Genomic DNA, 106,161 nt, shown 5'->3' with positions numbered 1-106,161 from the left:
GAGGGTTTAATATAATCAAGCATAAGCTGATGACGAAAGCACATCAATTGATAGTAAATCAGTAAATCCTGGTCTTCTTCCATTCGTTCAATTTCTTGTTCTACCTCAGCTTTCAAAATCTCTGCATCTGAAACACTAAATTAACGAATCATTTTATACCATTCATTTATTTTCACACCAACATGTGAAGAAAGGACCTTCTCCATCCCCTTACTCCCCTTCCACAAGATTGCCTTATATTACATTTATTATGACATACAGAAATTTACAAGACACCGAAAAGAAACCGCAAAAAGAACCATTGTACATCAATAAACCTTTGGCACATGTCTTTATCATCACAAAACTAAAAGGCAGACTCATTTCAGTCTGCCTTCACCTTCTAGATTTCCATGAGAATACCTTTTGTCTTCAGGTAATTTGCATTGAATCTAGCCTTTTTTCTTTTAATATTGCATACAATTTCGTGATGTCTAGATCGATCACCAGACTATATGAGCATCGGGTTACCGTCATATAATGATGAAAGTGCTCTTTTCTCAGATAATTTTCATCTATTTGTTTAAACATTTTTTATCTCCTCCTGAATGTAATTTCATGTATTCAGGAGGAGACTTTATCTGTTTTTACCACCACAATCATCCTTTCAAGAGTTATGTCATGTTTCAGTCTATCACTAGTTTGAATTATAACGTTTTCATTCAGTGACTGCCATAAGCTTGGCATGAGATAAAGTTCCAGCAACGCTTGATACATAAATTTGTCCAACATGAACGTCTCTATTAATATATGTTTTCTTTGCTGAAGTATTCATTCTATTAGTATGTCTATAGAAGTTAAACTAGACGAACTCGAATAGAAAAGCACATTCATCTTTTAAATTAATCTTTAACGTCTTTTCCCGCTCATCTTTAAGCTTAAATCCCCTGATGATTATAAGGAATTTAAGGATTTGTAAACCTTTAGCTCCTTGATCAGAGCATTTCGGACTTGTTTCTGATCGATCCTTTGCAGTAAACGCAATTGTATAGATTTCATCCTATCACTCCTTGAAATTTTCTTATAATCTATCTAACTCTGAAAACCATTCGTTTTTTTACAAAAATACCCTTGAATTTTTTATAAAATATAGGATAATTAAGGATGTCAAATTAAACTAGGGAGTGTTTTAAATGAGATTAAAAAAAGTTATAACTTGTTCCGCATTATCCATTGCTTTACTTCTTTCTACATCTTCTGCATCCGCTTCAAATTCTAGTGCAGACAGCAACAAGAGTCAAAAGATAAAAACTCCTCAAGCTGAGCTGAACACTATTCATCTAAAAGCCAATACACAAAAAGAAGCAATCATTTGTCTCTTTCCTCCTAAAAGATGCAAAAGAGGTTGATGGTGCTTGGACAGGCAAATATCAAGGTTGGTTTTAAAAATGAGATAGGAGGGTAACTCCCCTATCTCATTTTTAATTTTTAAGACATACAATGATCGAACTCCTTATTGGGGGCTGATGAGAGCATTAAAGCCGGACATGCTAGCGCTAAAACAATCTTACATATTAATATGGTCATTCTACAAATAAATTAAAAATTAACACTGCTGAACAATTTAATCGTTTTGTTACTAAAGAATACTGACAAACAATCTGGTGGATTAAGTTCGGCTCAATCAAAAGAAACTAAACAAATATTCGTTACTGAAATAACAAAGAAACCCTTGCTAAGCAAGGGTTTAAACGATGATTCCGACTGTGCTCGAACCTATCAAGGTAGATATGTAGAATCCTGTGATTATCACCGATATCCTATATTCACTTATAAACCTTGATACATAAGCTTTCCTTACCCTTCTGTATCCTCTGGTGTTCCTTCGTATTTTTTAAAAACCGAAAAAAATGTTACCTTCTTATACACCTGTTTTAAGCTTTATCACCATTAATATATTTCACTAACATAGCTGCTGCGTACATAAAGAATGCAGCGATTAAACCATTCACCATACTTCCAAAAACTACAATCAAAACCTGTCCTGCGTAATCTGTCCATTTCTTATCTGGAAATACAGCAATGTTCCATATACTTCTGAGCATATAGAATCCAGTCACAATGATAAAAGTCCAAACAATTAATTTTGATTTGAGCATTTACTGACAATCCTCCAACATCCATTTTCTTCTATGAAAACATGGGTTAATAATAAATCCTCATTCAATTCATCATGATCCATAGTCTTAGCTTCGTCTAACTCACGTTCTTAGTTTCTTGTCTTGTTATCCTTTCAAAACGTATATGAGCAATACACAGAATTGGTTTCTTCGTATGTTGAAAAATATTCTTGGTTCAAATAGCCCTCAAAGCCCAGACCAGCTTTAACTATATTTTTACTCTTATTTAGCATATCTCTTTGAATATCATCATCTCTCATGGTTGAAATATCGTCCATAAACATCGCATATAATTTAAATCTATTTTTCTCATATTCAAATCTAAGAACCTTCACTTTTAATCCTCCTAATTAATTTTCCTTAATTATACAGGGGATTTAGATTGAATGGAAAGAATATCGTAGTTTTAAACGACTGAACGCAAAAATGCGTTTTCATATAAGCTGATGTCATTTTAAATGACGGTAGGTATTTATGAGATCTCCACTGTAGGTTAAAACTATGTGATCTAGCTCCCCTCCTAAGTTAAACTTAGGCAGCTTAATACTCTCATTTAAAATGATAGTGGTGACCGTCATAGTGTTCCTATCATACTGATAGGGTGTCGGTTAAAACTACTCCCTTTGTAATACTGCAATTTACGATGAAGTAAACCCAGTATAAAAAAAAAGCAGGGGAGAGCCTAAACAATTTCAATATCATTCTTTTTCTCATCTTTGGCTTGGATAAGCAAATCTTTAAAATAATAAACTGTTGCTTTGTTGATACTGTCCATTATCACTGCCCAAGAAAACATTAGATAGATGAAAATTGGAATAATGCATATCATTACAATAGTTGCAGCATTGTCTAAACTGGATGCATTGGGATCGAATTCTATATTCCCAAGAATGTTACCAAGAGCAACAGCGATAATTGTTGACATTGCTCCAATAAAGAAGAAGAATCTTTTTTGATCATTAACATGATTAATCCTATCCATTCGAGCGATAGCGGCTGATATATCTTCCGTATCTAATGATTTTAGAATCATCATCTTCTTTTTATGTTCGAGATAATCTTGACCATCTCTAGGGAAGTTCTCTGTTATGTAAACAATAAGCCCACGTGAACTCAACTCCACCAAATTATGCTTTAAATTTTGCTTAGTAAACTTCTGTTTTCTAAATTCCTTAATTTCTTTATTTTCCTTCAGTGTGCTTCTCACTTATAGTCACCTCATGGATAATATCGGAAAAAAGACAGTGATTTTGAGTGCGAGCCTACTTAAAGCCTTCGATTAGAAACAGGGGGGAGGAAGAGAGTTAGTCACTTTCCTTTTCCGTCTTTGCTTCTAAAGCTTGTTCTAACATTTCTCGAAATGACAACACTGATGATGCGATATAGTTATCTTTGCTTATCGCTTTTTTGAAAATCATTAAAGTCGATACTGAAAATAAAGTGGCACAAAGAGTTATCATCACACGGACTTTCCATTCTGATGTAGAGAATGAAGTTATTGCTGGAACAGTAGCAGTTAACAATCCACTTATAAAGAATAAAATATGTTTGTTTTCGTATATTTTTTCAAATCCTTTTACTCTAGCTAAAGCAGTCTCCAAAACTACCTTATCGATCGATCTAAGTATCTCAATATTTTCCTGGAGATTCCCAGAATGGCTATCAAAAGAGAAGTGAGTTTTTATATAATTTATTAAATCTTTCCCATTCCAATTTAAAAGCCTATCTTCCAATGTTTCCTTATCAATTTGTCTCATACAATTTTCACAATTCATTCAAAATCACCTCAACAAAATTATCGGCAGAAGGGGAGGATTATTAAATGATGGCATAGAAAAACCCCACGAGACTAACCTAGTCAAATGGGACATAAAAAACACCCTTCTTCGGTTCTAACATCCTCAAATCGGTTAAGACTTCCCAGCTTCAATAGATGCGTAACGACCTCAGCAAGCGTTTCTAAGTCTGCATATGGGACGTTTCTTCCTATATACCAGATCGTTCCCTCATCGTAGTTACCATCAGTTCGTTGAGTGATTTCAGCTAAAACGATTTGTCCATCACATTCCCCTATCTTTAACAATGATTGCTGAATAAAGATTGTTAATTTCCTGTGTATTGAATTTGGTTTGAACGATTGTGATATGGTTCAATTTGATCACCTCACTCTCGATTTGTTTCATATCAAATTTTCGTATGTAATCATTTTATTCAATATTATATTAAGAAACATTGCCGATGTTTTTTTGATATAGGAGTTTTTTGTTTCTGATATAACGTAATTGTTTGTTACAATTCGAATCGTTATAATGAATTTGAAATGAGGTGTGTGTATGTTTGAAGTTCGCTTGATACAACTTAGAAAAACTAAAAAATTAACCCAGGAGCAAATGGCAGAAAAAAAGGTATTCATAGAGCAACTTATGCGAATTATGAAAGAGGATATAGACAACCAGATTATGATACATTGATTAAAATTGCCGACTTCTTTGAAGTTACAACTGACTATCTCCTCAGAGGCGAAGACGTTCACTAAAAAGAGATTGATGATCAAGCTATTGAAGATGATGAAAAAGACGATATTCTAGTGTATGCCCTCAAACAAATTAATGGACTTGAAAAAGTAATCAAAGACCACCTAAATAAGAAAGATAAGGGTTAGTTTCGCCTTTTATTAAACAAAACTGCAATGGCCAGAGATGTTTTAAATTGAAAGATATTGCCCCTAAGTTAATTGTAAAAATCTTAGAAATAACAGATGAAATCAAACTAGATATAAAAGAAATTAAATCTGCAATGAAAACAACTGAAGAAATCACATCAACGCTGAAGTTAATCAAAGAGGAACATGACAGGCAACTTAAGACCCTAGACAAGATTGAGGGATCTTTGGAGCGAATTGAAAAGGAAAACCAATACAAAGTTTAGAGGTGAGGCTATATGGCTGAAGCCGAACAAATTCTAAAAGCTATTCATGAACTTTCAGTACAATTAAAAGAAATTGAATGCAATATTGTTGAATTCAGTAATGAAGTAAAAGATGAATTCAATCAGATAAATGAAAAATTAGATAGACAAATGATCACTTATATTAATGTGAGATAAAAGGATGGTGACTATATATGTCACAAAATCAATTCATTCAGTTCCAAAAAACCAATGGTTTAGACGATGAAGACGTTCAATTCCTCATCACTCTCTCAGGAGCATTTTGCACCTGTGAAGAAGAAAACAAAAAGGCATATGATATAACAAGGACAGCGTTCATTAGACACTTCGGTGAAGAATTAAACCTTTCAGATATTGAAGGAAACACTAGAGAAGAATATGAAAAGATCATTGATCAATTTCTAAGCAAGAAGAACAAAAAGATCAATGTAGATGAACTTTTACAATCTTTTTATGCTGCGGATATGATGGATGGATTAAAAAAGAAATTCAATTAATGGCCTTCATTTGAAGGTCTTTGTATTACCATCATTTATATGTAGGCGCCTCTCTCCCCCATCTTCCCTAAAATTAAACTGAGAAATTCTAAAAAGGAGTTACATAATGCTAAAAGCAACTAGAGAAAACTGGAGATAAGTATTTGAAGACTCAAAAAAGAATACAACAGATATATTAACCTTTGAAAATCGATAAAGCTCTAAAAAAAGAACATAGAACTAAACAAGAAGAAGAAAAAGAAAAGTACGCTGATATATACAAAGATCAGGATTTGATATTCTGTACACTTTATGGAACACCAATGAACCCATCTAACATACGAAACAGAATAATGAACCCTGCAATAGAGGAATCAGACGTTACCAAGATACGATTTCATGATCTGAGACACACTTGTGCAACGATCTTATTATTGAATGGCGCACCTGTTAAAGCAGTGAGTGAAAGACTGGGACATAAAAGTATAAAAGTAACACTTCAAACATATGCTCATGTACTACCTTCAACAAGCCAACAGATTGCTGATCAAATGGATGGAATTTTAAATTTGACCACACTAAATTCCAGTTTGGTTTTTATTATGGTAATGTTACCTTTTTGTTCTAAGAAATACAAAAGCCACTCTCGATTATCTCGAGAATGGCTCTGTATCAACGTCTTTTCATATGATTCCGACTGGGCTCGAACCAGCGACCTCTACCCTGTCAAGGAGAATGTCCTTATCTGAAGCAAACAGACGTTCTCTGAAAAAGACTGATTTAATAAGGTTCTATGATGACCCTTTCTGATTAAAAATTTTCATTTCTGAACAAAACTGAAAGGGTTGGTCCCCAATCCGTCCCCATAAAAGCCTCCTTTTTAGGAGGCTTTTATGTTTGTTTTCTTGAAGCAATTTCAATGCTACCGTTATCACTTTTTGATTGTGATGGAATACCAGCTGCAGAAGCTAGAACAATGACTGCCAAAGCACAAAAAACAACTTTTTTAATACTCATACAGACAGTCTCCTTTCAGAATTTTTGTTTGTGTGTCCAACATCTTCATTAAGAATTCATTTGCTGCTTCATGATCATCTTTAGATTTGAACATAACCGCCACATCATAAGACAGCTCTTCTAAGTAAGCATAAATTTTGTTCTCATCTAAGAAATGAAAGACCTGTTTAATTTGGTCAACATTAACTTTATCAACATATAGAGCTTTGATAAAGTGGAACAATTGTTTGTATAACTCATCCTGATATTGAATAGAAATAGAAAGACCATAATCAAGAATATCCTTTCCTTGTTTATAGTCGCCTTTCTTCATTAATAAGGACGACAGAAAATAAAGTGAATGTGGTAAGTTGTCGTACCGCTCATTTTCGTTGATTTGAACAGCCTTTTCACAAAAATAAATTGCCTGATCTGTATTCCCCAAGCATTCATAGCAATCAGCAAGATTATAATATGCGGATGAGATCAGCCTATTGTTTTTTGTTTCCTCTGCCATCTTCAACGATTTCTCTAAATGAGGAAGGGCCTTCTCACTATATTTCATATCATCATAGTTACCTGCAATGACAAATGAACATTGGATTTTCCTCACTTTATACAAATCATATTGTTCGTATATCTTCATTGCTTTCAATATGTGGTGCATAGAGACATGTGTTTGTTTCATAATGTAATAGGCTTCGGCTACTTTATAGTGGAATTCAGCTTTTTCAATTTCGTCAGTGACGACATCAAGTTTATTTTCAGCTTTTCTATAATACTTTATTGCTTCTACATATTCTTTATTACTAAACTCGTACATACCTGTAAAAAATAAATTGTAATACTCTAACATTCCGGTGAGCTTTTCTTGAGAAGATTCTATCTGATTTAGGAGGGTTGAAATTGAAGGTCTGTTTTTATTAAAGTCTACTGGCTGAATGTAATCTAGCATAATTTGATGGCGAAAACACATCAATTGATAATAAATGAGCAGATCTTGATCCTCTTCCATTTGTTCAATTTCTTCTTCTACCTCAGCTTTCATAATCTCAGCATCTGGAACACTGAATTGCCGAATCATTTTATACCATTCATTTATTTTCACACCAACATGTGAAGAAAGAACTTTCTCCATCCTGTACTCTCCTTCCACAAATTTCCCTTATATTACATTTATTATTACATACAAAGATTTACAGCACACCGCAAAAAAACCGCAAAAAAGAACAAAAAAAGAGCTCCTGCAAAGGAGCCGTGTGAGTAATACATGAGTAATAGTGGTTTGATAAAGAAGTAAGTAAATCATTGAAATATACGGATTTTTTATATCCCGGTTCCGTAAGAATCCCACGATCTATGAGCTAAAAAGGAAAACGGGTAGGGATGAGCCGACGATTCGTAAGGCTGTTAAAAACTTAGTTTCTCGCAAGGAGTTAACGTGGGATAAGGAGAAAAGAGAATGGCGGTTTAAATAAGAACATTTCACAATCTCGTCACAAACGGCGGGATTTTCATTTAGTATTTTTTTACCATTTTTATAAAAAGCATGGAAAATAAAACCTGTTAATTGTTACCATACAGGTGTGGGACAATACTTTTAGGGGGAGGATGTTTAGTATGAACGGTTTATTGCGTAAGCTAAATGTAAAACTTACACTTGTATTAACACTTATTGTGACTCTTGGAATCACTTCTTCTTTTGGTCAAGCATCAGCCAAAGAACAATGGGACCCTCAAAAACAACAAAGAATTGCACAGGCTATTTTCGAAGCTGCTGCATACAATGAACTAGATAAAACTTTTTCTTTTGATGAATCCAAAGTTATCAAGGTTGGATTGCCAAAAGACATCGCACTAGAAATCAAAAATCATTTAGAGTCATTGGTTGGGGATGATGCAGAAAAGGTTTATGAAGACCAATCAGCCGCAAAACAAAAAGGTGAAATCACAACTATGGTTGCACCTCTATTGATTTGGGCAGCCAAAGTGTTAGCTGGTGCGGGTCTTGCGTGGCTAGGAAAAAAACTCTTGGATATGGGTGGTCACGAATTTTGCAAACGTTACAAGAACGAAAATAAAACAACCAAGTATGTTTGCAAATTCCTTTAATTTTTGAAAGGAAGTGGTTTAATTGAAAAAAACAAATTGGTTTCTGTCTGTGTTTATAACTGCTTTAATCTCCTTTGTAATTCAATCGGGATTAAGTAAATTTGGTGTTATTAACATGTCCAATATTTGGGCAGACTTAGTTAGTTGGATTATAATTTTCTTTGTCGTTTTCATTGGCGTTGAAGCATCTTTTAGGACGATCAATAAAATGAAGCATCGAACTGAATAAAGACAAACAAAAAAGCCCCTCCAATAAGGAAGGGCTTCTCTGTTTACTTCAAGAGTGCTTCGAGTTTTGCTTGAGTCTTCGGACCATAAATGCCATCGGCAGCAAGACTTTTGTGAGAATGCACACATCCTCTAACTATTCTAAACTCGTTATTCCAACTTCTAGTCTTTATCACCTATGTAAATCGTTTCATTTTGACGGAATTTCAGTATTTATCCCCCAATCAATCTCCGTATAATGGTAAAATCGCTAATGATTGTAACCAAGCATTAAAGGAGAATGCCATGAAAACGTTAGATGTTCAGGCTTTGCATCATGGAATTGATCAAACCCTGACACAGTTAAAACAACAATCACAACATATGAAATCCCTTGAAAGTCAAATCAATCAAATCATTTCATTAGATGGCGCACTAAAGGGTGAAGCTGGAGAAGCGATCCGAGCCTTTTATGCAGAGTGTCATATCCCTTTTTTGCAATTCTTTCAAATCACGATTGAAGAATACAGTTCCGCACTCCAAAAGATAAAGAATGCACTTCACGCATTTAAATCAAATGAAAATGGCTTTATCTCACAATCATTTCTCGAACATGAGCTTGATCAAGGTTTAAAAAATGCCGAACGGGTCGTTTCTGATATCGTGTCAGATGCTAACAGCGCCATCGGCAAAGTCAGCCATATCATTGATTTACCAAGTGTGGACGAGTCCGCTTTTCAAGCCAGCTACCAAAAAGCATGGATGAACATCTCAAAAACCATCGGAACGCTCCACGCCTTTGACAGAATGAAACCAAGAGCTCCATCCAAACAATGAAGGAATACATAGACACTCTAGGCAAGATGTTTACTGGCCCGAAAATCGGAATCACCAGCTATCAAAAAGACTCCATTCTCAAAGATGAGGAAGACAAAAAAATCAGCAGCACCATCAGTGGATTGAATAAAAAAATAGACAATCCCGATGAAAACCCGATGATGGTCATGCTAAAAAAGCTGAATGAAAAAGAACACTCAAATGTGGATACGGTTGTAAATAGGAAACCATCTAATAAAATCAATCAAAACGCCGTGTTCGTAAATGGAAAAGTATATAATACAAATGAAAAGATTGACTTCGCAAATGCCAAAACAGTTGAAGTTATTCGAGATGGAATGCTATATCGGTTACGAATATCGGATCAAAACAAAGTGAATATTGAAAGCATCACAAAGATTTCTGACTTGAAAACGGGTGAACAAACCTCAAACATCTTAAATACGGCGGTTGAATTTACAGGAATAAATGATGCAATTCGAGTCATCACAGGGAGAGACCCTGTAACAGGTGACAAAGTCGCTGAAATGGACCGTCTAGTATCAAGCTTGTACATGATACCAGGGGCTAAAATCGCTAAAGTTGGAAAGTATCTTTTTAAAATGCTGAAAGGTGAAAAAACAGCTAAAAAGATTAAGAATACGGCTAAGTCTACTGTTAAACCAGTCTCAAATATGAATGAGTTTTTTGATATGTCATTTGGAAAATCAATAAGTAATTCCTTAACAAAAACAAAAGTAAAGTACGACGGACAATCAATTTATAAGGTAGATAAGAGAACTGATAATCAATATCTGAAAAAGGGTTATGGACTTTATCTCGACGCATTACATAAGGACCATTTAGAGATAATTGATAAGACAGGGAATGTGAAGTACGTTCTGAATTTAGATGGTACTTTAAACACTGACAAGACTAAAAAAGCACTTGGACGATTTGTTAAGGGCTATAAATAATAGGGGGGTATTTATATGTATAAGAAATTAGAAGGAATATTAGACATACTAGGTAATCTTAATGCACGTACTAACATTGTCAAAGAAGAAGATTTAGATGAACAATACGAAAACCTTGAGGATTTCACGATGTTAACTAAAGAATTAGATAATATATTAAATAGTTTTGATTCATTAGATAAGAACAATGTTGATGAAATAGAGAAAATGTTATTTGAACTTCATAGAATTATTACAACGTTTGAATGGCATTTTTCCGAAATAAGTGATTTAAATACAAAAGTTTTAAAAAAATACCATGACAAAGTCAATAAGACTAATAATGAGAACCCTAGTATATAGCAGATGGTATTGAATAAAATATCAGAGAAAATCCCCTCCAATAAGGAAGGGCTTTTCAGCTTTGCGCGCTCCATACATATTGACGATGTTACCAATTCGTACAACCTTATCCTCTCCGATTTTGTGATTTGCTTTTGTTGGATTTGCAGATACGCCAAATCCTGATGCCATGCTCATCAATTTTTGCGCTCCTATCCCTCACCAAAGCACCTGCAGCCATACACCCAAAAGACGACTGTTCCCATTAGGTTATCTTTTTCTCCGGATACGGCCGCCTTGTCTTTGATACGTTTCGCGTCTCGTTCCCATGATTTCTTCCCAATCCCTATTCGTAATGGGATCAGCATCGTTCTCCTTCTTTCTATTAGAACCAGGAGCAATGCTTTTAAATTGCTTTAATGTCTCTTTAGAAACAGAATCCCTGATCTTCATGTTCATACTCTCCTTGCCGAATAAGCACCGCCTTACGCTATTCGCTTAAATAGATTTTGAAATGATGACTACACTCCGAGAGGATGCCAAGTACAGTCAATCATCAATTAAAATGAAAAACTGTCCCCGATACGGCCGCCGCAGACCAGCTGCTATCCAGGCTCAGAATGTCCCTCTCGTTTGGCCACATTCCTCATCACCTTTGTTCCGTATCCAGATACGCCATTGATAAGGGAAAGACGCGTCTCCCAATAAAAAAAGCGGACACCAATCAAGGCACTTATAGTGCTCAATGATCAGCGTCCGCAGGTTCTTCCTTCTGGACAAAATATTCACGTTGATTTGCTTGTCTCTATCATACGATGACCGACGTATGAAAAAAGGTCCCCATTTTATCCCTATTTTTGTCGGCTTTTTCTCAACTTAAAGACAAATAAAATAAACAAAAAAAACCTTGAAAGGCTTAAAGCCACTCAAGTTTTTTTATAATATCATTATGAACTAATTTGAATTCATTTTTGAAAGGAAATCTTGAAGAACTAATTTTACTGGTGAATTCTCAGTAGTAGCCAACACATGATTTGCACGTTCTAAAATTTGAGGATGCTCCAATATCAATTTTTTTCTTTCTTCAATTGGAAAACTTCTCAATGTATCAATACAGATCTCAAATAGTTCTTTATCATTGATATTCAACAAATCTATTAAAATATTTAACTCATATTCATTGCACTCATTATCCAGACAGTACGCAATTTTCCGCTGCCACTCTATTGGCTTATTGCGTACCTGATTTGATAATTCTTCCCAATCGTTTAGGCTAAAATACGAGAGTATCTCACTTACTAGTATATACCCTTCATCGTACCAAGAATCTACCGTTGTATCAGCGGATAAAAGTTTATCCAGTTCTATATACATTTTTAATGCTCCAATTATGGTTCCACATATTTTTCTTTTTAAGCATTGTTTGGTTTTTATTCATTATAAGACCACCACCATCAAGCATGTACTGCTCTTAGAAACGGCAAAACAGAGAAGTACTAGCTTTATTAACCTCGTAGAAATACATACAGTTTTATTTCCACCAGTTAGATGTAATTTCTTTCAAATGAAATTCTATAAAATCTATCACTTTGCTATAGTCATCAGAGCTAAACTCCTGAATAGGATTGTCCCAATCTGTATTTTTAACTATTAGAACAAGATAGTTGCCATCTGAAGATAAATCGGGATACCAACCTAAGTCCAATGTTATTGATGATTTCTCATGATAAAGCTGTAACAAACTTTCAGTGAACATAAACCATCTTTCATCTTCTGTTTCTAACTTTCTAGGGTCAATTTCCCAAAAATGATTATAACGGACATTCCAACCTTCAGTTATCCTCAAGGGATGGATGTTTACTTCCGGAATATCAAGTTTCACATGCTTTCTCATCTTTATCCAACCTCTTTGTTAATTTTATAGTTATTTTATTCCTAATTTGTTTAAATACTTATTTAATCTATCACCAGCTATTGGATGACCGTGATACACATTACCACTCGTTAGTTCTCCTCGAATCCAACTAGTAGATTTTCCATTATCATAACCAACAACTTTACCAGTATCATAAATGAAGTAAAAATTATTATTGCCATTATCAATGATATGCCCTCTTTGAAGAGCTTCTTTTTCTATCGCTTTATTATTTATTTCAGGTAGGTATTGAGCATTTCGTCTTCCGGTTTCACTAAAACGTTTCGCTTCTTCAGCAGTTCTAGCCTTTAAATGCTTATTATCATGATGAGAATATACTGCGCTATTTATCTTTATTCTAAAATCTTTTCTACCATAATAACTTTTATGAGCAATTTCATCATGCCTTTTTGAAATATTAGGTATACCTGAACTCTTTACACCCATCTTCCCATGAAACCCTTTTGCCCCAAACGGCAAAAGCATCCCAAGCGCTGCATTCATACTCGCTTCCTGCTGTTCTTTCGAGATCTTATTTCCAAACATATCTCGACCCGTAATCGCTTCGCTGAAGCCGTTTGTTGCGGTGAGGCCATATAAGCCTTTTTGTGATGTTTTTAAGGCGTCAAAGGATTTTTGTGATGTCTTGTAAATATCGACCGCTCTTACTGCAGCTGATGTGGCTTTAGAAGTTTTATATATCGCTTTTCCGCCTTTAAAAATGCGCCCTGCCCAGCCGACAATTGGGATGTAGCCGGCTGCCGCCATGCCGCCTGCGGCGACACGCTGGCCTGACGTTAGTTCTTCACCTGTGATCGGGTCAACACCTGTAGCGGCACGTTTTGCATCGTTCACGCCAGTCAGTTCATTTACGATGTTTCCACCATAATCGAGCGCTTTTTCATACCAAGAACGGTTGGCGAGGGTCTCTTCTTCCTTTGCGATCTCACGGGCTTCTTCTTGTTCTTTTTTGATTTTGAGATATTCAGCAGTTTGCTTCTCAATATCGCTTTTTGCCTTATAGATTTCACTATCTTGAAATGCTTTTTTATCAAAATTCATAGGTGAAATGGATTTCCCGTCATTCGTAGCATTGATCATTTCTGCATACAATGCCATTGTAGCCTTCTCCTCAGTCTCTGACAAAGCATATTCATCTTTTAGATTTTGATCAAGCTCTATTAAATCTTTAACCGTCTTTTTTCGTTCGTCTTCCGCATCTGCAATCTTTTCATCAAAGGTTTTACTATCAAATACCTCTAGAGATATGAGGTCATCAATATCTTGAAAAATCGTTTTGAGTGCCTTTTTTTGATCCTTCACAATGCTTTTGGCATTCTTGATTCCCATATGTACAGCGTTGTCTAAAAAGTGTTCTTCTACAAAGGTGTCGCCGCCAAAGTTTGTATCATCAAGTGTCCCAGAAACACCTTCATGAAAGGCTTTTTGCTTATCAATAAAGCTGATAAACATGTCCACATTTCCTGCGAGCTCTTTGTAGAAACTTTTTATGTTATCCGCACCTTTCCCAGTGAAATCATCACCCAGGTTTGCCACGCCTTGAAGTTCCCTTTTTAAATCAACCATTTGTTCGCGGAGTTCCTGATAATGTTTCGCCCTTGCGTCCATGGCACTGGTTAGTGCTTTAGCATCAAGTATCTTCCCCAGCAGAGTTCACTCCTTCCTATTCATTGACAAGGTCAATTTTACCAACACAAAACTTGTCATTAAATAGGAATAAAGATACAAAAACACAATATAAAAGCGGGCACCCATTGAGGCACTTAAAGGCCCAATGATCAGCATCCGCAGGTTCTTCTTTCTGGACAAACTAAAATATTCATGTTGCTTTTTCTCGGCATTGTAAATAAAAAAAGTGCCCATAAACATGGACACTTTGATTCTATTATTCCCAAAATGCATCGCCTTCCGAATCAATATACTTCTGAAGGAAAGTTTCAAAATCTACATCAAGCAGCCTATACTCTAAACCGTCTTCAAAGAGATAAAGGTTGGGATTTTCCTTATTTAGTATCAAGTAGCACCCTTCAAAAAGAGCGGCAATAGCTGTTCCATCAACCTGATCAAAAAAATCATTAGACAACTCGGATTCGATTTCTTCTAAACTGAAAACGTGTAATCCTCCACCCACCTTGTTCCCAAAAACTATGTCTTCAAATATTCTTGCTCCATTATGTAGACATAAAAACTCTTTGAGATCGTCAGGCAATGCGTGATGTTTCTTTTCAAATTGTTTTATATTATCTTGATCGGCTGGGGCATTGAAGGTACAGCACTTTTCATAGACTTCACCGTCTACCGAGAATTTGATGATGTTCTTCTCATCTAATTGATTTTTAAGCTTTTCTAATATCTGCACGATCCTACTCAATCTTTCACCTTCTATCTATATCCTCTCCACCAAGGAGAAACCTCTTGTTGATGCAGCGTTCTTGTGAGTGCATATAAGTTACCCATTTTATTATCTCCACCATATTCTAAAGGTATAACATGGTGTATGTCTAAACCAGACCAATCCCATTTAGGATCTCCGTATTTACCAATATACCATCTGATATATTTATTACGGATGTCCTTATCTCTCTTAACCCTATCTTCAGGCTTATACCATTTCATATTTGCTTTTGTTGGAGCCGGCAATGATTTACCACTATAACTATTATGAATTTGCGGATATTGATAAGCATTTTTATTAACTAAATATGTTTCAGTTGTACTCTGTTTAGTTCCTGGGGCACTTCCGACCCAACCGGCAGTTAGTATATCGGATTTGTACACAAATTTCGTTTTAACCATCTTATACGTTTTTGATTTTGTAGCACCAACTTTTATCTGAGAACCTGTAAATTCTTTAGTATACGTTGAAATTTCGTTATATTTCCCCGCATAGTCATCTCCTACAAAAAGAGTGCTACCTACAATTACAATAACCGGCTTTGCTTTGCCTATAATGCTACGAATTGTGGAGCTATGAGTAATTGCCTTTTTCGATTGATCTAACTTAAACAATGTATCAATGACAATTGTATTCGCGACTTTAGTATTAGCGTCTGGAGTCTTATTAGTATTTTTATTCTTAGTGGATGGTTGCAGCACTACGGTGTCACCCTGTGGCATATTTCTTTGAGGTGGATCATGAGGTTGGTTTTTAAATTGTTATCTTGCTTGATCAATAATATCAGATTTACTCTGTATTTCTTTTGCATGTCCATTTTCGTCAACTTCTAGTACATGTGTCTCTTTGTATGTTGTGATACCGTCCTTTGATTGACTAGCTTCCGCATCACTTGTCCATAACCATGCCGTCAACAGAAAAACCATAAAGAAAATCGAATAAGCAAATTTCTTCATTCTGATACTCCTTTTCCAAATTATTTACAACAAATCAAATATACAATATATGTATCTATTATTAAATGATCCTAAAATACCTTATATATGAAAACAGCACTCATATGATTCCGAGTGCTGTTGAAAGATTAAACGTTGCTTGCTTCTTCAATTTGTAATACCGGTCTTTCTTCAGACCCAGTTCTTCACACACCTCCAAATCCTTCACCACACGCGGTGTCAGGTATTTCATTCGGATGATGTCTTGCTCTATTTCGTCTAGGCTGTTTTCTAGCGCTCTTTCTATCTGCCGGACCTTCAGTTCATTTAAAACTTCCTGATTTCTAAGAGAAGGAAAAAGACCTGTTGCACCGTTTGCCTCCTGTTCTTTTCTGTTTTCTTCCTTAACCTTCAGGGCCCTGTAGACCTTCAACTCTTTGATCAGAGCATTTCTGACTTGTTTCTCATCGATCCCTGGCAGTAAACACATTTGTTCAGCTCCCATTTCCTCAACCTCCTATAAACAATGAGAGACATAGACCAGGGCAATTTTGCACTGATCTATGTCGTATGATTTATTCTTCTATTGGAAAGACTCTGATCTCAAACGCATTCTCCAACGGCAGATATATAGCTGACTCGTATTTATATTTATCTCCATCTAAATCAGCAATCCCATACTTAGCAACTAAACGAATCAAGTTATCAACCTTTTTAATATCAATCGGTTGAATAGATATTTCTTTATAATTGTCATCAACAATTCGTACATTCATCATTTCTTGACCTCCTCGGCATATTCTTGCAGCTGCCTTTCAATAGTTTCCACAGGTACAAGAGGAAAAGCAGTTTTTTCCCACAAGATAAATTCACATCGCTTATCATCAGCGTCAGGGAAATACTTTTTTATTAAGTCATTCCATGTTCTGATTGTCATTTCCGCACCTCGAAAGCGGGCGTGTAGATATGGTCTTTAACGCCTGTCCAGTTTTTGTTTTTGTAAATCGTCATTTTGATCCGATGCGTGCCAGCAGTGTGATTGACTGTGTAAAATTCCTTTGTAGGTGTGGCGGTCTTGAACGACCCCACTAGACTAAACCGCTGATCTTTCCATTTGCCACCTACTCGTTTTTGCAAAGTGAAACGATAATAGACCGTTTCAGAACCAGTTTTACGCGCTGTGACATCAATGCTTTTAGCACGTGGGGTGTACGAATTAGCATCCGTTGATACGCTGATTGTGTGTCCGGCCACAGTTTTATATCCGCTCGTTACAGCTGCAGCTGACGGCGCACAAAGCACCGCAGCCACAATGATAGATAGTGTGATTAGTTGTTTTTTCATCTTATTCACCCTCCGTTTTTAACAGTTCCGGATTTTTATAGATGTTTCCGATGCGTTGATAGTAATTAAGCTCAATCATTGAGTTTTGAACGAGATAGTCAGGTACAACTTCAAAGCCATCTTCATCAGTGACTTTTGGGTTTACCGCTTCCGCATAAAAACCTACACATTTTGAAGGCTCGTACTCATCGCCACTCCCATCCTGTTCATATTTTCCTAATTTCACATTTGTTTCTTATCAAAATAGCTTACTGTATCCATTCGTTTTCTCAAGTCCACAAATTTCACAGACACATTCCTGCTCATAGCTGTTCCTTCCAACCTATTTTTCTTTTTCCTTGTGCCATTCGTGCTTACATTGTTTTTGCAGTTCACTTTTTTGTTTAACTAATGGTTCGATTTTTTTCTTTCTAAACTCTCTAGTTTCATTTTCAAACTGCTCGATTTTCTTGTTAAATTCATCTAATTCTTCAATTAATGTTTCTTCGTCTTTAAACGGATTTTTAGATAGCAGTTCCCAGTCTTGCTCTAACTTTACTAACGTTTCAAAGTCATACCCCTTAAATACATCGTCATATATCTTGAGCTTATAATACATTTCTCCAAGCATATGAGTGTAATTCACAAGCTCAGCAATGCTTCCAGTTCTTTTATTTTTAAAATATAGCTCTAATGGCAAGACGGGTACAACAGGACGTCTGTCTGTGTAAATAATCTCTACCCCATCTTGCGTTTGTTTTTCTAAAACATGTTTACCATCGCTCTAAAAGTAACGTTACGTTACAATTATAATAGTATCATTATGTTACAAAATCAACCCCTTTGAGAAAAAAGTTTCTTTTTGTTACATACACTTATATGTAACTAAACGTTACGTTAGAATGTATTTATTAAAGGGTAGGTGATAAAATGTTTCCAGATAATTTGAAAAAAATTAGAAAAGAAAAAAAACTAACGCAACAATATATGGCAAATAAACTTGGTATCTCCAGACCAGCATATACAGCGTATGAATTAGGGAAAAGAGAGCCAGATCATAATACGTTAATAGCAATATCGAACATTTTAGATGTCTCGATTGATTTTCTTCTCAAAGGTAGAAACAGTGTTGATGAACAAGCAAGTCGAATATTAAATGATCCGGAAACATTAATCGCTTCTCGAGATGGAGAAATTACCGAAGAAGAAGCTCGCGAATTATTAGAATTAATCCTTAAAAAAGGTTTTGGTAATAAAGATTAAATTCGGAGTTATAAATACAGGGGGATCAAATTAAATGAAAAAAGGAAGATTGTTATTTCTACTGATTTTTTGTTTAGTATTCCTTGGTGCATGCGGTAATAACGATACTGCTGGTACTGACGAAAAAGACACAGAGGAAAAACAAAAGACACCAAAGCAAGGAGAATACGTTGATGGTCCTTTGACAAAAGTTGGTCAAAAGAATAAAGGTGAGGACAACGAAATATATGAATTAAAAAATATTAAAGTTGTTGATGAAACGACTGACCTTGATCCATTGTCAATAAATATCAAGGACGTAAAAATTTTGAGTATATCTAATATTTCAGATGATCTTCTCGAATCGTATCAACAGGGGCTTAAATTGAAACTTAAAAACCCCGTTAATTACATACAAATTTCTTTTTCAGCAGAGAACAAAGGGAAAATTGATTTACTATGGCCACAAATATCACATGTTATCTTGAACACAAAAGAACAAGTTAACGCTAAAGAAAACCAACTACTTGACTCTGGAGAATGGGAACTATATTCAGGAGCAAAAAAGGATATAACTCAAGGTATACCTTTTGAAAGTGATCCTAAAGACATAAAAGAAATCACTTTTGTTTTTGACAGCTCCGTTGGTAATGGAACTACTGTTACTGATGAAAAAAAGGTTAAAGTCAAATTTTAAATAGATACTCAATTCGAGTATTTATTTTTTTAAAATAAAACACGAACATACATTCTTACTTTGGGGGGATTTTTCTTGAAATACATGTATTCCGCATTAGAAATAGAAGTGAAAGATATTTATAGCCAATTACTTTTAGATGAAATGAACCCATTAAATATTGAAGTAGTGGCCAGACACTTTGATATTTCTCTTATTTATAAATCAGCAGAATCAAAGGCAATTAGTATCCTAAATAAGAAAGTTATTTTCATTGACGAAAGGAAAAACTCATTTCAACAAAAAGAAGATTTTTGTCATGAACTTTGCCACATTTTAAAACACACTGGGGCACAGAATAATACACATTATCTCTTTAAACAAATGCAAGAAAATCAAGCAAATGCATTCATGTATCATTTTGCAGTTCCAAGTTTCATTTTAAATAAAATAGATATGCCCAACTCCATATATGAAGCTGTGCCCTTTATATCAAGACGTTTTGGAGTTTCATTTGACTTTGCACATCATAGACTGGAAATGTTCTATCGTAACCTGATTAATTTTCCAAACTATTACAATCAGATTCAGAACAAAACAATGCTTGAATATGCTTTTTATTAATGTGTAAGCTGCAATGTTTTAGTTATTCAAAAAGAAAAAAGACTCTAAATTATTTGTTGTAGATTTCTCATAGTAGGAGTGATTTATATGGCTAGCATTGAAAAAAGAGGAAGTAATTCTTTTAGATTAGTTGTTGAAACTGGTTACGATGTAAACGGAAAAAGAAAGAAAAAAACTAAAACCATTCGCATAGAAGATACTAAACTATTAAAGACGAAAAGAAGATTGCAAGAGTATCTATCAGATCAGCTCTATCAATTTAAAATCGAAGTTTCTTCTGAAGAATACATAGAACCTGAAAAATTAACATTTGAATCTTTTATCGCTAAGTGGAAAGAGAAGAAGCTTTATCAAAAGAGCGGAAAACCATACTCTCTCACTACTTCCGATGTATATTGGGGACATTTAAAAAATCATGTTCTCCCTGTCTTTGGCAATAAAAAAATGGAACAAATAAAAAGCCTTCATATTGTAGATTTTTTAGACAGTTTAAAAAAAGATGGCGCACGAAAGGATGGAAAATCAGAAGGTTTAAGCGGAGCCACTATCCAAAGCATTTTTAAAATTTTACAAGTTGTTTTTAAAACGGCTACTGAAGAATGGAAGATCATTAAAGTTGATCCTATGAAAGGACTTCCTCAACCAGAACATGAAAAGCAAGAAATGAACTATTTTGAAGCTGACGAAGCTGCTGAATGTATAAAAATCTTGTATCAAGAAGTTGATATTAAATGGAGACTTTATTTTTTAGCTGCTATGATCGGCGGTCTAAGACGCGGTGAAGGTCTTGCACTTGAATGGCATTTGGATGTTGATTGGGATCTCGGAGGCTTTCATATTAATCGTTCAATTTCAAAGACAGTTGATGGCAAACCCTATGTTAAAGAACCTAAAACAAGAAGTTCTAAACGTTTTGTAAAGATGCCTAACTGGTATATGGATGAATTAAAGCAGTACCATATCATGTGGAAAAAAGAAAAACTATTAGTTGGTGACTTATGGGAAGGAGATGACCACCAATATTTATTTCATAATGGCTTTGGTGAACCTTATTATTACACAACCCCTACTTCCAAATGGTCAAAAATCAAAAACAAACACAAATTAAAAAACATTCGACTACATGATTTAAGACATACAATGGTCGCTCTCCTTTTAGAGGCAGGTGAGAGCATTAATGCTATTCAGAAAAGAGCCGGACATGCTAGTGCTAAAACAACCTCAGATATTTATGGTCATGTAACAAACAAATTAGAATTTAACACTGCAGAACACTTTAATCGTTTTGATCCTAAAAATACTGAGAAACAAACTGGTGGATAAAGTTCGTCCCCAATTCGTCCCCAATCAAAAGAAACAGAACAAATATTCGTTATCAAAAAAACAAAAAACCCTTGCTGCGCAAGGGTTTCAACGATGATTCCGACTGGGCTCGAACCAGCGACCTCTACCCTGTCAAGGTATACGATAAGTCTCCGGTAAGTCAGTCGGTAAGTCAAACGCTTAATAATACGGTATAGATCGTTCGCTCTCGTTCTGTTAACTCGTATTATACAGCGTAGCGCCTCTATACTGCAAGAAATATTTTCCTCACGTATCTATTTTACGGCATAAAAAATGGGCCCCGCCCAATTAAGGACGAGGCTGCGTATTGAATTACGCGTTTGTCTTACGATCTAACATCAACTGAAGTATATACGAAATCGCGATAAGTACCGCTGAATTAAATATAGGCGAAGTTATGTCTCTAACGATTTCCATTAATCGGATCGGCTTGGCTATTTCGCCTTCTGATACGTACTGAGTCGCGTTATAATACATCGTACTTTCTATGTTCGTTAATATACCTACCGCCAGCAATACCCACGCAAGAACGAATAGGACTTTCGGAAACACCTTAATCATGGAATTATCCCCCTTCTATGTATGAATTTATTATACGCTGTTCTTTATATCGGCATCAACGTAAATATGTAAACGGCCACGCATTATTAGTCGCAATGGCCGTCGTTTTCTTTAGTAACTACTTCGATCGATTTCGTCCATTTGTCGTCTGCTTACATGTGGTTCGACTAAACGACCGACAATTTCCGAATCCATAATCACGGTGCCGCCTTTGCTCGCTTTGAGCGTGTTATCCATCGATTGTAAAAGGCGTGTTACTTCGGAAGAAGCAAACGGCGCACCATTACCGACATTGGCCGTATGTCCAGCGTCTAGCATTCGGAATAGATTCGCCTGCTGCGCTTCCGTCAAGACCATCTCGTTTCTTAGCGCGCGAATATCAACCTCGTGACTCATCGGACGGTCAATAAACTTCGATGCCATTCCGCCTGAATGTAGCTTGCCGGCCGGTTTACCGACGATGCCTCCGACGTGGTAAGTACCTTCGTTGCCTCGCCCACGGCTGACGGCTCGTTCAGTCTTACGGGTGACATCGTTAGTAAATATCGTGATGTATTTACTCAAGTCTTTGCCGAGTGCGTTATTCATTTTCTCCGCTTGGCTAGTGATATCGATAACTTTATTCTTCGTCTGATCTAACTGCGATAGTTCTTTTTCGATGGCTGCGAGTGATTCTCGATATTCAGCCGTCTTTTTATCCGCTTCAGTGGTGTTATTTACGAGATTAGCGCGCGCATCTTTCAATTTCATAATCTCTTTATCAAGAACGGCGACGCCTTGACCTTTCTTGGCGTTGAGACCGACTTGCTGAAGCGCTAATGCGACCTGCTTTTGCTTTACCTGGTCCAATTTTCCGAGTTCCTTTTGCGTTTCTCCGAGACTTTTGTTCTTCCCCTGAATTTGCTTCAATATCTCAGCGTATTGATCTTGCTTCTTCTTCAGATTGAACTTTTCAAGATCCAACTCATGCTGTGCCATCGAGATTTTTCCGGCATTACCTTCTTTCTCTGCACTCTGAAGTTCCATTTCTTTTTGAAGAATGAGGCTTTTTTGTTTAGATAGGTCGTCTTCTAAGTCGTTTCTTTCGCGTTTAAGTTTATTTATATCGGTTTGTAACTGCTCCACCTTCGCTAAGTTTTGGTCCTCGTTTCGTTCCGCAATTGTTGCTTGTTTCTCTAGTTCTATGCTTAGTTCTTCCGCTTTCTCCGCACTCAATCGTTTCATCGCCTCGGTATTCTTCGCGATCGCATTACCCTGCGCCGAGAAAGCCGCTTCAGTTTCCGGAGACTTCTTGATGATCTGATCGTTCAACTGTAGGAACCGGTCGAATTCTTCATTCGTAAGGCCCGAACTTTTACGCAAGCCGTCTTGTTCTGCGTTTAGCTTTTTAATCGCAGCCGAATCCTTCTCGTTAGCCAACGCGTCTTTGTTGTCTAAGTAGCGAAGAAGTTCATCGTTCGTTAGCTTCATCTTCGCCTGCAAGCCGTCGTACTCTTTAATCGTCTTGTTGATCCCGTCGACTTCCTTTTGCTTCGCGTTTGCTGCGTCAAGGCTGACGGTATTCATCGCTTTATAACCCGCACTAACCCCGACTAATAAGCCGCCAAGCACCGAAAGGCCCGTTATGATCCATCCTGCCGGCCCCATCGCCGCGAACAATCCACGTAATGCAAAGCCGAGCTTAATCGCCGAAGAAGCCGTCAAAGCGATCGCCGCCGACGTTCCCGCCATTGCAAACCCCGTAGCGATAACGCCCGGATTAATTTGGCTAATGACGCCAACCAGCTTCGTTCCTTGATCGACAACTGACCGTATGTGCGGCAAGAATTCGTTTCCAAGCTTAACGCCTACACCTTCGAGCGCCGACGTAAACTTATCGAATGAACCGTACAGGTTATCCATCTGCTGATCGGCAACTTTTTGCGCCGTGCCGCCGGATTCTTCGAGTGCTTTCGTGTATCTGCGTATTTCATCCGAACCTACCGCAAGCAACGATACGAAGCCCGACGCCGCTTCCGTTCCGACCAACGACGCGATAGCTGCCGTCTTTTCCGCCTGACCTAGATCGCCAAACTTCGAATTTAAGTGATCGATAATATCCGGCAACGACTTCATTTTTCCGTCAGCCGTTTCGACTTCGATGCCGTATCTCTGCATTACTTTGGCTGCGCGTCCTACCGGATTGGCAAGTCGCAACATACCCGCTCGTAATGCCGTACCGGCCATCGATCCTTGAATACCTGCGTCGGACATTTTCGCAACGGCTGCCGCTGTTTCCTCGAAGCTAAAGCCTAACGCAGTAGATACCGGTGCAACGTATTTCATTGCATCGCCTAGTTGCAGGAGATCCGTATTGGCCGTCGTCATCGTTTTCACTAGGACGTCAACTGCATACGTAGAATTTTCAGATGCGATTCCGAAGCCCGTCATGATATTCGATACGATGTCGGCGGATACGCCCATGTCGACGTTTGCCGCTGCCGCCATGTTTAAAACGGCCGGTAGCGAGCCTACTTGGTCTTTTACGCTAAAGCCCGCCATCGCTAAGTATTGAAGGCCTTGCGCCGCTTCTGTCGCCGTGAATTTCGTCGTTTCGCCGAGCTTTAGCGCGACGTTCTGAAGGTCTTGAAAGTCCTGTCCGGTAGCGCCCGAAATCGACTGAACCTTCGACATTGCTTGCTCGAAGTCGGCCGCGGTCTTGACCGATACGCCGATGCCTGCGACTACTGCGCCGCCTACCGCTAGGGCAGCCGTTTGGATAAGCCCCATTTGTTTACTAAGCGACTGCGCCGAATTGCCCATCTGCTGCATTTGGTTCTCCGCCTGTGAGACGCCGGCGCTGAATTGCGCTGAATCGAGTTCTAAACGAGCGACGATTTCGCCTACTGAAACCGCACTCATGATTCATCGCCTCTAGCTTTTGTTGCCCCTTCGAATAGTATTTCGAGACCCTTTTGATCGAACTTCGACAACTCGTCCAGAGCGTCATTTACTGCGATAGCCTGCTCCTCACTGAGATCGAAGTTTCCTTTGATTGCTTCATTATAAACCCATAAAAAAACACCGACCGCTCTGCCGGTTGCTTCGGCTTCTTGGTCGGTGACGATTAGTTTTGATTCACTCATTTAATTCGCACCCTCTCTTTATAGAAATAAAAAAGGACGCCCGAAGGCGTCCACGATGTCTATTCAGCATGTTTATCCAAGTATTCATCTGGACTATTTACAAAATCAGCAGTATGATGACCGATTATGTTCGAAAGGGTACTATGATGCATTCCGCCTTTTAATAAAAGATCACTCTGTCGTGCGGACTCTACACTTTCCTTAATCTCCAAGGCGCTCTTTTGTTCTTCTGTCATTGCTTTAGAATTAATATTTTTGAGAATGGAGTGTAGTTGTTCCTTGCCTACCCCTAAACCCACTAAAGAATTAGACAGTGACGAAAATTCGTTCCTGATTTCCCTCGCAAAGCTGGGATGATCAATCGCTTCAACAAAGTCTTTAAAATTCCTTAAAGCTACTGTTTGGTTTGGTGATAAACCTATTTCCGCTTTGAGCTGTTCAAATTTATGCTTAAACATTAGACTATCATGTTCGCTAGGTTGTTCAATCGCCCCGACGATGATAGATTCGGCATCTCTCACGATTTTATCTTGCGCCGCCTTTATGCTGGCTTTTACTTGGCTGAACTCTTTCATAAGTTCTCGTGCGAGAAGGTTTTGTGTTTCTTCTATTTTCGCTCCTCGGCCTGCTTCGCTTAGAAAGGGATCTGAATAAATGCGACGTCTTTCTTCCTGAAACATGCCTGCTGCTTGGGTACTAAGTGTTTTCGGTTTGTTCATCAATTCGCGCATTTCCCTAAGGTCCTGTGTCATTTTCTCTAATTTTGTCATATGTTGTTCCTCCTATTGTTACCGCTATTCTGCGGTTGTTAATTTTTCGATCATATCTTCAGCGTTCTTCATTTCCGGCAAGACGTACACCTCATTAGCTCCTAAAAGGTGGGCGCTAGACACCGCGTTTTTAAGCAACGCAAGAAGATCGCGTTCACAATTAGTAGAACTAACGTAAATTTCGCCGTTGTTATTTGTAACTGCGAAGGCCCCGCGGTCAGTGTCTAGGCCAATATGCGCAGCACCGTCTTTAAAAAGATCGGCCATGCTGCCGTTTGCAGTTTCGCGAACATAATAAGACTCTGCGGCGCCATAATCGCCGTAAAATTCGTTTACTTTTGAAACGCAGTACATCCGATCACTCCTTCGCATATATCAATTCTCCGCCTACATCTGCGTAACGACAAGTCATGACGGCGCGGGAAATCTGCATATCTTTCGACCCTTCTGTTTCTCGATACATAATTTCGCCGGTCTCGGAATCTACGAGTAACACCTCGTCACTTTTAACGAAAACTATTACGATGATCGCCTCCTATAAAAATCAAACGAAATTAGCGATTTGAGTGCGCTTGACCCCTATTGATTGCCGCTATTGTTTAGACGGCTAATTTTGCGTAGTTTTTATGTCTAAATCGTCGGTTCTGATTGCAGCAACGTCTTCTTTTCTTTCGGTTCTGTCATAAAACTCCAGTAAAGACTTTATTGTCGTTTCTGTCAGTTTTAAATCGTTTAAAATACATTCCGAAAAACCTTCGCTTAACTCTTGTTCACCCGACTCGATTCTCGAAACTGTGGCCAGTGATGTGCGGGTAATTTTTGCGACGTCCTCCTGTGTTAAACGATAGAGCTTGCGGATTTTGAAGAGCGATTTTCTATCAAGCATGTTTATCTCCTCCGTAATTGAAAATTTTTTTACATTAATAATAAGCACGACAAATAGACATCTTTGCACTTTGACGATGCTTGGATGCCTGTCATATATTTAATTGAATAAGGCTTTAATCGCGGCCAGTGAATCCCCTTTCCCTGCATATATAACACGCGGATTAACAACGGTTTTTCGTTTCCTTCTGTCTCCGCTGATTTCAAAGAACCCAAAGACTGGCTTACCTTCATATTTAATTTTGTTCAAAGTAGCTTTAAATTGACCTTGATCTTTGTATCCAAGAAGCGCAGCTAACTTATCTAATGGTATAGGTTTTACTAAGTCCTCATTTGATTCGCTTGGATTGAATGAAACGATATTGAATTTGAAGTTTACAAATGGCAAAACGGCATATATGATCGCGAGTTGTTTTACTGAGCGCCCACTGTACGCCCTGCAAAGATTCCTTACTGTAGTACGGAACATTCTTGTATGCTGCATTTCTTTCGTGAGTTGTCTGACGTCAGAATGCGCCCCGCGATAGAAAACACAAGGGTTCATATAAATAACGTCATTTTCTTCACGAATAATGTTCTCGTCCTCTAGCTTTTTATAGAAGTCTCTGAATTTACCGGCGCTCATTCCTACTAGACTGTTTAATCCGCTTTTATTAATTGGTTTACCGTTATCATATTTTAGCTGACCGTCGCCCCATCCGGTGTATGTACCGATTAGCATTAAGCGTGCTAGGTCGGATTGGTTGAGCTTCGGGAAACTTTCTTCCATAGTAACTGCGTCATTGTAAAAAGCGGTAACAAAACCACCGTTTTCAGATTCATGCGCAGTCAGATCGTCCTTAATTTTTAGATTACGAACCTGATTACCGGACGTTTTCGTAACTACTTCTACTAGGTGAGAGACGTCCCTGCCGTGTTTATTGAAGATTTGGCCGTCTTTTATCGTGGCTTCTTCTTTAATTCCGAAAATATCCTTTTTGACGCCTGCAGGTAGGCTCATCCATTGGCGCTGCTCTACAACTCTATTCGTCAAATACGATCGCCTCCCTTAATTTTCGTAGTTCTTGAAGTTTCTTTTCGTCTAAATTAAACGCAATCATGAATCGATTCGCCATTCGTTCGGTGAACCTTCTTTCTTGGCGCTCAATTAAGGCGATCATCTGAGTAGAACACCCTAGTTTGTTGGCTAGTTCAGCCTGAGTCATCTTTCTTGTGACTCTGAATGTACGTAACAATTCCGGTGACATTGCATCGCCCTCCCCTATTTCTTTTTGTTATTATTTATAAACTTCTATGCAAATAAAAAAAGAACCCATTTTCGGGTTATCCTTCCTATAACGTAGTACAGCATATTCAATCGTTATACAAGCATCTTCATTATGTAAGACAGCATATTCATATATTTTATGGGTATAGACAATTACCGAATTTACTCCCTCACTTAATAGGATGCATATATGTGTGTTTGACAAGTGAATTTTGCTTCCCTATAAAGTAAGGCGACATATTTGCGGTAAATGTAGGGTATATCTAACATATTTACGTCCTTCTATAACGTAAGACAGCATATGCGTATGTTACGCAAGTATTATACCCATACGAAATACTTGGTTTTTCGGGTCGTTTTTCCGGCTAATACTTGGTTTTTCGGGTCGTCGTCAAAAGTGGTCACGTGCTTAGAGCCGCACAGGTTTGGGACATTTTATAAATTGCTGGTATATCTTAGTCAGTAATCTATATTTTAATTACCAACGCAACAAATCTCCTCAATATTAAACCATAGCAAATCGTCCGCTTACGCTCACTCTTTGCAAATATACTTTATCGCGATAGATATATCTTTTAAATTAGGTATTTGCGCGAAGGGTTTTAACTGAGCGCTAGTCTTTTATCTCGTAAGTAACAGCGTTCATAAGTACAGTCGCATGTGACCGACTGAAATCGGGACATTACCTTTTAAAAAACATGCAATTAAGCCGTTTTGTTCTGTTTTCGCCACACTGAAACCATGTATCATGAACGTCACACGGTCTCGACATGAAACAAAATCACACGAAATTAAGCCGTTCAGGCCTTCCAAGTATACTAAGTCTCATCCGCTCCCGAAACGTCTAATTTCGTGCAATTTCACAGCTTTAAAGATACGGAACAAAGGTGCGTTCCACCTCGATCAGCTCACGATGTAACTTACTTCTTTCTTTATGGCGCTTGCTATTCTCGAAACAAAGGTCCGACAACTTCTTAGCATTTTGAATCAAGATCACGTCGTCCGTTTCTCCGATCTGTGCCCGTTTTGTGAAGGCGATTTCAAGACTCGTTTGCGCGAAAGTTACTTCGACGTCCATCCACTGGCTGTAAAGGCGATAGTATTCCTCTTTCAGTCCGCGAAGAGCGGTCGATCTAACTAATTCGCACGCGCTGCGGCTGCTCCCAGGTAGTTTTCCGATCTCATAAACGCCGATGATTGCGCCGTTTGTTGCGATGATAAGACGCGTGTTCGTCGGGTAGTGGTCGTAAACTGCTTCAGATCCGTTCGTTGAATCAAACGTATATACTTTGACGGCTTGGTGCGCGCGTCCGATTAGTTCGTTAGCTGCGTTCTCTTTGGATAGGCCAAAAACTCGCACGGCCTCTGAGATTGTTTTATTAGTTACATGGAAAAATTTTTTCATAGTTAGTACCTCCGGTTCGCTTAGTTATGCAAGCAATAGCTCGCGGTTTTTAGTTGTATCTAGTCGCTTAAGAATACGTGTTACACTCCATCTATTTACACCTGTTATTCTGCTTATTTCCGCGTATGACGGCTTGTCGCTCTGCAAAAACGTTTCAACTATCTTCAAAGTGATTTCGTCTTCTATCATTTCTTTAAAAATCCGCATTGTTTCATTTTGAATATAGGCTTCTTCTGTCGTTGCGCCTGTGGTTTTATCCGCTCCTACGTCCTGCGGATCGACGATAGTTTCTTTATCTCGGCGCACCGATTGATTCCTGTATACGTTCGCGCGCGCTCTTTTCACGCTGAATTTGTACAAGTGTTCGAACGGTCGAATGCCATCCCACTTTTCAACGCACTTCATCAATATGTCTTCGTATAGCGCAATCACGTCGGCTTCATTTGAGTTGATCGATCGCGCGATTGTGGAAAATTTTTTTCTATGTTTGTCGATAAGTTCCCGATATAGCTCATTAAATACAAGTTCGTTTTTGGTTTCGCGATATTCGATAACAAGTGCGTCAATCATTTGAATCGCCTCGCTCTTCCTTTACGATTGACCAATACATACCCCCGATTATTACCGCGGCTATGCTCCCGACAAAACTTCCGTACATTGCGAAGTCTGATATGATTTCGTTCATTTGTTGCCCTCCCGTAGTTGCATACGAGGACGTTCGTACTTTGTTCGCTTGTTAATCGTATTGAAAACGGTTATCATAAACATGACGAAGCCCTCGCGGTTTAGTTGATTAGGACGCCAGTTCCCGCTGGCATTTTAATCGGAAACGTTGGATGTATTTTCGATTACCTTCGATATTGCCGCCAAAATGCTGCGCTAACAGCATGGCGATTTCGGTGTTATTCGTGCATCCCCGTGACCAGTTCTTTAATATCATTTCTTTACGAAGATCGCCTTGCGCTAACAGGGCGGTCTTTTCTTTTAGTAAAACCTCGCCTTCGACGTCCGCTAAAACGTCTCTTGGCTCCCACGAAACTTGACCTTCGTCTCGCATTCCTTCTATTGATAATGCCGCTGCACGTTTCGTTTGTTTCAGATACGTAATACTTTCGCGTTTGATAATTCGCTGTATCAGCGCCCTTTTGTCGCGCCCGTTCTCCCTATACCGGTCTAGCCAGTAACCAACCGATAATAATGTGCGTTGTTCGAACGATGTTTGATCGGGCACGCTTCCCGCGATTCTTTCAGATTCATGATGTATATACGGCATTGCGCCGGATTCCATCGCTAACGTTAGTAGATACGCCTTTCTTTCGTCCACTCCCTCGCCTCCGAATTAGTAATGTTTTCTTCTGTAAGTAAATAGTAGCACGCATTTGGAAAATATTAATTTTTTTACAGCATCTATCTAAAAGAATATATAGTGTAAAGAATTTTCAAATAAAACAAAAAAAGGACGAACAATTAAGTTCGCCCCGTTCCTGCTTAGATGATCAACCGCCCGGCTTCGGTACTGCTTGCGGCACTATATTTCCGGATGTCTCCGTGTTAGCTCCCGGCGCAGAAGTCGCCGCAATAATCGCTCCAAAAAGTAAAACTCCTAATAAAATCTTTTTCAAAATAACTCTCCCCTTCGTAGTTTAGTCGGATATCTTTCATTGAGTTTGCGAAAGTAGCATCAAGACCGATTCTTACGAGATCGTCAACTAAGGAACTCTGAAACAGGTAATTAAACTCCTGCGTGTACACCTTATAAGCCTGCGAAAGTTCCGCCATCGTACCGGCACCAATCAATCTAAAATACCGAATAATCGGATCGTCTTCTCCCCACAACATCTCATCTGCACTAGGCAAGTCCGTAGGAAATTCGCCAGTAGTCTTGTAACGGAAGTATCCCTCGTATAACTTCAAGGTGTTTCTAGTCTCTCTTATTATTGACTCGTCGCGACTATCGACCGATTCACGTAACGCCTCACGTAAGTAATGAAGGCATTTACCCTCGTCTTCGCCCATGAAAGACACTCCTAAGTAATAGTATGAGTCAGAATTAGTTTTTGCACAAATATTTGAAAAAAGTAGAATTTCTGCGTATTTTCTTGCTTTAGGCAGGTCTTTTAGATGCAGATACGCAGGCGCTAAAACTTCTGCTAGTCTAAATAAGTAGCATTCCATAAAAAAACCGCGGCGCGTCTCTCCTAACTCGCTTATTCCTTTTTCGATAGACGACGCAACTTCTAGGATGCTTAAAAAGCGTTGATCGTGATATAGACAATAACAATTAAATATCATCTTTAATATTTTCAGTTCCTTATCTTTACCGCACTTCATCTCATCTAAGTGAGCTTTCAGATCCTTTATAGAAATAGTATTGACCATGTAGTTATAGATCATTTGGTAAAACTGTGTATAATTCGATAAACTCACGTCTTTTCTGTGGGCGCTTAGAAGTTCCTCTATCAGTGAAATATCTCTTTTTATTGCTGCATACTCAAATGCGTGCTTAATTGACTCGGTTGTTGTAACTTTCAGACACCAGTCGCGCATGTGGCGATGATAGTCAGCTCCCGAAATTAGTTGCGCAACTTTTAGAAGGGTCTTAAATCCAATTTTTCCGGTTTTCTTCAAGTTATACAACTGATTAACATGAATATTTAATTTTGCTGCTACTGAATCAAAATCTAAAAACAAGTCGTCAAAGCAATTTAACACATCATTTTGCAACGCGCCCAAACTGAATCCCCCTCTTTTTGGTATCTCTCTTTTATATTTGGTCTTTTATAAGGTATAATTTGAACCGTATAGCCCGATATAAGCTATGCGGAGGTGTTTGTCACGGTTAAGTATCGTCGAGGTAGATGTTTACTTAGCGACCGACTCCGTGAGCGTGGCTATACTCAAACGCAACTAGCCGATAGAACTGGTTACGATAAGTCCATTATTTCGAAGTACGTCAATGGCACGCGTGGCATGAATTTCGATACCGCGAAAACCATAGCCGCTGCGATTAATTGCACCATTGACGATCTTTACGAATGGATTGAGTATGATTAGATGTCGGTCGCTGGCGGGTCAAACACGCCCGTCACCCGAAAGTTGTACGTTTGTACAACAATTCCGTCGATATTCCCGTCACAAAGGGAACCTCCGTTCTATTTTGTTCTCTATAATACACTAATCACATCGCCATTATCGTCGTTATTTGTCGAATAAATCTAAATATTTATGTGTAATTTATGGTAAGGCTTCCGTATTCAGTGAGAAACCATGCGGCGCGATGCCATGATCATAAAATCGACAACCGACATTCGCGCGATTTCCTCTATAGAACGACCTGCGATCGCTTCGTTTTCGTCGTCGATTCGGAACAATACTTCGTCTCGGTCGCCGATCTCCCAGGCGCCAGGAACGCCCGCCATCTTATAAAGCGCAAGACCGTTACCTTCTTCGTACCCTATCGCGTAACCATCTCCTAAATGCACTAAATCTTTTTCTTTACGAAAGTGGACGCCCTTTCCGTAAAAGTCGTAAAAGACAAGTTCAGCCTTGATCGATTCTTTTTTCATTTTCATTTCCTCCTTTTAATCACCTTCATAATAAGTAGTGAAGCGTATAGTGATGTAGTTGCAATAATTATTTGATCAAGCGTAGATAATTTTCTGAAGGTCATCGATGCGATTAAAAAGCCGAGCGTTAGAAGTATCAAGTAATCAATAGTATAGAGTCTCTCCATATGTGGTATAATTGATTGAACCGGGGCTTGGCGCCCCGTCCGTTTACTTGCGACGTTTCTTCTTGGAGGGAGACCGTCGCTTTTTCTTTTTTCTCATTGCGATTAGCTCTAATGAAATTTTGATAATGCCGAGCCATGCGCCTATGAGTACGGATATTTTTGTTGCTAGTTCAATCAATTATTTTTTCACTCCCTTCTTGCCATACTTTTTGTATGACTTTCTATACTTAGTATAACTTCTTATACATTATCAGTCAACAAATCATACAAAATATTTTTAAAAATGGACAAAATGTATTATTTGTTATACATTATAGATGAAGGAAGGTGTTAATATGACTAGACGTCAAAAGGAAATTAGGTTAAAACCGTCGTACAAGCCGTTAGAGCATATGCTTATTAGGAAGGATAAAAAGAAAACGGACCTTCGTAATGAGTTAGGACTCTCGCCTAATACAGTCGCTAAAATCTCCGCAGGCGAATTTGTTGCTATGACCGTTATCGCGCAGCTTTGTGATTATCTTGATTGCCGCATCGAAGACATAGTCGAATTTGTTCCGAACTATACCGATGATCAGTCGTAATGGCTGGTCTTTTTTTTATTACGAAATTGAACGAAATTAGCCGTTTTGATAACTACGTGTATATTTCGTTCCAGCGGGCAGCAAGCGAGGCAAAACGTAGGAAAATGCGTGGTAAATTAGAGGCGTTCGAGGCGTTTCTTGAAGCGGATTGATCGAAACATCGTGTAGCAAACGTAATTGACCGTCTAACACCCCGAGTCTAAAAAATTGTGCGCAAGTTTTGCTCACCAGATCGGGCGGTTTTGGCTGGGGCGCTTGGGGGCGGGCGGCTCCTTCCTTCGTTTCATCGCGAAAATGAATAAAATATACACAAAAACGCATAATGAACGTAACAGAATCACCTTTTGTTACATTCGCGAACGTACGAAAGCATTGGTATGACAACTTTTGTCACGTTCTTATCTTCGCAATGACTACTATTGTTTTTATGCAACGTATAAACCGCACCACGCCGGTATGCTCCCCGATGCCCTATGCCGGCCCGACTGTATAAGATCATGCATAAACGGTTCGTCGTCGGATGTTACACGTCGATACGTAACACACAACGTTAAGGCGCCCTATGCCCGTAACCTATCGTCACATAAACGTTGGTAGGACGCGGCTTAACGCCTCGTTGTGCCGCAGTGTACCGACCCTTACTATCAACCCCTACATTCTATATACAGTAACATGGTGCAACACCCCCCTGAGTTTTAGGCGGCCTTGTCCGCGGGCGTCGCTTGCTTGGTGTTTTATATCTCGATAGCCTCGTATGCAGCGTCGATCTCATCCGCAGTTATGCCGATATACTTCAACGTTTGAGCCTCCGAACTATGGCCGAATACTTTCATAATCCGCGTAATGTTTATACCTTTCGAATAAAGCTGATACCCGAATGTTTTACGTAGTGTATGCGTCCCTATATCGATATTTATTCCGGCTCTTACGGCTGCTGCATTTAAGACACGATATGCCTGAACGCGGCTGATCGGTTTATTAATACCTTTGCGCGACTGAAATACATACGAATCATCGTCTCCGTCTAACTTCTGCGCCAGCTTAACAACCGTAGATGACAACTTAATATCGCGAGTCTTTCCCGTCTTGCCTTCCTTGATAGTTAGATGCGACTGTCCTCGAAGATCACCGACTCTTATCGTTAGCAAGTCAGATATACGGAGGCCCAGCGATACGCCTAGTACGAACATAACTAGATCGCGGCCGTGAAGTGCCTTCTTCATTCGTTCTATATCTCTTTTATTTTTGATTGCGTCAACTGTATTCGCCATTCTCATTCGCCCCTTTCGATTTCCATGCGGTAAAGATTATCGAACAGATTCGTTAATATCCCACTATAATATCCGACAATATTTCGTATATGCTTCCGTTTAACGCCGATAAAAGCGATACGGAGCGCATTCAAGCCGATTTCATCTAGCAAAGACTTATCATAAGCGGATTTAAGGGCGGACGTCTGCGCCAAGTACACGCCATATAGACGGTTTGTTAGACGCCGATCGGTTACAAAACATTCGATGACGTTTTTGAATGCAGCATACGTATTACGTAGTAAATTATTTTTGCTTTTAAGAATAACGGCTTCGTCTTCGGATTTTAGGCGCTCCGCCTTAGTCTCCGTAGGCTTGGCCGCATCTTGGCGGAGTTGCATTTGCGCAGTAGCACTAGAAGGCGCAGGCGCTAGGATGACGTACATATTTGCGCCGTTACCTCCGCTAACAGGGCGATATTTTATTTCTTTACGAATAATGCCGAGAGTTTCTAAGCGCTTGATCGCGCGGATAATTGTAGTACGGTGCTTTCCGATAAGTGTCGCTATGGAATCGATCTTCAGCCACGCAACGCCTGGCGTTTTGACTGCGTGACGCGATAGCACCTTCAAGACGTCTATTGCTGACGGGGATAGGTTGGATTTATTGCGGTAGATGTGCGTGCGGACGGCGCCGTTCAGATCGTCAATTGAACGGAATTGGGCCATTTTTGCGGATTCTTTCGTATACATGTTCGTCTCTCCCTTTGAGAGAACGCAGACCATTTCGAAATTAAGGCGCACTTAAATAAGCGTTTGACTCGTACGCTTTTTTCCGATATAATGGAAGCAGGGTTAGGGCGTTCCACTTATCGAATTTTATTCGGTTGGTGAGCGTTCTTTTTTTTGTGTATTTTTATATAAGTATTTTTCTCGGCTTCGCTTGCGCTTTTATGACCGAGTTCATGACGGTGTTTTTCGCATGTGCTTTTTTGATAGAATCATCGGATACGTGCGTATATCTTTGAATCATCCGCAAGTCTAAATGACCAAGAAGTTTTTGTAGCATTCGACTATCTCCGCCATTTTCTAAAAATCGAGTAGCCGCTGTATGCCGGAATAAGTGTGGATGTATGCGTTTATCTATACGGGCTTCTTTTGCATATTCTACAAGTCTCTTTCTAAAATGATCCCGCCCCAAGCGCTCTCCATAGTTTGTAAGGAATACATAATCACTGTCGAAATCTTCAATCTCCTCGATAAGTTCACGTACTAACCGCATTGTAGAAGACAGCAGCGGTAAGAAGCGCGTTTTTCTATTCTTTGCTATGGCTCCTCTGATCACCAAAACATTCGTTTTAAAATCGAAGTCACTTTTTTTGACATGAGTTGCCTCACCTATACGCATCATCCCGTCTAGTAAAACATTCATTAATACATAATCGCGGAAACCTGCGTAACTTTCACGATCAGGCGCCTTCAGTAATCTACCGAGTTCGGCAGGTCCTAGTATGACGATAGGCTCTTCAATTTCCTTCACGTTTTTGATACCTTTCATAACGTTTTCAAATACGATCCCTTCGTTTTCCAACGTACTATACATGACACGCAACGTCTTTAGTCTCGTATTAATTGTACTATCCGCGAGCCCGACCTTTCTGTTCTCATCCGGTATGTACTCGTTTCCTTTAAATTGCCGCCAATTTAGTCGCATAAAATTTATGTAATGCCGTATCAAATCACGATCAATTTCTTTATTAGAATGCGGTATTCCAAATTCGTCTAAAAACGTTATTAACGACTTAAAATTATCGCGATACTGCTGCAAAGTACCAGGCGCACGCCCTTCGGCCTCTTTTATCGTCATAAACGCTTCGAACAGTACGGATAAGTCATCGGAATGACGTGCGCTTCTTTTGCGTTTGTTTTTAACTTTCTTTCCACTGAGGATATTACCCATTAAAAAACGACCCCCTTTCTTTTCAGAACGAGAGTCGATAACGTGGGGAACTACCCTGCGTAAAAAATACGGGTAAGTCACCGATAAGTCAGCGCAAATAAAAAAGCGGCAGAAATACCGTTATAATAACGATTTTCTACCGCAAGGGTTTCAACGATGATTCCGACTGGGCTCGAACCAGCGACCTCTACCCTGTCAAGGTAGCGCTCTCCCAGCTGAGCTACGGAATCGGGTTATGTATCAGTTCTGGGCTTTCTGTTACTGACAGTCTCTATTATATAACCATCATCGTCAGACGTCAATGGTTTTGTTCAAAAAAGGCACAAAGCCGGTATCTGCACCGGCTTTTCACTGACTTTTATGATTGGTTCACAAGAGCTGGCTTTAGTTGATCTAGTGCTTGTTTGAAGTCCCTTTTGAGGTCTTCTCCGTTTTCTACGCCCACACTTAATCGAAGTAAACCATCCGTGATGCCTCTTTTTTCTCTTTCTTCTTTTGGCATAGCGGCATGTGACATTTTGGCTGGGTACGACAGAATGGATTCGACGGCGCCAAGGCTGACAGCGAATACAGGTAATGTGACGCCATCGACCAATTCTTTGACAGCCGCTTGGTTTTCTAGTTCAAATGAAAGAACAGCACCTGCACCGCTCGCCTGCTTCCGCTGAATGTCTGCCCCTGGGTGATCATCTAATCCTGGGTAATATACTTTTTTGACCGCAGGATGTTCTTTTAGGAATGTAGCCAGTTCTAATGCGGTTTGACTGGCTTTTTCTAATCTGACTTGAAGGGTCTTTAATCCTCTAAGCACAAGCCAGCAATCCTGTACGCCAAGTACCGCCCCGAAGGAGTTTTGCAGCGAATAAAGTTCGTCTCCTAGCTTCTCATCTTTCACCACGGCTAAGCCTGACAGTACATCACTGTGGCCGCTTAAAAATTTCGTTGCACTGTGCAGCACAACGTCTACACCAAGGTCCAGCGGACGCTGAAGCGCAGGCGTTAAAAACGTATTATCTAAGAAAGTCAGACAGTCATGTTCTTTCGCAATCTGTACGACACCTTCAATATCCGTAATACCGAGTGTAGGGTTTGACGGTGTTTCCATGTAAATGACTTTTGTATTTGATTGAATGCCTTGTTTCACTTCATTCAAATTGGTCATGTCCACAAAGGTATGCTCAATCCCAAATCTTGAAAGAACTTGGGTGATCATTCGGAAAGTACCTCCGTACACATCTCTTGTGACAAGGACATGATCTCCTTTTGATAATAGAAGAAAAGCGGTTGAAATGGCTGCCATACCTGACGCAAAGGCAAGCCCTCTCGTTCCTCCTTCTAGCGCTGCAATGGTATCCTCCAATGCCTGACGTGTAGGGGTGCCTGATCGGGAGTAGTCATATTGACCAAAGTCATCGAAGCTGCTTTGGTGAAACGTCGATGCATGTTGAATCGGTACACTGACTGCACCTGTTGAGCGGTCTGTTTTAAACGCATTATGAACGAGTTGTGTTTCTAGTGTCCAATCATGTGTGGTCATTTCGTGTGTACCTCCTCTTTCACATTTGATAGTGCCTGTTTTAAGTCTGCTTTTAGGTCCTCCACATGCTCAATCCCAACAGAGAAACGGAGAAGCTTATTACACACACCGTTTGCGATGCGAATCTCTTCTGGAATATCCATGTGCGTTTGCGTTGCAGGATACGTAATGAAGCTTTCGACTCCGCCAAGGCTTTCAGCAAAACAAATCGTTTTCAGCTGCTTCAAAAATGGATTGACCCAGTCCTCTTTGGCTACTCGGAATGACAGCATGCCTCCCTTTCCTGGGTAAAGGACATCTTGAATTTCCGGCTGCTGATTTAGAAAGTCAGCTAATTCTTTCGCATTTGCTTCGTGCTGGCGCATTCTCAGCGCCAATGTTTTCATTCCTCTCATTAAAAGCCATGAGTCAAATGGTGATAAAACCGCCCCAATGGCGTTTTGATGCTGGAACATGTCTTCCGATAGCTTCTCTCCTTTTGTGACGACAAGTCCGGCAAGAACATCGTTATGTCCGCCTAAATATTTGGTGGCACTATGAATGACAATGTCCGCTCCGAGTGTAATCGGTTTTTGCAAGACGGGCGTATAAAAGGTGTTATCCACAATGACCAATGCACCGTGTTCTTTTGCGATTTTCGCAACCTTTTGAATATCCGCTTCCTGCATGAGTGGGTTTGTTGGCGTTTCAATAAAAACGGCTTTTGTATTTGGCGTCATTTTAGAGCGTAAACAGTCTTCATCTGAAAAATCATCATAAACAAAGCGCAGTCCGTACTTTTTCCATTCGTTTTCAAATAGACGGTATGTACCGCCATATAAATCTGATGAAACAATGAGTTCATCCCCGCTCTCAAACAGCGCCATGATCGTTTGGATGGCAGCCATTCCCGAACTGAAGGCAAAACCGGCCGTTCCTTCTTCGAGTGAAGCAATCGCATCTTCTACAAGCTGCCTTGTTGGGTTTTTCGTCCGAATATAATCAAATCCTGTTGATTCCCCAATGCCTCTATGTCTGTAAGCTGTTGAAAGATAAACGGGAGGACTGACAGTTCCAGTCGCCTCTTCGCTGCGGTTTCCAATTTGCGCTAACTTCGTTTCCACATGTTCTGTCATTTGACACCATCCTAAGTAAAAATCTAATTTCAAAACAGAAAAACCCCTTCTTCATAAGAAGAAGGGGTTTAATCGCTTCCTCTTATCTTCCAAGCAAAAAAGCTGCTTGCTGGATTTAGCACCTTGGTACATCACATAAAGTAATGCATACCGGTTGCTGAGGTTTCAAAGGGCCAGTCCCTCCACCTCTCACGATAAGAATGTGTTGTCTGTCTGTTCTAATTCTTAATACTGTAACGCATTAAACCTCATTTTTCAAGGGGAAATGTAACGATTAATTAAAATTTTCTGTATTTTGCAGCAGATTGGATGTCAGCCAATTTGATTGCATGTTAGCATATAGGAACAACGCTGTTTTTCGTGTTACAATGAATGGAAACGTTTCACTTATGATGAATTTGGTTAGCTGGAGGAATGGATTATGGTGAAGAACACAGGCATCATTCAAGAAGAAACCTTACAGTCAAAAGAACTTGGGGCAGATATGACCATTTTGATTTATTTGCCAGTCAATTACTCCCCCCTTTATACATATCATGTCATCATTGCACAAGATGGTCATGATTATTTCCGTCTAGGTAAAATAGGCAGACAGGCGGAAGAATTAATGCAAAACAAAGAAATGGAACGCTCGATTATCATTGGTGTCCCATATGAAAATGTGACTGAAAGGCGAAATACGTATCATCCAGACGGACCAAAGTTCGAGGCGTATAAACGCTTTTTGGCAAATGAACTAGTTCCGTATATTGATGAACACTACCCAACGTATCAAGTTGGATCAGGTCGTACATTTATTGGTGATTCATTAGGTGCTACGATCTCACTTATGACAGCCCTTGATTATCCTTCGTTATTTGGCGGACTGATTTTGCAGTCTCCTTACGTGGATGAGTCGGTTCTGCAAGCAGTCAAACAGTCATCATCCCTTGCTCATTATGCCATTATCCATCAAATCGGGTTAGAAGAAACAGCTGTGAAAACGACAGATGGGCAAGTGCTAGACTTTATTCAGCCGAACGAAGAATTAAAGGTCCTTTTGGAGAAGTCCGGTGCGGATTATTTATTTGAGACATTCGAAGGCGATCATAAATGGACGTTTTGGCAGCCGCTCATTTCACCTTCGTTAAAAAGAATGCTCCCATATTCGTTAATCAACTGAATTTTGTTATAATAAAAAATAATAAATACTTTCTTAATCAGGAGGGAACATGATGAAATACGGAGTTGTTTTATTTCCATCAAAAAAATTGCAAGACATTGCGAACTCTTATCGGAAACGTTATGATCCGAACTATGCACTCATACCACCTCATTTAACATTAAGAACACCTTTTGAATTAACGGATCTAGAAGCAGCTGAGGTCGTCTCCACCTTGCGAGAGTACGCAAAAAATGCTTCTCCTATTACGTTACGTATAAAAAAATTCAGTTCATTCGCTCCTGTAAACAATGTGATTTATATGAAAGTAGAACCGAACGAAGAATTAATGACTCTCAATGAGAAGTTGTACACTGATCCGCTTGCTGGTACACCTGAATATGCATTTGTTCCGCATGTGACAGTGGCTCAAAAGTTATCAGACGATGAGCATTCAGACGTTCTAGGCACATTGAAGCTGAGAAAAATTGACCATGAGGAAACGGTTGACCGCTTCCATCTTTTATATCAATTAGAGAACGGTTCTTGGACCGTTTATGAAACATTTATCTTAGGAGAAGAGGGTTAAAGACATTTGAATACAGTCATCGTAAAAGAACAAACACAACGAGAAGATGCTTATTATGTTCGAAAAGAAGTTTTCGTAAAAGAACAAGAAGTCCCGTTAGAGATCGAAATTGATGAACTTGAGGACGAAGCCATTCACTTTGTCATTTATAATGATGACAACAAACCACAAGCTGCTGCTAGACTGCGCATAATTGAAGGTCATAAGGCAAAGCTTGAACGAATTTGTGTATTAAAAGAGGCGCGCTCTTTCGGTCTTGGCCACCAGCTTTTAGAAGCACTTGAGTCTGAAGCGATGGCAAACGGAGCGAAAGAAGCTGTCATGCATGCACAAGTCCAAGCTCTTCCTTTCTACGAAAAGAAAGGCTACAAAGCCATTTCAGAACCGTTTGAAGAAGCAGGAATTACACATGTCAAAATGACAAAAACACTATCCGTTTAACGAAAATAAAAAGCCAGGGCATCATGGATGCTCTGGCTTTTTATTGATTCCATCTCGTTCGCTCAGGAAGAAAGCGCAGTCATTTAGACGTAAGTATTGATATGAACGCCCTTACCTTCTTCCATAAACATATCTCGTACAAAGCGTTCCCGCTTTTTTTGCTGTACTTTCGTTTCCGCTTCTGTCACTAAGTCCTCTTTTTTCTCCAGCTCTCTGTATACCTTGTCATGAAAGGTGCGGGTGACCTTCGTCACTTTCGCATAGTCTTCTTTATCCTGAGGAGCAGGACGATTGATATATTGAAAATACAGATCCGGCTGAATCGGGGCTATATATCCCATCAAGAACGCCTCCTTTGCTTCTCTTCTACTCTACTATTCCCTAATTATGACTGTTTGAAACACGCCTCATTTGATATGATTAGATGTGTTTCTTTTTAAGATTGATTGACTATTGGAGGACTAGCTTTGAAATGCGCACGACGACATGATCGAACGATCTCATTACATACATATTCGAGAGAACACTATCAATTCCTCCATGATGAGGGGAAAAAAGGGCATTTATCTTGCCCATATTGCGGACACCCCGTCTTTTTTAGATTAAATATACATGAAGAACCTGCCTTTATCCATAAGCAAATATCTCAGCAAGAGATTTGCGAAAAAAGAGAACAACAAGAGGAAAAGAAACCGGCTGAACGAGAGGAAGAGGCATCCTACAAAGAACTTGGCGGCTTTCGCTTTCCAACCGGCAAACAGATCATCTCACAAACAGAAGAATCGGATGACTGGCAGGAACCACGGTCCATTCAATTTGGCGAAACCTTTCATTTAGAAAAGAATGAAGAAGTGCATACCATTGACCTCTTTCCACACATCACCTTTAGCGCACCGCAGCTTCAAGCAGTCACACACAAAGACGGTCCGATGCTTGTACTAGCTGGCGCCGGCAGCGGGAAAACAAGGGTACTGACAGCAAGAGCTGCTTATCTGATGTCGCACCATCAAATCCCTGCTCACCATATCCTGCTCGTGACCTTCACCACAAAAGCAAGCAGTGAAATGAAAGAAAGACTACGTATGCAGTATCAGCTTCATCCTTCACAGGCGAGCCAAGTTGTGACAGGCACATTCCACAGTCTATTTTATAAAATGCTGCTTCACGATGATCGGGGCAAATGGAACGGACAGCATTTGATTAAATTCGACTGGCAAAAAGAGCAGTATATTCGCAAAGCGATCATGCATGAAGGACTTGATGAAAAAGACTATCCAACCGATCAAGTGCTGCAATCAATCGGCTATTGGAAAAATGCTTTTTTACCAAACGAACTTCCTGAGCTGAAAGATGAAAAGGAAAAGCAAATGTGGACAATCTATCAGTCATACGAACAGCAAAAGCGTGAAAATCAACAATTTGACTTTGATGACATGGCGATTGCCTGTTTACACATGCTGAATAAGCAGCCTGAATTGCTCAAACAATATCAAGAACGATTCAAGTATATTTTAGTAGATGAATTTCAAGATATTAATCCCGTACAATATCAATTAATCCAGCTTTTAGCTGGAGAATCCGAGCAGCTATTTTGTGTAGGCGATGATGATCAAGCCATCTATGCATTTAGAGGAAGCAATCCTGCTTTTATTCTTGACTTCAAACAGGACTATCCTTCAGCCGAGATCGTCCATTTACATGCAAATTACCGCTCTCATCATACGATTGTCGCAAGTGCAGACGCCATTATTAAGAAGAACCAGCATCGTTACGAGAAAACGTTAAAAGCCGTACGCGTGGAGAAAATTCCGCCGACTCTTTTTTATCCATATGACGAGGAAGAGGAAGCGACCATGATCGTAGCAGATATTCAGGAGAAAATTAAAAACGGTGCAAAACCGAATGACTTTTGCGTGCTGTTTAGAACGAATACAGGAGGCCGTGCGATTTATGAACGTCTTCATCAATCGGCGATTCCGTATCAAACCGATGCTGGCGTAAAAGCCTTTTATAGCAGAAGAATTGTTCGGGTGCTGCTCGCTTTTCTTTCGCTAAGTCAGGATGCAGATGATGTCGCCGCAATGAAGCTGCTGCTGCCCGTTTTCTTTTTAAAGCAGCAAACACTGAATACCATGAAGGCACTGACCATTACGGAAGATTGTTCTATGGTAGAGGCACTTGGAAAGCTAACAGACATCCAGCCGTTTCAGCGCAAAAAACTGCAATCGATCGTTCCCCTGTTTCGAACGTTAAAATCGTTAAAGCCATCTGAAGCTGTAGCGTTTATTGAACAAAGGATGGGACTTGGTGATTATTTAAAAAAACGCGTGAATGATACGAATGTGCTTGAAAAAGGAACAGATGATGTACGAGATGTGAAAACAGCGGCGAAACGTTTTGAAACAATTGAAGCCTTCCTCGCTCATGCCGAACATATGAAATCTGCTGAAAAGGAAAAATCAGATGAACCAGGCGTTCAGCTCATGACGATCCACCGTGCGAAGGGACTAGAATTCCAAACAGTGTACATCACGAGCGTGGTTGATGGGGCGCTCCCTCATGACTTTGCACTTGATGAGCTGAGAAACGGTGATGAAGAAGCCATTGAAGAGGAGCGGCGCTTATTATACGTTGCCATGACGAGAGCAGAACTATCCCTTTATCTATCCGTTCCATCATATAGAAGAGGAAAAACTGCTCACCGCTCCCGCTTTTTGTACCCTCTTTTAAAGAAAAATCGTGAATTATTCACACAAAAACAACAGGCCCCCCTTTAAATGGAGAGCCTGTTGTTTATTTTTTGTTGTTCATCATTTTAGCGATTGTATTAAAATCAAGCTTTTCTTTTCCACTTGTAATCGATTGAACGATTTTGTCTTCCATTTCTTTAGGTACACGTTTGTTTGCAAGCTGCGCCACTTTTTTAATGACACCTCGAACGGTATTCTCATCTTTAAAGTTCGCGTTTTGCAAAGAACCTGCAAGCTTAAAGACATCATTCATATTTACACCTGTTTTATTTTCCACACTTTTAAAGAACTTATTATCCATTCCTTTGCCTCCTCTTTGTGGAGTAATCACCTTACTATATGAAAATAGGCGAGATATGTGCCTATCCTGCTGCCTTGTTAGCAAAGAGAAAGGAAAGCAAAAGGCTTCCCTATTGCTTCCCTCACCTTCTTACTGTTTAGTTAAAGAAAGAAGCACCAACGATGATTAGAAGGATGAAAAGCACGACGACAAGAACAAAAGTTGAACCATAACCGCCGCCGTAGCCGCCACCATAACCTCCGCAATAACCGCCACCGTAACCGTAACAACTCATATTTAAGCACCTCCTCTTCTCCCTTACAAAATATGAAAAATACATGAAATGGTTTGGACGATCACATAAAAAAGTGCGGAATTTTTATTTCTGCTGTTTAAAGACGTAATCTGCCTCTCCATGACGGATCATGAATGCTTCTGTTTCTTTCGCAAAAGTATCCATTTTCTCGCCAAATGCTTTTAAGTGCTCTTCAAGATCCTTCGCTTTATTCGCTAGATCCATTTCAGCTTTTTCGTGCGCTTGCTCTTTCCCATCATGGGGTTTAGTGAACAAGGAACCGATTAATTGTTCGAATGCATCCATTCTGGTCACCCCTTCTCTCTTACATATGCATCACCCAAAAAAAGGGCAACAAAAAAACCGGATAAATCCGGCTTTTGTTTTTCCCTATTGAGGTTTCTTTTTCTTCCCGCAGCCGCAGCCAGTCTTCTTGATTTTCTTCGTATATACAGATTGTTGATTTGACTGCGCTGGATACCCTTGAAGCATATGTGACGGTGTTTCAGTTGGTTTCATCGCAACCCTTCCTTTCCTATTCCATGTTAGTATATGCATTTTCTTTAAGCGTGTCTGATCAGAATGCCTGTTTATTTCACAAGCTTCGACACGACTGCTTCAATCAAGCCTGCTGCGGCGGCAATCGCTAATAGTAAATTAAGCCACATGCTGATGACAGGAAAAAATATGTATATCGCAAGTAAAGCAGCAGTGCACCACATACCCGTACACCAATAACAACTTAACAGCTCTCCTATCCAAGATCGCAGTCCCTTCCCCTTAATGACGATATAGGTCTCGACTTCACCTTGTTCGTTCACCTCTTCTTGCTCTTCATGAAATAGACGGCGAAAGGGGGCTGTAATCGTATCAAACACGATCAATCTCGTCAGCCTAAAGGATGCGAGGGCAAATATAGCAAATGACAAAGCGCCGCTCATGGAACCTCCACCTCCTTCATTCTTCTTTTTCCGTCCTTTCTTTATATATGCAAAAAGAAAGACCACCATGATGAATCGAGTGCAAATAAAATTGGGTTGTACTTTTTCATGCTTTCCGATTCCACCTTGAGCCTCTGCTGCATTAAATAATGTATAGATAAGAAAGGAGTGAAAGTATTGTCTATTGAAGAAAGTGCTGATTTATTATACACACAACTGTTAAACGAATTAATCAGCAATTATGATGATTTCATCGAAATCAAGGATTCCGAAAATGTCACGATTCATAAAACAGATGTAACAGCCGCACTCTCCCTTCAAGCGACCGTAACGACAATCATTACTCTTTTAATTCAAATTCTTGTACCAGATGATGAATTGGCTGCAGACATCACAGAACAGCTTTTAGCTGCACAACAAGTGACAGTTCAAAAGAAAACAGTGATTCAAATCATCAATTGTTATAACGTCACGATTACATTATCTGATGCATCCATTATGAACTCCGTCCAAATTCTCACTCAAACACTGAATGTACTTTTAGTTGAAGCCGGCATTCTTTGACCCTTTCTTTTTCTAACATCACGTATGAAAGAGGTGAAATAATCGTGGCTGAAGAGAACGAAAAAAAGGAGTTTCAAATTAACACTGATGTTGATCCATTAACAAGCCTTCTTGTGAGTGATATTTTAAACAAAAATAATGTCACAGATGATCAGAAAGCAAACCTTTCAGAAGATCAAAGAAGAATGATTTTGAAGCTGGTTCAGGATTTACAAAAGAAAGCAGATGATTTCGTACAGCAGCAGCAAGAGAAAAAGCGTCAGGCAGAGGCAGCAAAACATGCAGAAGAGGTCGAGCCTGAACCACAAGTGCGCCCTAAACGAAATTCACTTCGAGAACGTATCCAGCAGCGCCGTCAAGCGCAGCAAAATAACGATTAAATAAAAATGGGTTGCCTGCTAGGATAAATGCCCGAGACAAAACCAATCATTCCAGCATTTAATAAAGTAAACGGAAGGAGGAAAAGAAATGGATTCTAAACCATACTCTTGGGTCGCTCTAGATCGCAACTGTACACACCACGGCGATTACCATCATAACTACGAAAGAAAAGCAGTTTGTGACGGCCACTATTATGATGATGAAGATGTTTTACAAGACTTTGATCAAGTGAGTGTCACAAAGCAGACATCTGAGGAAGTCATTATCGTTAGAGATTCTTGTGACATTAACGTCTCTTCTGTTGATGCACAGGTTGCAGCATCTATCCAAGCAGCTGTTCAAACAGCGATCATCACCATTACAAACATCTCAATCGCTGATGGTGACCTAGCTGACCGCGTCACGCAAGATCTATTGCAAGCAGCTAGCCACAAACAAACAAATCGCCAGAAACTTGTCATCGAAAACTCTAGAAACGTTACAGTCTCTACAATCGATGCGGACATCTCTATTGCCATCCAAACGCTTACACAGACACTTGTTGCGACGATCGTTGCAATTGGTATCCTCTAATGTACAAAAGCAGAGCGAAAAGCTCTGCTTTTCCTTTTTCTAAAAATACAACAAAGATAAATAGTCATTTACCCACACCAACTAGAGGGCGCATACATATGTTGTTAAGGACTAAAGTCAAATACCTTGTTAAAGGAGCTGAAATCCATGAGCTGCGGAAAACACCATGGCCGACATGATGAAAACTGTGTATGCGATGCGGTTGATAAGATTTTAGCAGAGCAGGAAGCTGTAGAAGATAAATGTCCTACGAGCTGCTACAGTAATTTATTAAGCCCGACAGTTTCTGGAAAAGATACGATTCCGTTTTTACTTTTTGATAAAAAGGGCGGATTGTTCTCTACTTTCGGAAACATTGGAGGATTTGTTGACGATTGCCAATGCTTCGAATCCATTTTCTTCCGGGTTGAAAAATTGCATGACTGCTGTGCCACATTATCTGTGTTAAGACCTGTTGATGTACACGGACATACGCTAAGCGTTTGTCACCCTTGCGATCCTGACTTCTTTGGTTTAGAAAAAGCGGACTTTTGTATCGAAGTTGATTTGAACTGTTTCTGCGCGATCCAATGTTTAAATCCAGAACTTGTCGACAGAGTCATGCCAACAAAAGATAAAAAGCATCATCACCACGGCTAAACCAATCGCCCGCTCATCTAACTTGTCATGAGTCAAAGCATCCCCTTCCTCACGAATGACAACCAATCATGCGGAGCAGTCAGCAAAAGGCGGCCGCTTCCGCATTGATTGACATTAGATGCATCAACCGGCGAGACACTTCATAAAGCTTATAGATGATGATGACAGTGCTCAAACACTCAAACAAATTTCCTTGTATAGGAGGGTTGAATATGAGCCGCAAACATTCATGGAACTGTGTAGCAGAGGCTGTTGAAAACATAAACGACTTACAAAATGCCGTCGAAGAGGATTGCCCGACCAGCTGTTACAGCAATCTCCTTTCTCCATCACATTCATTAGGTGACACTGTCCCGTTTGTTCTATTTACCTCAAAATCAAAACCATTCGTCGCATTCGGAAACGTCGGAGAAGTAGATGCTGGCCCTTGCTTCAGCACTGCATTTTTCAGAGTCGAACACATCTCTGATCACTGCGCAACACTCAGCTTGCTTATTGCATTTGACAAAGATCGTCATATTTTAGATTTTACAGATAAAGATTCCGTATGTGATGTGTTCCGTTTAGAAAAATCAAAGTATTGCATTGAAGTAGACCTTGACTGCTTCTGCGCAATCGAGTGCTTAAATCCAAGACTCATCAACCGTAGCTGCTAACAAAAAAAAGTCCCATTATGGGACTTTTTTTATGTTCATTAAAAACCAAGTGGATGAATAGAAGAAATATCACCAATTGCTAATTCCACTGGATTACCGCCGCCTGCTGTGCGGATGACGACCATATTGTCTTTTCTCTCCATGATGATTCCTCTGTATGTTTTTCCATCGGCTTCGATGAGGCAAAGCGCTCTCGGCATATTATGCGGCAGACTTGTAAGAAAATCGACTTTCTCCTCGATATTCATTTGGCTTAACGGCTTCTTCACTCGTTTTCTTCTTGGTTCTTCTTTTATTTCATGAAATACGCCTTCTGGCTGTTGTTCTTGTTCTTGTACTGGCTCTCGATTTTGTGAATTATCTTTTTCTAGATTGATCTCCCGCTCTTGCTGTAGCGCAGGCGGCTCTTCTTTTTTCTGCTTTACTTCCTGTGATACAGGTTCTTGCACGCTCTCTTCGATTGCATCCTCTTTGGCACTTTTTTTGGTTTCTGAAGGTTTTTCTGACTTCTTTCGCTTTCTCACAATATTTTGCATGGCCGGCGCTGATTCATCATAGCTCGGCTGAACAATATACATAAGCGGCTTTTGATTCTCATCACCTTTATTTGACATACTGATCCCTCCCGAATGATTCATTCCTTATATATATGAGACGACACCCCAAATCAGAAGAAAAATAAAAAACAGCATACCAGTGATTGGTATGCTGCAAATCATTTATTCGTTTAGCGGGCAATGATATGGAAGCCAGAATCAACATGAAGATTCTCACCTGTCATGCCGCGCGATAAATCACTGAATAAGAATAGTGCTGTATCGCCAACTTCTTCAGGAGTCGTTGTACGGCGAAGCGGTGCACGCTCTTCAATATCCTTCAGGATCGTATTAAAGCCGCTGATTCCTTTTGCAGATAACGTACGAATTGGACCAGCAGAAATGCTGTTCACACGGATGCCTTCCGCTCCAAGATCAGCTGCTAAGTATTTCACACTTGCTTCAAGGGCTGCTTTTGCTACACCCATGACATTGTAGTTAGAGACAACGCGCTCTCCGCCTAGGTAAGTAAGTGTGACAATGCTTCCGCCTTCTGTCATGAGCGGACGTGCTGCTTTTGCTACTGCTGTTAGTGAATAGGCACTAATGTTGTGCGCTAAAAGGAAACCTTCACGGTTCGTGTTCAAATATTCACCGACAAGCTCTTCTTTGTTCGCAAATGCAATCGCATGTGCAACACCATGGATGACTTGTACTTTTTCTTTAATCGTTGCAAAACATTTTTCGATTTCTTCATCACTTGTCACATCACAAGGAAGAATAATGGAATCATCACGCTCTAGCGTGCTTGCTAGCTCTTTCACTGATTCTGCCAGACGATCTCCAACATAAGTAAAAATCAAACGAGCTCCTGCTTCGTGAAGTGAACGAGCGATCCCCCAAGCGATGCTTCGTTTATTGGCAACACCCATCACCACAATATTACGGCCTTCTAAAGAAAAGTTCATATGTATTAAAGCCTCCTATTTTTTCAAGACATAGTATTAGTACCTGATCATAATCTTATCACATATCATGAGATATTGACAATTTCCGCTGAAAGAAAGTTTTTATTTCAGAAAAAAGACCGTCCTCACAAGTGAAGACAGTCTTCTTTTTATGCTTTGACTCTGTTTTGCTGATAAGCAAAGTGGTTAGTCGGTCCGTGCCCAGCGCCAATATTCAGAGGAAATTTGATCGCCTCATGGACAAAGGTTTCTGCCGTTTCAAAGGCTTCCTTCATGGAACGACCTTTTGCTATTTCTGCCGTTAATGCCGCTGCAAATGTACAGCCTGTTCCGTGTGTATGTGGTGTATCAATATGTTCATTACTGAGTTCAAAAAAGCTTTTTCCATCGTACAAAAGGTCTGTAATGAGGCCGCCTGAAGGACTATGACCTCCTTTAATCACAACATAGGACGTGCCAAGCTCATAAAGTCGTTCTGCTGCTCTATGGCGATCGTCTTTTGTCTGAATGCGCATGCCTGTCAGCACTTCTGCCTCAGGAAGATTCGGTGTGACTGCATAACTGACAGGCAGTAACTGTGTTTTCATAGCAGAGACAGCATCTTCATTTAATAAAGAGGCCCCCCCTTTGGCAATCATGACTGGATCGACAATTAGTTTCAAGTCATATTGCTTCGTCTTTTCAGCAACGACACTGATCATGTCGGCACTCCACAGCATCCCTGTTTTAGCGGCATCTGGCAACAAGTCTTCTGCTACTGCATCAATTTGACTTTCGAGCGCCTCGATAGACAGTGGATAAATACCGTGAACACCAAGTGTGTTTTGCGCTGTAATGGCCGTAATGGCGGACATTCCGTACACACCAAGCTCCTGAAAGGTTTTCAAGTCTGCTTGAATACCTGCTCCACCACCAGAATCAGTACCTGCGATGGTTAATGCTTTTTTAATCGTCATGTCTTCTCACCCTCTCATTAGCCAATCCATTGATGATAAATCGTTCTCGCTTTCGCAATATCATTTGTCCCATGGACAAGCGCTCTGCCATCTTTGAATAAAACGAGCTTGTACTCATCCTTTTGACACGAAAGCAAATAAGGATTTTCCAGCACATCCATTCCTGCTTTCTTTAGCTGACGGGCTACTTCATGCAGCGCTGGGGGTGCCCCTAGTGCACTGCGAATTTGTACAGTATTTCGTCCACATAATACATCTGCTTTTGCTCTTTGATCATATGAGAGAAATGGATATGTCTTAAGACCGCAGCTTGGACATTTTTTCTTTTTTAAAGACGTAACGGATCGAATATCAGATCGCTCGTTTGTCCATAAATCAAACGATCTTAATACCGGCGTGATTTGGTGTCCTGTTAAAAGCTTCAGTGCATCCGCCACTTGATAGGCCGCAACCTGCTGCACAACTGGACTAATAATTCCTGCTGTATCACATGTCATGCCTTGTGCAGGTAAATGCTCAAGTAGGCAGTGTAAACATGGTGTTTCACCAGGAATCACTGTGAATTGAATACCATAGCTTGCTACACAGGCCCCATAAAGGAACGGAATTTGATGTTTGACGGCCGCATCGTTCGCAATCATTCTCACCTCAAAATTATCCGCTGCATCCACGATGATGGATGCCCCGCTGACGTACTCATCAATATTTTGAGCGGTCACGTCAATGACGATTCCTCTCACGTGAACGTCACTGTTCACCTGTTTGAGTCTTTTCTCAGCAGCCACAGCCTTTGGCAGCCGATCAAGAACATCTTGCTCTGTGTAAAGCTGCTGACGCTGCAGGTTGCTCCATTCAATATAATCTCTATCCAAAATGGTGACAGATCCTACGCCGGCACGGACGAGCATTTCAGCACTCGCTGTTCCAAGTGCCCCAGCCCCAATAATGACGGCATTTGAGGCATTTAGCCGTTTTTGTCCTTCTGTACCGATCGGCCTAAAAAGCTCTTGGCGTGAATAACGTGTGCTCAAAATGCTGGCATTCCTTCTTGCGGACTGCTGGCTGTTCCATAGTTTTTGAGTGGAATACGGCCTGCCTCGAAACCGAGTCTTCCAGATTCAATCGCCAGCTTCATCGCTTTAGCCATTTTCACAGGGTCCTTTGCGCCAGACACGGCTGTATTCAGTAATACAGCATCAGCGCCCAATTCCATCGCAAAAGCAGCATCCTTCGGCGAACCTACACCCGCATCAATAATAACTGGCACCTTTGCCTGTTCGATAATAAACGATAGATTCAGAGGGTTTAAAAGCCCTTGACCTGAACCGATTGGAGAAGCACCTGGCATAATGGCATGAACACCAAGTTCTTCTAATTTTTTTGCCAGCACCACATCATCTGACGTATATGGCAACACGATAAAGCCTTCTTCTAATAGCATTTCAGATGCTTTTAACGTTTCGACTGGATCTGGCAGAAGAGACCTTGAACAGCCAATGACTTCTACTTTGATCATGTCACACAGTCCAGAAGCTTTCGCTAAACGAGCAATCCGCACCGCTTCTTCCGCTGTACTTGCCCCGGCAGTATTTGGCAGCAATGTATAGGCTGATAAATCGAGCTGCTCTAAAAAATTGGGCTGTGATGGTTCAAATATGTTCATTCTTCGCACAGCAAAGGTCAAAATTTCAGCTTCTGATACGTTGACCGCCTCTTTTTGCACTTCAAATGATGGATACTTTCCTGTCCCTAGTAATAGTCTTGATGTAAATGTTTTTCCGCCAATGCGCAGCATGGTGTCATCCTCCTCCTACAAAGTGAACGATTTCAATCGTGTCATTTGGTTGAATTTTTACCTGTTGAAAGGCTTCTTTATCTATAATTTCTTGATTTTTTTCAACGATCACCACTCGGTTTTCAAGTTGATAGGCTGATAGCAGATCAAAAATCGTGCCATTTTCCTTATCGAAATCAACCATTCTTCCATTCAATTGAATTTTCATACGAACAATGCCTCCTTTCGCCCAATCCGAAACGCATGAAGCCATTCCTTGTGAACAGACTCGCCCGCTATTAAGCCGCGAATGATTTCCCCCGTAATTGGCGCAAGTAAAATGCCATTTCGGTAATGTCCCGTTGCAAAAAGAATACGCTCGTCTTCCGGATGTTTTCCGATATAGGGGTGCCGGTCGCTTGTCGCTGGCCGTAGACCTGCCCAGCATTGATCAATCGGCATCTCTCGAATAGAAGGCATGAGCTGAGATGCTTTGTGAATAACTGCTTCAATACCGCCAAGTGTCGGAATGGCCTGCCAGTCATTCGGCTTCATCGTTGCACCAATCACTAGCTTACCGCTATCCCTTTGAACGATATAACAATGATCATGATAGATGGTGTGTGCAAGCGCTGGACCGTTATTCCAAACAGACACGCATTCTCCTTTTACGGGATAGAGAGAATGTGATAAACCCAGTTCTTCTAAAAAACGGCCTGACCATACACCACTTGCTACAGTCAGATGATCACATGTGAAGATGCCTTTAGCTGTACTGACTGTCAATGTTTCTTTTCCCCTCTTCACATCGATAACAGGGGTAAACTCCTTCACATCCGCTCCGTGCCGAACAGCCGCCTGCCAAAAAGCCCTGCATACCGCATATGGCTCGACATGTACATCATCTGCTATCAAGCCTGCTCCTACGATGTCATCTGCTATTTGAGGCATACGTTCTTTTACGCTGCTTGCTTCAAGCCATTCAAATGTGGGCAAATGCTGCATCCGGCAAAGCGCACGCTTTTCTTGTTCTGTAAAAGCCACCTTCATAATTCCGCCCACTGATGTCCGAATATCAATGCCCGATTCATGCTGAAGGTCGACTGTTAATTTTTCATATAAAGCCTGACTTTGTCTGCCTACTTGAAAGAAAATATCCTCATCACCTTCTCCTTCAGCATGTGCACCCAGCATGCCAGCAGCCGCACTCGTCGTTTGCTTCCCGATCTCATTTGCCTCAAATAAGACAATCTGCTTTCCTGCTTTTGCAAGGTGATAAGCGATCGACATCCCTATGATTCCACCACCAATGATTGCCACATCATAATGCTTGTTCATAAGGATTCTCCTTTCGCTTTTTAGAAAATGTTTGCGCCATTTTGCGCGGCTGAGGATGAGCAAAAATCCCCGACATGATGGCTATTCCCTTTAAATCAACATGCATCAATTCTGGCAATCGTTCTGGTGTGATTCCACCAATGACAACGACTGGAATGGACAGCTCAGAAGTCATTTCCTCCACAACCTTTATGCCTCTCGCCTGAAGTCCGGGTTTGCATGCGGTATCATACACGTGCCCAAACATGACATACTCTGCCCCGTTCTTCTCTGCTGCTTTGGCTTCTTCTATCGAATGAACCGATACCCCCGCATGGAGGTGAGGAAATTTTTGTCTTAATTCCTTTGGCGAAAAGCTGTGTCCTGGAAGATGAACCCGGTGAATATTGGTCAGCAGCGCAACGTCAACTCGGTCATTGATAATCAGCTTTTCTTTCGGAACACCTTCTGCTAGGAGTTGTTTCACGAGGTGAACCAGCTCACCTGCTGCCTTCGATCGTTCACGAATATGAATAAAGTCTACTTCAGACGCAATGTCTTTTATTTGCTTGATGAGCTCCCTGACAGGAAGCGTATCATTTGTCACTGCATGGAGTTCCATTTGCACCAACCCCATCTAAGCATGCTGTCTGCCACATTTCTTTTTCATACGCCATCTCCCAGAAATGGTATTCGTAATAGCTCGAAATCACGAAATTTTCTTTCATATTAGCCCGCACATGTTCTGGCGCTTTTTCTGCAAGTTCATCAAAACGGTTCACCTGTTCAAAAACAAGCTCTTTAAACCAATCCCCGCCATATGTCAAAATCCATTCTTGATAAATCGGATGGTCAGGAGTTGTTTGTTTCAGTTTTTCTCCTACCTCATAATAAAGCCAGTAGCACGGCAATAATGCGGCTAAAATTTCTTCAAAACGACCGCTTTTCACAGATCGGTACATATGCGAGGTATATGCATAAGCAGTTGGAGAAGGTTTAAAGTTTGCCAGCGCTTCATCAGAGATCTGGAGCAGTTCTGTGAACTTTCTATGCAGTGATAGCTCTGCTTCATACGTACCCTGCGCATGATATGCCATTCTGCCTGTCGTATGTAAGTCCTCACTAATGGCGGCTCCATACGACTGTACTTTTGCAAAATGAGTTAAATAGTACGAATCCTGCATCACATAATAAGTGAAACGATCGAGTGAAAGTGTGCCATCACCAATCCCTTTCACAAAAGGGTGTGTAAAGCTCCCATTCCACCATCTAGCTGCTGCTTCTTTACATTCGTTCGAAAATGTCATGTTCCTCTCCTCCTGTTTTTCCATATAAAAAAACCACTTTCCGCGTGGAAAGTGGTTTGGAATTTGTAAAAAGCATAGTCAAACACCGCACCACTTCCCTACGCAGGTATGAACCTGTTCAGGTAATGAGGGTCTAAAAGTCTATACTTTTATCTCAGCCCTTTTAAAGGACTCCCCTAGTGGATCAAACATATATTGTTGTACCTCTATCTTAATCAGGATTTGTTCATCGGTCAAGGGTTCATTGCAACTCTAATTGGGCTCTTAGTCCTGCCACATACTCCCGGGAGCCAGACACAAGCACGCGGTCACCGCTTCTAAGCGTCGTATCCCCATGCGGTACTAAGCTGTCAATTCCTCTAAAAATACGGACAAACACCAAATCGCCGGTAAAAGGAAATTCTCGCAGCATGACGTTATGATATCGATGATTGTTCATTTGAATTTGATACAAAGAAGAATCCTCATTTGTTAACAAGCGAATCGCATCAGGTGCTTCAATCAATGCCCTCAGCACCGTTTTAGATGATAAGAAGTTAGAAAAGGTATCGATCCCTGCTTCCTTTAAAGTCAGCTCGGCTTCCGCTTTGTTGACACTTGCAATGACTTGTTTAGACCCTTCTTCTTTTGCAAATAAAGCAATTTCCTTATTTTTCGTTTCACTGCCTGTAGCCACAACGAGCACATCCTCTTGCCCGATGCCAGCCTGCCTGAGCGTATCATCGTCATATTGTTCAATCGCTTCAACTTCAAAGATGGAGTCAGCAAGCAAGGCTTCTTTATTTTCCTGAAAGACGTGTAAAATACGGATGTCATATTCATCCTGATGTAAATCAAGCGTCACAGGTAACGTCAGCTGATTCGCTCCAATAAACGTCACACGCTTTTTATGATTGGTTTCACGTTCTTGTTTAAATAACGCCTTAAACCAAACAGGCGTTAAAATACTCGTGAGCACAGCGACTAGAATGAGGGCTCCTGACATTTTATGATCAATGACACCAAGCCGCTCACCAATCGTTGCAGCCGCAATAACTAGGGATAACGTCGAGGTTAATAAAAAACCAGAACCAATGACCTTTTTCATGTCATACCATTTTTTTAAATAAAGAATCGGAACGAGTTTACTAAGCAATAATGCAATAAACAGTAGCGGAATCATGATCATGATGGTTGGATCTTTAAAGAGTGACCATATATTCAGGTCCACACCGACCATCACAAAAAAGATCGGAATTAAAAATCCATAGCCAAATGAGTCCAGCTGCTGTACGAGTTCTTTATTAGGCGAAAGAAGAGACACAAGCACACCTGCTAAAAAAGCCCCAAGAATATTTTCAGCACCGAGTGATTCAGATAAGGCAACTAAGACTATAATGAGAGTAAAGATGGCTCTTGTCCCAATTTGCACCGTTCCTTTTGACATGGACTGAAAAATGGACTTTGTCTTAAATACCCGGCCAAATAAATAAAGAAGAATACCTGCCGCAAATAATAATAAGAGCAACCACATGTTCCCTGTTCCATCGCCATAAATGGAGGAAAACACAGCAAGTAAAATCATTGTCACCAAATCAGCAATGACGGCTACAAGCAAAATGATTTGACCAATATTCGTCTGCATCAACTTTTCTTCTTTTAAGGTAGGAACTACCACACCCAATGAGATGGTGGAAATAATAAGCGTCATTAAAAAGGCATTTTGAATAAATCCTGCAAGGACAAACGCATAAGACAGGATAAAGGACATACAAAATACGCCAACAAAAATAATGGTTGCTGTTTTAAATGTATTCGGTTCTTTTAATCCATTTGGTAGTTCTCGCGCTTTCTTCTTTGATTCAAAAGAAGAAAAATCTATTTCAAGTCCACTTAAAAACATAAGAAAAATAAAACCTAGCATGGATAACGTATCTAGCCATGCGTCATGTTCAACAACTAGTTGAAGACCGCTTTTTCCAATGATGAGCCCCATGATGATTTCAGCGACAACGACCGGGATGGTCAGCTTAAATCGGTGCAATAAAATGGGGGTGAAAAAGGCTACAATAATAACGACAACGAGTGATGAAACAGATGTATGCTCCATTGGCTAAAGCCTCCTAACATTCATGTTTAATTTTTAAGTTTTACGTTAAAGCATTGATTCTAACAATTGCCCAAATGAAATGAAAGCCATTCGTTATATTTTCTAAAATTCAAACTTCTTTATATCCGATAAATGGATGAAAAAATCAGGAGGAACCTTTATGAAATTCGATATCATCGGCGATATCCACGGCTGCTACGAAGAGCTGCTTACCCTCATACACAAACTAGGATACGAACTCAAACATGGACTACCTGTCCACCCTGATAAGAGAACACTAGCCCTTGTTGGTGATTTAACAGACCGCGGCCCTCGATCAGTTGCCGTCATGCAATTTGTCATACACGCCTATTCTAAGGGCGCCATCCGCTATGTGCCTGGCAACCATTGTTTTAAGCTGTATCGCTATTTGAAAGGAAATCCCGTAAAATTACTGCACGGTATTGAAACAACGGTGAACGAAATCAAAAAACTGCCGCATGATGAACAAACCATTTTATCACGTGAATTTAAACATTTATTTGAAAAGGCACCGCTTTATGATGTACTGATTCCGAATGAACTGATCATTGCACACGCAGCAATGAAGGAAAAGGATATTGGCAAAAAACCGAACAAACAGATGAGGTCTTATCTATTATTTGGAGCAGTCACCGGAGAAACATGGCCAGACGGTCGACCTGTCAGGAAGGACTGGGCAAAGGAATATCACGGAAAACCATGGATTGTGTACGGGCATACACCCGTAAAAGAACCAAGATTTATCGGTAGAACGGTTAACATTGATACAGGCTGCGTCTTTGGCCACAAGCTCTCTGCCCTTAGATATCCAGAGCTTGAGACAGTATCTGTTCCTTCATCTATGCCATATGATGATTCAAGATTTCAGCATTTCACGCAATAAAAAACCCGGTCCACCATGACAGGTGACCGGGTTTACTTGTTTACTGAAGCAATAATGTCATATCATCCGGCAAAGGAGCCGAAAAGGTCATGGACTCCCCAGTTATCGGATGCGTAAAAACAAGGGTTTCACTATGAAGTGCCTGCCTGCCTATTCTCTCGCTTGTTCCACCATATAGCGTATCTCCAACAAGCGGATGACCAAGGAATTGCATGTGAACACGAATTTGATGAGTTCTTCCCGTTTCAAGGGTAAGGGACACATCAGACATATCTAAATGAGTATGTACCGCCCGCACCGTATAATGTGTTACGGCTTCCTGACCAGATTCATCTACCATTCGTTCAATAATGCTGTCCCCTTTTCGAGCAATTTTTGCTCTAATTGTTCCTTCCTTTTGCGTGATCATGCCATGTGTCATGGCTCTATACGTTCGCTTGACTTCCCCTTTTTTCTGCGCCTTTGATAAAAGGCTGTGTGCAAAGCGATGTTTAGCGACTAACATGACACCAGAAGTATCACGATCAAGACGGTTCACCAAGTGGACAGTCAGTCGAACGGACTGCTTAGCATAATGGTGAAGCAACCCATTTGCAATACTATGCTCAGGGTGCTCTCGAGAAGGAATCGATGGGATATATGGCTTTTTATTCAGCACAAGCACGTGCTCGTCCTCAAATAAAATATCAAGCGGAATGGCCGCAGGTTTTAGACCTTCACTCACTTTTTCCTCGGGAAATAAAATGGTGAGCCTGTCTCCCTCGCGCAGCTCATATCTCACGGTCACATGCTCTCCATTAATCAGAAGGTCACCGCCGTCAAATTTAATATCTGTCAGCATTCGTTTTGAAATGCCAAGATCGATTAAGTAGTCCTTCAGCAGCCTGCCTTCTTCTTTGGCTGATATGGTTTTGTTTATCTTAAAGTATTCCAGCGAGAACAACCTCTTTCTTATTCTCCTTTGCCGATAAAGGAATCTTGCACCCTTTTCCAAAACGGAAATGGTCTAAATCGGGCAAACCGGACATTCTCGTCTGCCACTCGGCATTGAATGGATTTCACATCTTTATGCAGCAGCGACAAATGATCTATCGTCACCTGAAAATCCACGTCATTAATCGGTTTGATCACACACGTATGGTGGTCCGGCAAAATGAGCGGCGAACCGACCGTTCTAAACACTCTGTTGTTGATTGAAGCCATTTCTGCCAGCTGGATCGCCCTAATGGATGGGTGAATAATAGCCCCGCCAAGTGCCTTATTATAGGCTGTACTACCAGATGGTGTAGACAAACAAAGACCATCTCCTCTGAATGTTTCAAAAAGCTGACCCCTAATCTCAACATCTGCCACAAGTGTACCTTCCATACTTTTAATCGTACATTCATTCATTGCTAAATATTTTTCTTCCCGGCCGCCATCGTTGTACCTGACGATGACTTCAAGAATCGGATATTCCACAATATGATAAGGCGTTTTGGCAATGGCTAACACAAGCTTTTCAATTTCACTCGGGACCCAGTCCGCATAAAAACCAAGATGGCCTGTATGTACGCCGACAAAAGCGGTTTCGTTTAGACGGTTACTATACCGGTGAAAAGCGTATAAAAGGGTTCCGTCTCCGCCAACTGTAATGACGAGATCGGGTTCCTCTTCATTTAATTCCATTCCAAAATCCAATAAGTAGGTCTGTATTTTATTTTTAAGTGTGTCAGATACAGAATTCCCTTTCGAAGAAACTGCAAATTTCATGAATTCTTCTCCTTTTCCACCTTGCTGCGACGAGAGAGCAGCATCATATTTGATCAAGCTTAGGCTCAGCTATCGTTTTTCTTTTTCCGGGAAAATGCCACTTGTGCTTCTTGAATTTCCCCTCTGATTTCAGACATCTCATCATCAAGAAGAGATGCTGCCTCAGAAGCTCTTTGAAGGCGCTGCTTGACCTTCTCCGGGATATTCCCGCTATATTTATAATTCAGAGAATGCTCGATGGTCGCCCAAAAGTTCATGGCTAATGTACGGATTTGGATTTCGACGAGGAGCTGCTTCTCTCCATTGATCGTTTGCAGCGGATATAACACAACAAGGTGGTACGAGCGGTATCCGCTTTCTTTATGTTCTGCAATATAGTCGCGTTTATCTACAACCACGAAATCTTTTCGTGACTGAAGCATTTTCTTGACGACTTGTATATCTTCTACAAATTGGCACATAATGCGAAGCCCTGCAATATCCTGCATCGTTTCAATCTCATGCATCGGGATGTTTTTACGCTTTGCCTTTTCCAATATGCTGGCAACGGGTTTCACTCGGCCAGTGACAAATTCTACTGGTGAATGGTCATCCTCAAATTCATACAGTTTTCGGATGCCTTTTAGTTTCACTTTTAATTCTTCGACTGCTTGCTTATATGGTGCGAGGAATTGATCCCATTGTTTTTTGTCCATGAAACTTCCCCCAATTCCAAATACCTAATTATTTCAGAGGAATGTGCTCTTCACTTTCTCTTCCATATCTCCGTAATTGGCATTGTCTTTAATATTGTCGATTAAATAGTTTAATTCCTGATGAAGTTGAATGAGTTCTAGCGTTTGCTCTTCCGCCGCCAAATAGACAGGGATCTCACGATTCATTGCTTCTTTTAATGGAGCCCATGTATGTTCTCCTAAAATAAGATACGTAAAAGACTCCTCAGTCTCAAGTATGTAAACGAACGCAAAGTGATCAGAATCAACAAGCATTTGTCCTGATGCTTTTGCTTTTTGAATTTGCTCATCTGACTGGACCGTCAAGATCAGCCTGTCTTCTTTTAAAGTTGCTTCTGTGATTTCAATTCTGTTTTGCATCATGATCTCCTTTACAACAAAGTACAGCTTTATTTTATCATATCAAGTTCAATATTGATAAACCGAACTTTTTGAGAAAATTTGATTTCTCCATTTCGTTGTTCATTTTGCCTCATTTAGCATCTATATACGTCTCTTTTTAAGGAATAAATAAGAAAAAAAGAAGCTTTTCATGTACAATAATCATATTTCCTCTAAATGAAAGGTTGATGTCAAAATGGCACAGGAAATTGAGATAGAACTAAAACAATTATTAATGAAAGAAGAATTTGAACAGTTAAAAGAATATTTTCAATTAAAGGACGAGGACTTCCACACTCAAACCAACTATTATTTTGATACACCTCAATTTGATATAAAATCCAAATTCGCTGCATTACGAATGAGAGAAAAAGGCGGGCAGTGGGTCCTCACATTAAAGGAACCGCATGAGATCGGCCTTTTGGAAACTCACCAAACGATCGATCCTCCCGCAAGTCTTGAACATTTCCACCTGCCAGAAGGTGAAGTGGCAGACAGATTAGTACACCTTCACATCCAAAAGGATCAAATCGTGTATTTTGGTTCACTGGAAACGTCAAGAGCAGAAAAAATGATCAAAGAAGGCTTAATTGTTTTGGATCACAGCCGATATTTAACAGTAGAGGACTATGAACTTGAATTTGAAGTGAGCGATTTAGACATTGGACAAGCCGCTTTTACAGCATTGCTTCAGCAATTTCAGATCCCACCAAGACACACGAAAAACAAAGTCGTACGCTTTTATGAAGAAAAAATGAAAACAAAAGAATAGATGAATTCCTTGAAGGAGGAACATGATGAACGTCAATCAACTTCAATCCTTTATGCAGCTTCAAGCACTCAAAACGTTACAATCTGATAATGGACAAACACAACTCACAGCTGGACAAGAATCAAGCGCTGAGACTTCATTCCAGTCGCTGTTGCAAGATTTTTTAGGCGGATCAGAATTATCTCGTCTCCCGCTTTCCATTTCTGCTTTCATGGGATCGGACCCATCAACGTCTCCGAACACGCAATATGCACGAATGAACCCATATTTATCTGCGATAGCGGGCAGTGAACAGCTTCAATCTCAGTCTCTTTATGCAAATGACAGCCAATTGAATACCGCAAATGGTATTGGAAACGTCTTAAATAACAGCTATACACCGCCGCTTCAAAAAGCTGTTTCAGGCTCTTCATCAAAAGAGATTAATCAGATCGTCTCACAAATGGCTCAAAAGCACGGAGTTCCAGAAAAGCTGATCCACGCAGTGATCAAGCAAGAATCCGGTTATCGCACGAATGCTGTCAGCCATGCAGGTGCACTTGGACTGATGCAGCTTATGCCGTCTACTGCTAAATCACTTGGCGTGAACAATGCCTTTGATGCTGCCCAAAACATTGAAGGCGGAACGAAGTATTTAAAACAAATGCTGCAAAAATATAATGGAAATGTCTCACTTGCCTTAGCCGCTTATAACGCAGGCTCAGGGAATGTAGATAAGTACGGAGGCATTCCTCCATTTAAAGAAACACAAAATTATGTAAAGAAAATCACAGCTCAATATTTCGCCTAAACCGAAGAGAATAACCTCTTCGGTTTTTTGTATGTCGCTTTTCACCCTTTTTTGACTGAATGTGTTATGATATGGTCAATTGAACACGGACCCTGTCTCCCTCACTATTCCCAAAGGACCAAAGCGGTTTGTTTGTGGAATTGAGTAGAGGTTGTTAAAATAAGTATACAAGAATAGAAACAACAAAATAGAACAAACTGAATATCACTTTTGAAATACATGAAATTCGCAATAGGGTGAGCCATCCTATTAGCTACGAGTTAAAGGAGTAGTCAACATGGTACAATCGTTTAACGCACCTTACGAAGCGGTTGGAGAGGAACTTCTATCGCAACTTGTTGATACTTTTTATGAAAATGTAAAGTGTCATCCTTTGCTTCATCCTATTTTCCCGGATGACTTAAAAGAAACAGCAAGAAAACAAAAACAGTTCTTAACTCAATATTTAGGCGGACCGCCGCTTTATACTGAGGAGCATGGTCACCCAATGCTACGGGCGAGACATCTCCCTTTTCCGATTACTGAGGAGCGGGCGGACGCATGGCTTGAATGCATGGAGGATGCAATGGATCAAGTAGGACTAACCGGCGATATTCGTGACTTTTTATTTGAGCGGCTGTCTTTGACGGCTCGTCACATGGTCAACCAAATACCTGAAAAGGACGGACGATCTTGAGCTGCAATCCGCATGAGCAATATTTCTCACATTGTCACGGACATCCTCAAAAGCCGATTGAAATCTATGTATTCATTGATCCTCTCAGCCCGGACTGCTGGTTATTAGAGCCATCAATTAAAAAGTTGAAAATGAAATATGGCCGTTTCTTCACTTTACGAACGGTTACAAGTTCTAGTATTAATGCTTTGAACCGGAAACGAAAAAAACATTTACTAACCGAAGCGTGGGGGAAATTTGCCACGAAAACTCAGACCAAAAAAGAACAAATGCTGTCTGAACAAATTGTGACATCACCTTATCTCGCCTCTCTTGCATTAAAAGCAGCTGAACTTCAGGGCAGAAAATGCGGAATGAAATTTTTACGACTCATTCAAGAATCGCTTTTTTGCCATCAGCAGGACGTCACCAGTGAACAAGTCTTGCTAGAAAATGCAAAAACGGCTGGACTGGACATTGAAGAGTTCCAGCGAGATATCCATTCTCAAAGTGCTGTCAAAGCGCTCCAATGTGATATGAAAATCGCAGCTGAAATGGATGTGTCTGAGCTTCCCACTTTCGCCTTTTTTAATACGATCAATGGTGAAGAAGGATTAAAGATTTCAGGTGCATATTCTTATGATATTTACGAGGAAATTCTCTTTGAAATGATTGGCGAAAAACCAACACCTTCAGAACGACCGCCAATTGAATGGTTTATCGCTTACTTTCAATTTGCATCAGCAAAAGAAATTGCCGTTGTATATGACCTGACCCTTGAAGAAGTTGAACGCGAGATGAAAAAGCTCGCATTCGCTAAAAAGGTAGAACGTGTACAAGTACATCAGGAAATGTTTTGGCGTTATACAGAAGGAGACAATCATTCAGATCTTGATGTCTACCGCTGTGAGAATGAACATGGGTGCTGACCCATGTTTTTTTCTTTACCCCCAAAAGAACACTTGTTCTTTTTATAAGTACGAAGAAACCGCGCCGGGATAAGCGCGGTTTCACTATGTCTTAACGACAACAAAGGGGATGGGAGAAATTTTTCACGGTCAAACAAAGGGGTAATGTTTGTATGTGATTAATTTCACATCTGTAGTATATCAAATTTTGTCGACTTATGACAACCGATATACTATATGTTCATATTTTTGTCACAAAACATAAGAGGACTGTCACTTTCATATAGTGAAAGTAACAAAAAAATGGGGGGATCTGCATGCGCAGCACAACCATTGGACTTGTTGCCATTGGCTTATGTTTCTGTTTAAATATATTAGGCTTAATGAAGATGCTGCCTCTTTACCTGACATCTCCACTCCTATTCGCTTCCATTCTCTTTACACTCTATCGAATGAATTACCGAAAAACCTTCAAAGGTTTTAAATCGTAATCATTGAATGTACAAACCTCGTTCATATAGACGAGGTCTAGCGTGTAGGCAAACCCTCGCATTCGGTGTCAGTCCTCCGTGCAAAGGTTTTCTATCACGCTAAAAAGAAGTCAAAGGGCTAAAATCAAGTTCATTTTAGCCCTTTGTCAACAATCTGGTCTTTTTTATTTCAAGAAAAAACTCCTGCCAAAAGGTGAGTTTGCACTCACACATCTGACAGAAGTCTTCTCGTTACTCACCAGTCTTTGAGATGAGCTCTTCCATTTCCTTTAATTTTTCTTCAAACAATTGACATGCTGCCTCAATTGGTTCTTTTGATGCCATATCTACACCAGCTTTTTTCAGCACGTTGATTGGATAGTCAGAGCTTCCTGCTTTAAGGAAGTCTGTATAGCGCTCCACTGCAGGTTTCCCTTCTTCTAAAATTTGTTTACTTAATGCCTGAGCCGCACTATAGCCTGTCGCATATTGATACACATAATAGTTGTAATAGAAATGCGGAATTCGCGTCCATTCTAATCCGATTTCCTTATCCACAACCATACCATCGCCAAAATACTTCTTATTCAGGTCGTAATACAGGTTCGTCATAAACTCTGGCGTTAATGCCTCCCCTTCTTGCGCTTTCACATGAATCAGGTGCTCGAACTCTGCAAACATCGTTTGTCTGAATACCGTCCCTCTAAATCCTTCTAACAAGTGATTGAGCACATACAAGCGCTGCTTTTTGTCCTCTAAATGATTGAGTAAGTATTCGCCTAGTAATGCTTCATTTGTTGTAGAAGCTACTTCCGCTACAAAAATGCTGTAGTTTCCGTACGGATATGGCTGATGCTTTCTTGTATAGTAGCTATGAACAGAGTGACCAAATTCATGAGCCAGCGTAAATAAATTATCAATATTATTTTGCCAGTTCATTAAGATATAAGGATTCGTACCATAGCTTCCAGAAGAATACGCGCCGCTTCGTTTCCCTTTATTCTCATAAACATCTACCCAGCGATTTTCGAGTCCCTCTTTTAATACCGAAACATATTCTTCTCCTAATGGCGCTAACCCTTTCAGCATATAATCCTTTGCTTCGTCATAGGTCAGCTTCATGCCAGCATCTTTTACTAATGGTGTATACAAGTCATAATTGTGCACTTCATCAAGCTTTAATACCTTTTTACGCAATTCAATGTAGCGGTGTAATAAGGGTAAATATTGATGAACTGTATCAATTAGATTGTCATACACTTCTTCAGGAATACTGTTGCGTGATAGCGCTGCTTCTCTTGCCGATTTGTATTGACGTACTTTCGCATAAAAATTATCCTTTTTAATCGAGCCGCTGAGTGTAGACGCCAAAGTATTCTTATATTGATCATACGTTTTATAAACGGCTTTAAAAGCATTCTTTCTCACTTCACGATCATCACTGTTTAAAAAAGTAATGAAGTTGCCATGAGTAATTTTCTTTTCTTCTCCATTTTCATCCTTAACAGAAGGGAACGAAATATCTGCATTATTAAACATACTAAACGTAGTGGATGATGTTGATAAAGGTTCAGAGGCTTCAGCTAATAAAGCTTCTTGCTCCTCACTTAAAATATGCGGACGCTCTTTGTTAATTTCTTCGAGAGCGTGAGAATAAAGTTTTAATTCTTCTTTTTCCAAAATAAATTGCTGCAGCTTATCTTCTTGAATAGATAAAATCTCCGGAACAATATAGGCAGATGTACTAGACAGCTGTGTAAATAAATTGGATGCTTTATCATTTAAAGCCTGAAATGATGAATTTGTTGTATCTTCATCATATTTCATATGCGCATATGTATAAAGCTTGCCAAGCTTTTCAGAAAGTTGATCCTGAAATGTTAGGGCTTCATACAAGACATCAGCAGAATGGGCCAGCTTGCCTTTAAATTGGGCGAGCTTCGGAATTTCTTTTTTTACAGCTTCGAATTCCTTATTCCAAGAATCGACACTTTCAAAAATATCTTCAAGGCGCCATTTGTTTTCTTCTTTTACTTCGCTTCTGTCTGGTAAATGATTGTTGTTATTTTGTGAAGTCATATGAATCCCCCTTGCATGAGTTGTGTTGAACCAACCTTTCGGAAAGTGAAAGAAATTGGTGTTGTATTTATCTTCTTTGTTTTGAACTATGTTTGTCAAATCATATGCAGAAATAAATACCAAACAAACTAAAAAAATGAGAAAAAAGCGTTTCTTTCTATTCAATAGCAGCACCACCTTTTTCTTATCATGATCAAAGTGGGCATGAAACATGCTAATGAAATAAGAAAGCATCTCGTTTTATCGCTTCATCTGCTGTTCGTATAGGCTTTTGATTCGACGTTACTTGATAATTACCCTCTTTCGTCATGTATAAAAATCCTAGTTTCACAAGCGCCCGTACATATGAAATGATCACCTCTTTGATTTCTTCTATTGTGACATTGGTATATCGGAGCTTCACTTCTTTATTCTGGACACATCGCTCAATTTCTTTTAAAAGAAGATGAATGGTCACTTGTTCTTTTCCCGTTCGAACCATCCAATCATAAAGACATCCTTGCCACACATAAACAGGGCTTGAAAAGATATATGCTTCTGTCAGGGGGATAAATAGTTCTGTCGGTAGAAATGGCCATGCTGTTTGATGATGCTCATAAAAAATGGTTCTTAAACGCTTGCTTTCATTTGCTAAAATGCGGGGTGGCCGCTCCCTAAATTGCCGAATACACTTGAGCCACTCTTTATACAATTGATGATTGCTCGAGGAAACAGATAAGAGTGCTGGTAGTTGGCGATAAGCTGAAGGCGGTCTAACGGTCATTGAAGCACATATTTTCGTTGGCTGAAACACGAGAAGTTGATCCAGGTGGATAAATCTATTTTGGATCGGACAATAAAAAATGAGTCTCCTATTCTTTGACTGCCTTAAAATGCCCCAATGAATGGAGGAGAATGAAAAGAGCTGGCCAGCCATTCGTTTTAAACGATTCGCCCCTATGATCCATATAGGATAGAGCCCCGCAGCACGGAGACCTTCCGTTCGTTTATGCAGCTCTTTCCACGAAATATTTGCGCATTGAAATTCAATGGCATAGCTTTTATTTTCTATATCGACGGTCACATCAGGGCGCTGCTGAATGTTTGAAACATATTTCTCTAGTAACGGCTCATATCCAAGCTGCGTGAGCCAATCATTAAGAGCAATCTTCCCTGCCTGATGATAAGCTGTTTCACCGGTGGACGCTAATGGACATGCCGAGAGCTGTTTATGTGCAAAATGATGGACACGATGCTCACCTAGCTTTAATAGAACCTCCTGCCTACATTCAGGACAGTAAAATTTGCATGTAGCTCTTACATGCTCTAGCCGCCTTTTAGTCAGATGTTGTGTGATGCGAATCAGCTTGCCATTCTCCATGATCGCTGCATTCATATATTTCACCCCTTGCTCTTTGATGACCGTATTATAGCTTTTTCTCTCATCAGGAAGCGAATATCGAAAATGAACTTTTATCGTATCAAAACGCGATTTTAACCTACTTTCCCTTATTAAAATAAAAAATCCCCCTTTTAAAAAAGGGGGAAAATACAATTTTTATAAAAGAGGTGATAATAATCTTGCTGTTGATTCAAACAGCCTCACCCTCAAAGGTCTCTTCGCAAATTCTTCTGGAACAATTTCATGCGACTGCTCTAAATCACCTAAGAAGTCGTTGACCAGCTTCTCTGTACTTTTTGTTTTATAGAGGAAAGCATTCACTTCAAAGTTCAGATGAAAACTTCTCATATCCATATTTGCTGTACCAATTGATGCTAGCTCACTATCCACAATGATAAACTTACTATGCATAAAGCCTTGATCATATTCGTATACCTTCGCACCTGCTTCTAAAAGTTCGGGGAAGTATGAACGGGACGCATGAAATACAATGCGTTTATCTGGATTTTTCGGTGCAATGATTCGTACATCGACTCCGCTCAAAGCAGCAATTTTCAGTGCGGACAAAATATCATCATCTGGTACAAAATAAGGTGAAGCAATCCAAATTGATTTTTTGGCGGAGATAATCATGGAGAAAAAGAGATTTTTAATGACTTCCCACTGTTTATCAGGACCACCCGCAATCATTTGTACGCCTTCTGCTCGACTCTCCATATGGCTGAAATCTTTAAAATAATCCACACCCGAGCATCTTTCATTGGTCATGTAATACCAATCCTGCATAAAAATCTGCTGCAAATCACGAACGGCCTCACCTTTAATCATCAGGTGGGTATCACGCCAAAATCCATATTGTCTGCTTCTGCCCATATATTCGTCCCCAATGTTAAGTCCGCCGACAAATCCTACTTCTCCATCAATCACCACGATTTTCCGGTGATTTCGGAAATTGATTTTATTATTTAATAAGGGCAGTCTCACTGGTAAAAACGGAACGATCTGCACGCCAGCCTTTTCTAAGTCAGCAATATATTGACGGGAAAGTTTTAGGCTGCCTACATCATCATATAAAAAGCGGACAATCACACCACTTTTTGCTTTCTCGATTAAAATGTCCTTTAATTCTTGTCCCAGATCATCATGACGGAGAATATAATATTCTAGGTGAATGTGATGTGTTGCTTTTTTGATCTCTTCAAAAATATGAGAGAACGTTTCTTCTCCATTGGTCAGAACTTTAGAGGATGTGCGATACGTAATAGGGGTATGTCCAAGTCTGTGGGCCAGCTTAAATAAGAGCTGCTGATGGTCACCCATATGAGTCATTTTTTCAATCGCTTCTCTGTGGATACGTTCATCTTCCTGGACAAGCTGTTCGTCTAGTACCGCTTTCTTTTCAAAAAGTCTGCGCTTTTTAATATTGCGTCCAAAGAAAATATAAAACAAAAACCCGAAAAGCGGAAAGCTCCCAAGCAGCACAAGCCACGTAATCGTTTGAGAGGGGTTTCTGTTTTCTAAGAAAATGACAAACCCGATGAAAATAATCGATAAAGTGAATAGAACACTGACGGAACTTAATACATTTACCGCTAGATCACCGGCAAAAATTTGGATAATCAAATAAGCACCTATCGTAATGATAAGAAAAAATAGAACTTTGACTACATTTCTCATTTCATTTTCTCCTTGCCGATCACTTTGTTTACTTTTTCATTCAGATAAAAAAGTCGATTCCTCTATAGAAATCGACTTTTGGTTGTTACGAGAAGTGCTGTTGAATCGTTTCAAGCGCATTCTCTTTGACAATCAGCTGACCGTATTCTTGCAGTCTGTAGATGCTGACCACTGATTCATGAGCATATTCAAGCAGAATACTAAGCTTATTCTCCACCTGCTCATCTGACAAATCCTCGTGGAAGTCAACATATAGATAATAACGGTTTTCAAACGAATATAAACTTGTCGTAAAATCCTGCATATTTAATTGAGAAAGTGCAATCAAATCTTCAAAGTCATCCATTTTCAATACGAACTGAAGTTGAAGTTTTTTGTCCTTCTCATTATGATCTTCTTGATCTTGCTCTTCTTTATGAAAATCATCAAGCAGAGCATCTAAACTTTCTTCATCTGTTTGATCTTTTTTATCTTCTGGAATCGGCAATTCGAGCTTTTGTCCATCTTTAGAAAGTTGGGCTTTTGTCACGACAATTTCAAGACCTTTATCAAGTGCCTGTACTTGAATCCAAAGTGGTCCCTCTACTGCAAATTCTTCTTCTTCGTGCACTTCGTCCATCACTTCCCAGAACAGCTCTTCACTGCGCTCACGATTATACCAAATCTCTTCACGGTCAAAACCGCGATCTTCAATATCACCGTAGGAAATATAAAATTTGACTGTATGTTCATTTATTCTTTCGATTTCCATTTTGCCAACCTTCCCTTCTATATAAGATGTTGAAGGGACATACAAGCTCCCAATTAATAGTACTTTACTACACTTTACCCGTTCCGTCTACATGTTAACCATTTAAAGAAATGAGGTATTGCTGTGTACTGTCTATTTTATGATAAAACATGAATAAAAGAAATAAAAACGCATTTTTTGCAGAGAAAACTTGCAGAAACATATATTTGAATTGTCCTCATATATTGGTTGTACGAGCTATTTTAGTGAAATGAGGTGAACTGGATGGAAACAGAGTGGATCGTATCCTTACTGATGATTATTGGCATAGATCTTATATTAGGCGGAGATAATGCATTAATCATTGCGATGGCCAGTCGAAGCTTATCAAATGAAAAACGAAACAAAGCCATATGGATCGGCACACTTTTGGCAGTGCTGATGAGAATCACCATGACTGGTGCTGCCGTTTATTTATTGACCATCCCCTATTTGCAATTTATCGGCGGTCTCTTTCTCCTTTATATCGGATACAATTTGTTAATCGAACAAAAGAAAGAATCCATTCGGATTAAAAGCAGCGGCTCGCTTTGGCGTGCTGTTCAGACTATCGTGATTGCAGATCTTTTTATGTCACTTGATAATGTGATTGCTGTTGCAGGGGCGGCTAAGGGGAACATGGTGCTCACTGCCTTTGGCTTAATGATTTCAGTCCCGATTATTATTTGGGGGAGTAAGCTGATTCATGCAGCACTAACCAAGTTTCCGATTCTTTTATACGGAGGGAGTGCCCTTTTAGCTTTTACTGGCGGAGAAATGATTGTCCGTGATGTAAAACTGAATGAATTTATGGCGCAGCATACAACACTTGAATTGTTGCTTCCCTTTTTAACCGTCGCAACCGTTATTTTAGCTAGTCTCTTTTACGAACAAACGGCTGAAAATAAATAAAAAAAGCTGCCAAATGATCGGCAGCTTTTCGTGTTCTCTATTAGTTAGCAAGTCGCTGAGCTTCTCGAAGTTGGAATGTACGAACCGTTCTAGGAAGGAAACGTCTAATTTCATCTTCGTTGTACCCAACTTGCAGTCTTTTTTCATCCAAAATAATTGGACGTCTTAGAAGACCAGGGTGCTCATTGATTAGTTTATACAATTGTTGAAGCGGCATTGTCTCAACATTTACATTTAGTTTTTGGAATACTTTAGAACGTGTTGAGATAATTTCATCTGTACCATCTTCCGTCATACGAAGAATCTCTTTGATTTCATCGATTGAAAGAGGCTCAGAAAAGATATTTCTCTCTTGGTATGGAATATTGTGCTCTTCTAACCACGCTCTTGCTTTTCTACATGATGTACAGCTTGGTGATGTGTATAATGTTACCATAAATCTTCACTCCTCAATTTGTAGAATGAATATTGATCTGTATTCTTAAATTAAAATTGTTCTAAATAAGTAATCTTTATAGTGATTATACTATAAAAAAGTAAGTGTGAACAGATTTTCTTGCAATTTTTGTGACAAAAACTAGACAATTTCATTCTTTTTGTGCTGATGTTTGAAGTCTGAACATTCTCATTTAGTCGAGATGATCGAAAATATTTTTTTGTTTTCTATTTTCAACGAGCTTCAGCACATCATCAACATCCTCATACGATTGTCCATACCATTCTTCGTCTTTATACGTATGGATTCCTTCGTACGTCTTTCTCATGGCCTCCATCATTTCTTCCTCATTATCTGTACGAGGCGACCAATAAAGAATTTCCATGCGGTTCACTTCATTCGTTGCAAGTGACCTGCGTTTATAACCAATTGATTCAGCATGCTTGAAGTGCTCTCTCTGATAAAACTTTAGGCGTTTTGCAGTATCTGCATCATCTTCATCTACAGGCTCGACCTCAAGCAAGATCGGTTTTCTTTTTTCCTTCAGCTTATGAATGAGCTTTGAGCCGAGGCCTTCACCTCTTGCATCCTTGGAAACAAATAAATAATCAATAAAGATGAAAGAATCAAATTCAGCGTACATCATCACATGATGAGGCCCTTCTTCTTTATGATAAATATCACTTCTTTCCTTTAATAAAGCTTCCATATGCTCTTTTGACTTCATTTCTTCTATCGGGAAGTATTCACTGAGCTTTTCATACCAATTCATGGATCCGCTCCTTATGATGTAGTTAAGAACCACTTCCTTATCTATTCCCGATTTCCTGCTATTTAAACGCCTGTACTAGTAAGACGCAGCAATGCCATTGGTGGTTTCACTTTTTTTCAAGAGAAAGCAAAAAAGTTTTATATCGAACGATTCATGAGCATTTGAAAGCAAGCAAACAAAAGAAGTGTCATGGCGATCTGAAACATGATGAACTAAAGGTACTTCATACGCCGGACTTCTTCCTTCTGTTTATTCGTGCGCCGATACAGAGCAAATTCAACCGAAAACGAAATGATGCAAATAAGCACTAAAAATGCGAGCATCCACTTTCCTCCGTTTAGTTTCGATAAAAAAGATATTGAAAAAAGCATCGTGACGATAAAAAAGTGAAGACATGAATAGCGAAACGTCTTCCATAACAACATTTGATTTCCTCCTGGTTTACTCACTTTACATAAAAATTACCATCAACTTGTTTTTTTGTAAAATAAAAAAAGAAGCACTGATATCGCAGTGCTTCTTCTCTGTTCTTATTGTTTTGCTTTGATCTCTTTGAATTCTTCCTCAGTACAGCTGACAAAGTGACCTGGCTTCACTTCACGAAATTCCGTATTTGTTCCTTTATGAACAGATGGATCGTATTTAATCCGTTTGCGGTTACGCTCATAATCAGGATCTGGAAGCGGAATCGCAGATAGTAATGATTTTGTATATGGATGAAGCGGGTTTTCATATAATTCATTCGCTGGTGCCAGCTCAACCAATTTCCCAAAATACATCACGCCGATACGATCGCTGATATATTTCACCATGGAAAGGTCATGGGCAATGAATAAATACGTTAAGCCCTTTTCTTCTTGCAGTTCTTTCATTAAGTTGACGACCTGCGCTTGGATCGACACATCTAGTGCAGAGATTGGCTCATCGGCAATGATGAAATCCGGCTCAACAGCTAACGCACGAGCAATCCCAATACGCTGCCTTTGACCGCCTGAAAATTCATGCGGGTATCTATTCGCGTGCTCTTTATTCAAACCAACCGTTTCAAGCAATTGATATACACGCTCTTTACGTGCTTGCTTTGTTTTCGCAAGGCCATGAATGTCAATACCTTCTGCAATGATATCAAGAACTGTCATTCTAGGGTTAAGTGAAGCATATGGATCTTGGAAAATCATCTGCATTTGGCGGTTAAATTCAAGCATTTTTTGTCTTGATTTCTTTCCGTGAACGCTTTCTCCTTTATAGAGAACTTCACCATCTGTCGCATCATAAAGTCTTATGATCGAACGGCCAGTTGTCGACTTTCCACATCCAGATTCACCTACAAGTCCAAGTGTTTCACCTTTATAAATATCAAATGAGACACCATCAACTGCTTTTACAGTCCCTCTTGCTGTATGGAAATGCTGCTTTAAATTTTTAATTTCTAACAGTTTTTCTGCCATGCTATTCACCCTCTTTTACTAATACAGGTTTTTCGTAGCTACCTTCTAGTTCACGCATTCTCGCCTTTACGGAAGCAGGCGGTTCAACTTTAGGGGCATTCGGATGAAGTAGCCATGATTTCACATAATGCGTATCTGATACTTTGAACATTGGTGGTTCTTGTTCAAAGTCAATTTTCATTGCATAATCGCTCCGGAGTGCAAATGCATCTCCTTTCGGCGGGTTTGTTAAATCTGGTGGTGTTCCTGGAATTGCCGTTAGTTTCCCTTCAGCTCCTCCATCTGTGTCTAGGCTTGGCATAGATGCTAAAAGTCCCCATGTATATGGATGTTTCGGATTGTAGAAAATTTCATCAACAGTCCCTGTCTCCACAATCTGTCCAGCATACATAACGGCTACACGATCAGCAACATTGGCCACAACACCTAGATCATGGGTAATAAAGATAATAGATGTTTCGACTTTTTGCTGAATTTCTTTCATTAATTCTAAGATTTGCGCCTGAATGGTTACATCAAGTGCAGTCGTTGGCTCATCAGCAATCAATAGCTTTGGATCGGCTGCAAGTGCCATCGCGATGACAACCCTTTGTCTCATCCCGCCACTAAATTCATGCGGATATTGTTTGATTCTTTTTTCAGGCATTGGAATCCCAACAAGCTCTAAAAGTTCAATGGCTCTTTTTTCAGCCGCTTCTTTTGAGATTTGTTCATGCTTGAAAAGTACTTCTGTAATTTGTTTCCCGACCTTCATGGTTGGGTTCAAAGAAGTCATCGGATCTTGGAAGATCATTGAAATGTCTTTTCCTCGAATGGTTTGCATTTGTTTTTCCGTTTTCTTGACAATATCCTGCCCATCAAATAAAATCTCTCCGCGCTTGAAATAACCTGGCGGCATCGGGATTAATCTCATGATGGCCTGTGATGTTACACTTTTTCCAGAACCAGATTCACCTACAATAGCAAGTGTCTCGCCTTTATTTAAGTGGAAGTTCACACCACGAATGGCTTGAACCTCTCCACCATATGTTTTAAATGAGATTGCAAGGTCTTTCACCTCTAGAATACGTTCACGTTCCATCCTAATCACTCCTTATTTACGCAACTTCGGATCTAAAGCGTCTCTTAGTCCGTCTCCAACCACGTTAAAACCAAACATTGTAATACAGATAAATGCGGCTGGGAACCATAATCTCCATGGATAATACATCATAGCTGGAATTCCATCAGACGCCATTGTCCCCCAGCTAGCTAATGGCTGAGGTACACCAAGCCCTAGGTAGCTCAAGAATGCCTCTGTGAAAATAGCAGAAGGAATGGTAAGTGTCATTGTGACCAGAATTGGTCCCATTGAGTTTGGAATTAAGTGTTTAAATAAAAGTCTAGATGTTTTTGCACCTAATGTTTGTGCAGCAAGAACGTATTCTTGACTCTTTAATTGTAAAACCTGTCCCCGAACAATACGTGCCATGTTTATCCAGCCTACGACGGTCATGGCAAGGATAATGGTTAATAATCCTTTTGGCAGAACAACCATCATTAAGATGACCATGAGAAGTGTTGGAATTGCCCATAAAACGTCAGCAATACGCATCATGACTTCATCTGTACGACCGCCTTTGAATGCAGCAATACTTCCCCAAATAATACCGATGATCACGTCAAGGACCGCAGCAGCAAGACCGATGAAGATCGAAATTCTTGCACCAACCCATGTACGGACAAACATGTCACGACCTAAATCATCTGTACCAAACCAGTGCTCTTTTGAAGGCGGCTGGTCAGCATTCAATAAATCAGTCGTCGAGTAATCATACTTAGAAAACCACGGAACTAAGATGGCGAGCATCACAATAATAAAAATGATTGTGAGTCCAACCATTGCAAGTTTGTTTGCACGGAAGCGAAGCATGGCATCCTTCCATAAAGATAGACTAGGTTTAGAAATTTTTTCAGAATCTGCTACGTCAGCTGTCGCAGGCACAAATAAATCTTTTCTCATCTCTTCCATGTGTTAGACCCCTTTCTTCGCCTTCGTCAGTTTAATTCTAGGATCAATAATACCGTAGAGGACGTCAACAACTAGAATACTGACTAATAGAATAATACTGTAGAAGACTGTGACACCCATGATGACGGTGTAATCACGGTTTGTAATGCTTGTAACAAAGTGAGAGCCTAGACCAGGGATACCAAAAATCTTCTCCACGACAAAACTACCTGTCAACACTGAAGCTGCCATTGGTCCCATGTATGTGATAACGGGTAACAATGCGTTTCGAATGGCGTGTTTGATCGTCACAGCTGATTTTGTTAATCCTTTTGCTCTAGCCGTTCTAATGTAGTCACTATTTAATACTTCAAGCATACTTGACCGTGCAAGTCTAGCGATAAATGCCATTGGCATGAAGGAAAGTGCAATAGAAGGTAGTACGGTGCTTGCCCAAGACTCCCATCCTGCAACTGGGAAGATCGCTAAAAAGCTTGCCTCAGATGCAAATACATATTGTAATAGCGCCGCTAAGATGAAACTTGGAACTGAGATTCCAAAGATCGTTAAAATGGCAATCGTATAGTCTTGCCACTTGTTATGATAGAGCGCTGCAAGGACCCCAAACAATACACCAAATGCTAATGCGAGGAGAATTGCCTCAATTCCGAGGGTAAAGGAAACGGGGAATCCAGAACTGATTAAATCATTAACAGTTTGTCCTTTATATTTAAATGAGGGACCAAAATCTAATTTTGCAACTGAACCTAGGTAGCTCACGTATTGAACAAATAAGGGTTTGTCCAACCCGTAGTGCTCGTTTAGGTTTGCTTCAATTTCAGCAGGAAGTTTCTTCTCTCCAGAGAATGGACCACCAGGTGCTGCCTGCATGAGAAAGAAAGTTGCAGTTACAATAACAAACAGTGTGATTAAAATATATATTAATCGCTTACCGATATATTTAAGCAACGGAATTGCACCTCCATGATTTTACAACAATTTCTCTAATCAGCAAGAAAGGTATATGGAGAGACATCCTCCATATACCTTAAGATCCTTGCCGTAGATCTCTACACTATAACTATTACTTTTCGAAATATGCCCATTTATATTGTGCATCACCCAGTCCAGATACAACTACACCTTTTAGTTTTGGATCTTGCACCCAAAGCTGAGTATAGAAGTATATTGGTGCGATAGGCATGTCATTGATAAGAATTTTTTCTGCTTTTTTCAGCATTTCTTCACGCTTCGTTTTGTCTGTTTCTTTCGCAGAATCATTCAATAATTGTTTGTACTCTTTGCTTTCCCATCCAGTGTCATTGTTTCCACCGTCTTTATCTTTATAGAGCTCAAGGAAGTTCACTGGATCGTTGAAGTCACCTAACCAGCCCATACGTCCAATTTGGTAATCTCCACTGTGAAGTTTATCGATATAAACGTTCCACTCAGAGTTATCAAGTTCTACTTTTAAACCTAAGTCTTTCTTCCACATTTCTTGAATTGCTTGTGCAATCTTTTGGTGAGCTTCATCTGTGTTGTAAGACAATTTCAATGTTGGAAGGTCAGAAACTGATTTATAACCTAATTCTTTTGCACCTTTTTCAAGAAGACTTTTTGCTGCCGTTACATCATGATCTTTAAAGTAGCCAGTTTTGTTGTCCTCAAAACCTTCCATTGTTGGAGGAACGATTGCCATAGCTGGAACTTGTTCACCTTGCGTAATTTTGTCAACAATCGCTTGACGATTAATCGAGTACGCAAGTGCCTTACGGATGTTTGCATTGTTTAAAGGTTTTACTTCAGTGTTAAATTTATAATTATAAACACCTGCAATCGTTTGAATCTTAAGATTGCCTTTATTTTTCAATGATTTTAGAGACTCAGTAGGAAGGTTACCAGTTGGAGAACCAGCCCAGTCAAGCTCGCCTTTTTCGAACATGCTAAGTTCAGTGTTTGTATCTTTGATCATAGACATGTTAATCTTTTTCAATTTCACAGTGTCTTTATCCCAGTATTCATTGTTCTTTTCAAGTGTGATAGAGCCGCCATGTTTCCATTTAGAAAGAACGAATGGTCCATTAGATACGTAGTTTTCACCAGCATTTGTGTACCAGTTTTTATTCTTTTCAGCCACTTTTTTGTTGATTGGCATATACGTATAGAATGCAGTTAGTTCAGTAAAAAACGGTGTTGGGTTCTCTAGCTCAACTACAAGCGTTTTATCGTCTTTTGCTTTAATGCCAACATCAGAAACTTTTGCTTCCCCTTTGTTAGCAGCTTCAGCACCTTTAATATAGTAAAGTTGATAAGCATATTGAGATTCATTTTTAGGATCTAATGCCCATTTCCAAGCATATTCGAAGTCTTGTGCTGTGACAGGGTCACCATTAGACCATTTTGCATCACGAAGTGTGAATGTGTAAGTTTTACCATCATCACTTGTTTTGATATCAGAAGCCATTGCGTTTTCTGGCTTACCTTCAGCGTTAATTCTTGTTAATCCCTCAAAAGTCTGACGGATGACACTTCCTGAAGTTGAATCATTTGCCAATCCCGGATGTAGAGAAAAAGGCTCAGTGGAGATATTCACATTTAATGTTGTTTTAGCCTCTCCAGAACTGCTCGTGCTGTCGCCTGATTTGTTTCCGCTGAAACCACAAGCGCTTAATACAAGTGTGAAAATAAGCATTAAAGTAACAACAGACCAACGCTTTTTCAACTGTATTCCCCCTTATAATATGTTTTTAGTTCAAAGGTCTCGATAGAAGATGAGATTCAGATTTAAGAAATAGCGTAAAAAAGTCCCTGAATAGCTTACTTTCTATTTCTTTTGTTTTTTCTGAATTTTCACTATGTAAAGAGCCTAGCACAAACGTGTGAACAAATTCATTATAATGAATAGAATAATTTATTGCAATATCAATTTCACATATTTTTAAAAAACGTAAATGGGGATAAAGATTGATTTTTATAAACTAAAGTCTCAATCACTTCAACAAATTAAAGCGTAAATTGATTAAAATAATTTAACAAATTCAGCAGAAATAATGTTTTATACATATAATTAATCATCCTTTTTTAAAAAATTCTGACAGATAGTTACTATTTTATCTAAAATTTTAAGTGTCAAACGACATGATGAGAAGGTCACAAATAGGCTTCGTGACTTTTTCATGGTCATCCTTTATAATAGATAGACATACTGTTGCGATGAAAAAGAAGAGTACATATTTTCACCATTTACAGAGAGTCTGCGGTTGGTGCAAGCAGATAATGGCATGTATGGAATGGGCTTTGGAGCAGCTAACCGAACACTTGACAGAGTCAGTAGGCTTAGACGGAGCAGTCTCCGATATCAACGTCTTGAGTGATTTCGTATTGAAATAACAAGGGTGGTACCACGGTTCATTCGTCCCTTTTCTGTTGAAAAGTGATGGGTGGGCCTTTTTATATTGAAGAAAAGAGGTTTTAGTATGACAAAAAAGACGATTTTCTCAGGCATACAGCCTAGCGGTTCTGTGACATTGGGGAACTACATTGGAGCGATGAAGCAATTTGTCGATCTTCAGCATGATTACAACGGCTACTTTTGTGTGGTCGATCAGCATGCCATTACGGTCAGTCAGGATCGTTTAGCCCTTCGACAAAATATTAGAAGCTTAGCCGCTCTTTATTTGGCAGTGGGACTTGATCCAGAGAAGGCAACATTGTTTATCCAATCAGAGGTACCTGCCCACGCCCAGGCAGGATGGATGCTGCAATGTGTCGCTTATATTGGAGAATTAGAAAGAATGACTCAATTTAAGGACAAATCTGCTGGTAAGGAAGCAGTCGTTTCAGGACTATTAACGTATCCGCCATTAATGGCTGGCGATATTTTGTTATACGGTACGGACTTAGTTCCTGTAGGAGAAGATCAAAAGCAGCATCTTGAATTAACGAGAACGCTTGCTGAACGCTTTAACCGAAAGTATAACGACATCTTTACTGTACCTGAAGTCAAAATTCCAAAAGAAGGCGCTCGGATTATGTCTTTAACAGACCCAACGAAAAAGATGAGCAAATCTGATCCGAACCAAAAATCTTTCATTACCTTATTAGATGAGCCAAAACAGCTTGAAAAGAAAATCAAAAGTGCTGTGACTGATTCAGAAGGCATCGTCAAATATGACAAAGAAAACAAACCTGGAATTGCCAACTTGCTGACGATCTATTCTGTATTAGGGAACATATCGATTGCAGAGCTTGAACAAAAATACGAAGGCAAAGGTTATGGTGAATTTAAGGGAGATCTTGCGAACGTGGTCGTGGATGCGTTAAAACCGATTCAAGATCGCTATTATGAACTCATTGAGTCAGATGAGCTTGATCGCATTTTAGATGAGGGTGCTGAAAAAGCAAACCGTGCGGCAAACAAAATGCTGAAAAAAATGGAGAATGCAATGGGTCTTGGCCGGAAACGCAAATAAAACAAGCTTGCAGCTTATTCAGCTGCAAGCTTTTTCTAATTCACTTTTGATTCGTTTTCCATTTCCCAAAGTTTTTCAAAAAATGGCTGTCCTTTAATCATTTTTTCACAAAAGGCTAAATGGTTTTCTGACCATCCATCAATGGTTTCGTTATAAAGCATGTTCCAAATTTCCTCGAAAGACATTCGTTTGATCTGGTTGTACATGCGCGGATTCCATTCTGTATACCAATAGGCAATTTCTGCTCGGTTTTGAAGCCCCTTTAGTTGATCTAGCGCCATAAACATCAGCTGCTTCAGCTGTCTTTCTTTTCTCGTTAATCCGCTGATATGCTGCGGTGGTAATGATAGGATGTGATATTCTTTCGTCGATTCAAGGCTGTCCGGCGTGAATTCATACTCCTCTGCCTTCACATCTTTCACCATTTCATATACCAATTGCTCCTGTCTTGGAATCAATCGGCTCTTTCTCACAGGGATGGAATAACCAATCGTATCCACAGCGATGATTCTAATCCCGTCCGTGACCACAAAGCAATACTCTAATTTACGGCGTTCATGATTTTTTCGAATATATGATTTCTCAAATACAGTCTCTAGCAGCGTCTTTGGCAGCTCTGATAGATCATTCTCTATGTAATCAAACAAAGGACTCTGCACCTTAAGTAAAGGCACTTGATCTAACAGCTCAACGCTGTCCTCCTTGCGCCACTCATGAAAATGACACACATTGTAGCCATTTTCTTCCCCTTCAAACCAATTCACCCATACGTCATGAAGAAATAACATAACCAATCCCTCACTTTATAAAAACTGTTGTCCACAGTATGGGCAAGGGATAGAGAAATTATTCCAACTTTATCAAAACTTCAAGCTGAGCGACAGGTGGTTTGCCTTTATTTTTTTCGCGGCAGTTAATAAGACGGAAAACACCAGAGATATCAGTAATCCATATGACACCAATATATTTAGAAAAAATACTGGCAATGCCAAGAATGAAGTTAGAGAACATTTGTAAGATGGGAATCGCATGACTCCTATAAGCATGTGGAGTAATGAGTAAGTCCCAGAAATAAACTGCTAATCGGCACATTTAAGAAGGCATTCATTAGACCGATAAAAAAACCAAAAGGTAGACTGACTGTAACCCAAACAGTGCTTCTAGAAACTCAACTGGTATGATAAACTTCATACCAAATCCCATAATGATTGTCGTTGTAATTAAAATACAACCTGGTTTTAATTTTCCAAGCAAGTAAGGAAAAAGCTTCAATCATCCTAAAATGAAAACCTAATACTTGAAACTCGTGCAGCAAGATGGAGTTGGATGTGTTTTAAAGTAAAGTCTGCTTTTTCTGATTTCAATGTTAATATTTATTTTAGCAAAATTAAAACACACAAAACAATTGATCAATTCATATAACCAATTTCCGTTAACGCTCCTCTTTCTAAAGTCAACTCTCAGACAGAAGTATACTTTTTTTCATTCTTGTAATTAAAGTTTTTCATACATAAATATGATGTGATGAATAGAGCAGCAAATACGATGATGAATAAAATAAGATATCCATATTGAGATTTTCCAGCTGGCACAACAGTTATAGTTAAAGTTCCAATTAAAGCAATCTGACCTAATAACTTACATGCATTAATTAATGAGTTGACACGTCCCATATATGCATTATCAACATGTTGGAACATATAACTTTTTCTAAATACTCTAATGGCAGCATTTGAATGACCCCAAAAAAAACTTGCTACAATAAATGTCACAGAGTGAGGGAAAAGAAAGATAACGACTGTTGAAATAGCAAATACGATCATAAACATAATGACACCTTGAATATGTGGAAGTCTCTTTGACATTTGATAGGCTACGAAACCAGCGCCAATTGCTCCGACTGCGTAAAAGATATTTGCAATACCAATTACTGAGGGACCTTCATTCAAAAATTGATAAATAAAAATTGGATCCAAATAATTTGCCACAATAATAACAATACTAGGCACAAAAGTCGTTAATAAAATTACGAACAAAACTTTCCGTTGAGTTAGGTATTGAAGTGAAGACCTAAAGTTAACCCAGTATGATACACTCTTCGTGGCATTGGTCTCCTCTTCTACCACACGACTTCGTTGATAAGGAAGTTTGTATATGATAATTGAAGCGGCAAGAAATGTCATGATATTCATAACCAATATAAGGGTGATGGATATTTGACCGATCATAAAAGCGGCTAAACTAGAGCTAATCATCAAAGCTGATTGCCCCTGAACTTCTAAACTACTATTGACTTTACTATACTCATCCTCTTTAAACATTTCTTGAGTTAAAGCTGATAACGTTGGGTATTTTATTGAATCATAAATTGTATTATATAGTGTTAATAAAACGACAAGAAAAATATTAAGGAAATTTGAAATATCAAAGAGGATGAGAAAAACAATCAGCATGAACGCACCTATTAATTCTAATTGCAGGAAGATAGCTTTCCGAGAGTGTCTATCAACCAAGCTTCCTAAAAAGGGCGAAGCAAAGAACACAAAAATCATCGTGACAATGGTTAAAATTCCATACAATACTGATTGATTCAATTGGTCTATCAGCAACCAAATGATTAAATAAGAAGTTACTCCGGTTCCCACAGTTGAAATCAGGTTAGCCGCTAATAGTAACCTTAACTTTCGCATTAAAAAATATATTCCTTTATTAATAGGAGTGATCCATCTTTATTGACTCGATAGCATTGTAAGAATCCATTATTTCCACCAATAATTAAATAATTCTCCCCATTTCCTCCCTTATAATGTTTAATTGCTTTTACATAGTCTGGCAACCTCTCAATTAAATAAACAATCTGATTATTTTCGTAATTATATACACCCATTTGGTGGCCATAAGAAGAAATTAAAATGTAATCATCTATTCTTATAGATTCTTCTCTTGTATTATAAAGCAAGTCACCTACCATTCTTTTGTTAATGTCATAGGTATCTTTATCAATTTCAATATAACCGAATCCACCACCTGTTAAAACTAGATACTGTCCCTCAAGTCGAATTCTTTTTGGATACCCTTTTAAATTGAGCGATTTATGACTTTCTTCAAATGTGACATAATCAATAAAGTGAAGAGAATCATTGGAAGTTCCTATTACAACATCTTCCCCATTAAATATAGAAGTAGTAACGGCCGCATCGAAATTTTTTCTTCTTAATAATCTACCATTATTTAAGTCTATTTCTTGCATTATTCCATTATCTAACCCTACCATTGCAACTTGTTTATTCGAGCAGCACGATATACTTTTAGGCAGATATTCTAAATTTGTACTCCATAGAACATAGCCATTTTCATCAAAGCTAAAAATTAAATTTTTTCTAGATAAAGCAACAAATCTTGAGCTGTTTACACGCACTAATTTAAATATTAAGCCAAAGTTATATACAAATTTCTCTTTTTCTCTTATTATAATATCTGAATCATTGACCTCCTCAACAACAAATTTAGTAATCCCTTTGCCATTTGGAGCATAGAATTCATCTGAACTTTCACCATTCACAAAATCCCAATAGCAAACATAATCAAAATCCAACTTTTCTAATTCATTTCCATATTTATCAACAATCAGCATTTCTCCAGATTGTAAAAGAACTAATATTCTATCATCATTCAGCATGAGACCATATGAAATCTGGTGATTAAATGGACCCAAGGTTCGCTTAAGTTTAAGACTAGGGGTCATATTATCAAATACATAAATTTTCCCATCAAATCCTCCAGTGTAAATTTCAGTGAAGTGTTTGTCAAAGAAAATAAATTCAACATCATCTGTTGTGAATGGGTGACTTGTAAACGTGAGTGATTCGGGATCAATGATTGCAAGACCTGACTCAATACCATATGAATTTTCCAAACCATAATCTTGTGTAGCGATGTAACGGTTATTCTTAGGATCATACCTAACTACATGTACACTTCCCTCATCAACTTTAATTTTTCTGTTAAATTCAAGCTTACTTAAATCACCGAAAAACAAATTTCCTTCCTTATCTGTAATAATTTGTTCAATATCATTTTCTACATTAAAATAATCAATGAATGTCTTTTCATTACTAGGGTGTTCAATTATCTCCTCAACAACCAATGATTCTTTATTTAATTTCATAATTTGCCCAAAACCATTAGTTGTATATAGAAACTCTCCGAACACTCGAATACCTCTCGCATTTGAAGGTGACGGCTCTTCATTTTGTAATATTTTTTCTGATAATGCATAATGTTCAGTATGTAGTGTCTGTAATTTTTTTAAGGTTTCAATACAGTATTTACTTAAGACTCCAAAGTAATCACGAGTATAAATATAATCGTCCGTTGCAGTAAGACAATAAACCTTCGTATTAATTAGCGGTGCTGCTGAACTTTTAACAACTTCTAATTTATCATTTAAACGGTGTAGTACACCTTGCGTATCAACAGTGATAATATAATTTTTACTAGCTACATAATCAACCCTAAGTGGTCTAATTAACATTTTTTCTCCTCCTTTTTATATTAAAATTAAGTAGGGATACTTTTTTATATCCCTACCCAAACCTATAATTATTTACGTGTGTTTACTGAGCTGCGGATTGGTTGAACTTTAATTTTACGACCCATTTCTCTCACCTCCTCTAAATAAGAATGAAAATAAATTTATATCTCATTTTAAAACATGATAATTTTCAGATTGATCAAATAATCTTATAAATTCTGAATTTTCACCACTTTTATTCACTGAATATACTCCTCCATCATAAGATCCAGCAAGAACTTCTTCACCTAATTTCTCCATATAACTTATTCCATTATTCGCTACTTTAAATATGTTTTTCTTGTCATCATTTAAATCCCATACACTAATATATCCCCAATAATCACCTGCAAATAATACTCCTGAAGCATTAAAGCATACTGTTTTAACTGAGTAGTTATGCATATTGTGAAGACCTTTTAAAGATCCGTTTGATGCATCATAAATTCTTACAATTCTGTCTCTACTAACTGTTGCAAGTAAATTTTTCTTTTCATTATATGAAAGATCATTTATGACAAATGACGAACCAACTAAACGAATACATTCTGATATATTTTTTCGATTAAAAATATGCACTTCCCCACCTGAAGAACCCGTAGCAATAAATTCTCTTTCTACTACCATTCCTTTAATGGCCCCATTATGTGCACGAAACTGATCAACGATGCTGAAATCGTAAAGGTTTATTTCAAATACATTCCCACTATATGAACCTATAAAAAACGAGTGATGTTCTCTATCATAAACAATTGAATTAAGTGGCCCAGATGAAAAATCAATTGATTTAATCATTGTCTTCAGTTCAGCATCTACCAAATGCAAATATCCTTTATGATCTCCCCAAGCTATTATAGAACCATCATTCGTCATACCTACGGCGTTATTCAAAACATGATTTACCGACATAATCTTTTCTCCATTTAGTCTAAACACACCATCATCTGAAGCAGTAGCGACATTTCCATTTTCACTAACAGCTATATCGTTTATGGAAGGGGTTGCACATGTTATGTTATTGTCAATTAGTTGATTTTTTTCCCACTCCCATTCACAAAACTTATATCCAAATGTACAACCATATACGTTTTTTTCATCCTTACTAAAAGCAAACCCTACTTCCCACTGATATTTGTATTGAGGTAATGATGAAAGCCTTTTGAAATTCCGATCCCAAATAAAAATTTGATGATCGTATGCAGCAGTTAATACGTAATTTCCAGATGGAGATATCTCTATAGTCTTAACACCGATTTTATGACCTTTTAATGTTTTCATTTTTGTATGTTTTAGAGCATCATATACATCTATATCACCATTATCTAACCCTATTAATAAAATCCCTCTATTTATATCTCCATTAATGGTATCTATGTCACAAGTATATGGACCTAAATTATCTAGCACTTCCCCAGTAATTAAATTCCACACCAAAACATTCCCGTTATTATCACAGGAAAAAACTTTATTGTTAAATGTCCATACAGATTTGACACTGCTTTTATGTTCATTAAATTCACGAATAATATTACCGTTTTCAACATTCCACACTAAAACTCTGCCATCATGTTGTAAGGATGTAGATATAATATATTGATCGTCCTCTGCGAAAATTACATATTCGATGTCGTCAGTATGACCTAAAAAAGTTTTTATTACCGATTCAGTCTTAGTATCAATCAATTTCATAGAATAATCAGAAGAGGATGTGAGTAAATATCCTCCATCTTTACTTAGTGTTAATCCTCCGACTAAATGCTCATGTTCAGTAAGAAGATATGAGGATCCGCTATTTAAATCCCATTTGTAAACTCTTTTATCATAGCCGCCAGTGTATGCATACTTCCCTGTTTGGTCAATTACTATTGCTCTTAATGGCCCTGTATGCATTTTTCATCCTCCTTTACTAATTTAAAAGAATGATTCATATCATTTACCTTTGTCTCTAAATATTTAATGTTAAATTGATTAACTTCACCAATCACATTTTCACAGCTCTCTATCGCAATTCCACTTTGTTTCAAATTATTTATTTTATCAGGATTATTCGTTAGTAGAATGATTGGCTTATTTCTTAATGTTTTTAATAAATAGGAAGCTTCTTCATAATCTCTACATTCTACTTTATACCCCAGCAACAAATTAGCTTCTAACGTGGTATAACCTTTCTGCTGTAAAACATAGGTCATTGATTTACTAAATAGACCTATCCCTCTTCCTTCATGATTTGATAAATAAAATAATGCACCTGTTCCAGCTTGATAAATTTTTTGTAGTGACAGTTTTAACTGAATTCCACAGTCACATTTTTCACTTCCAAAAATATCTCCAGTGTGACAGATACTGTGTAATCTAACTTTTGCCATTTCTGAGTTTTCAAAGTCTCCGTATATCAAAACAGTGCTTTGTTGAGATTCGTTTTGAGATAGGCTCGGTAATTTTTCCAGCGTTTTTTTTAAGGACCATTTTTCATTATGTACAAACCAGGTATACCAATTAAAAATAATAATTTCTCCATTTAAATTAATAGGCAATTCAATAGGCCCGAAAAAGTACATATATTTCTTTTTATAGGGTATGATTTTTAATTTTTGGGCAAGTAACTTATAATCATCCAGTTTAAGTTGCAATTTTGTTCTCCTCACTTTATTTTTTGTAAATCCCATTTATAGAAGCATTTTCACTACTATTGCGATGAAAAGTACACCCTTAAAAATAAGCATTGGGCTAAAAACAACCTGTGCTCACTAATCTAACCCTCCACGATATTGCATATTAAGTTGTTTCCTATTGAATTATTTTATTGACGTCTAAGTCCTTAATAAAGAATCCAATTCAGATAATGAGGGTTTTCTTACTTTTAATTGACCTCCAACATCTCCTTCAAATTGAACCAAAATTTCTGAACCTGGATTGGAAAAACCTTTGAATAATTTTATTTCATTGGATTGACATGTTTGAATGTCCAAATAAGCTTTTTTATTTAAATCTATATCAACGATCAAGTTTTGCTGGTCTAACTTTGAAGTTCTTGCTAATATAAAATCACCTTCATTAACTTCCGAATATTCAGAATATATATCATTTTGAAATATATTAACCTCTTTCCTTTTTACAATTCTGAATCCTCTAAATACACTGGGAATATTTCCGTGTCTTCTTGAACATCTAGCTAAATCTACTCCATGTTCACACGTCCCACCTCTCAAAATATGGTAATTTAATGATTTAGAATATTTTAAGGGCGAACCTAAATAAGGTCGATTGTAACTTCTAGTCCACTCTTCTATATTTCCAGAAAGATCATAGACCCCATAGGGAGATCTATTTTCCTTTATGTTCTTTACTGGGATAGGCAAAGAATTGTATTGACCTTTTATATTAACATTCTCAATTATCTCATCGCCCCATGGAAATTCTCTATCATCCCAACTTCCTCTAGCGGCTTTTTCCCACTCGGGTTCAGTTGGAAGATCTATACACTCTCCCAAGGTTTCTGAAGCCCAGTAACAAAACATCAACGCATCTTCAAAATTAATGTGATATGCTGGGAAATCTAAATCGTTATTATTAATATGTTTTTTTATGACTAAGGGCATTTGCACATGTGGATTATTTTGATAAAATTCTTTCATCATTCCAATCGTAACTGGAGTTTCAGAAATCCAATAATCATTTAAATATACTTTTTTCTGAGGGACTTCTTTTAATAACCATTCAAGCGGAACATTATAATTATTTACCATGTTTATAAACTTTTCTTTGTTCCACTCTGTTCCAAAATGAAATTCGCCTGCTTCTATATACTTGAATTTTAAGTTTTTGATCATACCAAAATTTCTCACCTCTCTATACTTAATAAAATGAATCACACAAATTATTTTTTTCTAAATAGGGATTGTTTTCAAGAAAAAAGTCATTGATTGGGAGATATTAATAATGAATTAGAGAAATAAATGTGATATAAATTGCAGAAATACGAAGATAAAATGTTGTGTTACTCTTTGAGGAAAGTAATGTGCTACTTATTATGGGTAGATTATAAAGAATATCTATATATTACTAAACCATATTATTCATTTTAAGTAAATAATTAGATATTATATTTTTTGGTTTTTATATATTTTTTTCTTATGCAAATTAATTTAGTATAATCTTCCTTCATCTCTATATCTAAATTAATGCCATTAGAATTAGAAATACTAAAAAAATCGATCATAAACTCCATCTCCTCCGTAATTGACTGCCTGTTACAATAAAGGACAGCTTTTCAGCCCTTAAATAGGTCAAAAAAACTATTGAAACGAAAAAACAATATCTTAGCAACAGGAAAAGGAGTTTACCAAACCTTCAATCATTAAATAATCCAAACTCTATCAATTACTTTTCTTGTACCTATATACTTCTAAATATCAAGTGGGAATGAACCATATAATCAGGCTATTGAGATCTTTCTACAGCCTGATTATGACTCGTTCATATCCTCTTAGGATCAAATGAATCTCTTAAGCCATCTCCTAAAAAGTTAAAGCAAAGAACCGTTATTAAAATAAAGAGACCTGGGAAAAGCGGATACCACCAAGCTTGCACCATAATCGAGAAATTTTGTGCATCTTGCAGCATGTTGCCCCAGCTTGCCGTTGGCGGCTGAATACCAAAGCCAAGATAGCTGAGCGTTGATTCAGCTAAAATCACGGAGCCTACTTTTAATGTAGCCGATACAATAATAGGACCGATACAGTTCGGTAAAATATGCGAAAAGATGATGACATGATTTTTCGTTCCAATGGTTCTCGCCGCGAGTACGAACTCTCTTGTTCGAAGTGATAAGAATTCACTGCGGATGAGCCTGGCCGTTGTTGTCCAGCCGGTCAAAGCAAAGATTAAAATCAATTTATCAACGCCCGGCTTGAAAATGGTGACGAGCGTGATCAATAGAAAAATGTCTGGAATCGACAACACGACATCCACAAACCTCATTAACAAGGAATCAACAAATCCTTTGAAATACCCCGCGACCGCGCCAACGACAGTGCCAATGGTGATTGCACCGACCACTGAGACGAAACCGACCAATAAAGAGACCCGCGCGCCATATAGCACCCTTGAGAAAATATCGCGTCCAAACTTGTCAGTGCCCATAAAATGCTCAGCACTTGGCGGCTGAAGCCGCTTCAATAAATCTTGCTGCTCTGGTGCATATGGAGCGATCACTGGAGCGAAAATGGCAGAAAAGATAATGATCAATAAGATCACGGAGCCGGCAACCGCCAATTTATTTTTGAAAAATTTCTCGCAAAATAAACGCAGCATCGTCTCTGGCTTTGGCGGAAGGCCCTCCTTTAATTTGATATCAACAGGAGGTGTTCCCATATTAGGCTGTGCCAATTGTGCTTCAGCTCCCTTCTAATATTCAATACGCGGATCAACGATTGCATATAAAATATCCGCTATTAAATTTCCAACCACCACAAGCACTGCGGAAATAACGGTCATTGCCATAATGACCGGATAATCTCTCGAAAAGGCAGAATCAATGAACAGCTTTCCAAGTCCAGGCCATGTGAAGATTTGTTCCACCACGACTGCGCCGCCAATAAAGGATGGTATCATCAATCCGAAAATCGTTATGACAGGCATAAGACCGTTTCTTAAACCATGCTTAAAAATGACTTTGTTTTCTCTAAAGCCTTTCGCTCTTGCTGTGCGAATGTAATCCTGCCTCATGACATCAAGCATACTCGACCTTGTGTACCGGGTCAGCCCAGCCATATCAGCCGTTGCTAAAACAAAGGCTGGTAAAATGATGTGATGGAGTCGGTCAAATAGATTAAAATCTGCATTTAAGGTAGAGACACCCCCGGTCGGAAACCATCCTAAATTCACTGATAACACCATAATAAGGATCAAACCAAACCAGAAATTCGGAATAGCCAGTCCGATAAATGATGTAACCGTAATACCATAGTCAAGTTTTGTATACGGACGTTTTGCTGAAAGAACACCAAATGGGATAGCAATCAGCAGGGCAACTAATGTAGAAAAGATCATGAGGATGAGGGTATTTGGCAGCCGGGCAAAAATCAAATCAGCCACGGGCGTTCCCTTTTTGACAATGGATGTGCCAAAGTCACCTTGAAGCATATTGCCAAGCCATTTCATATATTGCACATATTCAGGATCGTTCAAGCCGTACTTATCAATAAAGGCTTCCCGATCTGCCGCACTAATGGTAGGGTCCATCATGAGTGACATCGGATCGCCTGGTGCTGCTTTCATAATGGCAAAGGACAAAATGGTAATCCCCAATAAGATGGGAATCGACAGCAATGTCCTTCTAATGATATATGTAACCATATGCACAACTCCTTTTTCATCGGATCACCATTCTGTGAAAAAAGGCTAAAATGATGTTATTTTAGCCCTATTTTTCTTCTCAGCGTGATATGACGAGTACTTGCTCGGAGCGAATGAAATATTCGTGAGCACCAGCACACAGGACAGACGCCGAATGCGAGGGTTTGTCTTCACGCTGAAAGGGGAGAAACTCCCCCCTTCTTCACAATGGGTCTACTTTTCAATCCACCACTTTTCGATTTTGTAATACTCATCTTTCGGATGATAAGAGTAGCCTTGTAGGTTAGCTGGCATAGCTCGATGTGAGTTGGCATAATAAAGGAATGTGTATGGCTGATCTTCTGCAATTAGTTCATAAATTTTTTCATACGCCTTTGTATAATCTTTTCGATCGCTTAAATTTTTAGCATCTACGAGCAGCTGATCAACTTCATTGTTTTTATACCAAACTTTGTTTAAACCTTTTTCAGACTGACTTGAGTGAAAGATGCTATATTGATCAGGGAAAGTAGCTAGGCTCCACCCTAGAAGTAAAGCGTCATAGTCCCATTTTGGTGGAGATGTCTGTTCGATTAACGCACTGAATTCTACAATTTGCGGCTTCGCTTCTACACCAATTTCCTTAAGTTGCTGCTGTACAACGACAGCGATATCTTCACGAACTTTATTTCCTTGGTTGGTCTTTAATACAAAGGAGAATTTCTTACCATTCTTATCAAGATAGCCATCTCCATCTGTATCCTTCCAGCCCTCTTCTTTTAGCATCTTTTTCGCTTTTTCTTGATCAAATTCAAACACTGGGAATTTTTCATTCTTCGGGTAATTCCAAGACAGTGGGCTTTCTGGTATGTTCGCTACTTTGCCGTCTCCATCTAACACTTGATCAACAATCGTTTGACGATCAATGGCATGGGTAAGCGCTTGGCGGACCTTTTTACTTTTAAAGAGATCGTTTTTCTGATTCCAGCCAATAAAAGAATAATTCAGGCCTAAATCGGACTCGATTTTGATGTTATTTATTTTTTCAGCTGTTTGCAGCTCCGCTCCCGGTACAGCAAAGAAATCAATATCACCTGCGGATAGCTGGGCCATGGCTGCATTTTGATCAGGAATCGTTTTAATGGTGACTGTATCAAGGTATGGACGCCCATCCCAATAATCATCAAAAGCTTCTAGTTTGACATAGTCCCCTTCTTTCCACTCGGCAAATTTAAATGGGCCGGAGCCGATTGGATTTTTTCGGTTAAATTCATTTTCACCAAGATCCTTTATAGGGACATCACCTAAAATATGCTTTGGTAAAATGCCATAGCTTCCTAGCGTGACATTATAAAAATATGGATCTTTTTTATTCAGCTTAAATTCGACCGAATAGTCCCCTGTTTTTTTGACAGACTCTAATACTTCAAAGCCTGATCCACGCTCACCATTGTAATCCTTATTGATCGGAATGCTGTATGTAAACACAACATCATCAGCAGTCAGTTCTTCTCCATCATGAAACTTCACGCCTTTTCTAATGGTCACATCAAACTGTTTGCCGTCATCGGATTCTTTAATATCTTCTGCCAACGCCAGCTGTGGGTTTAGCTTTCCATCTGTTTGTAGTAAAAAGCTATAGATTCTTTCTTCAATATCAGAACTTGCTACGTCTGTTGAGTAAAGTGAGTTAAATAATGTAGGCTCTGCAATCGAACCAATGACAAGATCGCCGCCTTGTATAGGTTTACCTGTGGATTTCTTTTCACTGTCTCCAGACGTTTTATTTCCACCAGAACAAGCAGCAAGGATCAATGTAAAGATCAGCAGCAAACTGACCAAAATGGACTTTCTCTTTCTATCTTTCATAGACAATTCCCCCTATCTTTTTTAAAAAATGATGACAGAAGCCCGTTTTATCCCCCCTCTCAAAGATGAGATCATACAAACATGATCAAGCGTCGTAGAGGTGGCAGGCCACAAAGTGGTTCGTTTTTAATTCTTGAAATTGTGGTACTTTTTCTTTACAGACTTCTTTCGCATGTGGACATCTTGTATGAAACACACAGCCTTTAGGCGGGTTTGCAGGGCTTGGTAAATCCCCTTGCAGCATAATCCGTTCCCTTTTCATATGACCTTTTTTACGGGTGACTGGAACGGAAGATAAAAGTGCCTGTGTATACGGATGAAGCGGATCATCGTACAGGCTATGCTTATCCGCCAGTTCCATCATTTTCCCAAGATACATGACGCCCACTCGATCACTAATGTGGCGTACCACACTGAGATCGTGAGAGATAAAGAGATAGGTGAGGTCAAACTCTTCTTGAAGCTCTTCCATCAAATTGATGACCTGCGCCTGAATGGAGACGTCAAGCGCTGAAACAGGCTCATCTGCTATGATCATTTCAGGATTCATGGCAAGTGCACGAGCGATACCGATCCGTTGCCTTTGTCCACCGGAAAATTCGTGCGGGTATCGATTCGCAAAACTTGGGTGAAGGCCGACTTTGGATAAAAGCTGTTCTACTTTTTCATTTCTTTCTTTTAAGGAATATAAGTGATGTGTTTTGTAGGGTTCTTTGATGATACTTCGAAGTGTTTTTCTAGGGTTGAGTGATGCAAAGGGATCTTGAAAAACCATTTGGATGTTTTTCCTTGTTGATTGTCTTAGTTTTGATTCAGATACATGAGAGATATCTTGCCCTTTAAATAGAATTTGTCCTTCTGTTGGTTCATATAAACGAATCATCGTCCGCCCTAATGTGGATTTACCGCATCCAGACTCTCCAACGATGCCTAACGTTTCGCCTTTATAAATGTTTAAGTCGATGCCGTCAACCGCTTTGACTGCTCCTACTTTCTTTTGCAGCACCCCAGCTTTAATCGGAAAGTGTTTTCGTATATTTTTTAATTCCAGGATGGTTTCTTTCTCAGATCGATCTGTCATGTATGGTTGATTTTCAGCAAGTGTCATGTTTGGCTTGCCTCCTCATATAAGAAACACCTGACGCTTCTACCATTTTCAAAGGTTGTCAGTTTGGGCAATTCACCTATGCAGCGTTCCATTACTTTCGGGCATCTTGGCGCAAAACGGCATCCTGCGGGAAGCTGATCTGGCGCAGGGACATTTCCTTTTATCGCCGTTAATGGCTGAATGTCTCCGTCAATGACCGGAATGGATTCAAGCAGTCCTTCTGTGTATGGATGAAGCGGCTGATCAAACAACTCTTCAACGGTTCCATTTTCAACAACCTGTCCGCAGTACATGACAATGACGCGGTCTGCTACTTCCGACACAACACCTAAATCATGCGTAATGAGAAGTATAGATGTACCAAAGGTCGAACATAAATCTTTCATTAAGGTCAGCACCTGGGCTTGTATGGTCACATCGAGCGCAGTAGTCGGCTCATCCGCAATGAGGAGCTTCGGATCACAGCTTAGCGCAATGGCGATCATGACTCGTTGACGCATACCGCCGGATAAACGGTGCGGGTAATCTTTGATGATTTGTTCTGGCCTGGAAAAGCCTACAAGCTTTAGCAAGTCAATCGCTTTTTTGGTCGCTTCTTTTTTTGAAAGTTTTTTGTGGTAAATGAGGATTTCTGTTATTTGTTCCCCGATGGTTAAGACGGGATTAAGTGAGGTCATGGGTTCCTGAAAGATCATGGATACATCATTACCACGAATATTGCACAATTCCTTTTCACTATATGTAACAAGGTCTTTTCCATCAAGCTTAATGGAACCATCCATAATCTTCCCACCAGTCCCATTAATCAGACCCATGATGGATAAAGACGTAATACTTTTACCAGACCCAGACTCACCGACTAATGCGACTGTTTCCCCTTTTTTGATACTAAAATCAACGCCATCAACAGCAGGTATTGGTTCCTTTTTTCGAAAAAAATAGGTTTTTAAGTTTTGCACTTCAAGCAGTGTGCTCATGCATTCGCCCCTTTCTCCATAGATCAAATGAACCGAATCGAAAAATTCCGTCTTTTTAGAATAAAAAGAATTATCAAAATTTATATTTGTATATTATTACATCAGCATGACGAAATCAAGAAGTATTTAGTAAAATTGTAATATGTCACTTTTTTTGTGAATGATTGTCTTTATCATTCTATCGCCTTTAAAAACGTTTCCGCTGGCTCCGCAATCATAGACTCCTCGCTGATTCGGTGCTCATCGAAATACTTTTTCACGATATAAAATCCAGTGGCATAGCCAAGCATTTTGGGGTAGTTCCCTTTTCCATAAAGGAGATTCTGTATCAGCCTTTCGTCGTCCTGCACTTTCTGATAAAGGTGACTGGATACCCATTTCTTGTACATGCGCTGCAGCTGCGATTCGTCATATAAAGTCGTCCACTTTGCTGTATAGCTTTCTCCATATCTATGATACACAGCATATTCAGCGAGCCCCTCCATCATGATTGTATCAAGGAATGTAAAATCTTTTTCTTCTTTCGTGAGAAAATGCAACCTGCATACATGGTGATATTCATGCGTCAGCAACGTACCGATTCGCTCCTTCGGTGTATGCGGGGATAAAAAAAGAAAGATTTTGTCATCAAATGCCATGCCGGATTGAAAGTAAAATTGTTCTCTGATCTCTTTGCTGCTCTCATTAACAGGCAAAATAAAGACAGGGACATCAGGACCTCCCCACTTTTTTTGCAACGCTTTGTATTCTTTCATCACAAGCTTGAAATACCCTTTTTCTTTGAGCTTGTCGATCATTTCCTGGCAGGCGTTCCATGATCGCACCATTCCGTGATGTTGTAAATGGGCGAGAATAGATGATCCTTCTTTTTTCTCCGCTCCTTTAAAATAAGGGACAAAACGTGCCGCCAGCTCCTGAAAAGATGATGATTGCTCAATGAGATATTGTGTATTGACCAGACCCATACCGCTGAACACCTCCATTTTCATCATATGCAAAAAGACGGCGATCTGTTTATAGATCACCGCCTTCTTAAGACATATTACGCTTCGTATTTTTTGAAGATAATTGTCGCATTGTGCCCGCCAAAACCAAGTGAGTTGCTCAACGCAACTTGTACTTCTTTTGAACGTGCTTCATTTGCTACATAATCAAGGTCACATTCTTCATCTGGTGTTTCAAGGTTAATCGTTGGCGGAATGACACTGTCTTTAATCGCCAGAACAGAGAAAATCGCTTCTACTCCGCCTGCTGCGCCAAGTAAATGACCTGTCATTGATTTTGTCGAGCTGATCGCAAGCTGATTCGCATGCTCTCCGAACACTTCTTTAATCGCCATTGTTTCAAACTTATCATTATACGGTGTGCTTGTTCCGTGGGCATTGATATAATCAATTTCTTCCACTGTTAAACCTGCATCACGAATGGCTTCTTTCATTGCACGTACGCCGCCTTCTCCGTTTGGAGCAGGTGCTGTGATATGGTATGCATCTCCAGTTGAACCGTAGCCAACGATTTCTGCATAAATGGTCGCACCACGTTTTAACGCATGCTCTAATTCTTCAAGAACAACAATTCCCGCTCCTTCACCCATCACAAATCCGTCACGGTTTTTATCAAATGGACGACTTGCTGTATCTGGATCAGGATTTGTCGAAAGGGCTTTGTTTGCACAGAAACCAGCAAACGACATTTTCGTTAATGGTGCTTCTGTTCCACCTGTAATCATCGCATCTGCATCTCCGCGCTGAATGACTTTAAAGGCATCACCAATGGAGTTTGTTCCTGTCGCACATGCTGTCACTGTACAAGAGTTAACCCCTTTTGCGCCAAGTGCAATCGAAATTTGACCTGTCGCCATATCTGGAATCATCATTGGAACAAAGAACGGGCTTACGCGTCTTGCTCCTTTATTTGAATACACTTCGAATTGCTCTTCGAATGTTTCAAGTCCGCCAATACCAGATCCAACCCATACCCCAACACGAGGTGCGTTCTCATCTGTAATTTCGAGGCGTGAATCTTCTAAAGCCTTTTGAGCAGCAACAACTGCATATTGTGTGAAGCGTGCCATCTTTCTCGCTTCTTTTTTCTCCATGTAATCTTCGATGTTAAAATCTTTTAGTTCTGCTGCTACTTTTGCTGTATATTCACTTGAATCAACACGTGTGATCGGGCCAACACCTGATACACCTGCTACAGCATTTTTCCATGTTGTCTCTACATCGTTGCCAAGAGGTGTCAAAGCACCTAATCCTGTAACAACTACTCGTTTCTTATCCATTAATTTGTGCACCCCACTCTTTTATCGGCCCCATCGCATAGCGATTGCGCCCCACGTTAATCCTCCACCAAAACCAACCATTACAATCACATCGCCGTCATGAATTTTTCCGGCTTCGATTTCTTCACATAGTGAAATTGGAATGGATGCTGCTGATGTGTTTCCATATTTATGGACTGTTTTCGACATTTTTTCAACTGGCAGCTCTAAGCGTTCGCGTGCTGCTTCCATAATGCGAATGTTTGCTTGATGCGGAATCAAGAAGTCTACGTCTTCTTTTGATAGTCCAGCTTTTTCAATCACGTTTACGCTTGACTCGCCCATTTGTCTCACTGCAAATTTAAATACTTCTCTTCCATTCATGATTGTATGATCTTTTTCATCTAAGTACAAGTGCTTCCCGCCGCTTCCATCGGCTCCAAGCTCAAATGATAGAATTCCCTTGCCTTCGCTGACTGTTCCTAGTACAGCAGCACCTGCTCCATCTCCAAACAAAACAGCTGTGTTGCGGTCATCCCAGTCGGTAATGCGAGAAAGCTTTTCTACACCAACGACAAGCACGTGTTTGTAAGTGCCTGATTCGATAAATTGTTTTCCAGTAACAAGACCATACATAAAGCCAGCGCATGCAGCGCTAATATCCATTGCACATGCTTTATGTGCACCGAGCTGCTCTTGAATCATACAAGCGACTGTCGGAAATGCTTGATCTGGCGTAACTGTCGCTACAAGAATCATATCAATATCTTCTGCAGCCACATCTGCGTCAGCTAATGCTTTTTTTGCAGCAGCAAGCGCCATATGAGATGTATTGACATCATCAGATGCAATTCTTCTTTCTTCTATACCTGTTCTAGTACGAATCCACTCGTCAGAAGTTTCAACCATTTTTTCTAAATCATGATTTGTTAATACTTTTTCAGGTATATAGCGGCCAAGGCCAATAATTCCAGCATTCATTGAATAAGACTCCTTTTACTCATACGAGCATGTGATATTGTGATCTTATATTAGTATCTGGTACTAATTTTACCTTATTTTTTTCTCCTTGGCAATACAAACGTCTAACCTTTCCTCTCACTTTTTTCATAGATTAATGATATACCAATAGTAGAAAGGAACATGTGATATGGCGCAAAAGGATATTTTCTCAGCAATGATGTTTGGTCAGCCGCTAGAAAAGGAGAAAAACAAGACAGAAAAAAAGGAGGAGCGTGCAGAGACTTCTTCAAGTGATGACTCCATTGACTACATGCATGTCATGAATCAAATTGGAAACATTATGAACTCCATCGATGAGCTGAAGCCTGTGTTTAAAGATGTCGGCCCTATGATCAGTGCCTTTAAGAAAAAATTATCATAAAAAAAAGCCACTATTCTGTGGCTTTTTTTGATGCTGCATCTGCTTTTCCAAGCTCATATGCCTCTTGCATGACAGATGTAAACAAAGAGAGAAGCGGCTGAAGTGCTTGTGGATCAAGCTGAATCCCTGCTTTATCTAATTCTTCTTTTGCTTGTGGAAAATACTTCATCGCAATTTGTAAAAACTCCATCGATTTTTCGTGCTGCATGTTCAACGTCCTCACTTTTCATTTGGCAGTTTGCCTGTTTTTTTGTAATTCGCAATATCCTTCTCAATGTCTTTCACAAAAGCGCGGTCTATGGTTGAGCTAAATTTCCCCATTTCGATCACTCCTTCTTTAAAGTCAAAGGAGTACTCACCTTGTTCGTTTAGCTTGCCTTCATTAAACTTCTTCGCAATGATACTGTACGCTTTATCGACATGCTGGACTGTGCTAGTTAACACCGTATGGCTTCCAAGGTTGGATTGATCAGTGACATATCCGATCGCAGATAAATTGTCGTTTTTGATTTGTTCAATGACAGGGATATTATAACCATCACCTGCTGGATACACAACATCTACACCTTGTTTTTTCAATTTTTGATAGAGGTTCACCGCTTTGTCAGCATCATCCCAGTTTTCGACAAATTCCGCTAGGACTTGCACATGTTCGTCCTGATATTTTGCACCTTTGATAAAACCGTCTACTTCACTTTGCCAATCATATGTAGCCAGAATACCAATCTTTTTTGTTTTGGACATATGTGCTGCTGTCATGCCTCCGAAAAAGCCCATTGCTTCTCCTTTAAACGTGACGTTTGTGACATTATCAGCTTGAGGCTTGCCTCCATTGACCGTGATAAATTGTGTTTTCGGATAATCTTCACTGATCAAGTTGAAAATTTCGCTGTATTCATTGCCATGGCCAATAATCAAATTGACTCCTTTTTTATGAAATTCTTCAATGGCATCAACGATTTTCTCCTTGTCGACCATCCCTTCCTTATAATAAACATCTACACCAAATGTTGATTGGATATTTAATAAGCCTTTATAACCTTTCGTTCCCCAAACTTGATCATTAATCGTATCGGGGACGAGTAAACCCACCTTCTCAATATGTCCTTTTAACGGCGCCTGCGAGCAGGCAGATAGCATAAGAAGAAGGAACGAAAAGATCATGACAAGCCGCTGGTACTTCATGCCATGTTCAACTCCCTTTGCAACACGCAGGCATGAACCTGTATGTTAAATATAGGTTTATTTTATACTGAAAAAAGATAAGATGGAAGATCATTCTTGCTTTTTGTCGAAAAATGTTGAGTTTTGTCTTTTCCATTCTGCTATGATTTCTTCTGCTTGTTTGTCACCTGTTTGTCTTTCTACCTTTAATTGATGGATCATTTCCTGCCTTTGATCGGTGCGTGCCCACTTTAAAAGCTCCTTTGCGACATCTTCTACAAAAAATGTGTGATCATCCTTTATTCGTCTCTCTTCATGGAGTGTCCACGGACCAAACATGCGTGGAAGGATAACAGCCGAAACGCTTTGTTCATGCGAATGGCTTTCGGGTTCTTCGTAAAACAAGTGGTATATGCCATGCTTCGCTTCGAGGTCTGTCTCTCTGTTCATTGAATCATCTGATTGAAAAAAGATCAGGTCATATGCCTCTTTCCTATCTTGACCATCAATAACGCGGACAAGATCATTGCGGCCGAGCCACATCATCCGCTCTTCTAATAACATTTTTTGCTCCTCTGACTGCTCCTTAGGATATGTGATATCCACTTGTATGCCCTCTTTCATCATATATTCACAAAGTGTCAGGCCAAAAAATTCATCTGCACCTATGATCAGTCCTGTTTCCATGTTCATGTCCCCTTTTTTAGCATATCGAATAAAAAGAAGAGCCCTTTCCATGAAGGGCTGTTATCATCCTATTCATTACAATTCTCTTTCATGCGATTTATAAAACTTGTGAATGGACTGAAAGATTCTTCTTGGATGATCAAACATATGCAAGGTAAGGTCCATCTGACAATGGTCTGGATTCATCATATGCTGATCAATAAAAGGCTTTGCGTGTAGTTCATAGGCATACGGTGCGCCGTTTAGTCTCTGCCATATATGAATCGGTACATGAGCTGAATGAACGGGGCAAGAAGGAAGTGGATACGTTTCAGCTTCCTTTGCAGAGCACCCATAGCTCTGTGCGAGTTCTTTCATGAACTGTTTGTAGAAGAATTTGTGTTCCTTTTCTCTTTCTCTTTGTGCTTGCAGGTGTAAACATGGATTCATCATGGCTATAGACCTTAGCACTTCTGGCATTTCTTCGGCAAGACTCATGGCGACAAGTGCGCCCATTCCCTCTGCCAGCACATGAATTTCCCGGTTTAATATTTCTTGTTTTAATGTGTGATGAACAAGCTGTTTCGCACTAAAAACAGCATCTTCACATCCCCAGTGATTCCCATGAAGATGACTATTAAACAATGTATATCCTTCATCCTTTAAAGCAGTTAAAAGCTGGTTTCTTCCGTAATGCTGAAGCCAGAATGATGTATTTTCCTGCACAAAGTGATTTCGGTCACCGAGGATTAGAATGCCAAAGCCATTTGGTTTTTGAGGAAGGTGAATGACGTTCCACTGGGAACCAAGCTGGAAAAACCGTTCGCTTACACCCATATGGCCAGCCTCCTTTCAGTGATTCTGCTTTCTATGATATGAACAACAACTCTTGTAGGAATAAGGAAATCCCCTAAAGACAGAAGAATTCTTTTTATTTTTATAGTAGAAGGTCTCAAAATGGTCACATAAAGGCGGAAAACAGTCTTTTCTCTGAACTCGTATCTATGGTATGATAGTCAATAGATTGTTACATAAAGGACGGTGGAATAATGCATTACATTATCACCCTCATTTGGACTTTTCTGCTGACACATATGGCTGGTTACATCGTTTCATCTATGAATGGAGCTGCTTATGATTTTACGTTAACTTCCATTCTTGCCATAGTGTTTACGGTTATTTTATTCATCTTTGCTGAAGTAAGTCCAATGAAAGAAACAGAAAGTTCAACAGAACATTCTTAATATTGCTGGAAAAGAGCTAATGATTTGAGATTAGCTCTTTTTCTTTTTTTCAGAATGATGACCAGAAGTTGAGAGGGCACGCTAAAACCCCCTGCCGTCAATTACAGGGGGTTTTTGAGTTACACATCAACCGTTTCGGACTTCTGTTTGTCTGCTGACAAATGGCTTTTCGCTAGCCCTGTGAACAGGAAGATCGCGATGCCTGATAAAATTTCAAGCACACCACCCCCCGCAATGACAGGTCCTGCTCCAAAGCGTTCTGCCAGGACGCCCGATATGACGGCTGCAAGCGGGAGAAAGACATTCGATGACGCATTGATCACGGCATATACTTGCGGCTGATCTTCTTGGTCAACAGACGTTTGAATAATGACCATCTCTGGGACATTGATTGCACTGACGGCTGCACCAAAAATAAAGGAAGCTAGAAGAACGACTGGAAGCCATGTACTCATTCCAGTGATAAAGAATGCAGCTCCTTCAATCATGCCTGCGACAATAAAGAACAAGCCGAATCTTTTGATTTTCACCTTCGCCAGTGCAAAGCCCATCATAAACGCACCAACTGCGGCGACACCTCTTAAAATGGAATACACCATTGAATCACTTTGCAGCGCTTCTGCTACATATACAGCGGATAATGCCTGCCACGGAGCTGCGGCGACATTCATTAAAATACAATAAAGGGTTAGTGCAAATAAAATATGATGATTTTTAACGACTAGAAAGCCTCTTTTTAAGTTATACAGATATGTATTCTTTGCTTGTTTAATGTCTGCTGCTTTTTCTGCATCTGACTTTTGGAGTTTAACGCCAATAATGAACAAGCCCGATATGATGAATAAAGCAGTGGTGATCAGGAGCGTATCTGCAGGTCCAATTAATTTGACCAAAAGACCAGCGACCATCACCGCAGCAAGTGCGACAATTTCAAAAGATGATTGCAGGATCGCATTTGCTTTTTGAATGAGATGCTTTGGAACAATCTGCGGCAGGATGGCCACAGAAGCCGGGTTATAGGCTGCACCTGTTGCCGATTGAATAACCATTAATGAGATCAATAACCATAGAGGCAATATGTGCGAAAAATGCAGTAGTGGAATAATGAGTACAATGGTTGCTCGAATGACATCTGAAGCAAACATCCATTTAGATAAATGATGTCTTTTCATAAGAGGTCCTAGTATTGGGGCCAACAATGATGAAGGAAGAACTGTCACTGCTAGAAGAAGTCCGGTACCGAGCGCTCCATCCCCTCTTAAAATTAATAACCAAAGAACGGATGTAAAAGCAAAACTTTCTCCTGTATTTTTTATGAGTCTTGATATGAACAATGAGGTGAAGCGTTTATTCCAAACACTTTCACTGAGATTCATCTTTTCCATCACACAAATCCTTTCAACCTTATACTATTCTTACATATTTTACCTTAATCTTTCTTTTTTTCATACTATTTATTTGAAAATTGGAACTTAATTGTTTTTTATTATAAAGAAAAAAGAGGCATGACACATGCCTCTAAAGACTTATTCATATGGACTCTTAGTCAATTGCTTAAGGCTTTCTTTGGTAAGTCCAAACGCGGTTATGGTTCGAGTTATCCGGAAAGACGTCTCCTGCTTTAAGCTTTATCTTTAAAGGATCTTTCACCATACTACCGGTCTCACCGATTTCGATATAAACACCATTATTAGGTGCCTTATTACCAGATTTAAACTGATGCTGTTGACCCATTTCCATCCTCCTTTCTCGATTGATGTTATTATGTCCCGTCCATTGCCTCTCCAATCCAATATGTAAAAAGTCCCTGCTCAGCCGAGACAGGGACACTTGTGATTTATTTAGGTTGTTGATACATGAGCTCTTTGATTAACGCTTTTTGCACATGCAAGCGATTTTCTGCTTGCTGGAATACTTTAGAGTGTGGTCCATCAATGATATCAGCCGTCACTTCTTCTCCGCGATGTGCCGGCAGACAATGAAGGAAGATATAATCTGCTGCTGCATGTTGCATGAGTTCCTCATTGACTTGATATTCTTTAAATTCAGCTAGACGTTTCTCTGTTTCAGCTTCCTGCCCCATGCTTGTAAATACGTCCGAATAAATGACATCTGCATCCTGAACAGCAGCTACTGCATCTGTTGTGACGATGACTTCTGCGCCTGATTGTTTTGCAAACGCCTGGGCAGTCTCTGTCACCTCTTGAAGAGGTTCATAGCCTTTTGGTGATGCAACGGCAATGTCACAGCCTAACTGCGCGCAGCCAACCATTAAGGAATGAGCCACATTATTCCCATCACCGATGTACGCCACTTTCACACCTTTTAGTGTGCCTTTTGCTTCTTTAATCGTCAGTAAATCAGCCAGTGCCTGACATGGATGAGAATAGTCCGTTAGTCCGTTGATCACTGGAATAGAGGCGTATTTTGCAAGTTCTTCTACCTTCTCATGTTCAAAGGTTCGAATCATAATGCCATCTACATACCCAGACAGCACCTGCGCTGTATCACCAATCGTTTCTCCTCTGCCAATTTGCAGATCATTTGAGCTGAGGAAGAGCGCATGTCCGCCTAGCTGCGTCATGCCCGCTTCAAACGAGACACGGGTTCTAGTTGAAGATTTTTCAAAGATCATCGCTAATGTTTTTCCTTTGAATAAATCTTGATATGGATGTTGTTTCATTTCTTCTGCTTTTTCAATTAAGTACGCAATGTCATTGATCGAAAAGTCTTTTAACGATAAAAAGTCTTTTCCGTATAATGCCGGTTGCACGTCGACTTGGCTCATGCCGTCACTTCCTTTTTATATAATTCGTGGAGAGATACTGGTGATACATCTCCATCTTTTCCTTGCAGGAACGCTTGCGCTGTTTCATATTCGGTTAGAACTTGAACACCATGTGTGAGTGCTTTTACACGCTGTTCTTTTGCCTCTTCATCATCACCTAAATGAATGTGAAGCGATTTATCGTCTTGTTGCAGCCACGATTCAAAGCTGCCAGTCCAGACGTCAAAGCCTGCTCGTGTAGCTTCATCTTTAAGTAATTCACTGCCATGAATATAGAGGGTACCTTTCTGTTGCCAGATCGGCGCAAACACTTTTTTCAAGGCGCTTTCGACGTTCTTTCCTACACACATTCCTTCACCCGTCGCCTTCATTTCAGGTGTGAGCTTTAAATCGATATCTTGAATGGCGTGTGAGGAGAAGACTGGGAATTTAACAGCTGTGCCCCCCTTATTCTTCGTTGCCGGTTTCAATTCTTCAAGCGTTGCACCAGCTAACAGCTGAGTCGCCATTGGGATCATGTCAACACCCATGACTTTACTTACAACTGGAACAGTCCGGCTTGCCCGAGGATTCACCTCTAATACGAGCGCCTGGTTCCCTTTTATCACAAA

Annotated in this window: 123 protein-coding genes, 1 tRNA gene, 3 pseudogenes, 2 riboswitches and 1 other annotated feature (1 of these 130 running past the window's edge); of the genes and pseudogenes, 34 read left to right on the top strand and 93 right to left on the bottom strand. The window is 39.5% G+C overall.

The window, feature by feature from the left end:
* Both ACTJKA_RS08285 and ACTJKA_RS08280 read right to left on the bottom strand, forming a co-directional pair.
* Positions 1-206, bottom strand: a pseudogene (locus ACTJKA_RS08285) (aspartate phosphatase); the annotation flags it as partial.
* A gap of 226 nt (positions 207-432) precedes the next feature.
* A pseudogene (locus ACTJKA_RS08280) lies at positions 433-570 on the bottom strand (CatA-like O-acetyltransferase); the annotation flags it as partial.
* Positions 571-1,172: 602 nt separating this feature from the next.
* Here ACTJKA_RS08280 and ACTJKA_RS08275 point away from each other — a divergent pair.
* On the top strand, positions 1,173-1,388 hold the full coding sequence (locus tag ACTJKA_RS08275) for a hypothetical protein (protein WP_265154116.1): 216 nt from the start codon (positions 1,173-1,175) through the stop codon (positions 1,386-1,388).
* 525 nt (positions 1,389-1,913) lie between these two features.
* Here ACTJKA_RS08275 and ACTJKA_RS08270 read toward each other — a convergent pair.
* The 4 genes from ACTJKA_RS08270 to ACTJKA_RS08255 all read right to left on the bottom strand — a co-directional run bounded on the left by ACTJKA_RS08270 (position 1,914) and on the right by ACTJKA_RS08255 (position 3,934).
* Entirely contained in the window at positions 1,914-2,138 is a 225-nt protein-coding gene (locus ACTJKA_RS08270) for a hypothetical protein (RefSeq protein ID WP_265154115.1), read from the bottom strand.
* A 134-nt stretch (positions 2,139-2,272) separates the two neighbouring features.
* On the bottom strand, positions 2,273-2,494 hold the full coding sequence (locus tag ACTJKA_RS08265) for a hypothetical protein (RefSeq protein ID WP_268357714.1): 222 nt from the start codon (positions 2,492-2,494) through the stop codon (positions 2,273-2,275).
* 347 nt (positions 2,495-2,841) lie between these two features.
* Complete coding sequence (locus ACTJKA_RS08260; protein ID WP_265154113.1) at positions 2,842-3,366, bottom strand: hypothetical protein; 525 nt, start codon at positions 3,364-3,366, stop codon at positions 2,842-2,844.
* 97 nt (positions 3,367-3,463) lie between these two features.
* The gene (locus ACTJKA_RS08255) at positions 3,464-3,934 is read right to left on the bottom strand and encodes a hypothetical protein (protein ID WP_268357713.1); all 471 of its coding nucleotides are present in this window, start codon (positions 3,932-3,934) and stop codon (positions 3,464-3,466) included.
* 599 nt (positions 3,935-4,533) lie between these two features.
* Between ACTJKA_RS08255 and ACTJKA_RS08250 the strand changes: the two genes are divergently transcribed.
* From ACTJKA_RS08250 to ACTJKA_RS08230, 5 genes are all read left to right on the top strand, one after another.
* Complete coding sequence (locus tag ACTJKA_RS08250; RefSeq protein ID WP_320443019.1) at positions 4,534-4,695, top strand: helix-turn-helix domain-containing protein; 162 nt, start codon at positions 4,534-4,536, stop codon at positions 4,693-4,695.
* A gap of 173 nt (positions 4,696-4,868) precedes the next feature.
* Positions 4,869-5,087 carry a hypothetical protein gene (locus tag ACTJKA_RS08245; RefSeq protein ID WP_265154110.1) on the top strand — a complete coding sequence of 73 codons (219 nt, stop codon included), beginning with the start codon at positions 4,869-4,871 and terminating at the stop codon, positions 5,085-5,087.
* A gap of 12 nt (positions 5,088-5,099) precedes the next feature.
* Positions 5,100-5,264 (top strand): hypothetical protein, encoded by a 165-nt coding sequence (locus tag ACTJKA_RS08240; RefSeq protein WP_265154109.1) that lies wholly within the window; start codon positions 5,100-5,102, stop codon positions 5,262-5,264.
* A gap of 17 nt (positions 5,265-5,281) precedes the next feature.
* The gene (locus ACTJKA_RS08235; RefSeq protein WP_265154108.1) at positions 5,282-5,605 is read left to right on the top strand and encodes a hypothetical protein; all 324 of its coding nucleotides are present in this window, start codon (positions 5,282-5,284) and stop codon (positions 5,603-5,605) included.
* A 182-nt stretch (positions 5,606-5,787) separates the two neighbouring features.
* Positions 5,788-6,333: a tyrosine-type recombinase/integrase gene (locus ACTJKA_RS08230; protein WP_265154107.1), complete on the top strand. Its 546-nt coding sequence runs from the start codon at positions 5,788-5,790 to the stop codon at positions 6,331-6,333.
* Between the two features lie 142 nt (positions 6,334-6,475).
* On the opposite strand, the gene ACTJKA_RS08225 is transcribed toward ACTJKA_RS08230, so the two are convergent.
* Together ACTJKA_RS08225 and ACTJKA_RS08220 are read right to left on the bottom strand one after the other, a co-directional pair.
* The gene (locus tag ACTJKA_RS08225; protein ID WP_265154106.1) at positions 6,476-6,601 is read right to left on the bottom strand and encodes a hypothetical protein; all 126 of its coding nucleotides are present in this window, start codon (positions 6,599-6,601) and stop codon (positions 6,476-6,478) included.
* A complete protein-coding gene (locus ACTJKA_RS08220; protein ID WP_265154105.1) occupies positions 6,591-7,718 on the bottom strand; it encodes a tetratricopeptide repeat protein in 1,128 nt (375 codons plus the stop codon). Before ACTJKA_RS08220 ends, ACTJKA_RS08225 begins: the two co-directional genes overlap by 11 nt.
* 482 nt (positions 7,719-8,200) lie before the next feature.
* Here ACTJKA_RS08220 and ACTJKA_RS08215 point away from each other — a divergent pair, with 482 nt between their 5' ends.
* The 3 genes and pseudogenes from ACTJKA_RS08215 to ACTJKA_RS08205 all read left to right on the top strand — a co-directional run bounded on the left by ACTJKA_RS08215 (position 8,201) and on the right by ACTJKA_RS08205 (position 11,034).
* A complete protein-coding gene (locus ACTJKA_RS08215) occupies positions 8,201-8,692 on the top strand; it encodes a hypothetical protein (protein ID WP_265154104.1) in 492 nt (163 codons plus the stop codon).
* A 513-nt stretch (positions 8,693-9,205) separates the two neighbouring features.
* Positions 9,206-10,692: pseudogene (locus tag ACTJKA_RS08210) on the top strand (T7SS effector LXG polymorphic toxin).
* Positions 10,693-10,707: 15 nt separating this feature from the next.
* Positions 10,708-11,034 (top strand): hypothetical protein, encoded by a 327-nt coding sequence (locus tag ACTJKA_RS08205; protein ID WP_265154101.1) that lies wholly within the window; start codon positions 10,708-10,710, stop codon positions 11,032-11,034.
* Between the two features lie 21 nt (positions 11,035-11,055).
* On the opposite strand, the gene ACTJKA_RS08200 is transcribed toward ACTJKA_RS08205, so the two are convergent.
* The 13 genes from ACTJKA_RS08200 to ACTJKA_RS08140 all read right to left on the bottom strand — a co-directional run bounded on the left by ACTJKA_RS08200 (position 11,056) and on the right by ACTJKA_RS08140 (position 18,302).
* Positions 11,056-11,211 carry a hypothetical protein gene (locus tag ACTJKA_RS08200; RefSeq protein WP_265154100.1) on the bottom strand — a complete coding sequence of 52 codons (156 nt, stop codon included), beginning with the start codon at positions 11,209-11,211 and terminating at the stop codon, positions 11,056-11,058.
* A gap of 72 nt (positions 11,212-11,283) precedes the next feature.
* A complete protein-coding gene (locus ACTJKA_RS08195; protein WP_073980085.1) occupies positions 11,284-11,466 on the bottom strand; it encodes a hypothetical protein in 183 nt (60 codons plus the stop codon).
* Positions 11,467-11,967: 501 nt separating this feature from the next.
* Positions 11,968-12,387 (bottom strand): hypothetical protein, encoded by a 420-nt coding sequence (locus tag ACTJKA_RS08190; RefSeq protein WP_268357712.1) that lies wholly within the window; start codon positions 12,385-12,387, stop codon positions 11,968-11,970.
* A 157-nt stretch (positions 12,388-12,544) separates the two neighbouring features.
* Positions 12,545-12,907, bottom strand: a complete 363-nt coding sequence (locus tag ACTJKA_RS08185) for a hypothetical protein (RefSeq protein ID WP_035390066.1) — start codon at positions 12,905-12,907, stop codon at positions 12,545-12,547.
* 30 nt (positions 12,908-12,937) lie between these two features.
* Positions 12,938-14,596 carry a ribonuclease YeeF family protein gene (locus ACTJKA_RS08180; protein ID WP_268357748.1) on the bottom strand — a complete coding sequence of 553 codons (1,659 nt, stop codon included), beginning with the start codon at positions 14,594-14,596 and terminating at the stop codon, positions 12,938-12,940.
* Between the two features lie 238 nt (positions 14,597-14,834).
* Entirely contained in the window at positions 14,835-15,320 is a 486-nt protein-coding gene (locus ACTJKA_RS08175) for an SMI1/KNR4 family protein (RefSeq protein ID WP_268357711.1), read from the bottom strand.
* 11 nt (positions 15,321-15,331) lie between these two features.
* Positions 15,332-16,045 carry an HNH endonuclease signature motif containing protein gene (locus ACTJKA_RS08170; RefSeq protein WP_265154095.1) on the bottom strand — a complete coding sequence of 238 codons (714 nt, stop codon included), beginning with the start codon at positions 16,043-16,045 and terminating at the stop codon, positions 15,332-15,334.
* A gap of 60 nt (positions 16,046-16,105) precedes the next feature.
* Entirely contained in the window at positions 16,106-16,300 is a 195-nt protein-coding gene (locus ACTJKA_RS08165) for a hypothetical protein (protein ID WP_265154094.1), read from the bottom strand.
* A 100-nt stretch (positions 16,301-16,400) separates the two neighbouring features.
* Positions 16,401-16,784, bottom strand: a complete 384-nt coding sequence (locus ACTJKA_RS08160; RefSeq protein ID WP_265154093.1) for an ArpU family phage packaging/lysis transcriptional regulator — start codon at positions 16,782-16,784, stop codon at positions 16,401-16,403.
* Positions 16,785-16,854: 70 nt separating this feature from the next.
* A complete protein-coding gene (locus ACTJKA_RS08155; RefSeq protein ID WP_265154092.1) occupies positions 16,855-17,055 on the bottom strand; it encodes a hypothetical protein in 201 nt (66 codons plus the stop codon).
* A 157-nt stretch (positions 17,056-17,212) separates the two neighbouring features.
* A complete protein-coding gene (locus tag ACTJKA_RS08150) occupies positions 17,213-17,623 on the bottom strand; it encodes a hypothetical protein (RefSeq protein WP_265154091.1) in 411 nt (136 codons plus the stop codon).
* 1 nt (position 17,624) lies between these two features.
* Entirely contained in the window at positions 17,625-17,849 is a 225-nt protein-coding gene (locus tag ACTJKA_RS08145; protein WP_265154090.1) for a hypothetical protein, read from the bottom strand.
* Between the two features lie 96 nt (positions 17,850-17,945).
* A complete protein-coding gene (locus tag ACTJKA_RS08140) occupies positions 17,946-18,302 on the bottom strand; it encodes a hypothetical protein (RefSeq protein WP_268357710.1) in 357 nt (118 codons plus the stop codon).
* Between the two features lie 230 nt (positions 18,303-18,532).
* On the opposite strand from ACTJKA_RS08140, the gene ACTJKA_RS08135 reads away from it, so the two are divergent.
* The 4 genes from ACTJKA_RS08135 (at position 18,533) to ACTJKA_RS08120 (ending at position 21,467) form a co-directional block, all read left to right on the top strand.
* Positions 18,533-18,865 (top strand): helix-turn-helix domain-containing protein, encoded by a 333-nt coding sequence (locus tag ACTJKA_RS08135; RefSeq protein WP_265154088.1) that lies wholly within the window; start codon positions 18,533-18,535, stop codon positions 18,863-18,865.
* A 34-nt stretch (positions 18,866-18,899) separates the two neighbouring features.
* On the top strand, positions 18,900-19,541 hold the full coding sequence (locus ACTJKA_RS08130; protein WP_265154087.1) for a hypothetical protein: 642 nt from the start codon (positions 18,900-18,902) through the stop codon (positions 19,539-19,541).
* An 84-nt stretch (positions 19,542-19,625) separates the two neighbouring features.
* Entirely contained in the window at positions 19,626-20,144 is a 519-nt protein-coding gene (locus tag ACTJKA_RS08125) for an ImmA/IrrE family metallo-endopeptidase (protein WP_268357746.1), read from the top strand.
* Positions 20,145-20,231: 87 nt separating this feature from the next.
* Entirely contained in the window at positions 20,232-21,467 is a 1,236-nt protein-coding gene (locus ACTJKA_RS08120) for a tyrosine-type recombinase/integrase (RefSeq protein ID WP_265154086.1), read from the top strand.
* A gap of 693 nt (positions 21,468-22,160) precedes the next feature.
* On the opposite strand, the gene ACTJKA_RS08115 is transcribed toward ACTJKA_RS08120, so the two are convergent.
* The 11 genes from ACTJKA_RS08115 to ACTJKA_RS08065 all read right to left on the bottom strand — a co-directional run bounded on the left by ACTJKA_RS08115 (position 22,161) and on the right by ACTJKA_RS08065 (position 32,234).
* Positions 22,161-24,950, bottom strand: coding sequence for a phage tail tape measure protein (locus tag ACTJKA_RS08115; RefSeq protein ID WP_440607686.1), 2,790 nt, complete (start codon positions 24,948-24,950; stop codon positions 22,161-22,163).
* A complete protein-coding gene (locus ACTJKA_RS08110) occupies positions 24,947-25,174 on the bottom strand; it encodes a hypothetical protein (RefSeq protein ID WP_440607685.1) in 228 nt (75 codons plus the stop codon). Before ACTJKA_RS08110 ends, ACTJKA_RS08115 begins: the two co-directional genes overlap by 4 nt.
* 59 nt (positions 25,175-25,233) lie before the next feature.
* Positions 25,234-25,944 (bottom strand): hypothetical protein, encoded by a 711-nt coding sequence (locus tag ACTJKA_RS08105; protein WP_440607684.1) that lies wholly within the window; start codon positions 25,942-25,944, stop codon positions 25,234-25,236.
* 24 nt (positions 25,945-25,968) lie between these two features.
* Complete coding sequence (locus tag ACTJKA_RS08100; protein ID WP_440607683.1) at positions 25,969-26,298, bottom strand: hypothetical protein; 330 nt, start codon at positions 26,296-26,298, stop codon at positions 25,969-25,971.
* A gap of 253 nt (positions 26,299-26,551) precedes the next feature.
* Positions 26,552-26,830, bottom strand: a complete 279-nt coding sequence (locus ACTJKA_RS08095; RefSeq protein WP_440607682.1) for a helix-turn-helix domain-containing protein — start codon at positions 26,828-26,830, stop codon at positions 26,552-26,554.
* Positions 26,831-26,929: 99 nt separating this feature from the next.
* Positions 26,930-27,862 carry a hypothetical protein gene (locus tag ACTJKA_RS08090; protein ID WP_350385531.1) on the bottom strand — a complete coding sequence of 311 codons (933 nt, stop codon included), beginning with the start codon at positions 27,860-27,862 and terminating at the stop codon, positions 26,930-26,932.
* On the bottom strand, positions 27,852-28,076 hold the full coding sequence (locus ACTJKA_RS08085) for a helix-turn-helix domain-containing protein (RefSeq protein ID WP_144481993.1): 225 nt from the start codon (positions 28,074-28,076) through the stop codon (positions 27,852-27,854). The genes ACTJKA_RS08090 and ACTJKA_RS08085 overlap by 11 nt, the downstream gene beginning before the upstream one ends.
* An 888-nt stretch (positions 28,077-28,964) precedes the next feature.
* Positions 28,965-29,501, bottom strand: coding sequence for a hypothetical protein (locus ACTJKA_RS08080; RefSeq protein WP_440607681.1), 537 nt, complete (start codon positions 29,499-29,501; stop codon positions 28,965-28,967).
* Between the two features lie 24 nt (positions 29,502-29,525).
* Entirely contained in the window at positions 29,526-30,071 is a 546-nt protein-coding gene (locus tag ACTJKA_RS08075) for a hypothetical protein (protein ID WP_440607680.1), read from the bottom strand.
* A gap of 223 nt (positions 30,072-30,294) precedes the next feature.
* A complete protein-coding gene (locus tag ACTJKA_RS08070) occupies positions 30,295-30,825 on the bottom strand; it encodes a hypothetical protein (protein WP_440607679.1) in 531 nt (176 codons plus the stop codon).
* Positions 30,826-31,052: 227 nt separating this feature from the next.
* The gene (locus ACTJKA_RS08065) at positions 31,053-32,234 is read right to left on the bottom strand and encodes an AimR family lysis-lysogeny pheromone receptor (RefSeq protein ID WP_440607678.1); all 1,182 of its coding nucleotides are present in this window, start codon (positions 32,232-32,234) and stop codon (positions 31,053-31,055) included.
* 93 nt (positions 32,235-32,327) lie between these two features.
* Here ACTJKA_RS08065 and ACTJKA_RS08060 point away from each other — a divergent pair, with 93 nt between their 5' ends.
* Positions 32,328-32,555: a helix-turn-helix domain-containing protein gene (locus ACTJKA_RS08060; RefSeq protein WP_034622472.1), complete on the top strand. Its 228-nt coding sequence runs from the start codon at positions 32,328-32,330 to the stop codon at positions 32,553-32,555.
* A gap of 200 nt (positions 32,556-32,755) precedes the next feature.
* Here ACTJKA_RS08060 and ACTJKA_RS08055 read toward each other — a convergent pair whose 3' ends face one another.
* On the bottom strand, positions 32,756-33,067 hold the full coding sequence (locus tag ACTJKA_RS08055; protein WP_240688358.1) for a hypothetical protein: 312 nt from the start codon (positions 33,065-33,067) through the stop codon (positions 32,756-32,758).
* Between the two features lie 502 nt (positions 33,068-33,569).
* Here ACTJKA_RS08055 and ACTJKA_RS08050 point away from each other — a divergent pair.
* Entirely contained in the window at positions 33,570-33,818 is a 249-nt protein-coding gene (locus ACTJKA_RS08050; RefSeq protein WP_440607677.1) for a helix-turn-helix domain-containing protein, read from the top strand.
* A 734-nt stretch (positions 33,819-34,552) separates the two neighbouring features.
* Here the strand turns inward: ACTJKA_RS08050 and ACTJKA_RS08045 are convergent.
* The 6 genes from ACTJKA_RS08045 to ACTJKA_RS08020 form a co-directional block, all read right to left on the bottom strand.
* On the bottom strand, positions 34,553-35,089 hold the full coding sequence (locus tag ACTJKA_RS08045; RefSeq protein WP_113755081.1) for a site-specific integrase: 537 nt from the start codon (positions 35,087-35,089) through the stop codon (positions 34,553-34,555).
* Positions 35,090-35,091: 2 nt separating this feature from the next.
* On the bottom strand, positions 35,092-35,820 hold the full coding sequence (locus ACTJKA_RS08040) for a helix-turn-helix domain-containing protein (protein WP_440607676.1): 729 nt from the start codon (positions 35,818-35,820) through the stop codon (positions 35,092-35,094).
* A 163-nt stretch (positions 35,821-35,983) separates the two neighbouring features.
* On the bottom strand, positions 35,984-37,027 hold the full coding sequence (locus tag ACTJKA_RS08035; RefSeq protein WP_440607675.1) for a tyrosine-type recombinase/integrase: 1,044 nt from the start codon (positions 37,025-37,027) through the stop codon (positions 35,984-35,986).
* A 157-nt stretch (positions 37,028-37,184) separates the two neighbouring features.
* Positions 37,185-37,257 (bottom strand) — tRNA-Val (locus tag ACTJKA_RS08030).
* 128 nt (positions 37,258-37,385) lie between these two features.
* Positions 37,386-38,564, bottom strand: coding sequence for a cystathionine beta-lyase (gene metC, locus ACTJKA_RS08025; protein ID WP_125589033.1), 1,179 nt, complete (start codon positions 38,562-38,564; stop codon positions 37,386-37,388).
* A complete protein-coding gene (locus tag ACTJKA_RS08020; RefSeq protein ID WP_268357709.1) occupies positions 38,561-39,679 on the bottom strand; it encodes a methionine biosynthesis PLP-dependent protein in 1,119 nt (372 codons plus the stop codon). Before ACTJKA_RS08020 ends, metC begins: the two co-directional genes overlap by 4 nt.
* A gap of 79 nt (positions 39,680-39,758) precedes the next feature.
* Positions 39,759-39,880, bottom strand: a riboswitch (SAM riboswitch).
* Between the two features lie 220 nt (positions 39,881-40,100).
* Here ACTJKA_RS08020 and ACTJKA_RS08015 point away from each other — a divergent pair.
* Genes ACTJKA_RS08015 through ACTJKA_RS08005 form a run of 3 tightly spaced genes read left to right on the top strand, consistent with a single transcriptional unit; the run spans position 40,101 to position 41,850 of the window.
* Positions 40,101-40,841, top strand: a complete 741-nt coding sequence (locus ACTJKA_RS08015; RefSeq protein WP_440607674.1) for an esterase family protein — start codon at positions 40,101-40,103, stop codon at positions 40,839-40,841.
* Positions 40,842-40,893: 52 nt separating this feature from the next.
* A complete protein-coding gene (locus tag ACTJKA_RS08010) occupies positions 40,894-41,409 on the top strand; it encodes a YjcG family protein (RefSeq protein WP_024720139.1) in 516 nt (171 codons plus the stop codon).
* 6 nt (positions 41,410-41,415) lie between these two features.
* Positions 41,416-41,850 carry a GNAT family N-acetyltransferase gene (locus ACTJKA_RS08005; RefSeq protein ID WP_047945552.1) on the top strand — a complete coding sequence of 145 codons (435 nt, stop codon included), beginning with the start codon at positions 41,416-41,418 and terminating at the stop codon, positions 41,848-41,850.
* 83 nt (positions 41,851-41,933) lie between these two features.
* Here ACTJKA_RS08005 and ACTJKA_RS08000 read toward each other — a convergent pair whose 3' ends face one another.
* On the bottom strand, positions 41,934-42,191 hold the full coding sequence (locus ACTJKA_RS08000; RefSeq protein WP_008348414.1) for a hypothetical protein: 258 nt from the start codon (positions 42,189-42,191) through the stop codon (positions 41,934-41,936).
* A 126-nt stretch (positions 42,192-42,317) separates the two neighbouring features.
* Here ACTJKA_RS08000 and ACTJKA_RS07995 point away from each other — a divergent pair, with 126 nt between their 5' ends.
* Complete coding sequence (locus ACTJKA_RS07995; protein ID WP_268357707.1) at positions 42,318-44,627, top strand: ATP-dependent helicase; 2,310 nt, start codon at positions 42,318-42,320, stop codon at positions 44,625-44,627.
* Positions 44,628-44,643: 16 nt separating this feature from the next.
* Here the strand turns inward: ACTJKA_RS07995 and ACTJKA_RS07990 are convergent, their stop codons facing one another.
* From ACTJKA_RS07990 to ACTJKA_RS07970, 5 genes are all read right to left on the bottom strand, one after another.
* Positions 44,644-44,901: a stage VI sporulation protein F gene (locus tag ACTJKA_RS07990; protein WP_008348417.1), complete on the bottom strand. Its 258-nt coding sequence runs from the start codon at positions 44,899-44,901 to the stop codon at positions 44,644-44,646.
* A gap of 136 nt (positions 44,902-45,037) precedes the next feature.
* The gene (locus tag ACTJKA_RS07985; RefSeq protein ID WP_008348419.1) at positions 45,038-45,175 is read right to left on the bottom strand and encodes a YjcZ family sporulation protein; all 138 of its coding nucleotides are present in this window, start codon (positions 45,173-45,175) and stop codon (positions 45,038-45,040) included.
* Positions 45,176-45,259: 84 nt separating this feature from the next.
* Positions 45,260-45,481 (bottom strand): hypothetical protein, encoded by a 222-nt coding sequence (locus tag ACTJKA_RS07980; protein WP_008348420.1) that lies wholly within the window; start codon positions 45,479-45,481, stop codon positions 45,260-45,262.
* Positions 45,482-45,565: 84 nt separating this feature from the next.
* Complete coding sequence (locus tag ACTJKA_RS07975) at positions 45,566-45,694, bottom strand: hypothetical protein (RefSeq protein WP_008348422.1); 129 nt, start codon at positions 45,692-45,694, stop codon at positions 45,566-45,568.
* A gap of 71 nt (positions 45,695-45,765) precedes the next feature.
* Positions 45,766-46,116, bottom strand: coding sequence for a DUF1360 domain-containing protein (locus ACTJKA_RS07970; RefSeq protein ID WP_019743061.1), 351 nt, complete (start codon positions 46,114-46,116; stop codon positions 45,766-45,768).
* Between the two features lie 177 nt (positions 46,117-46,293).
* On the opposite strand from ACTJKA_RS07970, the gene ACTJKA_RS07965 reads away from it, so the two are divergent.
* The 5 genes from ACTJKA_RS07965 (at position 46,294) to ACTJKA_RS07945 (ending at position 48,929) form a co-directional block, all read left to right on the top strand.
* Positions 46,294-46,680: a spore coat protein gene (locus ACTJKA_RS07965; protein ID WP_007498962.1), complete on the top strand. Its 387-nt coding sequence runs from the start codon at positions 46,294-46,296 to the stop codon at positions 46,678-46,680.
* A 44-nt stretch (positions 46,681-46,724) separates the two neighbouring features.
* Positions 46,725-47,060 (top strand): hypothetical protein, encoded by a 336-nt coding sequence (locus tag ACTJKA_RS07960; RefSeq protein ID WP_035392394.1) that lies wholly within the window; start codon positions 46,725-46,727, stop codon positions 47,058-47,060.
* A gap of 88 nt (positions 47,061-47,148) precedes the next feature.
* Entirely contained in the window at positions 47,149-47,634 is a 486-nt protein-coding gene (locus ACTJKA_RS07955; protein WP_008348431.1) for a spore coat protein, read from the top strand.
* A gap of 147 nt (positions 47,635-47,781) precedes the next feature.
* Positions 47,782-48,273, top strand: a complete 492-nt coding sequence (locus ACTJKA_RS07950; protein WP_008348432.1) for a CotY/CotZ family spore coat protein — start codon at positions 47,782-47,784, stop codon at positions 48,271-48,273.
* 212 nt (positions 48,274-48,485) lie between these two features.
* The gene (locus ACTJKA_RS07945) at positions 48,486-48,929 is read left to right on the top strand and encodes a CotY/CotZ family spore coat protein (protein ID WP_008348434.1); all 444 of its coding nucleotides are present in this window, start codon (positions 48,486-48,488) and stop codon (positions 48,927-48,929) included.
* A 38-nt stretch (positions 48,930-48,967) separates the two neighbouring features.
* Here ACTJKA_RS07945 and ACTJKA_RS07940 read toward each other — a convergent pair whose 3' ends face one another.
* The 10 genes from ACTJKA_RS07940 to ACTJKA_RS07895 all read right to left on the bottom strand — a co-directional run bounded on the left by ACTJKA_RS07940 (position 48,968) and on the right by ACTJKA_RS07895 (position 57,876).
* Positions 48,968-49,543, bottom strand: coding sequence for a CotO family spore coat protein (locus ACTJKA_RS07940; RefSeq protein WP_322536346.1), 576 nt, complete (start codon positions 49,541-49,543; stop codon positions 48,968-48,970).
* 113 nt (positions 49,544-49,656) lie between these two features.
* On the bottom strand, positions 49,657-50,433 hold the full coding sequence (gene fabI / locus ACTJKA_RS07935) for an enoyl-ACP reductase FabI (RefSeq protein ID WP_003211867.1): 777 nt from the start codon (positions 50,431-50,433) through the stop codon (positions 49,657-49,659).
* Between the two features lie 149 nt (positions 50,434-50,582).
* Positions 50,583-51,389, bottom strand: a complete 807-nt coding sequence (thiD, locus tag ACTJKA_RS07930) for a bifunctional hydroxymethylpyrimidine kinase/phosphomethylpyrimidine kinase (RefSeq protein WP_007498975.1) — start codon at positions 51,387-51,389, stop codon at positions 50,583-50,585.
* A 17-nt stretch (positions 51,390-51,406) separates the two neighbouring features.
* The gene (locus ACTJKA_RS07925) at positions 51,407-52,420 is read right to left on the bottom strand and encodes a thiazole biosynthesis adenylyltransferase ThiF (protein WP_048003221.1); all 1,014 of its coding nucleotides are present in this window, start codon (positions 52,418-52,420) and stop codon (positions 51,407-51,409) included.
* The gene (locus tag ACTJKA_RS07920) at positions 52,417-53,184 is read right to left on the bottom strand and encodes a thiazole synthase (RefSeq protein ID WP_440607673.1); all 768 of its coding nucleotides are present in this window, start codon (positions 53,182-53,184) and stop codon (positions 52,417-52,419) included. Before ACTJKA_RS07920 ends, ACTJKA_RS07925 begins: the two co-directional genes overlap by 4 nt.
* A gap of 4 nt (positions 53,185-53,188) precedes the next feature.
* Positions 53,189-53,392: a sulfur carrier protein ThiS gene (gene thiS / locus ACTJKA_RS07915; RefSeq protein WP_017367025.1), complete on the bottom strand. Its 204-nt coding sequence runs from the start codon at positions 53,390-53,392 to the stop codon at positions 53,189-53,191.
* Complete coding sequence (gene thiO, locus ACTJKA_RS07910; protein WP_081114663.1) at positions 53,389-54,501, bottom strand: glycine oxidase ThiO; 1,113 nt, start codon at positions 54,499-54,501, stop codon at positions 53,389-53,391. The genes thiS and thiO overlap by 4 nt, the downstream gene beginning before the upstream one ends.
* Positions 54,485-55,102: a thiazole tautomerase TenI gene (tenI, locus tag ACTJKA_RS07905; protein WP_025207159.1), complete on the bottom strand. Its 618-nt coding sequence runs from the start codon at positions 55,100-55,102 to the stop codon at positions 54,485-54,487. Before tenI ends, thiO begins: the two co-directional genes overlap by 17 nt.
* The gene (tenA, locus tag ACTJKA_RS07900; protein WP_017367022.1) at positions 55,077-55,787 is read right to left on the bottom strand and encodes a thiaminase II; all 711 of its coding nucleotides are present in this window, start codon (positions 55,785-55,787) and stop codon (positions 55,077-55,079) included. Before tenA ends, tenI begins: the two co-directional genes overlap by 26 nt.
* A 78-nt stretch (positions 55,788-55,865) precedes the next feature.
* Positions 55,866-55,975: riboswitch (TPP riboswitch) on the bottom strand.
* Positions 55,976-56,028: 53 nt separating this feature from the next.
* Positions 56,029-57,876, bottom strand: coding sequence for a monovalent cation:proton antiporter family protein (locus tag ACTJKA_RS07895; RefSeq protein ID WP_046527497.1), 1,848 nt, complete (start codon positions 57,874-57,876; stop codon positions 56,029-56,031).
* A gap of 160 nt (positions 57,877-58,036) precedes the next feature.
* On the opposite strand from ACTJKA_RS07895, the gene prpE reads away from it, so the two are divergent.
* Positions 58,037-58,780, top strand: a complete 744-nt coding sequence (prpE, locus tag ACTJKA_RS07890) for a bis(5'-nucleosyl)-tetraphosphatase PrpE (RefSeq protein WP_039963415.1) — start codon at positions 58,037-58,039, stop codon at positions 58,778-58,780.
* A gap of 40 nt (positions 58,781-58,820) precedes the next feature.
* Here prpE and ACTJKA_RS07885 read toward each other — a convergent pair whose 3' ends face one another.
* From ACTJKA_RS07885 to ACTJKA_RS07870, 4 genes are all read right to left on the bottom strand, one after another.
* Entirely contained in the window at positions 58,821-59,714 is an 894-nt protein-coding gene (locus ACTJKA_RS07885) for an RluA family pseudouridine synthase (RefSeq protein WP_268357531.1), read from the bottom strand.
* 17 nt (positions 59,715-59,731) lie between these two features.
* The gene (locus ACTJKA_RS07880; RefSeq protein WP_008355343.1) at positions 59,732-60,532 is read right to left on the bottom strand and encodes an NAD kinase; all 801 of its coding nucleotides are present in this window, start codon (positions 60,530-60,532) and stop codon (positions 59,732-59,734) included.
* 65 nt (positions 60,533-60,597) lie between these two features.
* On the bottom strand, positions 60,598-61,227 hold the full coding sequence (locus ACTJKA_RS07875; protein ID WP_008348457.1) for a GTP pyrophosphokinase: 630 nt from the start codon (positions 61,225-61,227) through the stop codon (positions 60,598-60,600).
* Positions 61,228-61,260: 33 nt separating this feature from the next.
* Positions 61,261-61,626: a hypothetical protein gene (locus ACTJKA_RS07870; RefSeq protein ID WP_008348459.1), complete on the bottom strand. Its 366-nt coding sequence runs from the start codon at positions 61,624-61,626 to the stop codon at positions 61,261-61,263.
* Between the two features lie 217 nt (positions 61,627-61,843).
* On the opposite strand from ACTJKA_RS07870, the gene ACTJKA_RS07865 reads away from it, so the two are divergent.
* The 5 genes from ACTJKA_RS07865 to ACTJKA_RS07845 all read left to right on the top strand — a co-directional run bounded on the left by ACTJKA_RS07865 (position 61,844) and on the right by ACTJKA_RS07845 (position 65,263).
* Positions 61,844-62,419, top strand: a complete 576-nt coding sequence (locus tag ACTJKA_RS07865) for a CYTH domain-containing protein (protein ID WP_007498999.1) — start codon at positions 61,844-61,846, stop codon at positions 62,417-62,419.
* Between the two features lie 25 nt (positions 62,420-62,444).
* The gene (locus ACTJKA_RS07860) at positions 62,445-63,209 is read left to right on the top strand and encodes a lytic transglycosylase domain-containing protein (protein WP_008348461.1); all 765 of its coding nucleotides are present in this window, start codon (positions 62,445-62,447) and stop codon (positions 63,207-63,209) included.
* Positions 63,210-63,486: 277 nt separating this feature from the next.
* On the top strand, positions 63,487-63,885 hold the full coding sequence (locus ACTJKA_RS07855; protein WP_007499001.1) for a globin domain-containing protein: 399 nt from the start codon (positions 63,487-63,489) through the stop codon (positions 63,883-63,885).
* Positions 63,882-64,793, top strand: coding sequence for a ClpXP adapter SpxH family protein (locus ACTJKA_RS07850; protein ID WP_007499002.1), 912 nt, complete (start codon positions 63,882-63,884; stop codon positions 64,791-64,793). The genes ACTJKA_RS07855 and ACTJKA_RS07850 overlap by 4 nt, the downstream gene beginning before the upstream one ends.
* A gap of 296 nt (positions 64,794-65,089) precedes the next feature.
* Positions 65,090-65,263, top strand: a complete 174-nt coding sequence (locus tag ACTJKA_RS07845; RefSeq protein WP_035392421.1) for a hypothetical protein — start codon at positions 65,090-65,092, stop codon at positions 65,261-65,263.
* A gap of 231 nt (positions 65,264-65,494) precedes the next feature.
* On the opposite strand, the gene pepF is transcribed toward ACTJKA_RS07845, so the two are convergent.
* The 4 genes from pepF to mecA all read right to left on the bottom strand — a co-directional run bounded on the left by pepF (position 65,495) and on the right by mecA (position 71,130).
* Positions 65,495-67,321 (bottom strand): oligoendopeptidase F, encoded by a 1,827-nt coding sequence (gene pepF / locus ACTJKA_RS07840; protein WP_320443017.1) that lies wholly within the window; start codon positions 67,319-67,321, stop codon positions 65,495-65,497.
* Positions 67,322-67,535: 214 nt separating this feature from the next.
* Positions 67,536-68,696 (bottom strand): competence protein CoiA, encoded by a 1,161-nt coding sequence (locus ACTJKA_RS07835; protein ID WP_135226778.1) that lies wholly within the window; start codon positions 68,694-68,696, stop codon positions 67,536-67,538.
* Positions 68,697-68,858: 162 nt separating this feature from the next.
* A complete protein-coding gene (cls, locus tag ACTJKA_RS07830) occupies positions 68,859-70,379 on the bottom strand; it encodes a cardiolipin synthase (protein ID WP_268357496.1) in 1,521 nt (506 codons plus the stop codon).
* 85 nt (positions 70,380-70,464) lie between these two features.
* Positions 70,465-71,130, bottom strand: coding sequence for an adaptor protein MecA (mecA, locus tag ACTJKA_RS07825; RefSeq protein WP_008348474.1), 666 nt, complete (start codon positions 71,128-71,130; stop codon positions 70,465-70,467).
* Positions 71,131-71,394: 264 nt separating this feature from the next.
* Between mecA and ACTJKA_RS07820 the strand changes: the two genes are divergently transcribed.
* Positions 71,395-72,060, top strand: a complete 666-nt coding sequence (locus ACTJKA_RS07820) for a TerC family protein (RefSeq protein WP_007499010.1) — start codon at positions 71,395-71,397, stop codon at positions 72,058-72,060.
* 40 nt (positions 72,061-72,100) lie between these two features.
* On the opposite strand, the gene spxA is transcribed toward ACTJKA_RS07820, so the two are convergent.
* From spxA to ACTJKA_RS07780, 8 genes are all read right to left on the bottom strand, one after another.
* A complete protein-coding gene (spxA, locus tag ACTJKA_RS07815; protein ID WP_003211421.1) occupies positions 72,101-72,496 on the bottom strand; it encodes a transcriptional regulator SpxA in 396 nt (131 codons plus the stop codon).
* 193 nt (positions 72,497-72,689) lie between these two features.
* A complete protein-coding gene (locus tag ACTJKA_RS07810; protein WP_007499012.1) occupies positions 72,690-73,268 on the bottom strand; it encodes a GNAT family N-acetyltransferase in 579 nt (192 codons plus the stop codon).
* Between the two features lie 212 nt (positions 73,269-73,480).
* Positions 73,481-73,693, bottom strand: coding sequence for a hypothetical protein (locus tag ACTJKA_RS07805; RefSeq protein ID WP_440607672.1), 213 nt, complete (start codon positions 73,691-73,693; stop codon positions 73,481-73,483).
* Between the two features lie 105 nt (positions 73,694-73,798).
* Positions 73,799-74,716, bottom strand: coding sequence for an ABC transporter ATP-binding protein (locus ACTJKA_RS07800; RefSeq protein WP_007499016.1), 918 nt, complete (start codon positions 74,714-74,716; stop codon positions 73,799-73,801).
* A 1-nt stretch (position 74,717) separates the two neighbouring features.
* Entirely contained in the window at positions 74,718-75,797 is a 1,080-nt protein-coding gene (locus tag ACTJKA_RS07795; protein ID WP_007499018.1) for an ABC transporter ATP-binding protein, read from the bottom strand.
* Positions 75,798-75,809: 12 nt separating this feature from the next.
* Positions 75,810-76,727, bottom strand: a complete 918-nt coding sequence (locus ACTJKA_RS07790; RefSeq protein WP_171465179.1) for an ABC transporter permease — start codon at positions 76,725-76,727, stop codon at positions 75,810-75,812.
* 3 nt (positions 76,728-76,730) lie between these two features.
* Positions 76,731-77,675, bottom strand: coding sequence for an ABC transporter permease (locus tag ACTJKA_RS07785; RefSeq protein WP_007499022.1), 945 nt, complete (start codon positions 77,673-77,675; stop codon positions 76,731-76,733).
* A 115-nt stretch (positions 77,676-77,790) separates the two neighbouring features.
* Complete coding sequence (locus tag ACTJKA_RS07780; RefSeq protein WP_265154060.1) at positions 77,791-79,428, bottom strand: peptide ABC transporter substrate-binding protein; 1,638 nt, start codon at positions 79,426-79,428, stop codon at positions 77,791-77,793.
* 482 nt (positions 79,429-79,910) lie between these two features.
* Positions 79,911-80,129: a binding site (T-box leader), on the top strand.
* Between the two features lie 53 nt (positions 80,130-80,182).
* On the opposite strand from ACTJKA_RS07780, the gene trpS reads away from it, so the two are divergent.
* Positions 80,183-81,178, top strand: coding sequence for a tryptophan--tRNA ligase (gene trpS / locus ACTJKA_RS07775; RefSeq protein ID WP_024425046.1), 996 nt, complete (start codon positions 80,183-80,185; stop codon positions 81,176-81,178).
* A 35-nt stretch (positions 81,179-81,213) separates the two neighbouring features.
* Here the strand turns inward: trpS and ACTJKA_RS07770 are convergent, their stop codons facing one another.
* From ACTJKA_RS07770 to ACTJKA_RS07705, 14 genes are all read right to left on the bottom strand, one after another.
* A complete protein-coding gene (locus ACTJKA_RS07770) occupies positions 81,214-81,966 on the bottom strand; it encodes a YjbA family protein (protein ID WP_025207150.1) in 753 nt (250 codons plus the stop codon).
* A 672-nt stretch (positions 81,967-82,638) separates the two neighbouring features.
* Complete coding sequence (locus ACTJKA_RS07765) at positions 82,639-83,868, bottom strand: MFS transporter (protein WP_345912207.1); 1,230 nt, start codon at positions 83,866-83,868, stop codon at positions 82,639-82,641.
* A complete protein-coding gene (locus ACTJKA_RS07760) occupies positions 83,868-85,712 on the bottom strand; it encodes a hypothetical protein (RefSeq protein WP_050827151.1) in 1,845 nt (614 codons plus the stop codon). Before ACTJKA_RS07760 ends, ACTJKA_RS07765 begins: the two co-directional genes overlap by 1 nt.
* Before the next feature lie 168 nt (positions 85,713-85,880).
* On the bottom strand, positions 85,881-87,641 hold the full coding sequence (locus ACTJKA_RS07755) for a WD40 repeat domain-containing protein (RefSeq protein ID WP_268357498.1): 1,761 nt from the start codon (positions 87,639-87,641) through the stop codon (positions 85,881-85,883).
* The gene (locus tag ACTJKA_RS07750) at positions 87,623-88,417 is read right to left on the bottom strand and encodes a GTP cyclohydrolase II (RefSeq protein ID WP_050827149.1); all 795 of its coding nucleotides are present in this window, start codon (positions 88,415-88,417) and stop codon (positions 87,623-87,625) included. Before ACTJKA_RS07750 ends, ACTJKA_RS07755 begins: the two co-directional genes overlap by 19 nt.
* Before the next feature lie 144 nt (positions 88,418-88,561).
* The gene (locus tag ACTJKA_RS07745) at positions 88,562-89,581 is read right to left on the bottom strand and encodes a formylglycine-generating enzyme family protein (RefSeq protein ID WP_322536342.1); all 1,020 of its coding nucleotides are present in this window, start codon (positions 89,579-89,581) and stop codon (positions 88,562-88,564) included.
* Between the two features lie 646 nt (positions 89,582-90,227).
* Entirely contained in the window at positions 90,228-91,124 is an 897-nt protein-coding gene (opp4C, locus tag ACTJKA_RS07740) for an oligopeptide ABC transporter permease (RefSeq protein WP_080987789.1), read from the bottom strand.
* Positions 91,125-91,157: 33 nt separating this feature from the next.
* The gene (locus tag ACTJKA_RS07735) at positions 91,158-92,108 is read right to left on the bottom strand and encodes an ABC transporter permease (protein ID WP_268357500.1); all 951 of its coding nucleotides are present in this window, start codon (positions 92,106-92,108) and stop codon (positions 91,158-91,160) included.
* A 213-nt stretch (positions 92,109-92,321) separates the two neighbouring features.
* Positions 92,322-93,956 (bottom strand): peptide-binding protein, encoded by a 1,635-nt coding sequence (locus ACTJKA_RS07730; RefSeq protein ID WP_268357501.1) that lies wholly within the window; start codon positions 93,954-93,956, stop codon positions 92,322-92,324.
* 85 nt (positions 93,957-94,041) lie between these two features.
* Positions 94,042-95,037, bottom strand: a complete 996-nt coding sequence (locus tag ACTJKA_RS07725) for an ABC transporter ATP-binding protein (RefSeq protein WP_035701027.1) — start codon at positions 95,035-95,037, stop codon at positions 94,042-94,044.
* Positions 95,038-95,060: 23 nt separating this feature from the next.
* Complete coding sequence (locus ACTJKA_RS07720) at positions 95,061-96,041, bottom strand: ABC transporter ATP-binding protein (protein WP_035392443.1); 981 nt, start codon at positions 96,039-96,041, stop codon at positions 95,061-95,063.
* Positions 96,042-96,214: 173 nt separating this feature from the next.
* A complete protein-coding gene (locus ACTJKA_RS07715) occupies positions 96,215-97,006 on the bottom strand; it encodes a DUF2268 domain-containing protein (RefSeq protein ID WP_345912310.1) in 792 nt (263 codons plus the stop codon).
* Between the two features lie 77 nt (positions 97,007-97,083).
* Positions 97,084-98,325, bottom strand: coding sequence for a beta-ketoacyl-ACP synthase II (gene fabF, locus ACTJKA_RS07710; RefSeq protein WP_008348501.1), 1,242 nt, complete (start codon positions 98,323-98,325; stop codon positions 97,084-97,086).
* 21 nt (positions 98,326-98,346) lie between these two features.
* Positions 98,347-99,285: a beta-ketoacyl-ACP synthase III gene (locus ACTJKA_RS07705; protein WP_007499042.1), complete on the bottom strand. Its 939-nt coding sequence runs from the start codon at positions 99,283-99,285 to the stop codon at positions 98,347-98,349.
* 169 nt (positions 99,286-99,454) lie between these two features.
* On the opposite strand from ACTJKA_RS07705, the gene ACTJKA_RS07700 reads away from it, so the two are divergent.
* Positions 99,455-99,688 carry a hypothetical protein gene (locus ACTJKA_RS07700; RefSeq protein WP_108611364.1) on the top strand — a complete coding sequence of 78 codons (234 nt, stop codon included), beginning with the start codon at positions 99,455-99,457 and terminating at the stop codon, positions 99,686-99,688.
* Positions 99,689-99,698: 10 nt separating this feature from the next.
* Here ACTJKA_RS07700 and ACTJKA_RS07695 read toward each other — a convergent pair whose 3' ends face one another.
* The 4 genes from ACTJKA_RS07695 to ACTJKA_RS07680 form a co-directional block, all read right to left on the bottom strand.
* Positions 99,699-99,896 (bottom strand): ComZ family protein, encoded by a 198-nt coding sequence (locus ACTJKA_RS07695; RefSeq protein WP_108611363.1) that lies wholly within the window; start codon positions 99,894-99,896, stop codon positions 99,699-99,701.
* Between the two features lie 11 nt (positions 99,897-99,907).
* Entirely contained in the window at positions 99,908-100,873 is a 966-nt protein-coding gene (locus tag ACTJKA_RS07690; RefSeq protein WP_008348509.1) for a BMP family ABC transporter substrate-binding protein, read from the bottom strand.
* A gap of 90 nt (positions 100,874-100,963) precedes the next feature.
* Positions 100,964-101,539 (bottom strand): hypothetical protein, encoded by a 576-nt coding sequence (locus tag ACTJKA_RS07685; RefSeq protein WP_019743124.1) that lies wholly within the window; start codon positions 101,537-101,539, stop codon positions 100,964-100,966.
* Between the two features lie 75 nt (positions 101,540-101,614).
* Entirely contained in the window at positions 101,615-102,355 is a 741-nt protein-coding gene (locus tag ACTJKA_RS07680) for a hypothetical protein (RefSeq protein ID WP_007499048.1), read from the bottom strand.
* Positions 102,356-102,567: 212 nt separating this feature from the next.
* Between ACTJKA_RS07680 and ACTJKA_RS07675 the strand changes: the two genes are divergently transcribed.
* Positions 102,568-102,762, top strand: coding sequence for a YjzD family protein (locus ACTJKA_RS07675; RefSeq protein WP_024720055.1), 195 nt, complete (start codon positions 102,568-102,570; stop codon positions 102,760-102,762).
* A gap of 119 nt (positions 102,763-102,881) precedes the next feature.
* On the opposite strand, the gene ACTJKA_RS07670 is transcribed toward ACTJKA_RS07675, so the two are convergent.
* From ACTJKA_RS07670 to ACTJKA_RS07655, 4 genes are all read right to left on the bottom strand, one after another.
* A complete protein-coding gene (locus tag ACTJKA_RS07670; RefSeq protein WP_148780243.1) occupies positions 102,882-104,147 on the bottom strand; it encodes an MFS transporter in 1,266 nt (421 codons plus the stop codon).
* A 169-nt stretch (positions 104,148-104,316) separates the two neighbouring features.
* Positions 104,317-104,496, bottom strand: a complete 180-nt coding sequence (locus tag ACTJKA_RS07665) for a YjzC family protein (protein WP_008348517.1) — start codon at positions 104,494-104,496, stop codon at positions 104,317-104,319.
* 103 nt (positions 104,497-104,599) lie between these two features.
* On the bottom strand, positions 104,600-105,550 hold the full coding sequence (argF, locus tag ACTJKA_RS07660; protein ID WP_076821884.1) for an ornithine carbamoyltransferase: 951 nt from the start codon (positions 105,548-105,550) through the stop codon (positions 104,600-104,602).
* Positions 105,547-106,161, bottom strand: partial view of a carbamoyl phosphate synthase large subunit gene (locus tag ACTJKA_RS07655; protein ID WP_171465173.1) — the final stretch only. 2,466 nt of this gene lie beyond the right edge of the window; the window shows 615 of its 3,081 coding nt (coding positions 2,467-3,081); its start codon lies off the right edge, out of view — the gene reads right to left on this strand; its stop codon occupies positions 105,547-105,549. Before ACTJKA_RS07655 ends, argF begins: the two co-directional genes overlap by 4 nt.

Source organism: Bacillus sp. 22190 (genome assembly GCF_052045575.1).
GTDB lineage: Bacteria > Bacillota > Bacilli > Bacillales > Bacillaceae > Bacillus > Bacillus altitudinis.
This window is presented reverse-complemented; position numbering and strand designations above follow the sequence as displayed.

Coding starts and splice junctions, on each gene's coding strand:
- ACTJKA_RS07985 (WP_008348419.1), bottom strand. CDS start 45,175: ATGAGTTGTTACGGTTACGGTGGCGGTTATTGCGGAGGTTATGGTGGC.
- ACTJKA_RS07685 (WP_019743124.1), bottom strand. CDS start 101,539: ATGGAAACAGGACTGATCATAGGTGCAGATGAATTTTTTGGCCTGACA.
- ACTJKA_RS07795 (WP_007499018.1), bottom strand. CDS start 75,797: ATGGAACGTGAACGTATTCTAGAGGTGAAAGACCTTGCAATCTCATTT.
- ACTJKA_RS07700 (WP_108611364.1), top strand. CDS start 99,455: ATGGCGCAAAAGGATATTTTCTCAGCAATGATGTTTGGTCAGCCGCTA.
- ACTJKA_RS07800 (WP_007499016.1), bottom strand. CDS start 74,716: ATGGCAGAAAAACTGTTAGAAATTAAAAATTTAAAGCAGCATTTCCAT.
- ACTJKA_RS07820 (WP_007499010.1), top strand. CDS start 71,395: ATGGAAACAGAGTGGATCGTATCCTTACTGATGATTATTGGCATAGAT.
- ACTJKA_RS07975 (WP_008348422.1), bottom strand. CDS start 45,694: ATGAAACCAACTGAAACACCGTCACATATGCTTCAAGGGTATCCAGCG.
- ACTJKA_RS08035 (WP_440607675.1), bottom strand. CDS start 37,027: ATGGGTAATATCCTCAGTGGAAAGAAAGTTAAAAACAAACGCAAAAGA.
- ACTJKA_RS08190 (WP_268357712.1), bottom strand. CDS start 12,387: ATGTATATAGAACTGGATAAACTTTTATCCGCTGATACAACGGTAGAT.
- ACTJKA_RS07790 (WP_171465179.1), bottom strand. CDS start 76,727: ATGGAAGAGATGAGAAAAGATTTATTTGTGCCTGCGACAGCTGACGTA.
- ACTJKA_RS08055 (WP_240688358.1), bottom strand. CDS start 33,067: ATGAAAAAAGAATCGATCAAGGCTGAACTTGTCTTTTACGACTTTTAC.
- ACTJKA_RS07750 (WP_050827149.1), bottom strand. CDS start 88,417: ATGGGATTTACAAAAAATAAAGTGAGGAGAACAAAATTGCAACTTAAA.
- ACTJKA_RS07690 (WP_008348509.1), bottom strand. CDS start 100,873: ATGAAGTACCAGCGGCTTGTCATGATCTTTTCGTTCCTTCTTCTTATG.
- ACTJKA_RS07880 (WP_008355343.1), bottom strand. CDS start 60,532: ATGAAATTTGCAGTTTCTTCGAAAGGGAATTCTGTATCTGACACACTT.
- ACTJKA_RS07665 (WP_008348517.1), bottom strand. CDS start 104,496: ATGGGTCAACAGCATCAGTTTAAATCTGGTAATAAGGCACCTAATAAT.
- ACTJKA_RS08130 (WP_265154087.1), top strand. CDS start 18,900: ATGAAAAAAGGAAGATTGTTATTTCTACTGATTTTTTGTTTAGTATTC.
- mecA (WP_008348474.1), bottom strand. CDS start 71,130: ATGGAAATCGAAAGAATAAATGAACATACAGTCAAATTTTATATTTCC.
- ACTJKA_RS08150 (WP_265154091.1), bottom strand. CDS start 17,623: ATGAAAAAACAACTAATCACACTATCTATCATTGTGGCTGCGGTGCTT.
- ACTJKA_RS07810 (WP_007499012.1), bottom strand. CDS start 73,268: ATGAATTGGTATGAAAAGCTCAGTGAATACTTCCCGATAGAAGAAATG.
- ACTJKA_RS07715 (WP_345912310.1), bottom strand. CDS start 97,006: ATGGGTCTGGTCAATACACAATATCTCATTGAGCAATCATCATCTTTT.
- ACTJKA_RS08040 (WP_440607676.1), bottom strand. CDS start 35,820: ATGTATACGAAAGAATCCGCAAAAATGGCCCAATTCCGTTCAATTGAC.
- ACTJKA_RS08085 (WP_144481993.1), bottom strand. CDS start 28,076: ATGTCACCGGAATTGTTACGTACATTCAGAGTCACAAGAAAGATGACT.
- prpE (WP_039963415.1), top strand. CDS start 58,037: ATGAAATTCGATATCATCGGCGATATCCACGGCTGCTACGAAGAGCTG.
- ACTJKA_RS07680 (WP_007499048.1), bottom strand. CDS start 102,355: ATGGGTGTAAGCGAACGGTTTTTCCAGCTTGGTTCCCAGTGGAACGTC.
- ACTJKA_RS08215 (WP_265154104.1), top strand. CDS start 8,201: ATGAACGGTTTATTGCGTAAGCTAAATGTAAAACTTACACTTGTATTA.
- ACTJKA_RS08240 (WP_265154109.1), top strand. CDS start 5,100: ATGGCTGAAGCCGAACAAATTCTAAAAGCTATTCATGAACTTTCAGTA.
- ACTJKA_RS07895 (WP_046527497.1), bottom strand. CDS start 57,876: ATGGAGCATACATCTGTTTCATCACTCGTTGTCGTTATTATTGTAGCC.
- ACTJKA_RS08255 (WP_268357713.1), bottom strand. CDS start 3,934: ATGAATTGTGAAAATTGTATGAGACAAATTGATAAGGAAACATTGGAA.
- ACTJKA_RS08080 (WP_440607681.1), bottom strand. CDS start 29,501: ATGAAAAAATTTTTCCATGTAACTAATAAAACAATCTCAGAGGCCGTG.
- ACTJKA_RS08095 (WP_440607682.1), bottom strand. CDS start 26,830: ATGCTTGATAGAAAATCGCTCTTCAAAATCCGCAAGCTCTATCGTTTA.
- ACTJKA_RS08020 (WP_268357709.1), bottom strand. CDS start 39,679: ATGACAGAACATGTGGAAACGAAGTTAGCGCAAATTGGAAACCGCAGC.
- trpS (WP_024425046.1), top strand. CDS start 80,183: ATGACAAAAAAGACGATTTTCTCAGGCATACAGCCTAGCGGTTCTGTG.
- ACTJKA_RS08110 (WP_440607685.1), bottom strand. CDS start 25,174: ATGAGTGAATCAAAACTAATCGTCACCGACCAAGAAGCCGAAGCAACC.
- ACTJKA_RS07990 (WP_008348417.1), bottom strand. CDS start 44,901: ATGGATAATAAGTTCTTTAAAAGTGTGGAAAATAAAACAGGTGTAAAT.
- ACTJKA_RS07805 (WP_440607672.1), bottom strand. CDS start 73,693: ATGTTGTTATGGAAGACGTTTCGCTATTCATGTCTTCACTTTTTTATC.
- ACTJKA_RS08115 (WP_440607686.1), bottom strand. CDS start 24,950: ATGAGTGCGGTTTCAGTAGGCGAAATCGTCGCTCGTTTAGAACTCGAT.
- tenI (WP_025207159.1), bottom strand. CDS start 55,102: ATGGAACTCCATGCAGTGACAAATGATACGCTTCCTGTCAGGGAGCTC.
- ACTJKA_RS08165 (WP_265154094.1), bottom strand. CDS start 16,300: ATGAAGAAATTTGCTTATTCGATTTTCTTTATGGTTTTTCTGTTGACG.
- ACTJKA_RS07945 (WP_008348434.1), top strand. CDS start 48,486: ATGAGCCGCAAACATTCATGGAACTGTGTAGCAGAGGCTGTTGAAAAC.
- ACTJKA_RS07835 (WP_135226778.1), bottom strand. CDS start 68,696: ATGAATGCAGCGATCATGGAGAATGGCAAGCTGATTCGCATCACACAA.
- ACTJKA_RS08045 (WP_113755081.1), bottom strand. CDS start 35,089: ATGGCGAATACAGTTGACGCAATCAAAAATAAAAGAGATATAGAACGA.
- ACTJKA_RS08195 (WP_073980085.1), bottom strand. CDS start 11,466: ATGAAGATCAGGGATTCTGTTTCTAAAGAGACATTAAAGCAATTTAAA.
- ACTJKA_RS07765 (WP_345912207.1), bottom strand. CDS start 83,868: ATGCGAAAGTTAAGGTTACTATTAGCGGCTAACCTGATTTCAACTGTG.
- metC (WP_125589033.1), bottom strand. CDS start 38,564: ATGACCACACATGATTGGACACTAGAAACACAACTCGTTCATAATGCG.
- ACTJKA_RS08200 (WP_265154100.1), bottom strand. CDS start 11,211: ATGAGCATGGCATCAGGATTTGGCGTATCTGCAAATCCAACAAAAGCA.
- ACTJKA_RS07705 (WP_007499042.1), bottom strand. CDS start 99,285: ATGAATGCTGGAATTATTGGCCTTGGCCGCTATATACCTGAAAAAGTA.
- ACTJKA_RS08050 (WP_440607677.1), top strand. CDS start 33,570: ATGACTAGACGTCAAAAGGAAATTAGGTTAAAACCGTCGTACAAGCCG.
- ACTJKA_RS07730 (WP_268357501.1), bottom strand. CDS start 93,956: ATGAAAGATAGAAAGAGAAAGTCCATTTTGGTCAGTTTGCTGCTGATC.
- ACTJKA_RS07770 (WP_025207150.1), bottom strand. CDS start 81,966: ATGTTATTTCTTCATGACGTATGGGTGAATTGGTTTGAAGGGGAAGAA.
- ACTJKA_RS08010 (WP_024720139.1), top strand. CDS start 40,894: ATGAAATACGGAGTTGTTTTATTTCCATCAAAAAAATTGCAAGACATT.
- ACTJKA_RS07735 (WP_268357500.1), bottom strand. CDS start 92,108: ATGGTTACATATATCATTAGAAGGACATTGCTGTCGATTCCCATCTTA.
- ACTJKA_RS07855 (WP_007499001.1), top strand. CDS start 63,487: ATGGTACAATCGTTTAACGCACCTTACGAAGCGGTTGGAGAGGAACTT.
- ACTJKA_RS08100 (WP_440607683.1), bottom strand. CDS start 26,298: ATGTACTGCGTTTCAAAAGTAAACGAATTTTACGGCGATTATGGCGCC.
- thiD (WP_007498975.1), bottom strand. CDS start 51,389: ATGACGATTAAAAAAGCATTAACCATCGCAGGTACTGATTCTGGTGGT.
- ACTJKA_RS08105 (WP_440607684.1), bottom strand. CDS start 25,944: ATGACAAAATTAGAGAAAATGACACAGGACCTTAGGGAAATGCGCGAA.
- ACTJKA_RS08185 (WP_035390066.1), bottom strand. CDS start 12,907: ATGAGAAAGCATGTGAAACTTGATATTCCGGAAGTAAACATCCATCCC.
- thiS (WP_017367025.1), bottom strand. CDS start 53,392: ATGAAAATTCAATTGAATGGAAGAATGGTTGATTTCGATAAGGAAAAT.
- ACTJKA_RS07670 (WP_148780243.1), bottom strand. CDS start 104,147: ATGGAAAAGATGAATCTCAGTGAAAGTGTTTGGAATAAACGCTTCACC.
- ACTJKA_RS08125 (WP_268357746.1), top strand. CDS start 19,626: ATGTATTCCGCATTAGAAATAGAAGTGAAAGATATTTATAGCCAATTA.
- ACTJKA_RS08160 (WP_265154093.1), bottom strand. CDS start 16,784: ATGGGAGCTGAACAAATGTGTTTACTGCCAGGGATCGATGAGAAACAA.
- ACTJKA_RS07940 (WP_322536346.1), bottom strand. CDS start 49,543: ATGTCAAATAAAGGTGATGAGAATCAAAAGCCGCTTATGTATATTGTT.
- thiO (WP_081114663.1), bottom strand. CDS start 54,501: ATGAACAAGCATTATGATGTGGCAATCATTGGTGGTGGAATCATAGGG.
- ACTJKA_RS07760 (WP_050827151.1), bottom strand. CDS start 85,712: ATGTTAATTAGACCACTTAGGGTTGATTATGTAGCTAGTAAAAATTAT.
- ACTJKA_RS07720 (WP_035392443.1), bottom strand. CDS start 96,041: ATGAGCACACTGCTTGAAGTGCAAAACTTAAAAACCTATTTTTTTCGA.
- ACTJKA_RS08235 (WP_265154108.1), top strand. CDS start 5,282: ATGTCACAAAATCAATTCATTCAGTTCCAAAAAACCAATGGTTTAGAC.
- opp4C (WP_080987789.1), bottom strand. CDS start 91,124: ATGGGAACACCTCCTGTTGATATCAAATTAAAGGAGGGCCTTCCGCCA.
- ACTJKA_RS08155 (WP_265154092.1), bottom strand. CDS start 17,055: ATGAATGTACGAATTGTTGATGACAATTATAAAGAAATATCTATTCAA.
- ACTJKA_RS08135 (WP_265154088.1), top strand. CDS start 18,533: ATGTTTCCAGATAATTTGAAAAAAATTAGAAAAGAAAAAAAACTAACG.
- ACTJKA_RS07860 (WP_008348461.1), top strand. CDS start 62,445: ATGAACGTCAATCAACTTCAATCCTTTATGCAGCTTCAAGCACTCAAA.
- spxA (WP_003211421.1), bottom strand. CDS start 72,496: ATGGTAACATTATACACATCACCAAGCTGTACATCATGTAGAAAAGCA.
- ACTJKA_RS07695 (WP_108611363.1), bottom strand. CDS start 99,896: ATGCAGCACGAAAAATCGATGGAGTTTTTACAAATTGCGATGAAGTAT.
- ACTJKA_RS08000 (WP_008348414.1), bottom strand. CDS start 42,191: ATGGGATATATAGCCCCGATTCAGCCGGATCTGTATTTTCAATATATC.
- ACTJKA_RS07755 (WP_268357498.1), bottom strand. CDS start 87,641: ATGCATACAGGGCCATTAAGAGCAATAGTAATTGACCAAACAGGGAAG.
- ACTJKA_RS07865 (WP_007498999.1), top strand. CDS start 61,844: ATGGCACAGGAAATTGAGATAGAACTAAAACAATTATTAATGAAAGAA.
- fabI (WP_003211867.1), bottom strand. CDS start 50,433: ATGAACTTTTCTTTAGAAGGCCGTAATATTGTGGTGATGGGTGTTGCC.
- ACTJKA_RS07950 (WP_008348432.1), top strand. CDS start 47,782: ATGAGCTGCGGAAAACACCATGGCCGACATGATGAAAACTGTGTATGC.
- ACTJKA_RS07845 (WP_035392421.1), top strand. CDS start 65,090: ATGCGCAGCACAACCATTGGACTTGTTGCCATTGGCTTATGTTTCTGT.
- cls (WP_268357496.1), bottom strand. CDS start 70,379: ATGAGAAATGTAGTCAAAGTTCTATTTTTTCTTATCATTACGATAGGT.
- ACTJKA_RS07970 (WP_019743061.1), bottom strand. CDS start 46,116: ATGAGCGGCGCTTTGTCATTTGCTATATTTGCCCTCGCATCCTTTAGG.
- tenA (WP_017367022.1), bottom strand. CDS start 55,787: ATGACATTTTCGAACGAATGTAAAGAAGCAGCAGCTAGATGGTGGAAT.
- ACTJKA_RS07745 (WP_322536342.1), bottom strand. CDS start 89,581: ATGATCAAAAACTTAAAATTCAAGTATATAGAAGCAGGCGAATTTCAT.
- ACTJKA_RS08205 (WP_265154101.1), top strand. CDS start 10,708: ATGTATAAGAAATTAGAAGGAATATTAGACATACTAGGTAATCTTAAT.
- ACTJKA_RS07875 (WP_008348457.1), bottom strand. CDS start 61,227: ATGGACAAAAAACAATGGGATCAATTCCTCGCACCATATAAGCAAGCA.
- argF (WP_076821884.1), bottom strand. CDS start 105,550: ATGAGCCAAGTCGACGTGCAACCGGCATTATACGGAAAAGACTTTTTA.
- ACTJKA_RS07725 (WP_035701027.1), bottom strand. CDS start 95,037: ATGACAGATCGATCTGAGAAAGAAACCATCCTGGAATTAAAAAATATA.
- ACTJKA_RS08270 (WP_265154115.1), bottom strand. CDS start 2,138: ATGCTCAAATCAAAATTAATTGTTTGGACTTTTATCATTGTGACTGGA.
- ACTJKA_RS07675 (WP_024720055.1), top strand. CDS start 102,568: ATGCATTACATTATCACCCTCATTTGGACTTTTCTGCTGACACATATG.
- ACTJKA_RS08225 (WP_265154106.1), bottom strand. CDS start 6,601: ATGAGTATTAAAAAAGTTGTTTTTTGTGCTTTGGCAGTCATTGTTCTA.
- ACTJKA_RS07870 (WP_008348459.1), bottom strand. CDS start 61,626: ATGCAAAACAGAATTGAAATCACAGAAGCAACTTTAAAAGAAGACAGG.
- ACTJKA_RS08075 (WP_440607680.1), bottom strand. CDS start 30,071: ATGATTGACGCACTTGTTATCGAATATCGCGAAACCAAAAACGAACTT.
- ACTJKA_RS07920 (WP_440607673.1), bottom strand. CDS start 53,184: ATGCTGCGCATTGGCGGAAAAACATTTACATCAAGACTATTACTAGGG.
- ACTJKA_RS08015 (WP_440607674.1), top strand. CDS start 40,101: ATGGTGAAGAACACAGGCATCATTCAAGAAGAAACCTTACAGTCAAAA.
- ACTJKA_RS08120 (WP_265154086.1), top strand. CDS start 20,232: ATGGCTAGCATTGAAAAAAGAGGAAGTAATTCTTTTAGATTAGTTGTT.
- ACTJKA_RS08275 (WP_265154116.1), top strand. CDS start 1,173: ATGAGATTAAAAAAAGTTATAACTTGTTCCGCATTATCCATTGCTTTA.
- pepF (WP_320443017.1), bottom strand. CDS start 67,321: ATGACTTCACAAAATAACAACAATCATTTACCAGACAGAAGCGAAGTA.
- ACTJKA_RS07955 (WP_008348431.1), top strand. CDS start 47,149: ATGGATTCTAAACCATACTCTTGGGTCGCTCTAGATCGCAACTGTACA.
- fabF (WP_008348501.1), bottom strand. CDS start 98,325: ATGGATAAGAAACGAGTAGTTGTTACAGGATTAGGTGCTTTGACACCT.
- ACTJKA_RS07980 (WP_008348420.1), bottom strand. CDS start 45,481: ATGGATGCATTCGAACAATTAATCGGTTCCTTGTTCACTAAACCCCAT.
- ACTJKA_RS08220 (WP_265154105.1), bottom strand. CDS start 7,718: ATGGAGAAAGTTCTTTCTTCACATGTTGGTGTGAAAATAAATGAATGG.